The sequence below is a fragment of the Mycolicibacter longobardus genome (assembly GCF_002102265.1).
Lineage (GTDB): Bacteria > Actinomycetota > Actinomycetes > Mycobacteriales > Mycobacteriaceae > Mycobacterium > Mycobacterium longobardum.
Genome location: NZ_LQPG01000019.1, coordinates 112,446 through 200,112 on the forward strand (window position 1 = coordinate 112,446; position 87,667 = coordinate 200,112).

Annotated in this window: 79 protein-coding genes (1 of these 79 running past the window's edge); 53 read left to right on the forward strand and 26 right to left on the reverse strand. The window is 68.8% G+C overall.

The window, feature by feature from the left end; genetic code table 11:
• From AWC16_RS11355 to lpdA, 4 genes are all read left to right on the forward strand, one after another.
• Positions 1-235 carry the 3' portion of a DUF779 domain-containing protein gene (locus tag AWC16_RS11355; protein ID WP_085264846.1) on the forward strand. 167 nt of this gene lie to the left of the window's left edge, so only the last 235 of its 402 coding nucleotides appear in the window; its start codon lies beyond the left edge, outside the window; it ends in the stop codon at positions 233-235.
• 29 nt (positions 236-264) lie between these two features.
• The gene (locus AWC16_RS11360; protein ID WP_085264847.1) at positions 265-543 is read left to right on the forward strand and encodes a putative holin; all 279 of its coding nucleotides are present in this window, start codon (positions 265-267) and stop codon (positions 541-543) included.
• Positions 536-1,090 (forward strand): hypothetical protein, encoded by a 555-nt coding sequence (locus tag AWC16_RS11365; protein WP_085264848.1) that lies wholly within the window; start codon positions 536-538, stop codon positions 1,088-1,090. Before AWC16_RS11360 ends, AWC16_RS11365 begins: the two co-directional genes overlap by 8 nt.
• 318 nt (positions 1,091-1,408) lie before the next feature.
• Positions 1,409-2,803 (forward strand): dihydrolipoyl dehydrogenase, encoded by a 1,395-nt coding sequence (gene lpdA, locus AWC16_RS11370; RefSeq protein ID WP_085264849.1) that lies wholly within the window; start codon positions 1,409-1,411, stop codon positions 2,801-2,803.
• Positions 2,804-2,818: 15 nt separating this feature from the next.
• On the opposite strand, the gene AWC16_RS11375 is transcribed toward lpdA, so the two are convergent.
• Positions 2,819-5,728, reverse strand: coding sequence for an MMPL/RND family transporter (locus AWC16_RS11375; protein ID WP_085264850.1), 2,910 nt, complete (start codon positions 5,726-5,728; stop codon positions 2,819-2,821).
• Complete coding sequence (locus AWC16_RS11380) at positions 5,725-6,150, reverse strand: MmpS family transport accessory protein (protein WP_085264851.1); 426 nt, start codon at positions 6,148-6,150, stop codon at positions 5,725-5,727. The genes AWC16_RS11375 and AWC16_RS11380 overlap by 4 nt, the downstream gene beginning before the upstream one ends.
• Before the next feature lie 126 nt (positions 6,151-6,276).
• Between AWC16_RS11380 and AWC16_RS11385 the strand changes: the two genes are divergently transcribed.
• Positions 6,277-6,996, forward strand: coding sequence for a TetR/AcrR family transcriptional regulator (locus AWC16_RS11385; RefSeq protein ID WP_085264928.1), 720 nt, complete (start codon positions 6,277-6,279; stop codon positions 6,994-6,996).
• An 18-nt stretch (positions 6,997-7,014) separates the two neighbouring features.
• On the opposite strand, the gene AWC16_RS11390 is transcribed toward AWC16_RS11385, so the two are convergent.
• Genes AWC16_RS11390 through ramB form a run of 3 tightly spaced genes read right to left on the reverse strand, consistent with a single transcriptional unit; the run spans position 7,015 to position 10,451 of the window.
• Positions 7,015-8,472 carry a DUF92 domain-containing protein gene (locus AWC16_RS11390; protein WP_085264852.1) on the reverse strand — a complete coding sequence of 486 codons (1,458 nt, stop codon included), beginning with the start codon at positions 8,470-8,472 and terminating at the stop codon, positions 7,015-7,017.
• A gap of 6 nt (positions 8,473-8,478) precedes the next feature.
• Complete coding sequence (locus AWC16_RS11395) at positions 8,479-9,027, reverse strand: carboxymuconolactone decarboxylase family protein (RefSeq protein WP_085264853.1); 549 nt, start codon at positions 9,025-9,027, stop codon at positions 8,479-8,481.
• Positions 9,024-10,451, reverse strand: coding sequence for an acetate metabolism transcriptional regulator RamB (ramB, locus tag AWC16_RS11400; protein WP_085264854.1), 1,428 nt, complete (start codon positions 10,449-10,451; stop codon positions 9,024-9,026). Before ramB ends, AWC16_RS11395 begins: the two co-directional genes overlap by 4 nt.
• Positions 10,452-10,535: 84 nt before the next feature.
• On the opposite strand from ramB, the gene AWC16_RS11405 reads away from it, so the two are divergent.
• The 3 genes from AWC16_RS11405 (at position 10,536) to AWC16_RS11415 (ending at position 14,043) form a co-directional block, all read left to right on the forward strand.
• Complete coding sequence (locus AWC16_RS11405) at positions 10,536-11,354, forward strand: acyl-[acyl-carrier-protein] thioesterase (protein WP_085264855.1); 819 nt, start codon at positions 10,536-10,538, stop codon at positions 11,352-11,354.
• 301 nt (positions 11,355-11,655) lie between these two features.
• On the forward strand, positions 11,656-12,942 hold the full coding sequence (gene aceA / locus AWC16_RS11410; RefSeq protein ID WP_085264856.1) for an isocitrate lyase: 1,287 nt from the start codon (positions 11,656-11,658) through the stop codon (positions 12,940-12,942).
• 246 nt (positions 12,943-13,188) lie between these two features.
• Positions 13,189-14,043 (forward strand): 3-hydroxybutyryl-CoA dehydrogenase, encoded by an 855-nt coding sequence (locus tag AWC16_RS11415; RefSeq protein ID WP_207572306.1) that lies wholly within the window; start codon positions 13,189-13,191, stop codon positions 14,041-14,043.
• Positions 14,044-14,055: 12 nt separating this feature from the next.
• Here AWC16_RS11415 and AWC16_RS11420 read toward each other — a convergent pair whose 3' ends face one another.
• Together AWC16_RS11420 and AWC16_RS11425 are read right to left on the reverse strand one after the other, a co-directional pair.
• Positions 14,056-14,478, reverse strand: a complete 423-nt coding sequence (locus AWC16_RS11420) for a hypothetical protein (RefSeq protein WP_085264858.1) — start codon at positions 14,476-14,478, stop codon at positions 14,056-14,058.
• Between the two features lie 105 nt (positions 14,479-14,583).
• A complete protein-coding gene (locus tag AWC16_RS11425; protein WP_085264859.1) occupies positions 14,584-15,297 on the reverse strand; it encodes a TetR/AcrR family transcriptional regulator in 714 nt (237 codons plus the stop codon).
• A 107-nt stretch (positions 15,298-15,404) separates the two neighbouring features.
• Here AWC16_RS11425 and AWC16_RS11430 point away from each other — a divergent pair, with 107 nt between their 5' ends.
• The 7 genes from AWC16_RS11430 to AWC16_RS11460 all read left to right on the forward strand — a co-directional run bounded on the left by AWC16_RS11430 (position 15,405) and on the right by AWC16_RS11460 (position 20,452).
• Positions 15,405-16,739 (forward strand): DUF445 domain-containing protein, encoded by a 1,335-nt coding sequence (locus tag AWC16_RS11430; protein WP_409370679.1) that lies wholly within the window; start codon positions 15,405-15,407, stop codon positions 16,737-16,739.
• 87 nt (positions 16,740-16,826) lie between these two features.
• Positions 16,827-17,219 (forward strand): helix-turn-helix domain-containing protein, encoded by a 393-nt coding sequence (locus AWC16_RS11435; protein WP_085264860.1) that lies wholly within the window; start codon positions 16,827-16,829, stop codon positions 17,217-17,219.
• 71 nt (positions 17,220-17,290) lie between these two features.
• Complete coding sequence (locus tag AWC16_RS11440; protein WP_085264861.1) at positions 17,291-17,896, forward strand: heparin-binding hemagglutinin; 606 nt, start codon at positions 17,291-17,293, stop codon at positions 17,894-17,896.
• 43 nt (positions 17,897-17,939) lie between these two features.
• Positions 17,940-18,221 carry a DUF2516 family protein gene (locus tag AWC16_RS11445; RefSeq protein WP_085264862.1) on the forward strand — a complete coding sequence of 94 codons (282 nt, stop codon included), beginning with the start codon at positions 17,940-17,942 and terminating at the stop codon, positions 18,219-18,221.
• 5 nt (positions 18,222-18,226) lie between these two features.
• Positions 18,227-18,637: a DUF2599 domain-containing protein gene (locus tag AWC16_RS11450; protein ID WP_085264863.1), complete on the forward strand. Its 411-nt coding sequence runs from the start codon at positions 18,227-18,229 to the stop codon at positions 18,635-18,637.
• Positions 18,637-19,332: a deoxyribose-phosphate aldolase gene (deoC, locus tag AWC16_RS11455; protein WP_085264864.1), complete on the forward strand. Its 696-nt coding sequence runs from the start codon at positions 18,637-18,639 to the stop codon at positions 19,330-19,332. Before AWC16_RS11450 ends, deoC begins: the two co-directional genes overlap by 1 nt.
• Positions 19,333-19,345: 13 nt before the next feature.
• Positions 19,346-20,452: an agmatine deiminase family protein gene (locus AWC16_RS11460; protein ID WP_085264865.1), complete on the forward strand. Its 1,107-nt coding sequence runs from the start codon at positions 19,346-19,348 to the stop codon at positions 20,450-20,452.
• A gap of 22 nt (positions 20,453-20,474) precedes the next feature.
• Here the strand turns inward: AWC16_RS11460 and AWC16_RS11465 are convergent, their stop codons facing one another.
• The 4 genes from AWC16_RS11465 to AWC16_RS11480 form a co-directional block, all read right to left on the reverse strand.
• Positions 20,475-21,248, reverse strand: coding sequence for an LmeA family phospholipid-binding protein (locus AWC16_RS11465; protein ID WP_085264866.1), 774 nt, complete (start codon positions 21,246-21,248; stop codon positions 20,475-20,477).
• A gap of 9 nt (positions 21,249-21,257) precedes the next feature.
• Positions 21,258-22,145: an LmeA family phospholipid-binding protein gene (locus tag AWC16_RS11470; RefSeq protein WP_085264867.1), complete on the reverse strand. Its 888-nt coding sequence runs from the start codon at positions 22,143-22,145 to the stop codon at positions 21,258-21,260.
• A 143-nt stretch (positions 22,146-22,288) separates the two neighbouring features.
• The gene (locus AWC16_RS11475; protein ID WP_085264868.1) at positions 22,289-23,107 is read right to left on the reverse strand and encodes a carbon-nitrogen hydrolase family protein; all 819 of its coding nucleotides are present in this window, start codon (positions 23,105-23,107) and stop codon (positions 22,289-22,291) included.
• Positions 23,108-23,116: 9 nt separating this feature from the next.
• On the reverse strand, positions 23,117-23,638 hold the full coding sequence (locus AWC16_RS11480; protein ID WP_085264869.1) for a DUF2505 domain-containing protein: 522 nt from the start codon (positions 23,636-23,638) through the stop codon (positions 23,117-23,119).
• Between the two features lie 26 nt (positions 23,639-23,664).
• Here AWC16_RS11480 and AWC16_RS11485 point away from each other — a divergent pair, with 26 nt between their 5' ends.
• Positions 23,665-24,726: a UDP-N-acetylmuramate dehydrogenase gene (locus AWC16_RS11485; protein WP_085264870.1), complete on the forward strand. Its 1,062-nt coding sequence runs from the start codon at positions 23,665-23,667 to the stop codon at positions 24,724-24,726.
• 70 nt (positions 24,727-24,796) lie between these two features.
• On the forward strand, positions 24,797-26,086 hold the full coding sequence (locus tag AWC16_RS11490; RefSeq protein WP_276062515.1) for a L,D-transpeptidase: 1,290 nt from the start codon (positions 24,797-24,799) through the stop codon (positions 26,084-26,086).
• 95 nt (positions 26,087-26,181) lie between these two features.
• Here AWC16_RS11490 and AWC16_RS11495 read toward each other — a convergent pair whose 3' ends face one another.
• The gene (locus AWC16_RS11495) at positions 26,182-26,943 is read right to left on the reverse strand and encodes an SDR family NAD(P)-dependent oxidoreductase (protein WP_085264872.1); all 762 of its coding nucleotides are present in this window, start codon (positions 26,941-26,943) and stop codon (positions 26,182-26,184) included.
• Positions 26,944-27,152: 209 nt separating this feature from the next.
• Here AWC16_RS11495 and AWC16_RS11500 point away from each other — a divergent pair, with 209 nt between their 5' ends.
• The 11 genes from AWC16_RS11500 (at position 27,153) to AWC16_RS11550 (ending at position 47,474) form a co-directional block, all read left to right on the forward strand.
• Positions 27,153-28,436: an ROK family transcriptional regulator gene (locus tag AWC16_RS11500; protein WP_085264873.1), complete on the forward strand. Its 1,284-nt coding sequence runs from the start codon at positions 27,153-27,155 to the stop codon at positions 28,434-28,436.
• Positions 28,437-28,458: 22 nt separating this feature from the next.
• The gene (gene mshA / locus AWC16_RS11505) at positions 28,459-29,796 is read left to right on the forward strand and encodes a D-inositol-3-phosphate glycosyltransferase (RefSeq protein ID WP_207572307.1); all 1,338 of its coding nucleotides are present in this window, start codon (positions 28,459-28,461) and stop codon (positions 29,794-29,796) included.
• Positions 29,793-30,314, forward strand: a complete 522-nt coding sequence (locus tag AWC16_RS11510) for a type III secretion system chaperone family protein (protein ID WP_085264931.1) — start codon at positions 29,793-29,795, stop codon at positions 30,312-30,314. Before mshA ends, AWC16_RS11510 begins: the two co-directional genes overlap by 4 nt.
• A gap of 99 nt (positions 30,315-30,413) precedes the next feature.
• The gene (locus tag AWC16_RS11515) at positions 30,414-30,581 is read left to right on the forward strand and encodes an antitoxin MazE-like protein (protein ID WP_085264874.1); all 168 of its coding nucleotides are present in this window, start codon (positions 30,414-30,416) and stop codon (positions 30,579-30,581) included.
• Complete coding sequence (locus tag AWC16_RS11520) at positions 30,578-30,958, forward strand: type II toxin-antitoxin system PemK/MazF family toxin (RefSeq protein WP_085264875.1); 381 nt, start codon at positions 30,578-30,580, stop codon at positions 30,956-30,958. Before AWC16_RS11515 ends, AWC16_RS11520 begins: the two co-directional genes overlap by 4 nt.
• A gap of 47 nt (positions 30,959-31,005) precedes the next feature.
• Positions 31,006-31,764, forward strand: a complete 759-nt coding sequence (locus AWC16_RS11525; protein WP_085264876.1) for a phosphoglyceromutase — start codon at positions 31,006-31,008, stop codon at positions 31,762-31,764.
• Between the two features lie 129 nt (positions 31,765-31,893).
• Positions 31,894-33,078: a sensor histidine kinase gene (locus AWC16_RS11530; RefSeq protein WP_085264877.1), complete on the forward strand. Its 1,185-nt coding sequence runs from the start codon at positions 31,894-31,896 to the stop codon at positions 33,076-33,078.
• A 55-nt stretch (positions 33,079-33,133) separates the two neighbouring features.
• Positions 33,134-33,817 carry a response regulator transcription factor gene (locus tag AWC16_RS11535; RefSeq protein ID WP_085264878.1) on the forward strand — a complete coding sequence of 228 codons (684 nt, stop codon included), beginning with the start codon at positions 33,134-33,136 and terminating at the stop codon, positions 33,815-33,817.
• A 171-nt stretch (positions 33,818-33,988) separates the two neighbouring features.
• On the forward strand, positions 33,989-41,107 hold the full coding sequence (locus AWC16_RS11540; protein ID WP_085264879.1) for a type I polyketide synthase: 7,119 nt from the start codon (positions 33,989-33,991) through the stop codon (positions 41,105-41,107).
• Positions 41,104-46,479: a non-ribosomal peptide synthetase gene (locus AWC16_RS11545; protein WP_085264880.1), complete on the forward strand. Its 5,376-nt coding sequence runs from the start codon at positions 41,104-41,106 to the stop codon at positions 46,477-46,479. Before AWC16_RS11540 ends, AWC16_RS11545 begins: the two co-directional genes overlap by 4 nt.
• 5 nt (positions 46,480-46,484) lie before the next feature.
• A complete protein-coding gene (locus tag AWC16_RS11550; RefSeq protein WP_085264881.1) occupies positions 46,485-47,474 on the forward strand; it encodes an NAD-dependent epimerase/dehydratase family protein in 990 nt (329 codons plus the stop codon).
• Positions 47,475-47,510: 36 nt separating this feature from the next.
• Here the strand turns inward: AWC16_RS11550 and AWC16_RS11555 are convergent, their stop codons facing one another.
• From AWC16_RS11555 to AWC16_RS11580, 6 genes are all read right to left on the reverse strand, one after another.
• Entirely contained in the window at positions 47,511-48,923 is a 1,413-nt protein-coding gene (locus tag AWC16_RS11555) for an HNH endonuclease signature motif containing protein (RefSeq protein WP_085264882.1), read from the reverse strand.
• Between the two features lie 134 nt (positions 48,924-49,057).
• Positions 49,058-50,515 (reverse strand): amidase family protein, encoded by a 1,458-nt coding sequence (locus AWC16_RS11560; RefSeq protein ID WP_165759210.1) that lies wholly within the window; start codon positions 50,513-50,515, stop codon positions 49,058-49,060.
• A gap of 90 nt (positions 50,516-50,605) precedes the next feature.
• Positions 50,606-51,973: an FAD-binding oxidoreductase gene (locus AWC16_RS11565; protein ID WP_085264884.1), complete on the reverse strand. Its 1,368-nt coding sequence runs from the start codon at positions 51,971-51,973 to the stop codon at positions 50,606-50,608.
• 42 nt (positions 51,974-52,015) lie between these two features.
• Positions 52,016-54,547 (reverse strand): FtsX-like permease family protein, encoded by a 2,532-nt coding sequence (locus tag AWC16_RS11570; protein WP_234812225.1) that lies wholly within the window; start codon positions 54,545-54,547, stop codon positions 52,016-52,018.
• A complete protein-coding gene (locus AWC16_RS11575) occupies positions 54,529-55,326 on the reverse strand; it encodes an ABC transporter ATP-binding protein (protein WP_234812226.1) in 798 nt (265 codons plus the stop codon). Before AWC16_RS11575 ends, AWC16_RS11570 begins: the two co-directional genes overlap by 19 nt.
• A gap of 339 nt (positions 55,327-55,665) precedes the next feature.
• On the reverse strand, positions 55,666-56,460 hold the full coding sequence (locus tag AWC16_RS11580) for a DUF3109 family protein (RefSeq protein ID WP_085264886.1): 795 nt from the start codon (positions 56,458-56,460) through the stop codon (positions 55,666-55,668).
• Positions 56,461-56,521: 61 nt separating this feature from the next.
• On the opposite strand from AWC16_RS11580, the gene AWC16_RS11585 reads away from it, so the two are divergent.
• The 9 genes from AWC16_RS11585 to AWC16_RS11625 all read left to right on the forward strand — a co-directional run bounded on the left by AWC16_RS11585 (position 56,522) and on the right by AWC16_RS11625 (position 64,237).
• Positions 56,522-57,511, forward strand: a complete 990-nt coding sequence (locus AWC16_RS11585) for a Ppx/GppA family phosphatase (protein ID WP_085264887.1) — start codon at positions 56,522-56,524, stop codon at positions 57,509-57,511.
• Positions 57,508-58,596 carry a hypothetical protein gene (locus tag AWC16_RS11590; protein ID WP_085264888.1) on the forward strand — a complete coding sequence of 363 codons (1,089 nt, stop codon included), beginning with the start codon at positions 57,508-57,510 and terminating at the stop codon, positions 58,594-58,596. The genes AWC16_RS11585 and AWC16_RS11590 overlap by 4 nt, the downstream gene beginning before the upstream one ends.
• Before the next feature lie 17 nt (positions 58,597-58,613).
• On the forward strand, positions 58,614-59,456 hold the full coding sequence (locus tag AWC16_RS11595; RefSeq protein ID WP_085264889.1) for a sugar phosphate isomerase/epimerase family protein: 843 nt from the start codon (positions 58,614-58,616) through the stop codon (positions 59,454-59,456).
• A 64-nt stretch (positions 59,457-59,520) separates the two neighbouring features.
• Positions 59,521-60,369, forward strand: a complete 849-nt coding sequence (locus AWC16_RS11600; protein WP_085264890.1) for a thioesterase family protein — start codon at positions 59,521-59,523, stop codon at positions 60,367-60,369.
• Between the two features lie 116 nt (positions 60,370-60,485).
• Positions 60,486-61,346, forward strand: coding sequence for a pyrroline-5-carboxylate reductase (proC, locus tag AWC16_RS11605; RefSeq protein ID WP_085264891.1), 861 nt, complete (start codon positions 60,486-60,488; stop codon positions 61,344-61,346).
• A gap of 139 nt (positions 61,347-61,485) precedes the next feature.
• Positions 61,486-61,704 (forward strand): helix-turn-helix domain-containing protein, encoded by a 219-nt coding sequence (locus AWC16_RS11610; protein ID WP_085264892.1) that lies wholly within the window; start codon positions 61,486-61,488, stop codon positions 61,702-61,704.
• A 192-nt stretch (positions 61,705-61,896) separates the two neighbouring features.
• Positions 61,897-61,998, forward strand: a complete 102-nt coding sequence (locus tag AWC16_RS11615; RefSeq protein ID WP_003402602.1) for a 30S ribosomal protein bS22 — start codon at positions 61,897-61,899, stop codon at positions 61,996-61,998.
• Between the two features lie 90 nt (positions 61,999-62,088).
• Positions 62,089-63,204, forward strand: a complete 1,116-nt coding sequence (locus AWC16_RS11620; protein WP_085264893.1) for an SDR family oxidoreductase — start codon at positions 62,089-62,091, stop codon at positions 63,202-63,204.
• Between the two features lie 4 nt (positions 63,205-63,208).
• A complete protein-coding gene (locus AWC16_RS11625; protein WP_085264894.1) occupies positions 63,209-64,237 on the forward strand; it encodes a lysophospholipid acyltransferase family protein in 1,029 nt (342 codons plus the stop codon).
• A gap of 19 nt (positions 64,238-64,256) precedes the next feature.
• Here the strand turns inward: AWC16_RS11625 and AWC16_RS11630 are convergent, their stop codons facing one another.
• The 3 genes from AWC16_RS11630 to AWC16_RS11640 all read right to left on the reverse strand — a co-directional run bounded on the left by AWC16_RS11630 (position 64,257) and on the right by AWC16_RS11640 (position 66,319).
• Positions 64,257-64,778 carry an FAS1-like dehydratase domain-containing protein gene (locus tag AWC16_RS11630; protein ID WP_085264895.1) on the reverse strand — a complete coding sequence of 174 codons (522 nt, stop codon included), beginning with the start codon at positions 64,776-64,778 and terminating at the stop codon, positions 64,257-64,259.
• Between the two features lie 127 nt (positions 64,779-64,905).
• Positions 64,906-65,796: an HAD family hydrolase gene (locus AWC16_RS11635; protein ID WP_085264896.1), complete on the reverse strand. Its 891-nt coding sequence runs from the start codon at positions 65,794-65,796 to the stop codon at positions 64,906-64,908.
• A 64-nt stretch (positions 65,797-65,860) separates the two neighbouring features.
• The gene (locus AWC16_RS11640) at positions 65,861-66,319 is read right to left on the reverse strand and encodes a nuclear transport factor 2 family protein (protein ID WP_085264897.1); all 459 of its coding nucleotides are present in this window, start codon (positions 66,317-66,319) and stop codon (positions 65,861-65,863) included.
• A gap of 36 nt (positions 66,320-66,355) precedes the next feature.
• Between AWC16_RS11640 and AWC16_RS11645 the strand changes: the two genes are divergently transcribed.
• From AWC16_RS11645 to AWC16_RS11670, 6 genes are all read left to right on the forward strand, one after another.
• Complete coding sequence (locus AWC16_RS11645; protein ID WP_085264898.1) at positions 66,356-66,616, forward strand: glutaredoxin family protein; 261 nt, start codon at positions 66,356-66,358, stop codon at positions 66,614-66,616.
• A gap of 190 nt (positions 66,617-66,806) precedes the next feature.
• Positions 66,807-68,186: a glutamyl-tRNA reductase gene (locus tag AWC16_RS11650; RefSeq protein ID WP_085264899.1), complete on the forward strand. Its 1,380-nt coding sequence runs from the start codon at positions 66,807-66,809 to the stop codon at positions 68,184-68,186.
• 5 nt (positions 68,187-68,191) lie between these two features.
• Positions 68,192-69,127 (forward strand): hydroxymethylbilane synthase, encoded by a 936-nt coding sequence (gene hemC, locus AWC16_RS11655; RefSeq protein ID WP_085264900.1) that lies wholly within the window; start codon positions 68,192-68,194, stop codon positions 69,125-69,127.
• A gap of 42 nt (positions 69,128-69,169) precedes the next feature.
• Positions 69,170-70,870 carry a bifunctional uroporphyrinogen-III C-methyltransferase/uroporphyrinogen-III synthase gene (locus AWC16_RS11660; RefSeq protein ID WP_085264901.1) on the forward strand — a complete coding sequence of 567 codons (1,701 nt, stop codon included), beginning with the start codon at positions 69,170-69,172 and terminating at the stop codon, positions 70,868-70,870.
• A gap of 76 nt (positions 70,871-70,946) precedes the next feature.
• Entirely contained in the window at positions 70,947-71,918 is a 972-nt protein-coding gene (gene hemB / locus AWC16_RS11665; protein WP_085264902.1) for a porphobilinogen synthase, read from the forward strand.
• A complete protein-coding gene (locus AWC16_RS11670) occupies positions 71,915-72,358 on the forward strand; it encodes a hypothetical protein (protein WP_085264903.1) in 444 nt (147 codons plus the stop codon). The genes hemB and AWC16_RS11670 overlap by 4 nt, the downstream gene beginning before the upstream one ends.
• A 5-nt stretch (positions 72,359-72,363) precedes the next feature.
• Here AWC16_RS11670 and AWC16_RS11675 read toward each other — a convergent pair whose 3' ends face one another.
• On the reverse strand, positions 72,364-74,562 hold the full coding sequence (locus AWC16_RS11675) for a cellulase family glycosylhydrolase (protein WP_264017132.1): 2,199 nt from the start codon (positions 74,560-74,562) through the stop codon (positions 72,364-72,366).
• 159 nt (positions 74,563-74,721) lie between these two features.
• Here AWC16_RS11675 and AWC16_RS11680 point away from each other — a divergent pair, with 159 nt between their 5' ends.
• From AWC16_RS11680 to AWC16_RS24320, 4 genes are read left to right on the forward strand one after another with little or no spacing between them, the layout of a single operon-like run.
• Positions 74,722-75,264 carry a hypothetical protein gene (locus AWC16_RS11680; RefSeq protein WP_085264904.1) on the forward strand — a complete coding sequence of 181 codons (543 nt, stop codon included), beginning with the start codon at positions 74,722-74,724 and terminating at the stop codon, positions 75,262-75,264.
• On the forward strand, positions 75,261-75,545 hold the full coding sequence (locus tag AWC16_RS11685; protein WP_409370680.1) for a hypothetical protein: 285 nt from the start codon (positions 75,261-75,263) through the stop codon (positions 75,543-75,545). The genes AWC16_RS11680 and AWC16_RS11685 overlap by 4 nt, the downstream gene beginning before the upstream one ends.
• A 38-nt stretch (positions 75,546-75,583) precedes the next feature.
• Positions 75,584-77,674 (forward strand): heavy metal translocating P-type ATPase, encoded by a 2,091-nt coding sequence (locus AWC16_RS11690; RefSeq protein WP_085264934.1) that lies wholly within the window; start codon positions 75,584-75,586, stop codon positions 77,672-77,674.
• A gap of 17 nt (positions 77,675-77,691) precedes the next feature.
• A complete protein-coding gene (locus AWC16_RS24320) occupies positions 77,692-77,955 on the forward strand; it encodes a hypothetical protein (RefSeq protein ID WP_109561366.1) in 264 nt (87 codons plus the stop codon).
• 16 nt (positions 77,956-77,971) lie between these two features.
• Here the strand turns inward: AWC16_RS24320 and AWC16_RS11700 are convergent, their stop codons facing one another.
• The 3 genes from AWC16_RS11700 to AWC16_RS11710 are packed head-to-tail and all read right to left on the reverse strand — an operon-like array spanning position 77,972 to position 80,886.
• Positions 77,972-78,802: an alpha/beta hydrolase gene (locus AWC16_RS11700; RefSeq protein WP_085264936.1), complete on the reverse strand. Its 831-nt coding sequence runs from the start codon at positions 78,800-78,802 to the stop codon at positions 77,972-77,974.
• 47 nt (positions 78,803-78,849) lie between these two features.
• A complete protein-coding gene (locus tag AWC16_RS11705; protein WP_085264905.1) occupies positions 78,850-79,839 on the reverse strand; it encodes an ABC transporter ATP-binding protein in 990 nt (329 codons plus the stop codon).
• Positions 79,840-79,842: 3 nt separating this feature from the next.
• Complete coding sequence (locus AWC16_RS11710) at positions 79,843-80,886, reverse strand: ABC transporter permease (protein WP_085264938.1); 1,044 nt, start codon at positions 80,884-80,886, stop codon at positions 79,843-79,845.
• 170 nt (positions 80,887-81,056) lie between these two features.
• Between AWC16_RS11710 and AWC16_RS11715 the strand changes: the two genes are divergently transcribed.
• Both AWC16_RS11715 and AWC16_RS11720 read left to right on the forward strand, forming a co-directional pair.
• Positions 81,057-82,430, forward strand: a complete 1,374-nt coding sequence (locus AWC16_RS11715) for a PPE family protein, SVP subgroup (protein ID WP_085264906.1) — start codon at positions 81,057-81,059, stop codon at positions 82,428-82,430.
• A gap of 31 nt (positions 82,431-82,461) precedes the next feature.
• On the forward strand, positions 82,462-83,886 hold the full coding sequence (locus tag AWC16_RS11720) for a flavin monoamine oxidase family protein (RefSeq protein ID WP_085264907.1): 1,425 nt from the start codon (positions 82,462-82,464) through the stop codon (positions 83,884-83,886).
• On the opposite strand, the gene AWC16_RS11725 is transcribed toward AWC16_RS11720, so the two are convergent.
• Positions 83,870-84,253 carry a nitroreductase family deazaflavin-dependent oxidoreductase gene (locus AWC16_RS11725; RefSeq protein WP_085264939.1) on the reverse strand — a complete coding sequence of 128 codons (384 nt, stop codon included), beginning with the start codon at positions 84,251-84,253 and terminating at the stop codon, positions 83,870-83,872. The two genes, AWC16_RS11720 and AWC16_RS11725, sit on opposite strands and share 17 nt — an antisense overlap.
• Before the next feature lie 92 nt (positions 84,254-84,345).
• Between AWC16_RS11725 and hemL the strand changes: the two genes are divergently transcribed.
• From hemL to AWC16_RS11745, 4 genes are read left to right on the forward strand one after another with little or no spacing between them, the layout of a single operon-like run.
• Positions 84,346-85,665 (forward strand): glutamate-1-semialdehyde 2,1-aminomutase, encoded by a 1,320-nt coding sequence (gene hemL, locus AWC16_RS11730; RefSeq protein ID WP_085264908.1) that lies wholly within the window; start codon positions 84,346-84,348, stop codon positions 85,663-85,665.
• Entirely contained in the window at positions 85,665-86,273 is a 609-nt protein-coding gene (locus tag AWC16_RS11735; RefSeq protein ID WP_085264909.1) for a histidine phosphatase family protein, read from the forward strand. The genes hemL and AWC16_RS11735 overlap by 1 nt, the downstream gene beginning before the upstream one ends.
• Before the next feature lie 2 nt (positions 86,274-86,275).
• Entirely contained in the window at positions 86,276-86,866 is a 591-nt protein-coding gene (locus tag AWC16_RS11740; RefSeq protein WP_085264910.1) for a TlpA disulfide reductase family protein, read from the forward strand.
• Positions 86,863-87,642 carry a cytochrome c biogenesis CcdA family protein gene (locus AWC16_RS11745; protein WP_085264911.1) on the forward strand — a complete coding sequence of 260 codons (780 nt, stop codon included), beginning with the start codon at positions 86,863-86,865 and terminating at the stop codon, positions 87,640-87,642. Before AWC16_RS11740 ends, AWC16_RS11745 begins: the two co-directional genes overlap by 4 nt.
• Positions 87,643-87,667 lie beyond the last annotated feature (25 nt).

Sequence of the window (87,667 nt, forward strand, 5' to 3'; positions counted from 1 at the left end):
GCTGCTCGGTGTGCTGGAGGTCTGCGGCGGGGTGCCGGTGTGGATCTCCGGGCCGCAGTTCGCCGCATGGAAACACACCCAGCTGATCATCGATGTGGTGCCCGGCCGCGGGGCCGGGTTCAGCCTGGAGGCGCCGGAAGGCATGCGGTTCCTGACCCGCGGGCGGGCCTTCACCGACGCCGAGAACGCTCTGCTGGAAACAGTCCCGGTGACCACCGGGTCGCTACCGCGCTGACCGGCGCGGTCGCCGTAAAATCTACTGGTGTGATTCCGCTGCCGCGCCCCTGGCTGTTGAGCAGCGCCATGCTGGTCGGAGTGGCGGTAGGCGTGCTGGCCGGGATCGGCCTGAGCCTGTTGATCACCGCGCCGCTGCGCCCGGACGCCGCGATCACGCTGGCACTCGGAGTGCCCAGCATCGCGGGGCTGGTGCTGGTGTTCGTCTCCTCACGCCGGGGGGTAACCGCCCTGGGTGCGTTCCTGCTCGCGATGGGGCTGGGCTGGTTCGGGGCGCTCGCCGCGATTCAGGTGGTGTCGGGTGTCTGAGACCACCGACACCGGAGCGCTGCCGATGACCGAGCCGCACTGGCCGCCGAGCTTCGACACCGGCCCGCACCCGACACCGCTGCCCGGCTCCGAGGCGATCGACGAGCCGTGCACCGCCGACGAGCCGGTTCTGGCGCCCGAGCCGGACAGCGACGACTCGAAGTCTCGATCATCGACGGCCAAGCACGCCAAGCCGCCCAAACCGATTGTCGTGTCGGGTCAATACCGGTTCCTGAAGTGGTGGCATCTGGCGCTGGTGCTGGCCGGGGTGTGGATCCCGGCGGTCGGGATCGGGCTGGGGTTGTTCACCTGGTGGTATTCGTCGGCAGACAAGACCCCGGCCGTCTTCGCCGTGTTGGTCTACGCGACCGTGTGTGTCGTCGCCGGGTTGATCGTGGCGATGGTGGGGGAGAAGCCGGTGCTGTCAGCGGTGGCGATCGCGCTGATGTCGGCGGTGTTCGCCTCCGCGGTCGCCGCGGCGCCGTTGTACGGTCACTACTTCTGCCAGCACGTGGACCGCTGTATCGGCGGAATCATCCCGTACTGAACTTGGTCGGGTGAGTTCACGACATGGGTGGAGGATCGGTCGCGGCACGGGTAGGTTCCCGCCCCCGGACGACAGGGTGTTTGCCCGGCTTCCAGCGACAATCCGCGTCATGCCTGTCTGCAATGGCAATCAATGGTTGCCCAGTGGGAATTTGGCGACGTGATACCGGCGTCAAAATCCCACTCACGGCCAGCGCACCTGTGATCAGTATCCGGCCGTTGTCGCTGTGAGCCGGGCACAACACCACATGGTTCTGAGTCTGATCGACGTTCCCACCGCCACTGCCCGTGGCCCGCGCGGCCCGGATAGGGTAGGCGGGTGACCCACTTTGACGTCGTCGTCCTCGGAGCCGGCCCCGGCGGGTATGTCGCGGCCATTCGCGCCGCCCAGCTGGGCTTGAACACCGCCATCATCGAGCCGAAATACTGGGGCGGGGTCTGTCTCAACGTCGGCTGTATTCCCTCGAAAGCGCTGCTGCGCAACGCCGAGCTGGCGCACATCTTCAACCGCGAGGCCGACATGTTCGGGATCAGCGGCACGGCCACCTTCGACTACGGCGCGGCGTTCGACCGCAGCCGCAAGGTCGCCGAGGGCCGGGTTGCCGGCGTGCACTTCCTGATGAAGAAGAACAAGATCACCGAGATCCACGGCTACGGGCGGTTCACCGACGCCCACACGCTGGCCGTCGAACTCAACGAGGGTGGAACCGAGACCGTCACCTTCACCAACGCGATCATCGCCACCGGGTCCAGCACCCGGCTGGTGCCGGGCACGTCGCTCTCGGACAACGTCGTCACCTACGAACAACTGATCCTGAGCCGGGAACTGCCGAAATCGATCATCATCGCCGGCGCCGGGGCCATCGGCATGGAGTTCTCCTACGTGCTGGCCAACTACGGCGTGGACGTCACTGTGGTGGAGTTCCTGCCCCGAGCGCTGCCCAACGAGGACGCCGACGTGTCCAAGGAGATCGAGAAGCAGTTCAAGAAGCTGGGCGTCAAAGTCCGCACCGGCACCAAGGTGGAAAGCATCACCGATGACGGCTCGACGGTGTCGGTCGTGGTCAGCAAGGACGGCCAGACCGAGACGCTGCAGGCCGACAAAGTGTTGCAGGCCATCGGTTTTGCCCCCAACGTCGACGGCTACGGCCTGGAGGCTGCCGGTGTGGCGCTCACTGAGCGCCGCGCCATCGGCGTCGAGGAGTACATGCGGACCTCGGTGCCGCACATCTATGCCATCGGTGATGTCACCGGCCTGCTGCAGCTGGCGCACGTTGCTGAGGCGCAGGCCGTGGTGGCCGCCGAGACCATCGCCGGGGCCGAGACCATGTCGCTGGGCGACTACCGGATGATGCCGCGGGCCACGTTCTGCCAGCCGCAGGTGGCCAGCTTCGGGCTCACCGAGGAGCAGGCCAAGGCCGAGGGCTACGACGTGAAGGTGGTCAAGTTCCCGTTCACCGCCAACGGCAAGGCGCACGGGGTGGGCGACCCGAGCGGTTTCGTGAAGCTGATCGCCGACGCCAAATACGGCGAGCTGATCGGCGGGCACCTGGTAGGCCACGATGTGTCCGAGCTGCTGCCGGAACTCACCCTGGCGCAGAAGTGGGACCTGACCGCCAACGAACTGGCCCGCAACGTGCACACCCACCCGACCATGTCCGAGGCGCTGCAGGAGTGCTTCCACGGCCTGACCGGCCACATGATCAACTTCTGAGCCGGGTCCGACGCGTCAGGCGTGCACCTGCTCACGGTCCCGCTGGACGGGCCGCGGCCAGGGCCGCGGCCAGGGCTGCGGAACCGGCCGCGGACGCACCACCTGCGGCCACCAGAACCAGCGCCCGAGCAGGGTGGCGACCGACGGCGTCATCAGCGACCGGACGATCAGGGTGTCGAAGAGCAGGCCCAACCCGATGGTCGTGCCGACCTGGCCGATCACGATCAACGCACTGACCGCCATGGAGGCCATGGTGAAGGCGAACACCAGGCCCGCGGCCGTGACCACGGCACCGGTGCCGACCATGGCGCGAATCAGCCCGGTGTGCAGGCCCGCGTGGATCTCCTCCTTGATGCGCGAGACCAGCAACAGGTTGTAGTCCGCACCGACGGCGAGCAGCACGATGACCGACATCGGCAGCACCATCCAGTGCAGCGGGATACCCACGAGGTGTTGCCAGAGCAGGACTGAGAGGCCGAACGCCGAACCGAGACTGAGCACCACCGTGCCGACGATCACCGTCGCGGCGACCACGGCGCGGGTGAGCACCATCATGATGATGAAGATCAGAATCAGTGCGGCCGTCGCAACGATCAACAAGTCGTAGTTGGCGCCCTGCTGCATGTCGTAGAACATCGCCGCACTGCCGCCCAGGTAGATCCTGGCTCCCTCGAACGGTGTTCCCTTGATCGCATCGGCCGCCGCGACCTTGAGCGATTCGATGCGCGATATTCCCTCGGGCGTCAACGGGTCACCCTGGTGAATGATGGTGAACCGCACCGCATGACCGTCCGGCGACATGAACAGCTTGATGCCGCGCTTGAAGTCGGCGGTGTCGAAGGCTTCCGGCGGGAGGTAGAACGAATCGTCGTTCTTGGCGGCGTCGAACGCCTCGCCCATGGCCGTCGAGTTCTCCTGCATCGCCATGTTCTGGTCCTGCTGAGCCTTCTGCACCTGGTACTGGTTGAGCAACGTCTGCTTCTGGTTCTTCATCGACTGGATCTGCGCCGGCATCACCGCGACCATCCGCGGCATCAGCTCGGCCATGCGCTGCATGTCGGGCACGATCTCATCGAAGTCGGCAGACATGGTGTCGACACCGTCCAGGGCATCGAAGATCGACCGCAAAGACCAGCAGATGGGGATGTCGAAGCAGTGCGGCTCCCAGTAGAAGTAGTTGCGGAACACCCGGAAGAAATCGTCGAAATCGGCCATATGGTTGCGCATTTCGCCGATGTCGACTGCCGTGTTCGACATCTTGTCGGCCATCCGCTGCGACACTTCGGCCAGGTCCTGCTGGATGCTCATCATCTCGGTCATCGAGTCGATGCTGGCCTGCAGATCGTCGGCCTGCTTGAGCAGGTTCTCCAGGTTGGTCTGCATGTAGTCGTTGTTCATCAACTGGGCGGTGCCGCTCTGGCCGAGTGTGTACGGGATCGTCGAATGCTTGACCGGATCCCCGTCGGGGCGGGTGATGGTCTGCACCTGGGCGATGCCGTGCACGTGCTTGAGAGCTTTGGCGATCTTGTCGATCACCAGGAAGTCCGCCGGGTTGCGCAGATCCCGGTCGGTTTCGACCATCATCAGGTCCGGGTTCATCTTCGCCTGGGAGAAGTGCCGGAACGCCGCCGAGTAACCCACGTTCGCCGCAACGTCATCGGGCAGGTAGATGCGGTCGTTGTAGCTGGTGTGGTAGCCGGGCAGCGCGAGCAGGCCGATCAGCGCCGCCGCGACGGCGGCCACCAGGATCGCCCCGGGCCAGCGAACGGTGGCGGTACCGACCCGGTGCCACCCGGTCGACCGGGTGACGCGCTTGGGCTCCAGCACGCGACCGAAGCGACTGCACACCGAGATGACTGCCGGCCCCAGGGTCAAGGCCGCGGCGACCACGATCACCATGCCGATCGACAGCGGGAAGCCCATCGTCTGGAAGTACGGCAGCCGGGTGAAGTGCAGACAGAACGTGGCCCCGGCAATGGTCAGTCCGGAGGCCAACACCACGTGCGCGGTTCCGTGGAACATGCTGTAGTACGCGGTTTCTCGGTCCTCACCGGCTTTGCGCGCCTCCTGATATCGGCCGATCAGGAAGATCGCGTAGTCGGTGGAGGCGGCGATGGCCAACGTCACCAGCATGTTGGTCGCGAAGGTCGTCAGGCCGAACAGATTATGAAATCCCAGGAATGCCACCAGTCCTCGGGCAGCCGACAGCTCGAGCACGACCATCAGCAGCACGATCAGGGTGGAGATGACGGATCGGTACACCCCCAACAACATCACCGTGATGACGGCGAAGGTGAGCATTTCGATGGTTTCCATGCTCTTGTCGCCGACGTGGTTCTGGTCGGAACTTGTTGCCGCCGGCCCGGTGACATAGGCCTTCACGCCGGCGGGAGCGGGGAGATCGGATGCGATCTGGCGTACCGCGTCCACTGACTCGTTGGCCAGCGTCTCCCCCTGGTCGCCGGCGATGTAGACCTGAACGTAGGCAGCCTTGCCGTCGGCGCTCTGGGCGCCCTTGGCAGTCAGCGTGTCGCCCCAGAAATCTTGGACGTGCTGCACGTGGGCGGTGTCGGCGCGCAGATCGCGCACCATGCGGTCATAGAACTCGTGCGCCTGCGCGCCCAGCGGCTCCTCGCCTTCGAGCACGATCATCACCGAGCTGGAAGTGTCGTACTCCTGGAACACCTTTCCGACGCGCTTGGTGGCGATCATCGACGGTGCGTCGTTGGGGCTCATCGACACCGCGCGTAGCTTGCCGACTTCCTCAAGCTGCGGGACGACGATATTCAGCACGGCGATAAGGGCGATCCACGCCAGGATGATCGGCACCGCAAACTTGCGGATGAATCGGGGTATTCCCGGGCGCTCGGCGCGGCGTGCCGCCGGAATCGTCTCGGTCGGCGCGTCGTCCGTCGGCGCGGTCATGCTGCCTTCACAAAGCAGTAGGTCTCGGCATTCACTCCGGTAGCCGTCCGTTCTTGTTTGATCTCGTCATCGACGGTCACCCGGCAGCTGATGCTGTCGCCGTCGCCCTGGGCCAAGATGTTGGGCATCACCGAGGGCAAGGTGGTCTGCAGCGTCAACGTCCACGGCAGAACCGCGTCGGTGACGCGCTGAGGCTTTCCTTCGAGGTCCATGTAGTTGATGACGGCTGTGGCGCCGGAGCCGAAGACCTCATAGGTCACGAACTTGGGGTTGAAGTCCTCCGCGTTGTCCGAGGACAAGTCGGTCACCACGACGGGATGCGCGCCGAACACCGTCCGCAGGTTCGCAACCGTCGCGGCGCCCGCGGCGACGGCGACGACGATCAACGCCGGCAGCCACACCCGCCTAATCAGCCTGGTCATCGCCACCTTCCCGGCGTTGGCCCGGGTCGGCCACCGCTGCTGTTCCAGGTAGCTAAACTAACTAGATTAAGTGGATTAAGTCAATCCGTTTTGGTTGTTCTTCGCATTACACTTGGCCGGGTGAGTGTGAGTGAGGACACTGCCCGCCCGTTGCGGAAGGACGCCGAGCGCAATCGGAAGCGCGTCCTGGAAGCGGCCCGTGAGCTGTTTGCGAGCAAGGGCTTGGAACCCAATCTCAACGACGTCGCCCATCATGCGGGTGTGGGAGTCGGAACCGTCTACCGGCGGTTCGCCACCAAGGAGGAGTTATTCGAGGCGATCTTCGAGGACGGTCTCAATCAGCTCGCAGATCTCGCGGAAACTGCTCTGCAGCAACCGGACTCATGGCAAGCGATCGTGTGGTACGTCGAGCACATGTGTGAGATCACCGCGACTGACCGAGGGCTGCGGGAGATCGCGTTCAGCAAGGCCTACGGGGGCGATCGCGTCAAGACCGCCCAAGAGCGACTTGTTCCGCTGACGAAGAGACTCGTCGAGCGAGCGCAACGCGACGGCTATCTGCGGCCCGGACTGTCGTCCACGGACATGCCGATCTTCGCGCTGCTGGCGGGCACGGTGAGCGAGTTCGCGGGCAACATCGACCCGGAGCTATGGCGCCGCTATGTGGCCATCATCCTCGACGGCATCCGCCATCGCAGTGGCCAGACGCCGCTGCCGGTCGCCGCACTCGACGACGACGGGGTTGAGTGCGCGATGCGGTCCTGGGAACCGGCAGGCCCCTGTTCTGACCGCCTCAGCCAGGCGGCCGGCGACGAGCACGAATCGGGTGATCGCCGGCGAGTGTGACCACCGGGCGCTGTCCGATCAAGCCCCGATCAGCCAGAAAACCACGGATCCCACCACCATTCCCGTCGCATTGGCGCAGGCGTTGACGGCGTCGTTGCCCATCCACCGCCACCCGGTGGACGCCCGTGTCGGCGCACCGCAGTGCAGGTCGTCCTCCACCGTGGCCCCGCACGTCGCGCAGACGAACCGGGCCTGCACGGTGGCACCGATCAGGGTGTCGACCAGGGAACCGACCACGCCGGCCGCCAGGCCCACCGGCACCATCGCGACGCCGCCGAACAGGGCGCCGAAGGTGCCCACCGCCAGCGCCCCCAGCACCGTCGCGCCGGAACCCAGTGGAGATACCGCGCCCGAGGTGCCCTTGGGCACCCGGCCCCGGGTCCGCAGCGACCACGGCTCCCGCGACGAGAAGCGGCCGATCTCCGATGCCCAGGAGTCGGCGATGCCGGCCGCGATCCCGCCGATGGACACGGCGTACCAGACCGGGTCGCGGGTGAACGCGTAGCCGATCACCGGGAGCAGCACCGGAAGGCCCGCGTTCACGGCGACCTGGCTCATGGTGCGCATACCCGTGGCCCGGATGGGCCGTTTGTACGCGGTGAGCACGCTGGTCAGCGAGAAGAACACCGCGGCCGGGATGATCCACCCCCACCCGCCGAGGCCGACGGCGACACCGGCGATCAAACCGCCGCAGAGCGCGCCCGGAAGATCCAGCCAACGCATCCGGAGCATGAACGGCACGATGGCGCAGCCGAATACGACCGCCGCCAGCCAGCGCAACGCGTCGTCGGTGGACAGATCACGGGCGACGTGCAGCAGCAGCGCAACCCACGGTGTGATCAGCAGGTTGTCCGCCGCGGGCGCCACCAGAAGCTCCACGCCCGCCGTCGTCAGCGCCACGAACAGCGAAACCGACACCGCCATAAACGTATTCAGTTCCAGTCCGACCCGGCAGAACACCATTGACACCACGAAGGCGATGGCGACGAAGGCCACCGATCCTTCGATGGAGCGCACCCCGCCGCCGGCTTCGACCCGGTGCCGGCCGTAGCGGTCCCCGACCAGTGCCGCGCCGGCGTCGGCCAGGCCCAGCACCACCACGCCCGCAGCGATCGCGACTCGATCCGGCCAGAACGCCAGCACCGCGACCAATGCCCCACCGGCGAAGCCCACCAGTCCGTAGTCGCGGGACCGGGTGCCGTCGAAGACCCCCGGCACCGGAACCAGGCCCCGCTCCACAATGAACGCCAACGCCACCGTCGCGGCGGCCAGCACGCCCGCCACCACCGCGCCGTTGGACAGCTGGAATGCGGCCAGCGCCGCGAACAGCCCGCACAGCGCATGGGGAATCTTGCGGGTGACCAGCGGCCCGGCACCGCGGCGCACCAGTGCTCGCCCGACGACGATCAGCACGGCGGCGATCAGCAGGATCCCGCCGCCGGCGACGGCCAGGTCGTGGCTGACGGTGGCTGTCACGCAGCGCTACTCATCGAAGTCCAGCGGCACCCGCAGTGCGCTCAGGGTGGCAGCCAGGGCGTCGTATTGGCTTGTCAACATGACGAATTCGATCAGCCGGGGACGATCCAGGTGTTCGGCCAGTGCCGCCCAGGTGGCATCCGAGAGCGTCCGGGTCTCGACCAGTTCGTCGACCGCGGTCAGCAGAACGCGCTGGCGGTCGCTGAGCTTCTCAAAATTCGGGCCGCCGGGACCTTCGAAGATGAGGGCCTGGGTGGCGTCGTCGAGGCCGGCAGCCCGGGCCATCCGGCGATGGTGCTGCAGTTCGTATTGGCTGTCACGCAGGTGCCCCACCCGCAGGATCACCAGTTCGGTGTCGCGCGTGGAGAACTTGCCGCCCCGCATCAGCACCCCGCCGAACGGCAACCAGGACCACATCAGCCGCTTGTGCTGGCCGAGCGTGGTGAACAGGTGCGCCCGGGGCACGTGCTGGCGCCGGGCGGCGAGCTTGCAGAACAGCCAGTTGGCGACACCGAGGTCGCGCAGGCCGGGCGAATGGGGGATGCGTACAGTCACCGCTGTTGCTTTACCAGATACGGCGACACCGTGCTGCGATGTTCGTTGAGATCCAGGTCACGGCCCAGTGCCGGGAACGCCCGCTGCGGACAGTTGTCGTGGTCGCAGACCCGGCAGCCCACCCCGATCGGGGTGGCCGGGACGTCGTGGCCGGCCGCCAGATCCAGGCCTTCGGAGTAGACCAGCCGGTGGGCGTGGCGCAGTTCGCACCCGAGCCCGATCGCGAATGTCTTGTCGGGCTGACCCCATCGGGACGCGCGGCGCTCGACGGTGCGCGCCACCCACAGGTACTTGCGGCCGTCGGGCATCTCGGCGATCTGCACCAGGATCTTTCCCGGATTGCCGAATGTCTCGTAGACGTTCCACAACGGGCAGGTCCCGCCGCTGGAGGAGAAGTGAAACCCGGTGGCCGACTGACGTTTTGACATGTTTCCTGCCCGATCGACCCGGACGAACGAGAACGGCACGCCCCGCATCGAAGGCCGCTGCAGGGTGGACAGCCGGTGCGCGATGGTCTCGTAGCTGACCCGGTAGAAGGCCGACAGCCGCTCGATGTCGTAGCGGAACGTCTCGGCGCTGTCGTGGAACTGCCCGTAGGGCAAGACGATCGCCGCCGCGAAATAGTTGGCCAGTCCCAGTCGGGCTAGTGTGCGCGAGTCCTTCGAGGTGAACTTTCCGTCTTCGACCATGGCCGAGATCTGGTCGTCGAATTCCAGGTAGGCCAGCTCGGCGGCCATCTTGAACACCCGCTGTCCCCACGACAGGTGATTGGAGATGTCCAGCGTCCGGGTCGTCGCGTCGTAGCGGTGCAGCACCGTCTCGCCCAGGTCGATCCGGCGGTTGATGTGCACGCCGTGCACCTCGGTCAGCCGGTTGGCCAGCTCGACGGCCAATTCGCCCTGGTGCCTGCGCATCCGGGTGGTCAGTTCCTCTGCGGCGGTGTCGAGTTCGTGCAGGTAGTTCTGCCGTTGGTAGAAGTAGTCGCGGACCTCCTCGTGCGGCATGGTGATCGCGCCGGTGCCGCTGCCGTCGGAGAAGCGCTCCTCGGTGGCCGCGGCCAGCTGGGCGGTGGTGATCCGGTAGCGGCGGTGCAGGTTGACCATTGCCCGGGCCAGTTTGGGGTGGGCGCTGACCAGTTCGGCCACCTCGGCCAGATCGACGTCGATGTCGAGGTCGCGGTCCATGGCGACCTCTCGCAACTCGGCGACCAGCCGGGTGTCGTCCTGGGAGGAGAAGAAGCTGGCGTCCACCCCGAAGACCTCGGCGATACGCAGCAGCACCGCCACCGTCAGCGGCCGGACGTCGTGCTCGATCTGGTTGAGGTAACTCGGCGAGATCTCCAGCATCTGTGCCAGTGCGGCCTGGCTGAACCCGCGCTCGCTGCGCAGTTGGCGCACCCGGGCGCCGACGTAGGTCTTGGCCACCCACCCGAGGCTACCTGCTGCGAAGGCGGCATTCGCATAGTTGGCATGGCATGATCCGCTGAGGGAAAACTGCGGGGAGCGTCGATGGAGCAGACACAGGAGCGGACCGGCCTGGCCAAGGTTTTGATGCCGGTGCCGGACCCACACCCCGACGTGTTCGACCGGCAGTGGCCGCTGCGGGTCGCCGACATCGACCGCGTGGGGCGGCTCCGGATGGATGCGGCCGCCCGCCACATCCAGGACATCGGCCAGGATCAGTTGCGGGAGATGGGATATGAGGCCACCCACCCGCTGTGGATCGTCCGGCGCACCATGATGGACCTGATCGCACCCATCGAGTTCCAGGACATACTGCGGGTGCGACGCTGGTGTTCGGGCACCTCCAACCGCTGGTGTGAGATGCGGGTCCGCATCGACGGCAAGCGCAGCGGCGGCCTCATCGAGTCGGAGGCGTTCTGGATCAACATAAACCGGGAGACGCAGGGGCCGGCTCGGATCTCCGAGGACTTCCTGGCCGGGCTGAAGCGCACCACCGATGTCGACCGGTTGCGCTGGAAGGCCTACCTGAAGTCCGGTGGCCGCGAGGACGCGGCCGAGATCCACGAGTTCCCGATCCGGTTCACCGACATCGACCTGTTCGACCATATGAACAACTCGGTGTACTGGAGCGTGGTCGAGGACTATCTGTCGAGTTATCCGGAGCTGCTCGCGGCGCCGCTGCGGGTCACCCTGGAACACGACGCGGCGGTCGCGCTGGGGGACAAACTAGAGATCGTCTCGCACGTCCACCCGGCCGGATCGACGGACATATTCGGGCCCGGACTGGCCGATCGCACTGTTAGAACGCTCACATACATGGTGGGCGAAGAGGTCAAGGCCCTCGCCGCCATCTTCTCGCTGTAACACGTTCTAGTCAGTACGGGCGTACTGCTAAAACCGGCGCTGACCTGTGCGGATATGTTACCGGCTGGTAGCTTGCCCGCGGATTTCACGACGGAGTGTGCCCGCGGTTCTTTGCAGACTTAGCAATTTGTTCCCGATGCGTGGCTGAAATTGGCAACAGAAACGGCTGGACCTGGGCAGATGGGCTGTGTCAAAGTCGCCTTAACACACCAGTGAATCGATCGGGGTGTTAGCAAGTCCGGGAAGCGACCTTCTGGTCACCGGCGGCCCCGACCGGTCGAGAACGCAAAGGAGCGCACCCATGTCGACCGTTGGCACGCCGAAGAGCCCCGAGCAGATCCAGCACGACTGGGACCACAACCCGCGCTGGAAGGGCGTCACCCGCACCTACACCGCGGAGGACGTCGTCGCACTGCAGGGTCACGTCGTCGAGGAGCACACCCTGGCCCGCCGCGGCGCCGAGGTGCTCTGGGAGCAGCTGCACGACCTGGACTACATCAACGCCCTCGGCGCGCTGACCGGCAACATGGCCGTCCAGCAGGTCCGGGCCGGGCTGAAGGCCATCTACCTGTCCGGGTGGCAGGTCGCCGGTGACGCGAACCTGTCCGGGCACACCTACCCCGACCAGAGCCTGTACCCGGCCAACTCGGTGCCGCAGGTGGTGCGCCGGATCAACAACGCGCTGCTGCGTGCCGACGAGATCGCCAAGGTCGAGGGCGACACCTCGGTGGCCAACTGGCTGGCTCCGATCGTGGCCGACGGCGAGGCCGGTTTCGGTGGCGCGCTCAACGTCTACGAGCTGCAGAAGGCCATGATCGCGGCCGGCGTCGCCGGCTCGCACTGGGAGGACCAGCTGGCCTCGGAGAAGAAGTGTGGACACCTGGGCGGCAAGGTGCTGATCCCCACCCAGCAGCACATCCGCACCCTGACCTCGGCCCGTCTGGCCGCTGACGTCGCCGACGTGCCGACCGTGGTGATCGCCCGGACCGACGCCGAGGCCGCCACCCTGATCACCTCCGACGTCGACGAGCGCGACCAGCCGTTCATCACCGGTGACCGGACCGCGGAGGGCTTCTACCGGGTGCGCAACGGCCTGGAGCCGTGCATCGCCCGGGCCAAGGCCTACGCCCCGTACGCCGACCTGATCTGGATGGAGACCGGCACCCCGGACCTGGAGCTGGCCCGCAAGTTCGCCGAGGGCGTCAAGGCCGAGTTCCCGGACCAGATGCTGGCCTACAACTGCTCGCCGTCGTTCAACTGGAAGCAGCACCTCGACGACGCCACGATCGCCAAGTTCCAGAACGAGCTGGGCGCGATGGGCTTCAAGTTCCAGTTCATCACGCTGGCCGGCTTCCACGCCCTGAACTACTCGATGTTCGACCTGGCCCACGGCTACGCCCGCAAGCAGATGAGCGCCTACGTCGAGCTGCAGGAGCGCGAGTTCGCCGCCGAGGAGCGCGGCTACACCGCCACCAAGCACCAGCGTGAGGTCGGTGCCGGCTACTTCGACCGGATCGCCACCACCGTCGACCCGACGTCGTCGACGACGGCGCTGGCCGGCTCCACCGAAGAGGGCCAGTTCCACTGAGTCGAGTGGCGCCAGCCACGAGGCGAGGTGGAACCGAAGGCGTGAGCCACTAGGCCATTAACTTGCCGCGAGCGTGCGCAGTTGTACGCCCGGACACGGCGTGTTGTGTGCAGACACGCACGCTCGCGCAAGGAAGACCTTTCCCGCGGTGGAAGTCGGATTGCGGCGCGGGGGAGTTGACAGCGCAGGCCCCGCCCAGCCAGCCTGGGCGGGGCCTGTTGCTGGGCGTTGACTGAAAGGGAGACAGTGTCGATCCAACGAGTAGGTGTCATCGGAGCCGGGCAGATGGGTGCCGGAATCGCCGAGGTCTCTGCGCGTGCCGGCGTCGAGGTGAAGGTCTTCGAGACCACCGACGCACTGGTCACCGCCGGACGCAACCGGATCGTCAAGTCGCTGGAGCGCGGGGTGAGTGCGGGCAAGATCACCGAACGCGAGCGCGACGACGCCGTCGGCAACCTGACCTTCACCACCGACCTGGGCGACCTGGCCGACCGGCAGCTGGTCATCGAGGCCGTCATCGAAGACGACACCGTGAAGTCGAAGATCTTCGCCGAGCTCGACCGGGTGATCACCGACCCGGACGCCGTGCTGGCCTCGAACACCTCCAGCATCCCGATCATGAAGATCGCCGCTGCGACCGAGAACCCGCAGCGGGTGCTGGGCCTGCACTTCTTCAACCCGGTTCCGGTGCTGCCGTTGGTCGAGCTGGTCAGCACCCTGGTCACCGACCCGGCTGCCGCCGACCGCACCGAGGAGTTCGCCAGCGCGGTGCTGGGCAAGCAGGTGGTGCGCTGCTCGGATCGGTCCGGGTTCGTGGTGAACGCCCTGCTGGTGCCCTACCTGCTGTCGGCGGTTCGCATGCTCGAGTCCGGGTTCGCCACCGTCGAGGACATCGACAAGGCGATCGTCGCCGGGCTGTCGCACCCGATGGGCCCGCTGCGGCTGTCCGACCTCGTCGGCCTGGACACGCTGAAGCTGATCGCGGACAAGATGTACGAGGAGTTCAAGGAGCCGCTCTACGCCGCGCCGCCGCTGTTGCTGCGCATGGTCGAAGCCGGCCAGCTCGGCAAGAAGTCGGGCCGGGGCTTCTACAGCTACTGATCCGATTCCCTGCTAGTGAGTCGGGGATACCCCGTAGGCCGCCCAGCAGGGCTTGCCGTCCATGGGTGAGCTTGATGGTGACGGCCCCCTTTGGGTCAACCCCTCCGGCGGTACCAGGGTGGGAACCCCGTTCCAGATGACGCAGCGAGCGTCGGTGAGGAGGTCGTTCGGTGGGCGGTCTTCCTGGCCGGCGCGGGCGGCCTGGTCGGCGGCCTTCTTGGCCTCGCCGATGGCTCGGTTGGCGATTCCGGCGCCGCAGGCCTGCGGGTCCTGCCGTTGGCCCTGGTCGCCGCCGGCGCAGGCCTCCTGCCCCTGCTCGGCCGGCTGGTCCGGGTCATCGGCGCCCGCCACCGGGGGACAGGGCAGGACTGCTGCTGTGACGATCACTGTCGACAAGACCGCCTTGGCGGCCAGTCTGTAGCTCTTCGTGACCATTGCGAGTCACCTGCCTTCGGTCGGAGATCAGGCCCTAGTGGTTCCGAGCAGGCCTTTCCGAGCAGCGTATGAGAGTGGACAGATCTCCACAACGGTTCGGCAGGCTCAGTTGCCGGACTCCGCCCGTCGCCAGGGCAGTATCGGCGACGGGTGCGGGCCGGAGTTGAACTTCTCCAGCGACCCGCCCACCTCGACGATCCCGCAGAGCGCGTTCCAGCTCAGCATGGTCAGGTAGTCGATCAGGTCATCGGAGCTCATCCGCGGGTCCAGCAGCCACGAGTGAGTGGCCAACTGCACCCCGCCGACGATCATGTACGCCCACGGCTCGACCCCGCGGGTGTCCATGCCGACCACGCTCATTCGGCGGCGCAGCATCACCGCGAGCATCCGGGCGATGATGCGCTCGGAGTCTGCGATCACCTTGCTCTTGCTGGCCGAGCTGTTGGCCATGACGAACCGGTACGGCTCGGGCTCGTTGGCCACGGTCTGCACGTATACCCGGATGATCTCGCGGACCAGGTCGAAGCCGTCCAGGTTCGCAGACAGTGCGGCGGCCATGTTGGGAATCAGGGTGGTCTGCGCGAAGCGCATCATCACCGCGGTGGTCAGGTCGTTCTTGTCGACGAAGTAGCGGTACAGGACCGTCTTGGACACGCCGATCTCGCCGGCGATCTCATCCATGCTCACGTACCGGCCGCGCCGCCGGATCGCCTCGATCGTCCCGTCGATCAGATCATTGCGACGATCGACCTTGTGCTGGTGCCAGCGCCGCTTTCGACCGTCGGTCTTGGCGGTGCCGGTCCGGAGCTGCTCTGCCACTATCACGGATTCCCATTCACTAGACGCTTCAGATAATACGGGCTGGTCCAGCAAACTTTGTGGTCCGGTAACAGTTACCGCGGGTCGAGATAGCGCATGATGGGGTGGTGGTGCATCGAGAGAACCGGCCGTCGTGGCCGGGTGCTGCGCGGACCGTGCAGTCGTTGGCGGAATCGTTCGCAGACGCCGATCCGGTCGCAGATGCCGTGCGGTTGCGTGATCTGCGACGGATGAAAGTGCTCGCGCTGAGCTTCCTGCTCGGCGCGACCGTCGTCTTCCTGCTGTGCCGGTGGGCACAGGCTGATGGCTCCGCCGCGGTCTGGGTGGGCTACGTGGGCGCCGCCGCGGAGGCCGGCATGGTCGGCGCCCTGGCGGATTGGTTCGCGGTCACCGCGCTGTTCAAGCACCCCCTGGGTATTCCGATCCCGCATACCGCGATCATCAAACGCAAGAAGGACCAGCTCGGGGAGGGCCTGGGCACCTTCGTGCGGGAGAACTTCCTGTCGCCGCCGGTGATCGAGACCAAGCTGCGCGACGCGCAGATCGCCGGGCGGCTGGGCAAGTGGATGTCGGAGCAGACGCACGCCGAGCGGGTGGCCGCCGAGGCGGCGACCGTGCTGCGGGTGCTCGTCGAACTGTTGCGAGACGAAGAGATCTCCTACGTCATCGACCGGATGATCGTGCGTCGCATCGCTGAACCCCAATGGGGGCCGCCGGTCGGCCGAATGCTGGGCACCCTGCTCGCCGAGCATCGGCAGGAGGCGTTGATCCAGTTGCTTGCCGACCGGGCCTTCCAGTGGTCGCTCAATGCCGGCGAAGTCATCCAGCGGGTGGTGGAGCGCGACTCGCCGACCTGGTCGCCGCGGTTCATCGACCATCTGGTCGGGGACCGGATACACCGCGAGCTGATGGACTTCACCGACAAGGTGCGCCGCAATCCCGACCATGAACTGCGCCGCAACGCGACTCGCTTCCTGTTCGAGTTCGCCAACGACCTGCAGTACGACGCGGCGACCATCGCGAAAGCAGAGTCGGTCAAGGACCAGGTGATGGCGCGCGAAGAGGTCGCCAAAGCGGCGGCGACGGCGTGGGCGACGCTCAAGCGGTTCGTGCTCGAAGGCGTCGATGATCCGACGGGAGCCCTGCGCACCCGCATCGCCGGTGCGGTGGTGCAGATCGGTGAGTCGCTGCGCGACGACGTCGAACTTCGCGACAAGGTGGACAACTGGATCGTGCGGGCTGCGCAGCACCTGGTGGCCCAGTACGGGGTGGAGATCACGGCGATCATCACCGAGACCATCGAGCGTTGGGACGCTGCGGAGGCGAGCCGGCGAATCGAATTGCATGTCGGGCGAGACCTGCAATTCATCCGGATCAACGGCACCGTCGTCGGCTCACTTGCCGGTCTGGCGATCTACACCATAGCTCAACTTATGTTCTGACCTGCGCTAGCAAGTGCTTGCAAAAGTTAGCACCGGGGATTATCGTGGTACGTGTCAGCACGTAGCCGTCCACGGAAGGGGTCACCGGTGTCGCAGGATGACAAGCTCGCCGCGGTGGTGTCCACGGCTGCGGCGGATATCGGAAGCTTCATTCGGTCCCAGCGCGAAGCCGCGCAGGTGTCCATGCGGCAGCTGGCCGACAAGGCCGGCGTCAGCAACCCGTATCTGAGCCAGATCGAACGCGGGCTGCGCAAGCCGTCCGCCGATGTCCTCAACCAGATCGCCAAGGCCCTGCGGGTCTCCGCCGAGGTGCTCTACGTCCGCGCGGGGATTCTGGAGCCGAGCGAGAAGAGCGAGGTCCGCGACGCCGTCATCGCTGATGCGGCGATCACGGAACGCCAAAAGCAGGTTCTGCTCGACATCTATACCTCCTTCGTCCAGCAGAACGAAGCCGACGGTGAGGAGACGCCAACTGCCTGATCTTCATACGTCTGCCTGATCCAAGTAATCACGAGTAACCACGCACGATCCCAACCCGAAAGGAAACCGACATGGCTGAGAACCCCACCATCGAAGAGCTGAAGGCTCCGCTGCTGGCCGCGCTCGGCGCCGCCGACCTGGCCCTGGCGACCGTGACCGACCTGGTAGCCAACCTGCGCGAGCGCGCCGGTGAGGCCCGCGAGGACGCCACCACCCGCGTCGAGGAGAGCCGTGCCCGGCTGACCAAGCTGCAGGAAGAGCTGCCCGAGCAGTTCGCCGAGTTGCGGGAGCGCTTCACCGCCGACGAGCTGCGCAAGGCCGCCGAGGGCTACGCGGAGGCCGCCAACGAGCGGTACAACGACCTGGTGGCGCGCGGCGAGGCCGCCTTGGTGCGGCTGCGCAGCCAGTCCGGTCTGGATGACGCCTCCGCACAGGTCGAGGGCTACGTGGACCAGGCCGTCGAGCTGACCCAGGAGGTGCTGGGCAACGTCGCGTCGCAGACCCGTGAGGTCGGCGAGCGCGCCGCCAAGCTGGTCGGCATCGAGCTGCCCAAGAAGGACGAGGCCCCGGCGGCCCCGGCCAAGAAGGCCGCCGCCAAGAAGGCTCCGGCCAAGAAGGCCGCCGCCAAGAAGGCTCCGGCCAAGAAGGCCCCGGCCAAGAAGGTCACCCAGAAGTAAACGCAGTTCGACGCCCGGGACGGTACCCGCCTAGGCTTGCAGCGTGATCGCTGCGAACCTGGTGGGTACCGTCCTTGGCGTTTTGCAGATCGCCGTCTTCGCGACGGCGGTGTATGCCTTCGTCCATGCCGCGATGCAACGCGCCGACGCCTACACCGCCGCCGACAAGCTGACCAAGCCGGTATGGCTGGTGATCCTCGGGGTGTGCGCGCTGCTGGCCCTGGTGCTGCAGGTCATGGGCATGGCGATCGCGGCCTGCGCAGCCGGTGTCTACCTGGTGGACGTGCGGCCCCGACTGCTTGAGGTTCAAGGCAAGTCCCGCTAGCGCCCATGCTGCGTCCGATCGCCATTTCGGCCCTGATGGCCGCAGCGGCCGCGGTGTTGTTCGCGGCGCCGGCCTCGGCCGACACCGAGTTGCCCGGTTACGTCGATCACACCGAGTGGGTCAGCTACGACGGTAAGACCAGCTTGCGGGTCTACCCGACCCCGTTCGCGCGGGCGGTGGTCATCCGGCTCGATGCCGGCGTGCAGGGGGAACAGGCCTGGCTAGAGGTGCTCGCCAGCGCGCCGGACGCCGACACCCCCGGCATGCGTGATCAATTCCTCTGCCACTGGAGCTACGCCGAGTTCGCCCGGCCGGGCAAGACCAGTTGGAACCTGGAGCCGTGGCGGCCCGTCGTCGACGCCGTGACCATGCTCGAATCCGGCTGCAATCCCGGCGCCGCCGAAGAGGCCTTCTGATGTCGCCGACCTCGGAGCGCCGGTGGGACCGTGCCCAGGTGGCACGACTGGTCGATCACACCCTGCTCAAACCGGAGGCCACCGCAGACCAGGTGGGCGCTGTTGTCGCCGAAGCCGCCGAACTCGGGGCGGCCGCGGTGTGCGTGTCGCCGTCGATGGTGGCTGTCGCCGCCGCGGTCGATAGTGCCCGGGTTCCGGTCGCCGCGGTCGTCGGCTTCCCGTCCGGCAAGCATCTGCCGGCGGTCAAGGCCCAGGAGGCGGCACTTGCCGTCGCGGACGGGGCGACCGAGATCGACATGGTGATCGACGTCGGCGCGGCGCTCGCGGGCGACTTCACCGGGGTGGGCGCCGACATCGCCGCCGTGCGCGCTGCGGTGCCCGACGCGGTGCTCAAGGTGATCCTGGAATCGGCTGCACTGCTCGAGCTCGCCGGCGACGCCGTCCTGATCGCCGCGTGCCGGGCCGCCGAAGATGCCGGTGCTGACTTCGTCAAGACCTCCACCGGATTTCATCCCTCCGGCGGAGCGTCCGTGCACGCCGTGACTCTGATGGCCGCAACGGTCGGCGGCCGGTTGGGGGTCAAGGCCAGCGGCGGTATCCGTACTGCCGAGGATGCGCTGGCCATGCTCGAGGCCGGGGCGACCCGGCTGGGGCTGTCCGGCACCCGAGCGGTGCTCGAGGGATTGTCGGCATGAAACAGGGGTTGTGATGCGGCGTCGGCGGTTCATGCAGGCCGGGATGGCCGCGATTGGAGGGTTGGCGACTGCGGGATGCGACGGACCGACCCCGACGCAGGCAGGCGCTGATGGTGCGACGTGGGTGATGCCGGAAGAAGGGGACCCGCACGCGCGGACGTGGATGGCGTTCGGCGCCAGCGAGCGTCTCTGGGGTGCGCAGGTGCTGCCACGGGTGCGGCGGGATCTGGCGTTGATTGCGACCACGATCGCGCGGTTTGAGCCGGTGTCGATGCTGGTGCGCCCGGAGGAGATGGACCTGGCCCGCGGTCTGATCGGTGCGTCGAACATAGAGCTCGTCGCCGCACCGGTAGACGATCTGTGGGTGCGCGACACCGGGCCGGTATTCGTCAGGGGGGACAGTGGTTGGGGCGGTGTCGATTTCAACTTCAACGGCTGGGGCGGCAAGCAGGAACACAGTCGCGACGCCGATATCGCCGAATTCGTGGTCGGCCGGGCCGGGGTGCGGACGGTGCACACCGACCTAGTGATCGAGGGCGGAGCGATCGAGGTTGACGGCCAGGGCAGCGCCATCATCACCGAAAGCTGCGTGCTCAACCGCAACCGCAACCCTGGTTGGGCCAAGCACGACGTAGAGGCCGAACTTGACCGCGTACTCGGGATCAAAAAGGTGATCTGGCTGCCCGGTATCGCCGGGCGTGACATCACCGACGGACATACCGATTTCTACGCCCGCTTCGCGGGAGCGGGCGTTGTCGTCGCCGGCCTCGACACCGACCCGGATTCTTACGACTATGACGTCACGCGCCGCCACCTCGACATCCTGTACTCGGCGACCGACGCCCAGGGCCGACCGTTGCGGGTCGAGGTGATCGAGGGCCCGTCGACGGTCCGGGACGAGTTCGACAGCGACGACTTCGCAGCCGGTTACATCAACTACTACGTCTGCAACGGCGCGATCATCGCCCCCGAATTCGGCGACACCGGCGCTGACAGTGCCGCCAAAGCCACACTCGAACGCCTCTTCGCCGGCCGGCAGGTCCTGCAGATCAACATCGATGCGATCGCCGCTGGCGGCGGTGGTATCCACTGCACCACGCAGCAGGAACCCGGCCGCTGACCGGCCGACGGGAACCGATCACTCACAGCGACGCGAAGCACTGCCTCGACGACGACGCCGGGATGGTGGCGTCCCGGGCGGAAAACTTCACCACCACACCGGAATCGGTGACTTGCACGCTGTCGAGGCCGATGCCCAGCGGAAGGTCGTCGGTCACCTTCGAAGTGAGATCGTCCAGGTTGCGCTGCACGGTGTCGGAGTCCAGGTCCTGGCCGAGTGCCTCCAGGGTGATGACCTCCAGCCGTAGCCCGTTGTCCACCAGCTGCGGCTTGACGGTTGCCTTGTTGAGCAGGCCCTTGAGCTCGACGGTGCCGGCAGCCGGATCGGTGGTGACCTTGCCGGTGACGATGCTGCCGATCACCGGGACCACGTCTTCGATCGACTGCTTGATGCCGTCCGCCGGCCAGGTGATGGTGCCGTCGAGAGCCCCGATGGTGCCCTTGGAGGCGGCGCCGTCCGCGTCCGCTGTGCCCTTGGTCAACCGGATGTCGCGAATGTCCAGCGCCAGGCGCATGCCCTTGGCCTGCCGGATCTGGTTGCCGGCGGTCTCCACCGAGATGTGGGGGTACTCGCGGTTGAAGTACTGCGCCAGCACCGGGGGAGTGGTCCCGAAGGACACGGAGGCACTGTCTTGCGCTTCGCACTTGACCGCGTCGGCGACCAGGCTGTTCGCCCGGTGCCGCGCGTAGAGCTCACCGCCGAACATCCCGGCCAGGGCCAACACGAGGACCGCGGTCAGCGCCAACAGGACCGCAGGCAGGCCGGCAAAACGATGCTCGGGCCCCGAAGTGCTCATTACTGCAGGCTACAGATTTGCGAAACAGGGGTCATCGCTGCGCGGGATGGAGGCGTTGCGGGTGGAGAATCGCGCCACCACACCGGTGTCGGTGACCTCGATGCTGTCGGCGCGCAGGCCGAGCGGGTAGCGCTTCGTCAACTCCGCGGCGAACCGGTCCAGCTCGGGCTGCAGCGACTCGCGCGGCAGGGTCAGAGCCCCCAGGCCGGTCAGCTTCTGGACCTGCAGCGACAGCCCACCGTTGACCACCTCCGGCTTGACCACCACGGTGGCCAAACCGAAGGCCCCCTTGAGCTCGACGGTGCCGTCACGTGAATTGGTCTTCAGGTCGGAGACCAGGTTGCCCAGGATCGGCACCATGGACTGGACGGTCTCCTTGATGCCGGCCGCCGGCCAGGTCAGCGTGGCGTCCAGGGCGCCGATGGTGCCCTTGGAGTCGCCGTTGCCGTGCAGATCGACGTCGGAGATGTTCAGGTCGGCCGTCATCTGCTTGGCGTCCTTGACCTGATTGCCCGCGGTGTGGATGGAGATGTTGGTGTAGTTGCCGGTGATGTGCTGCCACAGGAACGGCGGTGTCACCCCGAATGACGCGCTGGCCTTGTCGTGCACCACGCATTCGGTCGCCTTGGCCACCTTGTTGTCGGCGATGCGGCGGGCGATCAGCTCGGCGCCGATCAGACCGGCCAGGGCAAGCGCGATCACCGTCACGAAGATCAGGACCAGGGCCAGCGGGTCCCGCAGCACAGAGGTCGACCGCGCCTGGGTGCCCGGCGCTTCGATCGCGGTGGTGGGCGCGTCAGTGCCCGGTACTTCGGGCGGGGGGCCCGCGGGCGGCGGCGCGGCGGGAATCCGGGTGGTGGCCGCCTCAGTTCCCGTCACGGGCGGCGGAACCGGCATCTGCCGGGTGGGTGACGCCGACGGCCCGGGTGGATTCGGGGTCGGATGGGGAGGCGGACTCGGGGGTGTGCCGGTGTGGGGTTCGGGCTGGCCGGGCGGGCGAGCCCAGGGCGACTCGCCGTGGGGAGGTCCGGGCGGATTGCTCACCCGCGCGATTCTGCCTTACCGACCTGAAGGAAGTCCGCGCGATTGCTCAACACGGCCAGCGTCCGGCGGGCGGTGGTGACCGCGTCGAGGTCGATGTCACAGACCAGCAGCTGTGGCGATGCGCCCGCCGAGGCGACCACCTCGCCCCACGGCGAGGCGACCAGGCTGTGGCCCACACCGGTCGGTGCGCCTGAGGAATCCGGCGGGGCGCCGGGGTCGGCTTGCCCGACGGCGGCGATGTAGCTGGTCGAGTCCAGGGCCCGGGCCCGGGCCAGCAGTTCCCACTGGGCCAGCTTCCCCGGTCCGGCGCCCCAGGAGGCGCAGACCGCGATCAGCTGCGCGCCGCGGTCGGCCAGCTCGGTGTACAGCGCCGGGAACCGGATGTCATAGCAGGTCGACAACCCGACGCCGACGCCGTCGACATCGATCACCACCGGCTCGAATCCCGGTGCGACGGTGCGTGATTCGGTGAATCCGAACGCGTCGTAGAGGTGGACCTTGTGATAGTGCGTGTCGGTGCCGGGTCCGGCTGCCAGCAAGGTGTTGGTGACCCGCCCGTCGTCGGCCGGGGTGAACATCCCCGCGACGACGGTGATCCCGGTACGGGTGGCGACCGCGCGAACCTGGGTGGCCCACGGCCCGTCGAGTGGTTCGGCGATCGGGTCCAGCGGCACCCCGAACCGGCACATCGTCGCCTCCGGGAACACCACCAGCGTGGCGCCTTGCGCAGCGGCGCGTTCGGTGTAGTCGGCCACCAGTTCCAGGTTCGCGCCCGGGTCGGTGCCGCTGAGGATCTGCGCACACGCAATCCGCATGGGTACAGCCTATGCGGTCGGCGCCGGACCGCCCCGCCTGAGCCACGTCGAGGTGAACCGCTGCTCGGTGGTCATCAGCTCGGCCAGCTGGCCGCCGATGAAACCTTCGATCTTGCCGCCCACCAGCGGGATGTCGACCTGCACCGTCGCGATCAGCCGCAGCTCGCAGCCGCCAGCGGCGGGTTCCAGGACCGCATCCCCGGACAGCCTCGCCGGTGCTCCGACGATCTTGCCGGTGACCTCCGCGCGGGCTCTCCCGCCGCGGACCGGATGCCATTTCTCGTGGCGGGCCACATCCAGGTCACCGGGATGGAACTGCGCGGCCAGCGCCGGCAGTTTCTCCCGGTGGATGCCCTGCGTGGTGGCGATGACGACACCGCCGTCAGCCTCGATGATCATCGAGTCCAGCGCCACGGTGTCGGCTCCGGAATCGGCCAACCGGGCCAGCCAGTACTGCTCGTCGGCGAAAGCGGCATACACCTGCTCGACGCTTGCCAGGTAGTGCTCGGACAGCGTGAATGTACGCGGCATAGCTGGTCAGGCTACCGTTACCGGCCGTGGCGAGTTCCGAGTTCGCGGGCGCGCGCGTCGCCGAGGCGGTGCCGCTGGCGCCGTTGACCACCCTGCGGGTCGGACCGGTTGCCCGGCGGGTCATCACCTGCGTCGACACCGAGCAGATCGTCGTGACATTGGTCGAGCTCGACCGGGCCGGTGCCCGGCCGCTGCTGCTGGCCGGCGGCTCCAACGTGGTGATCGCCGACGACCTGTCCGAGCTGACCGTCGTGCACCTCACCGGCGACCGCATCACCATCGACGGCAACCTGCTGCGGGCCCAGGCCGGCGCGGTCTGGGATGACGTGGTCGCGGCAGCCGTCGGCGCGAATCTGGGCGGGCTGGAGTGCCTGTCCGGCATCCCCGGCTCGGCCGGCGCCACCCCGGTGCAGAACGTCGGGGCCTACGGTGCGGAAGTCGCCGACACCCTGACCCGGGTGCTGCTGCTCGACCGACGCACCAGGACGGTGCGCTGGACACCGGCCGGTGAGCTGGGACTCGGCTACCGGAGCAGCGTGCTGAAACACTCGGACGCCGCGGTGGTGCTGGAGGTGGAGTTCGAACTGGATGCGGCCGGGCGCAGCGCGCCGCTGCGCTACGGCGAGCTGACCGCCGCGCTGCACGGCTCCGAGGGCGAGCGCGCCGACCCGGCGACGGTCCGTGCGGCCGTGCTCAAGCTGCGGTCGGCGAAGGGCATGGTGCTCGACGCGGGCGACCACGACACCTGGAGTGTGGGGTCTTTCTTCACTAATCCGGTTGTGCCGCTGGATGTTTACCGGGAGCTGGCCGACCGGGCAAGCGGCCCGGTCCCGCACTGGGACGCCCCGAACGGGGTGAAGCTGGCGGCCGGCTGGCTGGTGGAGCGGTCCGGTTTCGGCAAGGGTTATCCGGACGATCCGGGCGCGGTCTGCCGGTTGTCCACCAAGCATGCGCTGGCCTTGACCAACCGGGGTGGCGCCACCACCGCCGACATCTTGAAGCTGGCCCGCATCGTGCGCGACGGGGTGCACGATGCGTTCGGCATCACCTTGCACCCGGAGCCGGTGCTGGTGGGTTGCGCGCTGTGAGCCCTGTCCGCCGGTAGCCAACATCGCAGGTGGTCAGGCCCGTCGGCCGGTATCTTGGGATGCCGTGGACCTGAACCGGCGACGGGCCTTGGCGGCGTTGGCGGCCGGGGTACTGGCGCCGAACGCGTTGGCGGCCTGTCTCGGCAGACCCGGGAAGAACGCCGCCAGCGCACCGCCGCCGGAGCCGGTCCTGACGTTCCAGCCGGCCCTGGACGACGGGGCGGTGACCGAGGTGCTGCCCACCGCCGCCGTCGGGGTCACGGTCGGTGACGGGTGGTTCCAGCGGGTAGCGCTGACCAACCCGGCCGGCAAAGTCCTCAGCGGAACCTTCAACCGGGACCGCACCCGCTACACCGTCACCGAACCACTGGGCTACGACGCCGTCTACACGTGGAGCGGCTCGGTGGTGGGCCGCGACGGCAACGCCGTGCCGGTCCGCGGAACCGTCACCACGGTGACTCCCACGGCCATCATCGACGGGGGCTTTCAGCTCGCCGACGGGCAGACGGTCGGCGTCGCGGCGCCGGTGATCCTGCAGTTCAACGGGCCCATCGCCGACAAGGCGGCCGTTGAGCGGGCGCTGAGCATCGTCACCGAGCCGCCGGTGGAGGGCGGCTGGGCCTGGCTGCCCGATGAGGTGCAGGGGGCCCGGGTGCATTGGCGCAGCCGTGAGTACTTCCCGGCCGGAACCACGGTCAGCGTCGACGCCAAGCTGTACGGCCTGGCGTTCGGCGACGGCGCCTACGGGGCCCAGGACATGTCGCTGGAGTTCTCGATCGGGCGGCGCCAGGTGGTGAAGGCCGAAGTCTCCTCGCACCGCATCCAGGTGATCCGCGACGAGGGCGTGATCATGGACTTTCCGTGCAGCTACGGCCAGGCCGACCAGGCGCGCAACATCACCCGCAACGGCATCCACGTCGTCAGCGAGAAATACGCCGACTTCTACATGTCCAACCCGGCCGCCGGCTACAACAACATCCACGAGCGCTGGGCCGTCCGCATCTCCAACAACGGCGAGTTCATCCACGCCAACCCGGCCAGTGCGGGCGCCCAGGGCAACACCAACGTCACCAACGGGTGCATCAACCTGTCCACCGAAGACGCCGAGCAGTACTTCCACAGCGCGATCTACGGCGACCCGGTCGAGGTGACCGGCAGCTCCATCGAGCTGTCCTACGCCGACGGGAATATCTGGGACTGGACCGTGGACTGGGACACCTGGGTCTCGATGTCCGCGTTGTCGGCGGGTGCTTCGACTTCGCTGCCCAGCGCCGCGCCGGCCACCCCGACCGACGCCCCGACACTGTCGGGCACCCCCACCACGCCGCCGCCGACTGCCCCTACTCGACCCGGCGGTTAGCCAGGCTCGACGAAGGAGAGGCGAAGCTGGACCGCCGCATCAGACCCGGCGGTTAGCGAGGCTCGACGAAGGAGAGGCGAAGCTGGACCGCCGCATCAAACCCGGCGGTTAGCCCGCGTCGCGCTGGCCTGGTCGCGCGGACGGATCACGATCTGGTCGAGGTCGACGTGCGGCGGCCGCGACGCCACGAACCCGATCACCTCGGCGATGTCCTCCGCCGTGAGCGGAGTCAGGCCGGCATAGACGGCGTCGGCGCGATCGCGGTCCCCGCCGAAACGCACCAGGGAGAATTCGGTATCCACCATGCCGGGGGCGATCTCGGTGAGCCGCACCGGCTTTCCCAGCAGCTCGCCGCGCAGCGTGCGGTGCAGTGCGCTCTGGGCATGTTTGGCCGCGGTGTATCCGGCGCCGCCGTCGTAGATCTCGAACGCCGCGATCGAGGTCACGGTGACCACCAGGCCGTCGCCGGAGGCGATCAGCTGCGGCAGCAGCGCGCGGGTCACCTGCAGCGTGCCCAGCACGTTGGTCTCCCACATCCACCGCCAGTGCTCGAGGTCGGCCTGGTCCACAGGTGCCAGGCCCTTGGCCCCACCGGCGTTGTTGACCAGTACGTTGATCGAACCGTCAACCTGATCGCAAACTTCGGCCAGCGCGGCGACCGCGGCCGGGTCGGTGACGTCGGTCACTACCGCGGTGCCGCCGATCTCATCGGCCAGCGCGGCGATCCGGTCCGCGCGGCGGGCCGCGACGATAACGTGAAAGCCTTGCCCCGCAAGAGTTCTCGCGGTCGCCTCGCCTATTCCGGAACTGGCGCCGGTGACCACGGCGGTGCGCTGGTGTTGGGCAGGTGTCGTCATCGACCCAACCTTAGTGACCGTGATACATTCCTCAGTTATGTACCGCAGTGCCCGCTTTCTGACAGCGGTCTGTCTTGTCGCCGACGGCGCGTGTTGTCACGCGTGTCGCTGCGCCTGACCTGCTGCGAAGTAACTCCTTGAGAGAGTCCGCCGGGTCGCAGGCGTAGCCAAGCCCCCATTCGGACTCTTGTAGACAAGGACACCGCAGCGTGCGTACCACCTCCCTCACCGCTCACCTGGCCAGCCACCGCAACGGCCGGCCACGCTCACATCCGCGCGTCGTCGCGCCGGCCCTGCACTTGGCCGACACCGCCGGCGCCGAGGTCTTCGCCGCCGTGCGCCAGCACGGCCCGATTGCCCGCGAAGCCATTGCCGGCGCCACCTCGCTGAGCGTCGCCACCGTCAACCGCCAGGTCAGTGCCCTGCTGCAGGCCGGACTGCTGCTCGAGCGCGCCGACTTGGCGACCTCCGGCGCGATCGGGCGGCCGCGTCGGCCGGTGGTGGTCAACCACGAGCCGTTCCTGACTTTGGGACTGCACATCGGGGCGAAGACCACCAGCATCGTGGCCACCGATCTGCTCGGCCGCACACTCGACGTCGTCGAGACGCCGACCCCGAACAACGGCGCGGGCCCGGCGCTGGCATCCTTGGCCGCCAGCGCCAGCCGGTACCTGACCCGCTGGCAGAAGCGCCGGCCGCTGTGGGTCGGAGTCGCGACCGGTGGGGCGGTGGAAGGTGCCACCGGCCACGTCGACCACCCGCGGCTGGGCTGGACGGCCGCCCCCGTCGGCCCGGTGCTGGCCGAGGAGCTGGGTCTGCCGGTGTCGGTGGCCTCCCACGTGGACGCGATGGCCGGCGCCGAACTGCTGTTCGGGGTGCGGCGGCCGACGGCCAACAGCGCCACCAGCCTCTACGTCTACGCCCGGGAAACGGTCGGCTACGCCCTGGTGATCGGTGGGCGGGTGCACAGCCCGACCAGCGGCCCCGGCACCATCGCCGGGCTGCCGGCGTTCTCGGAGCTGCTGGGCGGCTCCGGGCACCTGGAATCCACCGTCAGCGACGAGGCGGTGCTCGCCGCGGCCCGTCGGCTGCGGATCCTGCCCGACGGCAACGGCGCCGCCTCCTCGGCGGTGACCGGTCTGGTGCGCGAGGCGCGGGCCGGCGACGAGCGGGCCCGCGCGCTGCTGACCGAACGGGCACGTGTGCTGGGCGAAGCCGTGGCACTGCTGCGCGATGTACTCAACCCCGACGACCTGGTGGTCGGCGGCCAGGGTTTCACCGAATACCCGGAGGGCATGGCCGAGGTGGAGCGGGCGTTCACCCAGCGGTCGGTGCTGTCGGGGCGCAACATCCGGGTCACGGCATTCGGCAACCGGGTTCAGGAGGCCGGTGCCGGGACGGTGTCGCTGGGTGGGCTCTATGCCGATCCGGTCGCCGCCATGCGCCGCTCCCGCGGCCCGGTCGCCCGCGCGGTCCCGGAAGTGTCGGCCTGACCCAACCTGTAAAGATGGCGGGGTGGGCTACGGCGTTGGAGGCGTTGGATCCGAAGTGCACCGGGTAGCGCTGCTGTCGGTCCACACCTCGCCACTGGCCCAACCCGGCACCGGCGATGCCGGCGGAATGAACGTCTACGTCCTGCAGAGCGCGCTGCACCTGGCGCGCCGCGGGGTGGCCGTGGAGATCTTCACCCGGGCCACGTCGTCGGCCGATCCGCCGGTGCAGCACGTGGCACCCGGCGTACTGGTGCGGAATGTGGTGGCCGGGCCGTTCGAAGGCCTGGACAAGAACGACCTGCCCACTCAGCTGTGTGCGTTCGCCGCCGGGGTGCTGCGCGCCGAAGCCGCCCACGAGCCGGGCCACTACGACGTCGTGCACTCCCACTACTGGCTCTCCGGCCAGGTCGGCTGGCTGGCCGCGGACCGGTGGGCGGTGCCGCTGGTGCACACCGCGCACACCCTGGCCGGGGTGAAGAACGCAGCGCTGGCCGCCGGAGACACCCCAGAACCGCCGCTGCGCGCGGTCGGCGAGCAGCAGGTCGTCGACGCCGCGGACCGGCTGATCGTCAACACCGACGATGAAGCGCGGCAACTGGTCGCACTGCACGAAGCCGACCCCCGCCGGATCGACATCGCACATCCCGGGGTGGACCTGGAGGTCTTCCGGCCGGGAGACAAGCTGCAGGCCCGGGCGGCGCTGGGGCTGTCGGCGACCGAGCAGATCGTGGCGTTCGTCGGCCGCATCCAGCCACTGAAGGCGCCCGATGTCCTGCTGCGTGCGGCCGCGAAGCTGCCCGGGGTACGCGTGGTGGTGGCCGGCGGACCGTCGGGCAGCAGTGGGATGGCAGCACCGGGCGGGCTGGTTCGGCTGGCCGCCGAACTGGGTATCAGTGACCGGATGACGTTCCTGCCGCCGCAGTCTCGCGAGGACCTGGCCACCCTGTTCCAGGCGGCCGATCTGGTGGCGGTGCCGAGCTACTCGGAATCGTTCGGCCTGGTCGCGCTGGAGGCGCAGGCCTGCGGGACGCCGGTGGTGGCCGCGGCCGTCGGCGGGCTACCGGTGGCGGTGCGCGACGGCGTCACCGGACGCCTGGTCGCCGGGCACGGCATCGAGCAGTGGGCAACCGCCATCGACGAACTGCTGCGGCTGGGTTCCGGGCCGCGCGGGTGGGCGATGCGCCGCGCCGCGGTCAACCATGCGACGACGTTCTCCTGGGAACGCACCGTGGATGCTCAGCTGGCCAGCTACACGAGCGCGATCGAAGACTTCGCCGCGGCCCGGGGCGAGCGGATGCGGGTGCTCGGATCGGCTCCCCCGCCCCGTTGGTGGCCGGCGCGGCGCGGGGCGCGTGCGTGAACCCCGACGACGTCCGGCAGCTCATCGAGGACACCCTGGACGCGGCCGAGCTGACCTACTCGCCGGTCCCGGGCTCCCACGGGGGTCTGCCGGGGCTGGTGGTGGAACTGCCCGGCGAACGCAAGCTCAAGACCAACACCATCCTCAGCATCGGGGAGCACTCGGTGCGCGTCGAGGCGTTCGTCTGCCGCAAGCCCGACGAGAACCATGTCGGGGTCTATCGGTACCTGCTCAAGCGCAACCGTCGGCTTTACGGGGTGGCCTACACGCTGGACAACGTCGGCGACATCTATCTGGTGGGCCGGATGGCGCTGGCGTCGGTGACCGCCGAGGAGATCGACCGGGTGCTCGGGCAGGTGCTCGAAGCCGTCGACTTCGACTTCAACACGTTGCTGGAGTTGGGATTTGCGTCCTCGATCCAGAAGGAGTGGGAGTGGCGGGTGTCCACCGGGCAGTCGCTGAAGAACCTGCGGGCCTTCGAGCATTTGATCGACAAGGATGACGACGCCACACCGTAGAGCGGTGAATTGCACGAAACTGCGTTTCATGCAACGGTTGAGTATGTCCACGTCGACGCAGCGCGCCAGCGAATATCGTCGCAGGATGCGTGAACAAGGATGCGTGAACAGGGGTACCGCCCAGTGCAGATCTGGGTTCCTGACGTGCGCTCCGCCGAATTCGCCGCAACGGCGCGTCGAGAGGCACTCGCGTTAGCCGCTGCGGACCGCAGCAGTGACGACATGGAATTCGTCGAAGCGATCGCAGATTCGGCCGCCGACGAGTGAATCGCGGCGAGCTCTGGACCGTATCGGGCGGAGTGTATGCCGGCAAACCGCGTCCGGCGCTCATTGTGCAGGATGACTTGTTCTCGGAAACGGAGTCGGTTGTTGTCATCCCGCTGACCACGACGGCGGTGGCCGACTCGGTGATAGCGCGAGTTGCGGTGCCGACCGCAACCGGAATCGCGCAGCCGAGCTTCGCCATGATCGACAAGATCACCGCGGTACGTCGGTCGAACCTCGGTACGAAGATCGGCCGTGTCCATGCGGCGGTCCCACCTTCGGCTCTCCTTCGTCGAGCCTCGCTGAACCGCCGGGTTCCCGCCAGCCTCATGGTGGAGATCGAACGTTCGCTGATGGTGTTTCTCGGTGTCGTCTCCTGACACCGCCCCAGCCGCTGGGGCCCTTCCCGCGTGAGACACTGACCGGCATGTCTGACACTGCCACCCTGGTGCTGCTGCGCCACGGCGAGAGCGAATGGAACGCCAGCAACCAGTTCACCGGCTGGATGGACGTCAACCTGACCGACAAGGGCCGCACCGAGGCGGTGCGTGCCGGCGAACTGCTGGTCGAGCACGACCTGCTGCCGGACGTGGTCTACACCTCGCTGCTGCGCCGGGCGATCACCACCGCGAACCTGGCCCTGGACGCCGCCGACCGGCACTGGATTCCGGTGCACCGCACCTGGCGGCTCAACGAGCGCCACTACGGCGCCCTGCAGGGCCTGGACAAGGCCGCCACCAAGGCCCGCTACGGCGACGACCAGTTCATGACGTGGCGACGCAGCTACGACACCCCGCCGCCGCCGATCGAGCCCGGCAGCCGTTACAGCCAGGACACCGACCCCCGCTACGCCGACATCGGCGGCGGTCCGCTGACCGAGTGCCTGGCCGATGTGGTGGCGCGTTTCCTGCCGTACTTCACCGACGTCGTCATCCCGGACCTGCGTTGCGGCAAGACGGTGCTGATCGCGGCGCACGGCAACTCGTTGCGGGCGCTGGTGAAGTACCTCGACGGAATGTCGGATGAGGACGTGGTCGGGCTGAACATCCCCACGGGCATCCCGCTGCGTTACGACTTGGAGGACCTGGGCCTCACGCTGCGCCCGAAGGTTGCCGGCGGGGTCTATCTGGACCCGGAGGCGGCCGCCGCCGGGGCCGCCGCGGTGGCGAGCCAGGGTGCCAAGTAGCCGTCCCTGGCCGCTTAGTGTGAATAACGGGTGGAGATCCGGTGAAATCTTCGCTCAGAATTCACGTTCGGCGCACGTCAAAGTCGAGCGCTGGTCAGACGGCGCGGCCGGACTGCGTACGATTTTGCCGTGGCTGCGACCTCGGCCCTGACGCTCGCTGCGGTGTCGGCGATCCCGGCGCTCGCCGCGGGCGTGGCGGCCGGTATCTGGCTGTCGCCGTGGCTGGCGGAGCGGCGCCACCGGGTGGCCACCGAACGAGCCGGGATCACCGTCTCGGAGATGCTGCAGCAGATCGTCGCGCACGCCTCGCTGGGAATCGTGGTCGTCGACTCCCACCGCGACGTCGTCTACCTCAATGAACGCGCCACCCAGTTGGGAGTGGTGCGCGGCCGGTTGCTCGACGACGGTGCCTGGGAGGCCGCGCAACGAGCGCTGGACGGTGAGGAGGAGGTCGGCTTCGACCTCTCGGTGGCCAAACGGGCTCCCGGGGCCACCCGGTCGGACCTGTCGGCGGTGCGCGGGTACGCCCGGCTGCTCTCCGAAGAGGATCGCCGATTCGCGGTGGTGATCGTCGACGACCAGTCCGAGCAGGCCCGGATGGAAGCCAGCCGGCGTGACTTCGTGGCCAACGTCAGCCATGAGCTCAAAACCCCGGTCGGGGCGATGGGACTGCTTGCCGAGGCACTGCTGGCCTCCGCCGACGACCCCGAGGCGGTGCGGCCGTTCGCGGAGAAGGTGCTGGTGGAGGCGAACCGCTTGGCCAGCATGATCGGTGAGTTGATCGAGCTGTCCCGGCTGCAGGGGGCCGATCCGCTGCCGGATCTGAGCGTCGTCGACGTCGACGGCGTGGTGAACGAAGCGATCTCCCGGCACAAGGTGGCGGCCGACAACGCGGAGATCACGATCACCACGGACGCTCCGAGCGGCTTCCGGGTGCTCGGCGATGAGCCGCTGCTGGTCACCGCGCTGGCCAACCTGGTCTCCAATGCGATCGCCTACTCGCCGCACGGTTCACCGGTGTCGATCAGCCGGCGCCGCCGGGACGGCTTCATCGAGATCGCGGTCACCGACCGCGGCATCGGTATCGCGCCCAAGGACCAGCAGCGTGTCTTCGAGCGGTTCTTCCGCAGCGACAAGGCCCGGTCACGGGCCACCGGTGGCAGCGGGCTGGGGTTGGCGATCGTCAAGCACGTGGCGGCCAACCACAACGGCACCATCACGCTGTGGAGCCAGCCGGGCACCGGTTCGACATTTACCTTGGCGATTCCCGCCTACCAAGGCAGTGTGGACCAGGAGAAGGAGGAGCAGCGCTGATGACACCCGCTGTCGACGATGCAGAGCGTAAGACCGATGTGGAGGAGCAGCGGCGATGACACACGTCTTGATCGTTGAGGACGAGGAATCACTGGCAGACCCGTTGGCGTTTCTGCTGCGCAAGGAGGGCTTCGAGGCCACCGTGGTCGCCGACGGAGCCGCGGCCCTGGCCGAGTTCGACCGGGCGGGCGCCGACATCGTGCTGCTGGACCTGATGCTTCCGGGCATGTCGGGCACCGATGTCTGCAAACAACTGCGCGCTCGGTCCAGCGTGCCGGTGATTATGGTCACTGCCCGCGACAGCGAGATCGACAAGGTCGTCGGCCTGGAATTGGGTGCCGACGACTACGTGACCAAGCCGTATTCCGCACGCGAGCTGATCGCCCGGATCCGGGCGGTGCTGCGCCGCGGCGGCGACGACGAGGGCGGCGTCGGCGAGGGTGTACTGGAATCCGGTCCGGTGCGCATGGACGTCGAACGGCACGTGGTCATGGTCAACGGCGAGCAGATCACTTTGCCGCTCAAGGAATTCGACCTGCTCGAATACCTGTTGCGCAACACCGGCCGGGTGCTCACCCGTGGCCAGTTGATCGACCGGGTCTGGGGCGCGGATTACGTCGGGGATACCAAGACGTTGGATGTCCACGTCAAACGACTTCGGTCCAAGATCGAGGCCGACCCTGCCAACCCGGTGCACCTGGTTACCGTGCGCGGCCTCGGCTACAAGCTGGAGGGCTGAACCAGCGCCACTTGTAAATGGGGTCACCTAACTTGCTCGTCGGATCGTAGTCGCCGAAAATCAGCGGATTGGACGTCCGGCTTCTTAAGGTAGCCTTAATCAAGGTTGCCTACGGGAATCCTTGGGCCCAATCCAAAGCAATCTTCGTCAGCTATACGGGAGACGCGATCGATGAGCGGGCCGGATGGAACGGTGGAAGACCTGCGCACGCTGGTTGACCTGCTGAGGCAGCGCGCAGCGCAGCGCGGTGACAAGCTGGCGTTCACGTTCTCCCGCGACGGTGACGAGCACGAGATCAGCCAGGTGAGCTACCGGGAGCTGGATCTGCGCGCCCGCCGGATCGCGACCGACCTGCAGGGTCAGGGGGCCGCCGGGGAACGGGTCCTGGTGCTGTGCCCCCCGGGCCTGGACTTCATCGCCAGCTTCTTCGGCTGTCTCTACGCGGGTGCCATCGCGATCCCGGTGCACCCGCCCATGCGCGAGCACCTGCTGCCGCGTGTCGAGTCGATCATCGCCGACGTCCAGCCCGGCTTCGCGCTGACCACCAGCGAGATCGAACCCAAGATCAAGCCCGCGATCGACACCCTGCCCGGTGGGCGGGCGCTGCGCTGGACGATCACCGACGTCAACGTCGCGGGGAGCGAGGCGGCCTGGGTGGCGCCGCAGATCGACGGCGAGAGCATCGCCATGCTGCAGTACACCTCCGGGTCGACCAGCGCGCCCAAGGGCGTCGTGCTGACCCACGGGAACCTGGTGCACAACCTCAAGACCATCGCCGAGGCCTGGGGTGCGCACACCGATATGCAGGCCACGGGTGTGTTCTGGTTGCCGCCTTACCATGACATGGGTCTGATCGGGGGCTTGCTCGAAACCCTTTACGTCGCAGGCAATTCCATCCTGATGCCGCCGACGGCGTTCATCAAACGGCCGATGCGGTGGCTGGAGGCGATCTCGCGGCACCGTGCCATGATCACCGCCGCGCCGAACTTCGCCTTTGACCTGTGCGTCGAGCTGAGCACCCCGCAGGAGCGCGCCGCGTTGGACCTGTCCAACTGGACGGTGGCGCTGTGCGGCGCCGAACCGGTGCGCACCGCCACCCTGGACAGCTTCGCCGAGTTGTTCGCTCCGGCCGGCTTCCGGCCGGAGTCGTTCTACCCGGTGTACGGGCTGGCGGAGGGCACCCTGCTGGTCTCCGGCGGATCAGACCTGCCGGTGCCGATGGTGCAGCACATCGACCGGGTCGCCCTCGGCGACAACCGGGTGATCGACGTCGCCGCCGACCACCCCAACGTGGCGACCATGGTCGGCTGCGGCAAGCCGCGCGGCGGCCAGCGAGTGATCATCGTCGATCCCGAGGCCCGCCTGGAATGCGCCACCGACCGGGTCGGCGAGATCTGGGTGGCCGGGGGCAGCGTCGCGCACGGCTACTGGGGAGCCCCGGAGCTGTCCGCGGAGACGTTCGCCGCGACGCTGGCCGACAGCGGAGACGGCCCGTTCCTGCGCACCGGCGACCTGGGATTCCTGCATTCCGGGGAGCTGTTCGTCACCGGCCGTCGCAAAGACCTGATCATCATCCGCGGCACCAACCACTACCCCAACGACATCGAGCTGACCGTTCAGAACACCAACCCCGCGTTGCTGCGTGGCCGCGGCGCGGTGTTCTCGATCGCCCCGGAACCGGGCGCGGCCGAGCAACTGGTCGTGGTGCAGGAAGTGGATCCGAGCCGGGTCAGCGGGGAGCAGGCCGAGGAGGCCATGCAGGTCATCCGCACCGCGGTCACCGAGAACCACTCGGTGCGCACACACGCCGTGGTGCTGGTCCAGCCGTTGCAGCTGCCCACCACCTCCAGCGGCAAGATCCAGCGCAGCGCGTGCAAACAGCAGTACCTCGACGGTGAGCTGCCGGTGGTGGCCCAGTGGCCCTCAGCCGCCGCGACCGCGCAGCCGCAGCCCGAGCCCGAACCGGCCCCGGTGGCCGCGCCGGCCGGGTCCGGCACCCGCAGTGCCGCCGAGATCAGCTCGTGGCTGATCGACCGACTGTCCCAGGATCTTGAACTGCCCGTCGCCGAGATCGACCCGGCCAAGCCGTTCGCCTTCTACGGGCTGGACTCCATCCACGCGGTCCGGCTCTCCAGCGCCCTGGAGAAGTGGCTGGGCGCTGAGCTGGCCCCCACCATCGCCTACGAATACCCGTCGATCGACATCCTGTCGGCACATCTGGCCCGGGTCGCCGCCAAAGCACCCGGGGCGACTTCCGAACAGGAAGCCGAACGCGTCGAGCGGCCGGCCGCCGACGAGCCGATCGCCATCGTCGGCATCGGCTGCCGGTTCCCGGGCGCCGACGGCCCCGAGGCCTTCTGGCGGCTGCTGTCCGGCGAGGTGGACGCCACCAGCGACGTCCCGGCCGACCGGTGGGATGTCGATGCCTTCTACAACCCCGACCCGGCCGTTCCGGGCACCGCGGTCACCCGCCGGGGCGGCTTCCTGGGCCAGGTCGACCAGTTCGACTTTCAATTCTTCGGGATCTCGCCGCGTGAGTCGGCGCAGATGGACCCGCAGCAGCGGCTGCTGCTCGAGGTGGCTTGGGAAGCGCTGGAGGATGCCGGTCAGGTGCCGGATGACCTCGCGGGCACTCGCACCGGTGTGTTCGTCGGCATCTCCACCAATGACTACGGTTTCCTGCGGCTGGGGCAGCCGCAGCTCGTGGACGCCTACACCGGCACCGGCAACGCGCTGAGCATCGCCGCCAACCGGCTGTCGTACACCTTCGACTTCCACGGGCCGAGCCTGTCGGTCGACACCGCCTGCTCGTCGTCGCTGGTCGCCGTCGACCTGGCGTGCCGCAGTCTGCGCGACGGCGAGTGCAACATGGCGCTGGCCGCCGGGGTCAACGTGATTCTGTCGCCGGCGCTGGCGATCAACTTCAGCAAGGCCCGGGTGATGGCTCCCGACGGCCGATGCAAGACGTTCGACGCCGACGCCGACGGCTATGTCCGCGGCGAGGGCGCCGGGGTGGTCGTGCTCAAACCGTTGAGCCGGGCGCTGGAGGACAACGACCCGATCTACGCCGTGATCCGCGGCAGTGCCACCAACTCCGACGGCCGGACCAACGGCTTGATCGCCCCCAGCGGGCGGGCCCAGGAAGGCGTGGTCACCGAGGCGTTCCGCCGGGCGGGTCTGCCGGCCGGCGCGGTCCAGTACGTCGAGGCGCACGGCACCGGAACAGCCATCGGCGACGCCATCGAGGCCAACGCCCTGGGCACCGTGCTGGCCGAAGGCCGGCCGGAGGGCAGCCGCTGCCTGGTGGGCTCGGTCAAGACCAACATCGGCCACCTGGAGGCCGCAGCCGGGATCGCCGGCCTGATCAAGGTGGCGCTGTCGCTGCAGCACCGGGCCATTCCGGCCAGCCTGAACTACACCGAACCCAACCCGCACATCCTGTTCGACAACCTGCCGCTGGAGGTGGTCCGGACCCTGACCCCGTGGCCGGCGGCCAGCCGCGCGGTCGCCGGGGTCAGCTCGTTCGGATTCGGCGGCACCAACGCCCACGTGGTGCTCACCGAGGCCCCGCAGGTCCGCACCCGTTACCCGGACGACACCGCGGAGCCGCGCGCTGAGCTGCTGGCCCTGTCCGCGCGGTCACCGGAGGCGCTGACCGCGCTGGTCGGGGAGTACGAGATGGCGCTGTTTTCCGGCGGGCTCCTGGACGGTGGATCGCTGACCGACCTCTGCTTCACCGCCGGTGCCCGCCGAGGACACCACGACTACCGGCTCTCGGTGGTCGGCGACTCCCCGGCAGCGCTGTTCGAGTCGCTGTCGGCCTACCGGCTGGGCGAGTCGCGACCGGGATTGTCGGTCGGGCACTGCACGCCGAGCCGGCCCGGGCCGGGTGTGACGTTCGTGTTCTCCGGTCAGGGTTCGCAGTGGCACGGAATGGCGCTGCGGTTGCAGGCCGAGGAGCCGGTGTTCGCCGAAGCCCTGGCTGCCTGCGACAACGCTCTGCATCCGCACCTGGGGCACTCGATCCTCAAGGAACTGGCCGCCCAGGAGGGTCCCGAGGACCGCTCCAAGCTCTCCGACATCGGCATCCTGCAGCCGACGATCTTCGCGATCCAGGTGGCGCTGGCAGCGCTGTGGCGGTCCTGGGGTGTCGAACCCGCCGCGGTGGTCGGGCACAGCCTCGGCGAGGCCGCGGCCGCGCATGTCGCGGGAGCGCTGAGCCTGGAAGACGCCGCTCGGGTGATCTGCGCCCGGGCCCGGATGCTGCGGGGCGTCCGCGGGCGCGGGGCGATGATGGTCACCGAGACCACCATGGCCGAAGCGCAGGAACTCATCGCCGGCCACGAGCAGCAGGTGGCCATCGCCGCGAGCAACAGCTACCGGTCGACCGTGCTCGCCGGTGAGCGCGTAGTGCTGGAACAGCTGATGGCCAGACTCCAGCAGCGGGACCGGTTCTGCCGCTGGATCGATGTGGACGTCGCCTCGCACAGCCCGCAGATGGAGGCCCTCGGTGCCGGCCTGCGCGGCAGCCTGGTGAAGCTGAAGCCGACCGCGCCGACGGTGCCGATGTACTCGACGGTCACCGGGGAGCTGGTGGGGGACAAGCTGCTGGACGCCGACTACTGGGTGGCGAACCTGTGCTCGCCGGTGCGGTTCTCGCCGGCGCTGCGTCGGCTGCTGGAGACCGGGCACAACACGTTCATCGAGCTCAGCCCGCACCCGATCCTGCTGACCGGAGCCCGCGAGGACGCCGAGCATCTGCATCGCAGCGCCACCCTGCTGCCCTCGATGCGACGCGACGACGGGGTTTCCAGTGGCCGCTCGACCATGCTCGGCTCGCTGGGCACCCTCTACACCCTGGGACACCGGGTGGCGTGGGAGCAGATCTATCCCGAAGGCAGTCGGTGCGTGCCCGCCCCCACCTATCCCTGGCAGCGGGTGCACTCCTGGCTCAACGCCGGCTCTATCGCGGCGCCGCGGCACAGCAGCGCCGGCGCACCCGGCGGCGGCTGGCGCGGACCCATCCGGTCGGCCGCTGCGCCGGAAACGGTGCTGGCCGAAATCGATGTGGCGACGCTGTCGGCCGAGCAGTTGCGTGAACTGGCGCTGACGGCGGCCGAGGTGGCGTTCGGCCCCGGCAGCCGTTCGGTCGGTGAGCTGAGCCTGCGCGGGGACCTGGATCGGGCCCGCACCGTGCAGTTCGCCCTGGCCGGAGACACATTCGAGTGCTACGGCGGCGCCGGCGAGGACTGGTCGCTGTTGGCCACCGGCACCATCGCGGCCGGTGACGCCCCGCCCGTCGCCCCGCCTGCGGCGGATCCGCGGGATGGCGCCTACGAGATGCGCTGGCAGCCGGCGTCTCTGCCCGTTGACGGCGAGAGCCGACCTGACGGCCGGCCCGCCGAGCCCGGCAGCTGGCTGATCCTGTCCGACGGTCCGGTGGCCGACACCCTGCGCGACCACCTCGAGGCGCAGTCGCAGTCGTGCGTGCTGGTGGAACCGGTCGTCGGGCTCGCCGAGATCGAACGGGTCAGCGCGGACAGCTACCGCATCGACCCGGCCCGCGCGGAGCACTTCGCTGAGCTGCTGCGCGCCGCGTTCGGCGGTGACCGGCCGCCGTGCCGGGGCGTGGTGCACCTGTGGAACCTGCTGGCCGCCCCAGCGGCCGACACGACCGAGGACTCGCTGGCGACGGCCACCGACGTCGGCACGCTGAGCGTGGTCCACCTGATTCAGGCGCTGACGCTGGCCGGATGGTCGGAATCACCGCGGCTGTGGCTGGTGACCCGCGGGGCGCAGCCGGCCGGCCGGGAAGAGGGCGCGGTGTCCGGCGCCCTGTCGGTGAGTCAAGCACCGGTCTGGGGTCTGGGCCGCAGCATCGACCACGAACACCCGGAGCTGCACGCCACCGGCGTCGACCTGTCCGCCGACGGGGGTTCCGAAGAACTGCGGGGCCTGTTCAGCGAGGTCTGGTCGGACAACCGTGAGACCGACGTGGCCCTGCGTGGCCACCGCCGCTACGTGGCGCGGCTGGAGCCCTACTCGGCGCCGTCGGAGCAGGCGGGCGAGTTGGCGTTGCGCGATGACGCCACCTACCTGGTCACCGGCGGGCTCGGCGCGGTCGGCGGCAAGGTGGCCGGCTGGCTGGTGGAGCGCGGTGCCCGCCATCTGGTCCTGATGGGGCGCGGTGCGCCGTCGGCGACGGCGGAGGCGTCGCTGGACGCGTTGCGGGCTGCCGGCGCCGAGGTCACCGTCGCCCGAGGCGACGTCACCAAGTCCGACGACGTCGCGGCGGTGCTCGCCACCATCGGCGCGTCGATGCCGCCGCTGCGGGGTGTGGTGCACGCCGCCGGCACCGTCGACGATGCGATCCTGGCGCGCCTGGACGCGCCGAAGCTGCGTGGGGTGATGGCGCCCAAGGTTCAGGGTGCCTGGAACCTGCACACCCTGACCGCCGACGCCCAGCTGGACCTCTTCGTGATGTTCTCCTCGGCCGCCTCGGTGCTGGGTTCGCCCGGAGCCGCCAACTACGGTGCCGCGAACGCCTTCCTGGACGCGCTGGCCTGGCACCGCCGGGCGGCGGGCCTGCCGGCGCTGAGCGTCAACTTCGGCCCGTGGGCCGGACTGGGCATGTTCACCAACTCCGAACTGCACCGGCACTTCTCCCACTACGGCGTCGAAGGCATGTCGGCGGAGAGGTACTTCGCGGCGCTGAGCGCGCTGTTGGCGGATGGGGCGACCGAGGCGGTCGTACTGGACATCGACTGGGCGCGGTGGCGTCCGAGCGCGCAGTCGCCGCTGCTGAGCGACCTGCAGGCCACGGTGACCGGCGACGGGTCGCCCGGTAGCGGTCTGTTCGAGGCGGTGCAGGCCGCCGACCCGCAGGAGCGTCAGCAGCTGCTGGAGACCTACCTGCGGGATCTGGTCGCCGGCAAGCTGGGCCTGCCTCCCGCCGGACTGGACGTGGCCGCGCCCCTGAACAGTCTCGGGGTGGATTCGCTGATCACCCTGGAACTTCGCATTCAGGTCGAGCGGGAACTCGGTATCGTGGTCCCGGTTGCCCGGCTGCTGGATGGGCCGAGCGTGGTCAGTCTGTCCAGCTGGCTCAGTGAGCAGCTGGCCGCCGCCGGCCCCGGACCGGCGGACGACTCCAGCGTCCCCGAGGCAGTGGCACCGCAGGAGATCGACGTGTTGACCCAGGTCTCCGAGCTCTCCGACGATGCGGTGGACGCGCTGCTGGCGCAAATGATGGCCCAAGACGAGCAGGTCAAGGATGGGGGTAGCGCATGACGGATCTCCCCGACGTGCCCGCCGACCTCGCCAGCCTGTCGCCGGAGAAGAAGCGCGAACTGCTGGCGCAGTTGCTGATGGCCAAGGCGCAGAACGCCGCGAGCGAACACGAACTTTCCTACGGGCAGCGCTCGATGTGGTTCATGCACCGGCTCGCACCCGACAGTCCGGCATACACCGTCGCCTACGCCGGACGCATCCGCGGCGGCCTCGACCTGCCGGCCCTGGAGCGGGCCGCGCAGGCCCTGGTGGACCGGCACCCGATGCTGCGGACCACCTACACCGAACGGGACGGCCAGCCGGTCGCCCTGGTCCACGGGCACTGGCCGATGCGCATCACCACCCACCGCATCGGATCGGACCCCGGCGAGGTCGACCAGTGGGTTCAGGCCGAGACCGCCCGGCCCTTCGATCTGCGAACGGGGCCGGTGTTGCGGCTGACCCTGCTGGAGCGGCCCGACGATCATGTGCTGCTGCTGACCGTGCACCACATCGCCGTCGACTTCTGGTCCATCGACGTGATCCTCGATGAGCTGCGCGCGCTGTACGCCGCCGAACACGGCGCGCCCGCGCCGGAGCAGACCGCGGACCGCTACGTCGACTACGCCGCGGCGCAGACCCGGATGCTGGGCGGGCCCGAGGGCGAACGGCTCTGGGAGTACTGGCACGAGGCGCTGCGCGGCGAGCTGCCGACGCTGGCGCTGCCCACCGATCGGCCGCGGCCGGCGGTGCAGACCTACGACGGCGCGCTGTACCGGTTCGGCATCGACGCGCCGGTGACGGCCGGGTTGAAGCAGGTGGCGCGGAACGTCGGCGCGACGCCGTACATGACGTTGCTGGCGGCCTACGCGGTGTTGCTGCACCGGTACAGCGGCCAGGACGACCTGGTCATCGGTTCGCCTTTCGCCTGCCGCGACCGGGCCGGGCTGATGGGCATGGTCGGCTATGTCACCAACCCGCTGCCCTTGCGCGTCGACATCCATGACGACCCGAGCTTCGCTGCGCTGCTGGGGCAGGTCAAGGACACCGTGCTGGGGGCGATCGGCCACCAGGAGTACCCGCTGCCGCTGCTCGTCGAGCGGCTGCGGCCGGTGCGCGACGCCGGGCGCACCCCGCTGTTCCAGGTGTCGTTCGCCTGGCAGCAGGTCCGACTCTTCGAAGACAACGCATCGGACGGCAGCCTGCCCCTGGAAACCCTCTACATCGGCCAGGGCGGTTCACCGTTCGACATCACCATGCAGGTGGGTGAGCAGGATGACGAGCTGCAGGTCGCGCTGCAGTACAACACCGACCTGTTCGACGCCGCGACCATCGAGGCGATGGCGCAACACTTCACGTTGCTGCTGACCGGGCTGGCCGCGCCCGGGGCCGCCGACGTCCCGGTGTCGCAGTTGACGCTGCTCACCGACGCCGAGCGCGCCACGCTGCAGGCCTGGAACGACACCGCGGTCGACTACCCGGCCCCGGCCTGTCTGCACGAGATGGTCGCCGCCGCTGCTGCGCGCACTCCCGAGGCCGTCGCGGTCAGCTACGAAGGCGCCGAACTCAGCTACCGCGAACTGGACCGGCGGGCCAACGGGCTGGCGCACCGGTTGCGTCAGCTCGGCGTAGGTACCGTCACTCCTGCTGTGGTTCCGGTGCTGCTGGAACGTTCCGAAGACCTGGTGATCGCGCTGCTCGGCGTGCTCAAGGCCGGTGGCGTCTTCCTGCCGCTGGATCCCGCCCAGCCCACCGGACGGCTGGAGGCGATGCTGGCCGACGTCCCCGATGCCCCGGCCTGCGTCACGCACCGTGAGCATTTATCGCACGTGCCAACGGATTTCACCGGGGCCCGGTTGTGTCTGGACCAGCCGTCGACGGCACCCGGCGAGGAGGAGTCGGCGCCCGAGACCGGGACCGGCTCGGCCGACCTGGCCTACCTGATGTACACCTCCGGTTCCACCGGTGCCCCCAAGGGCGCGCTGAACAGCCATGCCGGCATCCGCAACCGGCTGCTGTGGATGCAGGACGCCTACCAGCTGACCGCCGATGACCGGGTGCTCCACAAGACGCCCATCAACTTCGACCCGTTCGTCTGGGAGATCTTCTGGCCGTTGACGGTGGGTGCCCGGGTGGTGATCGCCAAACCCGAGGGCCACAAGGATGCCGGCTACCTGGCGCGCACCATTGTCGAACAGCGCGTCACGACAATGCATTTCGTTCCGTCGATGCTGCGTCGCTTCTTGGCTGAGCCGGACTCCGCTTCCTGCACCGGGCTGCGTCAGGTGTTCTGCAGCGGCGAGGCGCTCACCGCCGACCTGCGTGATGCGTTCTTCGCCGCGCTGCCCGCCGAGCTGTACAACCTGTACGGCCCGACCGAAGCCGCCATCGATGTCACCCACTTCCATTGCGAGCGTGGAAATTCCGATCCGATCATCCCGATCGGCCGGCCGATCGCAAACATCGCGATCCACCTGCTGGATGCCGCCGGCAACCCGGTTCCGGTCGGAGTGCCCGGCGAACTGCACATCGGCGGCGTCGGCGTCGGCCGTGGCTACCTGAACCGGCCGGAGGCCACCGCGGCCGCATTCCTCGACGACCCGTTTAGCGACCAGCCCGGTGCGTTGCTGTACCGCACCGGGGATTTGGCCCGGTACCGGCCAGACGGCAACATCGAGTACCTGGGCCGCCGCGACGACCAGGTGAAGATCAACGGATTCCGGATCGAGCTCGGCGAGGTCGAGGCCGCGCTGGCAAAGCACCCCGGTATCGCCGAGTGCGCCGTGGTGGCGCGCAAAGACGCGAGCGGCAACACCCAGCTGATCGCGCACATCGTGCCGGTCGCCGCCGCACCGGGGACCGCCGATCTGCGCCGCTTCCTGCTGGAGCTGCTGCCGGCGGCGATGGTTCCCGCGGTGTTCCGCGCAGGCGATCTGCTTCCGCTGTCCGCCAGCGGCAAGGTCGATCGCCGGGCGTTGCTCGCGCTCGACCAGGACCTCGACGCCGCGCCGAAGGAATTCGTGGCCCCGCGCGACGCCACCGAGGAGGCGCTGGCCCAGATCTGGCGCGAGGTGCTCGACCTGGACCGGGTCGGGGTCACCGACGACTTCTTCGCGCTCGGCGGCGCCTCCACCCAGGCCCTGGAGGTTGCGGTGCGGGTGGGGGAGCTCGGGATGGAGCTGCGGCCGGAGTCGTTGTTCGTTTACGGCACCATCGCCGAGCTGGCCTCCGAGTTCGGTCCGATCGGCAGGGATGCCGCAGCCGGACAGCCGGCCGAGCGGCCTGTGGAGCAGCCCGCCCAACAGCCCGCACCCGCGGTCGCCGCGCCGGCGATGCCGAAACCCGTTGCCGCGCCGGTGATCAAGTCGGCGCAGACCGGGCCGGCGCGCAACGTGGTGATCGAAAGCCTCGGTGTGTACCTGCCGCCGCGTGCGGTCTCCACCGAGCAGGTGCTGGCCGACTGCGTCAACGAGGTCAAGATCCCCCTGGAGCGCCTCACCGGCATCAAGAACCGGCGGATGGCCGGCGTCGACGAGTTCTCGATCGACCTGGGCCGCAAGGCGATCGCCGACTGCCTGTCCCGGTCGAGCTACGCCCCCGAAGAGATCGACCTGGTGATCGCCTGCAACATCTCCCGGTGCGACGGTCCCGAGCACATGTTCACCTTCGAGCCCAGCACCGCCTCGCAGCTGCGTGACCAGCTGGGGCTGAGCAACGCCGTCTGCTTCGACATCAACAACGCCTGTGCGGGCATGTTCACCGGTGTCAGCGTGGCCCAGGACTTCCTCAAGACCGGCCTGGTGCGCAACGCGCTGGTGGTCAGCGGCGAATACATCAGCCACATCACCGGAACCGCCCAGCAGGAGATCGACGGGCCGATGGACCCGCGGTTGGCCTGTCTGACCGTCGGTGACGCCGGCGCGGCGGCGGTGCTTGAGCTCGGTCCCAACGACCGGGTCGGCTTCCACGACCTCGACCTGGCCACCTACAGCGAATTCGCCAAGCTGTGCATCGCCAAGGCCACCGAGGGCCCGCACGGCGGCGCCATCATGGTCACCGACTCGGTCACCCAGACCGCGATCGCGGTGAAGCACTCGGTGCCCTACGTGGCGGCGGTGATGCAGCGGCACGGCTGGCGACCCGAGACGGCCGACCAGCTGCTGATGCACCAGACCTCCGAGGCCTCGATCAACGACGCCATCCTGACCATCAACCGGGTCTTCGGTGCGGGCGCAGCCAGTCGTGCCAACACCATCTGCAACCTGGCCGAGCGCGGGAACACGGCCACCACAACGCATTTCGTTGCCCTCTATGACTACATCAACGCGGGGCGGATCAACTCCGGCGACAACGTGGTGCTGTCCATCACCGGTTCCGGGCAGACCATCGGCACCGGGCTCTACACCTTCGACGACCTGCCGGACCGGATGCGACGCGCCGCGAGTGGCCAGCCCGCGCGCGCCGGCCGCTCCGGTAACCACCGCCGGGAACTTCCGGCGACGCCGCGGGTGCGCATCGAGGGCATCGGGATCGCCCCGATGGGACAGGCGCCGCCCAGCTCGATCCAGTTCGCCGTGGACGCAACCACGGCCTGCCTGGAGGACAGTGGTGTGGACCGCTCCCAGGTCGGCCTGGTGATCCACGCCGGCATCTACCGCGACGACTTCCTCAGCGAGCCTGCGGTCGCCACGCTGGTCGCCGGCGAGGTCGGGATCAACGCCGAACCGGAGTCCGCGGACGCCCCGAAGACCTTCGCGTTCGACATCCTCAACGGCGCGGTCGGTTTCCTCAACGGCTGCCATGTCGCGGCCGGCATGATCGGCGCCGGCCGGACCGGACACGCCATGGTGCTGGCCTCCGAGGTGGAGAACAACACCCCGGAGAGCGGTTATCCGCGCAACGGCATCAAGGAGACCGGCTCGGCGATCATGCTGAGCCCAAGCCACGGCCCGGAGGGCTTCGGACGATTCGTCTTCGGCCACCACCCGGAGTACCGGGGTGCGCTGGCCACCTACACCCAGGAGCGCGACGGGCGGACCTGGCTGCGGGTGGACCGGGATCCGAACCTGGCCGCGATCTACGTGAGCTGCCTGCCTTCGGCGGTCAAGGAGTTGCTGACGCTGGAGACACTGGAGCCCGAGGACATCGCGCTGGTGTTCCCGCCGTACCTGCCGGGTGCCGCCCTCGATGATCTGGCCGCGCACATCGGCGTGGACCGATCACGGTTCGTCGACCTCGAGGCGCAGGGCTGGACCAGTGACCCGTTCACCTCAACCCTGCCCTACCAGATCGCCGACGCCCGGCAGCGCGGGCTGGTCAAGCCGGGCGATGTGGCGCTGATCCTGGCGGTCGGTTCGGGTGTCGAGGTCGGCTGCACCACCTACCGGTTCTGACCTCGATGCGCGCATTCGTCACCGGTGGAACCGGATTCGTCGGCTCCAACCTGGTAGCCGCCTTGCTGCAGCGGGGTATGCAGGTGCGGGTGTTGCGACGCGCGACGTCGCCGATGGCCGCGCTGGAGGATTTGGACTGTGAGACCCGGGTGGGCGACGTGCTCGACGGGGTGGACGCACTGGCTGAGGCGATGGCCGACTGCGACTGGGTTTTTCACACCGCGGCGATCTCGGACTACTGGCGCTACCGGACACAGAACCGGCTGTACCGCACCAACGTCGAGGGCACCCGCGACATGGCCGCCGCCGCTGCGCGAGCCGGGGTCAAGCGTTTCGTCTACACCAGTTCGCTTGCAGCCCTCGGTGTTCCACGGCGCGGCCACCACCTGGTGGAGACCGACGAGTTCAACATCCGCCCGCGGCGGTTCCCGTATGGGCACAGCAAGCATCTCGCCGAAGGCGTATTGCAGGATGCCGTGGCGGCGGGCCTGCCTGTGGTGATCGTCAACCCGTCGGTGGTCATCGGGCCCCGCGACGTCAACCGCATTGCCAGCGCGATGCTCGTCGAGGCCGAGCACGGTCGGCTGCGGGTCGCCGCGCCGGGCGGCACCAACTTCGTCTCGGTCGACGACGTGGTGGACGGCCATATCGCCGCCGCCGAGCGGGGCCGAGTCGGTGAACGCTACATCCTGGGCGGCGAAAACCTGTTGTTCCGTGACGCGTTCACCATCGCCAACGAACTCACCGGACAGCGCGGTCCCTCTTTCGTGCTGCCGCGCTGGACGATACCGGTGGCGGCGGCCGGGATCAGTGTCGCGCGTGCGGTCGTCGGGCCCCGGCTGCCCATCGGTGCCCACCAGATGCGGCTGTCGTCGGCGGAGATCTTCGCCGACGCCACCAAATCCCATGAGGAGCTGGGGGTGCCGTTCACCCCGTTCCGCACTGCGCTGCGCGGCGCCTACGAGTGGTACCGCGACAACGGCTATTTGGATTAGCCGAGTCGCCACGTCGACCCTGACAACCTGATCTGGCTACGGATCTTCGTCGTCTTCGTCGTCTTCGTCGTCTTCGTCGTCTTCGTCGTCTTCGTCGCCGGAGTCGTTGTCGCCCAGTAGTTTTTCGGGGTGGTGGTAGTGGTTGATGCGGGGTTGGCCGTGGTCGAGGTGTGGTGGGGGCAGGGTTTGGGTGGTGCCGTCGTGGCGCTTGCGGGTTTTGAAGCCGCCTGAGGTGAGCAGTTCGTGGTGGGGGCCGCAGCGCAGGCTCAGGTCGTGGATGTCGGTGCGTCGGGTGGTGGCGTAGTCGTGGTCATGGTGGGCTTCGCTGTGGTAGCCGGAGACGGGGCAGTTGGGGTGGCTACAGCCACGCTCTTTGGCATACAGCACGATGCGCTGCCCGGGCGAAGCCAGACGTTTGGTGTGGAACAGGGCCAGTTCTTTGGCGCCGTCATAGATCCGCAGGTAGTGATGCGCGTGGCTGGCCATCGCGATCACGTCGCGCATCGGCAGCCAGGTGCCGCCGCCGGTGTGGGCTTTGCCGGTGCCGGTCTCCAGGTCGGCCAGGGTGGTCGAGACGATGATGGCGGCCGGCAGGCCGTTGTGTTGGCCGAGGTCTCCGGAGGCCAGCAGGGCGCGGCCCATGGCGGTCAGCGCGTCGTGGTTGCGTTGCCCAGCATTGCGGGTGTCGGCCTCGATCGCGGCTTGCGACGGTGTGCCATCCACACACGGGCTGGGATCATCCGGGTTGCACATGCCCGGAGCAGCCCAGCGGGCCAGCACGGCATCCCAGGTGGCCCGGGCCTGGGGATCCAGGTAGCCCTTGATGGGGGTCATGCCGTCCCGGTCCTGGGGACCCAACACGATGCCGCGTCGTTTGGCGCGTTCCTCATCGCTGTAGTTGCCGTCGGGGTGTAAATGATCAGCCAACCGCTGCGCCAGTTTGGTGAGCTCATCGGGCCGGCACTGGCCGGCCAGCTCGGTGAGATGCTGTTCGGCTTGGGTCAGGGTGCCCGCATCAATACCGTCGGGTAGGTAACCGAAGAAGGAGCGGATCACCGCGATGTGGGCGGCCCCGATCCGCCCCTCCCGCTGGGCGCCAGCCACCGCCGGCAAGACCGGTTCCAGTGGTTCACCGGTGATGGCCCGACGGAGCCCCAATTCGGCGGCGTCGCTGATACGGCGTCCGGCCTCACCACGGCTCAGGTGCAGTGCGTCAGCCAACACCCAGCGGGGTTTGCCGCCGATCTCGGCGGGGTCGGCGGCGGCGATCTGGTTGACCAGCGGATGCTCAAGAGCCGGTAGCCGCCGCCGCAGCTTCTCGCAGCGCTGCAACAGTGCCAGGCATTCGCGGGGAGTCAATGCCTCGAAGTCCAGCTCCAGCGCCCGATCCAGATCAGCGGCCAGCGCGTCGAAGACTCCGACGATCGCCTCCCGATCATTCGAACGCATGTGCTAATCGTAGCGATGCACACCGACAAGAATCCCGACAAGAAGCCGGTACCAAAACTACAGTGACACAAGTGAATACAGTGACTTTCGGGGCGGCTGTGCGCTCATGTCAGGGCGGTGCGGAAGGGGCTGGATCAACCGACCCGCGACAGCAGCGCTTCGGTCGGGGGACGGCGCTGCGCCCACGGCTGCACCGACTCGAGTTGCGCGGCCAGCGAGATCAGGGTGGCCTCGTCGTTGGCCCGCGCCACCAGATGCACCGCCTCGGGCACGCCGTCGGCGGCGATCCCGGTCGGGACCGAGATGGCAGGCTGACCGCTGTAGCACTGCGGGAACGTGAACGGGATGAACTTGATCATCCGCAGCATCGCCCGGGTGGGGCCGAGTCCCTCGAAGTAGCCCACCCGCACCGGCGGGATCGCCAGCACCGGGGTCATCAGAATGTCGAAGTCGGCGATCCGGCGTTGCGAACGGGCGGTGATCCGGGGCTCTGATGCAACGGCGCGGCGGGCGAGCCAATCCGGAACCAGGCGGCTGGTTCGGGCCTCGGCTTGCATACGTCGTTCCAGCAGTTCGGTTTTCGGGAGCCGCTCGATCTCGTGGGCGAATCCGTTCATGAACATGGCGAGCACCGCGGCGATACCCACCACCGGGTAGACCGGGTCGCGCTCGACCACCTCGTGGCCCATCGAACGCAGCAACTCCGCGGTTTCCAGGACCGGGCGACGCACCTCGTCGCTGACGTGTACCGGTACCACCGGCTTGAATGACATCGCGATCCGCAGCCGACGCGGTGCCGCCGTCAGTGCCTCCATCAATGCCGGCGCCGGCGGCGGTGACGGAATCTCGTCATCGGGCTCGGGACCGGTCATCGCGTCGTGCAGCAACGCCACGTCCACCACGCTGCGCGCCAACGGCCCGATGTGGTTGAGGCCGTGGAATCGGTATGCCCGTTCGGGCGATTCCTTGGTGCTGATCCGTCCGCGCTGCCCCTTCAGCCCGACCAGGCCGCAGCAGGCGGCCGGAATGCGGACCGAGCCGCCGCTGTCGCTGCCGGTGGCGCCCGGCACCATCCCCGAGGCGACGGCCGCGGCCGAGCCGCCACTGGAGCCACCCGGGGTCCGGTAAAGATCCCACGGATTGCGGGTGACCCCCCAGGTCGCCGATTCGCAGACCGGGTAGGCGCCGAACTCGGAGAGATGGGTCTTGCCGATGATCACCGCGCCGGCGGCGCGCAACCGTCGCACCGCGGCACTGTCCGCGCTCGCCGGGCCGACGTCAATTCCGGTGCCGCACATGGACGAAACGCCCGCCACGTCGGTGTCGTCCTTAACCGCGATCGGTACGCCGGCCAGCGGCAGCACCTCGCCTGCGGCCAGCCGCCGCTCGACGCGCGCCGCCTCGGCCATCGCCTGGTCGCCGAGGACGGTGCGAAACGCGTTCAACACCGGATCGAGGCGGGCGATCCGATCCAGATACAGGGCCACCAGCTCTCGCGGGGACACCTCCCGCTGCCGCACCAGCTGTGCCAGACGCGCGACGCCGGCAAACGCCAACTCATGATCGTGCTCATGATCGTGCGCGGCAGACATCTTGCGTCCTTTCCCCCGGGACAACAATACCCACCGCCGCGCTGCGGAAAAGTGTGGTCGCATTGGCGACACACTGAGAACGTCAGAGCGTCAGCCCGCGGCTGCCGGCTCGATGTTGTGGTTGAGGGTGAACCGGTTGTCCGGGTCCAGCCGTGCCTTGAGCTCGGCGAGGCGTTGGTAGCCGGCGTCACCGAAGGTCGCGCGGATGCGGTCCTGCCCCTCGTCGCCGACGAAGTTCAGATACGCACCAGCCGGGCCGAGCGGCCGCAGGATCTCGAAAGCCTGTCTGGCCCATGCCGTGCAGCGTGCGGTGTCGCCCGCGTCGGTCCAGGTTGTCATCAAATGGATGATGTACGGGTGCTCCCGGGTGACGATGGCTGTCGCCTCCGGCGGCACCCGGCCGGCGTACCCGCCGAGCCGGATCACGTGCAGCCGGGTCTGCGCCGAGGGCCGCGAGCGCCCCAGCAGGGCGATGCGCCGAATCGCCTCGTCGGTGAGCTCGGTGACGAACAGCGATTTCCAGTAGTTCAACCAGCCGTACGGTGCCGTGTAGTCGAGGGCCTGCTGCCAGGTCGAGTAGTCCAGCTTGTGCTGCACGGCCACCACCGGCTTGGCCGCCACGCCCCGAACGTTGAGCAGGGCGCTGACGTCGTCGCTGCCGGTCTGGTCGGTCCGGGTCGAGCAGGCCAGAACATTGACCAGCGACTGGCCCGTCGTCAGGTCGGAGGAGAAGTCGAGGATGGACGCCAGGTGGTCGGGTGCGTTGTCCATCTGGGCTCGGAAGTGCTTGAGGGCCGCCTCGGCGTCGGTGTCCGGGTAGGACTGCACGCCGGCCACCACACCGTCCACCGGGTGCAGTCGCAGCATGAACTGGGACACGACACCGAAGTTGCCGCCCCCGCCGCGCAGGCCCCACAGCACGTCGGCGTTCTCGGTCTCGCTGACCGAGAGCACCTCGCCGGAAGCCAGCACCAGCTCCGCGCCGATCAGGTTGTCGCAGGTCATGCCGTAGGCGCGGGAGAGCCAGCCGATCCCGCCGCCGAGCGAGAATCCACCCACGCCCGTCGTCGACACCACCCCGCCGGGGCAGGCCAGGCCGTACTTGCTGGTCACCGGGTCCACGTCGCCCCAGGTGGCGCCCGCGTCGACGTAGGCGATCCGGGCCTCCGGGTCCACCCGTACCCCACGCATCTGCGTCAGGTCGATGACGATGCCGCCATCGGTGGTCGAGTGGCCGGCGACGCTGTGGCCCCCGCTTCGCACCGCGATCTCGGCGCCGGAGTCCACCGCGTAGCGCACCGCGGCGATGATGTCGTCGCGGGAGCGGCACTGCAGGATCACCCGCGGGTGCTTGTCGATCATGCCGTTGAACACCTGACGGACCTCGTCATAACGAGCATCGCCGGGGGAGACGGCATCGCCGGTGAAGTTCGGGACGGCAGGGGCGTTCGCGGTCATTGCATCCTCAGGGTCGGCGCGGCAGGGCGGCGCGGGTGTTGCTCACTCGTCGCGAAGTTCGGTCGCCGGAGTGGACCGAGTGCTCTTCCAGGCGGGAATGATGGCCGCGAAGACCGCGGCGACGGTGGCCAGCAGGGCGTAGAGCAACGCGTCGGTCCAGGGGAACACCAGCGGGGTGATCAGGCCGACGTTGACCACGGCCGCCCGCCGAACCGCCTCGGAGATGGCGATCGACAGCACCGCACCGAACAGCCCACCCGCGGCGCCGGCGACGACAGCCTCGATGGTGGTGATGCTGAACACCCGCGCCCGGGTGGCTCCCAGCGCCTGGATCAGTGCCACCTCGCGCCTGCGCCGGATACCGACCAGCAACAGCGTGGACAGCACCGACACGAAGGCGATGGCGAGCAGACCGTACTTGAGCGTGTTCAGCGGTGTGAGGTACCGGCCGATGGAGGCGGCGATGTCCGAGGCGTAGCCGTCGGTGTCCACCGCGGTCACCGGCTGGTCGAACTTGGCGGCTTCGATGTTCTCGATGACCTGACCGGCGGTGAATCCCGACGCCGGTGTGGCGAAGATCAGGCCGGCGGGTTGCGGACCGTAGATCTGCTCGGCAACCGAGTAGGGCATGTAGATCCGGCGACCACCATATTCGGGCGTTGCCACGATGGTGCCGATACTCATCGCCTGCGCATCGAGTCCACTTCCGAAAACGAGAGTGTCGCCGATGTGGAGATTTTTCTCACGCGCCAGGACGCTGCCGATGACGATCTGATTGGCTTTCTGGCTGGCCTCCGGAGATTGCCCGGCGAGTACCCCGAACGGAAATGTCGGTCGGTCCTGAGCCTGAATGTGCGCCAGCGACCCGTCTTTCAGGCTGATCTCGATTTCAGCCATCCGTTCGGTCTTTTCGACTCCGGCCAACGAGTTGAGTTTGTTGACCGTCTGCGGGGCGAATCGGGCATCAATGGGCCCGTAATCGGCGAACTGCGTCGTGGTGATGGCAATGCGTCCGTCGGCCTGCGATTCGGCGACTTTGGTGGCGCCGATGTGGATCGCCACCAGGAAGCCGGACAGCAGGATGGCGACCACGACGGGCACCGCGATGGCACCGGAGATCGCCGCGGTGCGCGACCGGTCCGAACGCAGCGCGTTCAGGGCGATGGTCAGCGTCGCCCCCCGGGACTTGTTCGGCTTCGGGCGCACGCTGGTGATGGCCTGTGCGCTCAGGTAGGCGGTGGCCAGCAGCAGTCCGACCAGCGCGACCACCGCGCCGACGTCGGCGATGATGGCCTGCCAGGCCACCAGGGCGCCGGACAGCGTCGCCAGCCGCGCCGCGATCACGCCCGTCAGCCCGATCGCCAGCAGCAGCAGCGCCTTGAACCAGATCTTGCGCTGCGTGGTCTGTTCTTGGGCCGCCCGCCCGGACAGCTCGGCCGCGATCGGGGTGTTGGACGCCGACAGCGCGGGGCCGACCGCGGCGCCGACCGCCAGCAGCAGGCCGGCCAGAATGCCGACCACCAGGATCGCCGGCTTGAGAATCACCGGGACGGTGACGCCGACGAATCGTTCGGTCAGCTCGCTGGCGCTGGCCACGATGGGTTCGGAGATCACGATCCCGGTCAGGACGCCCATCGCCGATCCCACCGCTCCCAACAGGGCGGCCTCGCTGAGGAATCCGGTCAGGATCGACGCCGGCGACGCCCCCAGCGCGGAGGCGATCGCGATCTCGCGGCGGCGTTCCTCGACCGAGAGTCGGGTGATCTGGGTGATCAGGATGACCCCGACACCGATCGAGATCAGGGCGAAGATGCCCAGCAGCGGCAGCAGTACGTCGTTGACGTTGTAGCCCTTCGCCGGCTCGCTGCGGGGCTGCACGGTGTAGGTGGGGCCCAGCGTGGTCTTGAGCCGCTGCTGGACTTCGCCTGCGTCGGCGTCCTTGTCCAGGGTCACATAGACCATGTCCACCCGGTCACCCCGGGCGAACTGCACTTTCGCCATGCTCAGCGGCAGCACCGCGACCAGACCGTTGTTGACGTCGTCCAGGTCGGCCACCCGCTGGAACTTCTCCAACGACAGCTGCCCGACGTCGGTGACCAGGCTCGCCGATTTGTCCAGGGAGTCGCCCAGTGACTTCGAGATGGCCGGTGGGGGCTCCTGCTGCCCGGTCGAGCAGACCTTCGGGTCGACGATCCACTGGGCCGAGCAGTCCACGCCCAGGCCCAGGCCGAAGCTCTCCTTGCCCTCGTTGCGAATCATCGTCACGCCGCGGATGACCGGCACCACGGCCGCCACCCCGGGAACCGACCGGGTGTCTTCGACGACGGCGGGGCTGATGCCGCCACGTGTGGCTGCGCCGACCACGCGCAGCGGTGCGGGTCCGGCGATCTGGTAGCCGACGTCCTCGACGGCCTTGGAGACGCTGGTGACCTCGATCATGACGGCCACCACGACCGCCACGCCGCCGCCCAGTGAGAAAGCGGCCAGCGCGGCCCGGAACGCGTGTTTACGAACAGCCCGGAAATTGATTATCCGCAGCAGGCCGAAAGTCGCGGCTAATGTTCCGCGAGCCATGTCACATTGTTGGGCGCGTGAGCCATTCCACTGTCGGTCTCGATTTCGCCGTCGAGCAGTGAAATCAGGCGAGGAGCGTCGTCGGCTATTTTCCGGTCGTGCGTCACCAGGACAATTGTCTGGCCGGCCGCATTCAGGTTGTACAAGGCGTCGATAACCCGGTGACCATTAAGGGTGTCGAGGTTGCCGGTCGGTTCATCGGCGAGAATGACGTCGGGCTTCATGAAAAGCGCCCGGGCGACGGCGACGCGCTGTTGTTCACCGCCGGACAATTCCGACGGGACGCGCTTGGATTTGGCGGCCAGCCCGACCTGGTCCAGCAGGTTCATCGCGTGGGCGTGCTGGGCGCGACCGGATTTGCCGGCCAGCAGGCCCGGGAGCATCACGTTCTCCACCACCGAAAGGCCCGCCAGAAGATTGAATGCCTGGAAGACGTAGCCCAGTGTCTGACATCGCACGGCGGCCAGCTGCTTGCGGGACAGCTGCGAGACGCTCTGGCCGTTGATGAGGACTTCGCCGCTGGTCGGCGTGTCCAGCAGGCCGAGGATGCTCAGCAGGGTGGACTTGCCCGAACCGGAGGGACCGACCATGGCGACGAATTCGCCGCGGGTTATCTGGATATCGATGTCGCGCAATATCGGGGTGGCGTTATCGCCTTCGCCGAACTGTTTGTTGAGTTTGCGCGCTTCGAGGACCACGGGAGGCCTTAGAACGACCGGCGGCGTGTGGCCGTTACGGTCGAGCTCCATATCCACGGTGTGCATCTCGGTCCTGATCATGAATCTCCAGCGGGCGTTGTAATAGGATCATGCCCGCGTGGGGCGCGTTTCTCAATTCATCGTGCTCATTGCGCACCCCGCGACGGTGCTGCACTACGCGGCGGCCAGAGTCGATCATACCGACCTCGGCGGCGTGGGCGAAAATCGTTCGGCCGTGACTCCGCCCACCCCGACAGGCCCGGTAGGCGGCCGATCCGGTTGCCGCAGGGCGTTCCCGTGGGCTCCGGTCGGGCGCGAAACCGCCTTCTGACCTGCGCTGTTCAAGATATGGACTGGCGCCCATCGAAGTGCACCGGGCTCCGGTTCGGGTTCCGGTCGGAAAAGGGCCCTACGGCCCTGTCAATGTGCCCGAGCGGCCCGGGTGGCGGGGTGGACGGCCACCAGACCGAGCTCGTTGCGCCGCTCGCAGATCACCGCGAGCTCGGCATAGGCCTTGGCGCCCAGCAACTCGGTCAGCTCCGGCCCAAGGCTCTGCCAGACCTGCTTGGTGCCGACGTGTGCCGCAGGGGCGCCGGTGCAGTACCAGTGCAGGTCTGCGCCGCCCGAACCCCAGCCGCGCCGGTCGAACTCGGTGATGGTCGTCTTGAGGATCTCGCTGTCGTCGGGGCGGGTGATCCACTCCTGGCTGCGCCGGATCGGCAGTTGCCAACACACCTCGGGCTTCATCGTCAGCGGTTCGACGCCCAGGCGGACCGCTTTGATGTGCAACGCGCAGCCCGCACCGCCGGCGAAGCCGGGCCGATTCAGGAAGATGCAGGCGCCCTTGACGGTGCGGGTGCGAAGTTGCTTTTCGCCGTCGTTCTCGTCGTATTCCAGGTAGCCCTTCTTACCCAAACCCTTGTCCCGCAGCTGCCAGTCGGCGTCGGTCAACTGTGCGACCGCGTCGTCGAGGTTGGCCCGGTCGTCGTCATCGCAGAGGAACGCCCCGTGCGAACAACATCCGTCGTCGGGACGGCCCGCCACGATGCCCCGGCAGGCCGCGGTACCGAACACGCAGGTCCAGCGCGACAACAACCAGGTCAGATCGGCGGCGATCAGGTGTTCGGGGTTGTCGGGGTCATAGAACTCCACCCATTCGCGGGGGAAGTCCAGGTCGACCTCCCCGGGATGGGGGCCGGGCTTCGCGGTGGTCACGAAACTCCACGCTAGACCAGAAATTCGCGTTGTCGGCCCCTTGCCACACTAAGTTGAGTGCGTGAGATTAGGTGTGCTCGACGTCGGCAGCAACACCGTCCATCTGTTGGTGGTCGATGCCCACCGGGGCGGTCACCCGACTCCGATGAGCTCGACCAAGGCCACGCTGCGGCTGGCCGAGGCGACCGACAGCTCGGGCAAGATCACCCGCCGCGGCGCCGACAAGCTGGTGTCCACGATCGGCGAATTCGCCACGATCGCAGCGAGTTCGGGCTGCGCGGAGCTGGTGGCGTTCGCCACGTCGGCGGTGCGTGACGCATCCAATTCCGAGGATGTGCTGGCCCGGGTGCGTTCGGAGGCCGGGGTCGAGCTGCAGGTGCTGGCGGGGGAGGACGAATCCCGGCTGACCTTCCTGGCGGTGCGGCGCTGGTTCGGCTGGAGCGCCGGGCGGATCAACAACCTCGACATCGGTGGCGGTTCACTGGAATTGTCCAGCGGGGTCGACGAAGAGCCGGACGTGGCGCTGTCGCTGCCGCTGGGTGCCGGCCGCCTCACCCGGGAGTGGCTGACCGAAGACCCGCCCGGACGTCGGCGGGTGGCGATGCTGCGGGACTGGCTGGACACCGAGTTGGCGGGTGCGGCCGCGACTGTGCTGGACGCGGGCCCGCCCGATCTGGCGGTAGCCAGTTCCAAGACGTTTCGTTCGCTGGCACGGCTCACCGGGGCAGCCCCGTCGGCGGCGGGCCCGCGGGTTCGGCGCACATTGACCGCCACCGGCCTTAGGCAGCTCATATCATTCATCTCTAGGATGACCACGGCTGATCGGGCCGAATTGGAAGGGGTGAGCGCCGAGCGGGCGCCACAGATCGTGGCCGGTGCTCTGGTGGCGGAAGCAAGCATGCGAGCGCTGTCGATCGAAACGGTGGAGATTTGCCCGTGGGCGTTGCGGGAAGGCTTGATCCTGCGCCGGCTCGACAGTGAGGCGGACGGCGTCACCCTGCTCGGATCCTCATCGGTGGGCATGGTCCGGCATGGAGGAGACCAACGATGACTGGACCCAAGCCCGATCCCCGCGATGTCGAGACCCGGCCCATCTCGGTTGCCGAACTGCTCGCCAAGAACGGCACGATCGGCTCGCCCCCGGTCACCGGGCGCCGCCGGCGCCGGCGCGGCAATGCCGATGCCGTCACGGTCGCCGAGCTGACCGGCGAGATCCCGATCATCCGCGACGACGAGGATCCTCCCGAGCAGGACAACCCGGCCCCGGAGCCGCATAGACCCGGCGGTTCAGCGAGCCTCGACGAAGGAGAGGTGAAGCTGGGACCGCCGCATAAAGCCGGTGGCTCCGACAGCGAGCCGAGCGGCGGCCTGCTTATCGGCCCGGCGCCCGGCTTCGTCGAAGACGACCGGCCTGCAACCGGGCCGCGTCCCGTCGAACGGGTGACGCCACCCCAGCGGCCGGCACCCGAGCCGCGCTGGCCGAAGTCCCCGCCGCAGGCTCCGCGCGGCAACGGCCCGGAGCAAAGCGCCTACCCGCGGCCGATGCGCCGTTCCGATTCGCCCGCCGCGGAGAACGGCCGCCCGGCCGCCGCCCGGCCGACGGGCTCCGGTGCCGAACGGATGCGTCCGGACCCCGTCGACACCTACACCGATATCGAAGTCGACGCGATGGGCCCCGACGTCCGTGACGCGGACCTGCCGGCCGGCGACTCCGCCTTCGTGCGTTCCTACCTCAGCAAGGCCGGCGCCACCGAGCGGCCGGTCCGGCCGATCCTGGGCGGGGGCTCCGCCGCCGACGCTGACGACGCCGCCCTGATCGACACCGACGACGCCGACTCGGCCGGTGAATCCGAGGAGGCCGGCGAGTACACCGGCCGGCCGGGCGTGGTCGGTGGCCTGCTGGTGGTGCTGCAGTCGATCCTGGCGGTGGCGTTCGGCGGCGGCCTGTTCATCGCGTTTGACCAGCTGTGGCGCTGGAACAGCATCGTGGCGTTGGTGCTCACGGTCCTGGTCACATTGGGGCTGGTGGCGGCGGTGCAGGCCGTCCGCAAGACCGTCGACATCGTCAGCACGTTGATCGCCGTTGCGGTCGGTCTGCTGGTCACGTTGGGGCCGCTGGCGTTGCACGCCAATTAGCCGTTCACTATTAGTCCGTGCGCCCAGCCATCAAGGTCGGATTGTCGACGGCTTCGGTTTACCCCCTGCGGGCCGAAGCCGCCTTCGAATACGCGGCCAGGCTCGGCTACGACGGCGTTGAGCTGATGGTGTGGGGGGAGTCGGTCAGCCAGGACATGGGCGCCGTGCGGCGGCTGTCGCGCAAGTACCGGGTACCGGTGTTGTCGGTGCACGCACCGTGCCTGCTGATCTCGCAACGAGTGTGGGGCTCCAACCCGATCGCCAAGCTGGAACGCAGCGTGCGGGCTGCCGAACAGCTCGACGCCCAGACCGTTGTGGTGCATCCGCCGTTCCGCTGGCAGCGGCGCTACGCCGAGGGTTTCAGCGACCAGGTGGCCGAATTGGAGGCCACCAGCGATGTGGCCGTAGCGGTGGAGAACATGTTTCCGTTCCGGGCCGATCGGTTCTTCGGCGCCGATCAGTCCCGCGAGCGGATGCGTCGCCGCGGCGGCGGTCCGGGAGTGGGGATTTCGGCGTTCGCGCCGTCCCACGACCCGCTTGACGGCAACCATGCCCACTACACCCTGGACCTGTCGCACACCGCGACCGCCGGTGCCGACGGGTTGGAGATGGCCCGCCGGATGGGTTCGGGCCTGACCCACCTGCACCTGTGTGACGGCACCGGGCTGCCGGCCGACGAGCACCTGGTGCCCGGCCGCGGCGACCAGCCCACCGCCGAGGTGTGCCAGCTGCTGGCCACCAGCGACTTCACCGGCCACGTGGTGCTGGAGGTGACCACCTCGCAGGCGCGCTCGCCGCACGAGCGCGAGGCGCTGCTGACCGAGTCGCTGCAGTTCGCCCGGACGCACCTGCTGCGCTGACGAGCGTCGGGACGTTAACACCCGGCGCTGCCGTGCGGCCGCTACTGACACCGAAGGGATATCGATGGGGCAGTCTTTGTTCGCCGACGCCATGCGGCTCACCCGGATCGAGGAGGACCGGGGATCCCAGGGCCTCGCAGACACCGTGAGCTTTGCCGCCGAGCTCAACCGGCACTGGACGATCGGCCCCAAGGTGCACGGCGGCGCGATGCTCGCGCTGTGCGCCAACGCCGCCCGAACCGCCTGCGACGGTGGGCAGTCGAGCGGGCTGCAGCCGGTCGCGGTGTCCGGCAACTTCTTGTGGGCGCCCGAGCCCGGCCCGATGCAGCTCACCACCATGGCCCGCAAACGGGGCCGCCGGATCTCCGTGGTCGATGTGGAACTCACCCAGGGTGATCGGACCGCCGTGCACGCCGTCATCACCCTCGGAGAGCCCGAGCACCACGCCCCGCCGCTGCTGTCGGCCAACCCGGTGCCCGCCCTGATGCCGCCCGAGCCGCCCGAGGACCTCGCCCCGATCGGTCCCGGCCACCCGATGGCCGGACTGGTGAACCTGGCTGAGGGCTGCGACATTCGGCCGCTGGTGTCCACGCTGCAGCCCAGCACCGACGGCAGGCCCCCGTTGATCCAGTTGTGGGTGCGGCCCCGCGACACCGCTCCGGACGTGCTGTTCGCGCTGCTGTGCGGGGATGTGTCGGCACCGGTGAGCTTCGCGGTGGAACGCACAGGCTGGGCACCGACCGTGCAACTCACCGCCTATCTGCGGGGTCTGCCCGCAGACGGCTGGCTGCGGGTGCTGTGCAGCTGCGTGCAGATCGGCCAGGACTGGTTCGACGAGGACCACACCGTCGTCGACAGCGAAGGCCGGATCGTGGTGCAGTCACGCCAGCTGGCGATGGTTCCGGGGCGGTAGCGGGCGACCCGCTGCGCCCGGCTCCGCCGCGCTTGCGATCGCCCGGGGAGGTAGCGGGCGACCCGCCGCGCGCCGGGTATTGGGGGCTTGCGGCAGAGGTCTGACATGCTGTCGCCATGGCCAGAATCGCGATCATCGGCGGCGGAAACATGGGCGAAGCCTTGCTGGCGGGCCTGCTGGCCGCCGGGCGCCCCGTCAAGGACCTGGTGGTCGCCGAGCGGTATGGCGACCGGGCCCGGCAGCTGTCGGAGAAGTACTCCGTGCTGGTGACATCGGTCGCCGACGCGGTCGAGAACGCCGCCATCGTGATCGTGGCGGTGAAGCCGCAGGATGTGGACCCCGTGATCGAGGAGTTCGCCAAGAACATCACCGCCTCCTCCGGGGACAATGCCGAACAGGTGCTGGTGTCGATCGTGGCCGGGCTCACCACCGGGTACGTGGAATCGAAGCTGCCGGCCGGCGCCGCGGTGGTGCGGGTCATGCCCAACACCCCCGTCAAGGTCGGCGCCGGGGCCAGCGCGCTGGCCAAGGGGCGGTTCCCCAGCAACGAGCAGGTCAACGCGGTCGCCGAGCTGTTCGAGTGCGTCGGCGCCGTGGTGATCGTTCCGGAAGAACAGCTGGACGCGGTGACCGCGGTGTCGGGTTCGGGTCCCGCCTATTTCTTCTTGATGATCGAGGCGCTGGTGGACGCCGGGGTCGCGGCCGGGCTGAGTCGGCAGGTGGCCACCGACCTGGCCGTGCAGACCATGGCCGGATCAGCGCAGATGCTGTTGGACGGACGCGGTGGGGCCGAGGGGACCGCGAATGCGGTCATCGACACCTCCCCGGCCTACCTGAGAGCGATGGTGACCTCCCCCGGAGGGACCACCGCGGCCGCTCTGCGCGAATTGGAGGCCGGGGGCCTGCGGACCTCGGTCGATCGGGCCGTGCAGGCCGCAAAAACCCGCTCTGAGCAGCTAAGAATTACATCAGAGTAATTCACTTATTTTTCACATATTGGCTCTCACCAGTCGCAGGAACCCCATTCGTCCCGCTATTCTCCTCTATGTCTGTGCGTGTGGGCGCAGCGGAGGGGAAGCCGCTGGGACTGCACGTGCCTGATTGAAATGGGTAACGATGACGTCTGCGAACGGGCCTTCCGGTCCTGCCGAGTCGGGCCGCACACAATTTCTCACCGTGGCCGAGGTGGCCGCGCTGATGCGGGTCAGCAAGATGACGGTGTACCGCCTGGTGCACAACGGCGAGCTGCCCGCGGTGCGGGTGGGACGGTCTTTCCGCGTGCACGCCAAGGCGGTGCACGACCTCTTGGAGACCTCCTTCTTCGACGCGGGCTGAGCGCCGGTCGACAGGTAAGCGCCCCCCGGGCGTCGCCGCACGGCGACGCCCGGGGTCGGCTGTGTCGGCGGCTCGGCGGCCTGGGCCAGGTGCGGTTTTCCGCTCCGCGCCCGCCTCCGGGTAAAGTAACCGGGTCGATCAAGTTCAGCAGCGCCCTTCGGGCGGCGCGGGCAGAAGCAGATAGCGGAGTTCATGGGTTCAGTCATCAAGAAGCGGCGCAAGCGCATGTCGAAGAAGAAGCACCGCAAGCTGCTTCGCCGTACCCGGGTGCAGCGCAGAAAACTCGGTAAGTAACTCCGCCCAGCCGCCGAAGCGCGCCGAGCGTAACGTTAACTTCACGTTCGGTGCTCAGCCCATCGCCGGTATTGCCGTTAGGCTGACGGGGTGACCGAGGCCGGACCCCCGAGCGACGGCACGCGCAGTGAAACCCGGCATTACCCCAAGGTTGTGTTGGTCACCGGCGCGTGCCGGTTTCTTGGTGGTTACCTGACCGCCAGGCTCACGCAGAATCCCTTGATCAATCGGGTGATCGCCGTCGACGCGGTGGTGCCGAGCAAGGACATGCTGCGCCGGATGGGACGCGCCGAATTCGTCCGCGCCGACATCCGCAACCCGTTTATCGCCAAGGTGATTCGAAACAGCGAGGTCGACACCGTGGTGCACGCCGCCGCGGCGTCCTACGTCCCGCGGTCCGGTGGCGGGGCGGCGCTCAAAGAGCTCAACGTGATGGGCGCCATGCAGTTGTTCGCCGCCTGCCAGAAGGCGCCCTCGGTGCGGCGTGTGGTGCTCAAGTCGACGTCGGAGGTCTACGGGTCCTGCTCGCGTGACCCGGTCTTGTTCACCGAGAACAATGCCAGTCACCGGCCGCCCACCCAGGGGTTCCCCCGCGACAGCCTCGACATCGAGGGTTACGCCCGCGGGCTGGGCCGGCGCCGGCCGGACATCGCGGTCACCATCCTGCGGATGGCCAACATGATCGGCCCGGCCATGGACACCGCGTTGTCGCGCTATCTCGGCGGCCCGTTGGTTCCGATGGTTCTGGGCCGAGACGCGCGCCTGCAGCTGCTGCACGAGCAGGACGCGCTGGGCGCCCTGGAACGGGCCACCATGGCCGGCAAGGCCGGCACCTTCAATATCGGCGCCGACGGCATCATCATGATGTCGCAGGCGGTCCGCCGGTCGGGTCGCGTCCCGGTGCCGCTGCCCGGCGTCGGACTCTGGGTAATGGATTCGCTGCGCCGGGCCAACAACTACACCGAGATCAACCGGGAACAGCTGGATTATCTGAGCTTTGGCCGGGTGATGGACACGACTAGAATGCGAACCGAACTCGGGTACAGCACCAAGTGGACCACCGCCGAGGCGTTCGATGACTACGTGCGGGGTCGGGGGCTGAACCCGATCGTCGACCCCAAGTGGGTTCGTTCGGTAGAGCGGCGAGCCGTGAGCGCAGCGCAGCGCCTGGGGGACATGAGCTTTAACAGGGTGCGGGGAGGTTAACGCCATGGTTGGCGATTCAAGGGCGAAAGTCATTCCGCTGCATAAGCATTCGGGTGCAGTGCGTCGGCACCCGTCGACGCTGGCCGGCCCGGGCCAGCAAGCCTCGGCCGATCAGGTCTCCGCCGTCGTCCGCGAGATCGACGGGCGGCGCGGGGCCGCGGGGGCATCCGGTGCGGCCGAACCGAGTCCGGGTGAGTTCACCCGCCGGGTGGCCGGGGTCATGGCGTTCCTGCGGGAGCGCATCACCGGCGACTACCAGGTCGACGAGTTCGGGTTCGACCCGCACTTCAACGAGGCCGTCGCGATGCCGTTGCTGCGGTTGTTCTTCAACGACTGGTTCCGGGTCGAGGTCAGCGGCATCGAGAACCTGCCCGCCGACGGGCCGGCGCTGGTGGTGGCCAACCATGCCGGCGTGCTGCCGATGGACGCGCTGATGCTGTCGGTGGCGGTGCACGACCACCACCCCGACAATCGGAACCTGCGGATGCTCGCCGCCGACCTGGTATTCGACCTGCCGCTGATCGGTCCGGCCGCTCGCAAGGCGGGCCACACCATGGCCTGCACCGCCGACGCCAACCGGCTGCTGGAGGCCGGCGAGCTGACGGCGGTGTTCCCGGAGGGCTACAAGGGTCTGGGCAAGCGATTCAAGGACCGCTACAAGCTGCAGCGGTTCGGTCGCGGCGGTTTCGTCTCGGCGGCGCTGCGCACCAAGGCGCCGATCGTGCCGTGCTCGATCGTCGGCTCCGAGGAGATCTACCCGATGCTCGCCGACGTCAAGCTGCTGGCCCGGTTGCTCGGTGTGCCGTATTTCCCGATCACCCCGCTGTTCCCGCTGGCCGGCCCCGCCGGCCTGGTGCCGCTGCCGTCGAAGTGGCACATCGCTTTCGGTGAGCCGATCGAGACCACGCACTATGAGGCCGGTGCCGCCGACGACCCGATGGTCACCTTCGACCTGACCGACCAGGTGCGCGAGACCATTCAGCAGACCCTCTACCGGCTGCTGGCGGGCCGCCGCAACATGTTCTTCGGCTGAGGTTCCCCCAGCTCGCGCGCTACTTCTTGCCCAGCGCCCGGTCCCGCATCGCTTCGATGGCGGCGATCGTCGCCGCGTCGTCGTCCCGGTTGACCGACTCGCCGAGCATAGTGACCACGCTGGTGACCACCGGCTTGCCGTCGACGTCGCTGACCTCGCTGCGCACCTCGGTGACCACCGTGCTGTGCGACTCGATCACCGAGTCCAGATAGATGTCGAAGAACAGCTTGTCGCCGGCCACGATCGGCCGGTGGAAGGTGAACTTCTGGTCGCGGTGCAGCACCCTGGCGATGTTGATCGGGATGTCGAACTTCTCGAAGATCTCCAGCTGGACCTGACGGCCGGCGACCGCCAGAAACGTCAGCGACGCCACCAGGCCCGAGTGCCCGGCCTCGGCGGCAGCGGCCTCCTCGAAATGTGCCGGGTGGTCGTCTTTGACCGAGCGGGCGAACTCTCGGATCTTCTCCCGGCCGACCTCGAAGTAGTCCGGGAACCGGTAGTGGGTACCGATGACCCCCTGTGACTCAGTGTGTACTGACATGCCGGTCCGCCCCTCTGCTCGCCGTCTTGCTCGGCGGCGGAAGCCTATCAGCGAGCAGCTCAGCCGCGCTCGTTCCGGTGCGCCAGGGTGCCTGATGCGGTCGACCGATCCTCGCGCGCTCCGCAAGCTATGCGCGCTCGTTCCGGTGCGCCACGGCTGCGGCCAGGGCCCCGCCGACCGCCCCCAGCGCCAGCGCCGAGGGCACACCGATACGCGCCGCCCGGCGCGCGGTACGGAAGTCGCGGATCTCCCAGCCCCGCTTGCGTGCCATCTCGCGTAACGCGGCGTCGGGGTTGATCGCCACCGCAGTGCCGACCAGAGAGAGCATCGGCACGTCGTTGAAGCTGTCGGAGTAGGCGGTGCAGCGCCGCAGGTTCAGCCCCTCCCGGATGGCCAGCGACCGCACCGCGTGGGCCTTGCCCGGCCCGTGCAGAATCTCGCCGACCAACCGGCCGGTGAACACGCCGTCGACCGATTCGGCGACCGTGCCCAGCGCGCCGGTGAGCCCGAGCCGGCGGGCGATGGTCTCGGCCAGCTCATAGGGGGTGGCGGTGACCAGCCAGACCTGCTGGCCGGCGTCGAGGTGCATCTGGGCGAGTTCGCGGGTGCCGGGCCAGATCTTGTCGGCGATGATCTCGTCGTAGATCTCCTCGCCCAGATCGACCAGCTCCGACACCGGCCGGCCCTCGATGAACGCCAGCGCCTTGCGCCGCCCGGCGGCGACGTCGTCGCTGTTCTCCTTGCCGGTGAGCTGGAACTTGGCCTGGGCATAGACGATGCCGATGACATCGCGGTAGGTGAAGTAGTTGCGGGCGGCCAGCCCGCGGCCGAAATGCACCATCGAGGAACCCTGGACCAGGGTGTTGTCGACATCGAAGAACGCAGCCGCGGTCAGGTCGACCGGGGCGGGCGTGTCGGCGTCGTGCACGTCCTCCAGCGCACGTTCGGCGCTGGCGTCGTTGATCAGCGACGTCAACTCGGCTGCGGAACCCCCGTCGGCAGGGCCTGGTAGCGCCATCACCGACTCCTTCCGCTGCTGGGCTGTTGTGGTCTCAGGGCCGGTTCTCCGGCCGCCATCAACCCTATCCGGCCCCACCGCCCAAGACCCCCAGGTGATCGCGTAGATCACCTTTCAGGTCGAACATCGAATAGTCCCGGAAACTGAACCGCCAGACGCCGTCGACCCGCTCGAAGGCGTCGTGGTAGCGGCCGGGGGCGACCACCTGCAGCGCCACGTCGTCGGTCTGCTGCAACACCGTGTAGTAGGACCGGCACGTCGCCGTCCCGGCCGCCTCGTCGATGTCGAGAATCGGGTTGGTGATCACGTGCTTGGTGCGCGGTGTGCCGTCGGCGTGGATTCTGACCAGCCCGCGCCACAGCTGCAGGATCCCGGCGTGATCGAGGATGACGGCGCCCTCGGGGTCGGCCTTGATCCGGGCGTGGGCGAACAACGCCGCGGCGGAATCCAGGTCGCCGGCATCCATCAACTCCGCGTAGCGGTACAGCAGATTCGTGATCGCCACCGCACTTCCGCTGGGCATAGCGAAAACATAACCGCTGTGCGCCACACTGGATCCATGACCCGCCACCAGGTGCAGTTGCTCACCCGCGACGGCTGCCCGGTCTGCCTGCAGGTGCACGCCCAGCTGACCGCGCTGGCGGCCGAACTGGGGTTCGACCTGCACGCCGTCGACGTCGACGCCGCCGCGGCGGCCGGGGATACCGCCCCTCGCGCGGAATTCGGCGACCGGTTGCCGGTGGTCCTGCTCGACGGACGGGAGCACAGTTACTGGGAGGTCGACGAGGCCCGGCTGCGTGCCGATTTGGCGGGTTCATGAGACGGTGCCAGCTTCGCCTCTCCTCCGTCGAGCCTCGCTGAACCGCTCGCTCATACGGCGGTCCCAGCTTCGCCTCTCCTCCGTCGAGCCTCGCTGAACCGCCGAATTTGGTGGGCCAGCGCTTTAGCCTCTACCGTGGAGTGAAGTTTGTTCACGGGTGACAGCAAGGAGCGGACCAGGTGATATTGCCGTGAGCGTCCTGCTCTTCGGGGTCTCGCACCGCAGCGCCCCGGTCTCAGTGCTCGAGCAGCTCAGCACCGCTGAATCCGATCAGGTCAAGATCGTCGAGCAGGTGCTGCAATCGCCGCTTGTCACCGAGGCGATGATCCTCTCGACCTGCAACCGGGTCGAGATATACGCCGTGGTCGACGCGTTCCACGCGGGGCTCTCGGCGATCGGGCAGGTGCTCTCCGAACACTCCGGCATGTCGATGGCCGATCTGACCAAGTACGCCTACGTCCGCTACAGCGAAGCCGCCGTCGAGCACCTGTTCTCGGTGGCCAGCGGCCTGGACTCGGCGGTTGTCGGCGAGCAGCAGGTGCTCGGCCAGGTGCGTCGCGCCTACGCCTCCGCCGAGGCCAACAACACTGTCGGCCGGGTGTTGCACGAACTGGCGCAGCGGGCACTGTCGGTGGGCAAGCGGGTGCACACCGAAACCGGGATCGACGCCGCCGGCGCCTCGGTGGTCTCGGTCGCCCTGGGCATCGCCAGCACCCAGTTGGGCGACGCGGCGTTGCAGGGACGCACCGCGGTGGTGATCGGCGCGGGGTCGATGGGCGCCCTGTCCGCGGCGCACCTGGTGCGCTCCGGGGTCGAGCACATCCATGTCGTCAACCGCTCGCTGCCGCGCGCTCAGCGGCTGGCCCGCAAGATCCGCGACAGCGGTGTGACGGCCGACGCCATCGCCCTGGACCAGATGGCGGCGGCCCTGACCGGCGCCGATGTCGCGGTGTGCTGTACCGGGGCGGTGAGCCCGGTCGTGTCGCTGGCCGACGTGCACCACGCCCTGGCCGGCGGCAACCGCGACGAGGCGACCCAGCCCCTGGTGATCTGCGATCTGGGCATGCCGCGCGACGTCGACGCCGCGGTCGCCGGGCTGCCCGGCGTGCGAGTCATCGACATGGACCGGATCCAGCGCGAGCCGTCGGCGCAGGTCGCCACCTCCGACACCGACGCCGCGCACGGCATTGTCGCCCGCGAGGTCGCCACCTACCTGGCCGGGCAACGGATGGCCGAGGTCACCCCGACCGTGACCGCGCTGCGCCAGCGAGCCGCCGACGTGGTCACCGCCGAGCTGCTGCGGCTGGACCACCGGCTGCCGGACCTGGACACCGCCCAGCGCGAGGAGGTGGCGCGCACGGTGCGCCGCGTGGTCGACAAGCTGCTGCACGCCCCCACGGTGCGGGTCAAGCAGCTGGCCAGCTCACCCGGCGGCGACAGTTACGCCGAGGCGTTGCGTGAGCTGTTCGAGCTCGACCCGACCGCGGTGGACGCGGTCGCGACCGCCGGTGAATTGCCAATAGTGCCAGGCGGATTCGATGTCGGCGCCGAAACCGGGTCGGCCGGGTAGACGTTTTGGGTGAAGTAATCCGCATCGGTACCCGGGGCAGCTTGTTGGCCACCACCCAGGCCGGGACCATTCGCGATGCACTGGTGGCAGCCGGGCACCCCGCCGAACTGGTGATGATCAGCACCGCCGGGGACCGTTCTTCCGGGCCGATCGCCGACATCGGGGTGGGGGTGTTCACCGCCGCGCTGCGGGAGGCCATCCTCGACGGCCAGGTCGACGCCGCGGTGCACTCGCACAAGGACCTGCCCACCGCTGATGACCCCCGGTTCCGGATCGCCGCGGTTCCGCCGCGTGAGGACGCTCGGGACGCGCTGGTGGCGCGCGACGGGTTGGTGCTGGGTGAGTTGCCGGCGGGGGCCGTGGTGGGCACTTCGTCGCCGCGCCGGGCCGCGCAGCTTAGAGCATTGGGTCTCGGTTTGGAAATTCGCCCCCTACGAGGCAACCTAGATACCAGGTTGAACAGGGTAAGCAGCGGAGAACTCGACGCCATCGTGGTAGCCCGGGCGGGTCTGGCCCGGCTGGGACGCCTCGACGCGGTCACCGAGACGTTGGAACCGGTACAGATGTTGCCGGCTCCGGCTCAAGGTGCGCTGGCGGTGGAGTGTCGCGCCGGTGATACCGCACTGGCGGCTTTGCTGGCGGAGTTGGACGACACCGACACCCGCCTGGCGGTCACCGCCGAGCGGACCCTGCTCGCCGAACTGGAGGCGGGTTGTTCCGCACCGGTGGGCGCGATCGCCGAAGTGGTCGAGTCTATCGATGAGGACGGCCGGGTCTTCGAGGAGCTGTCGCTGCGCGGTTGCGTGGCGGCGCTGGACGGATCCGACGTGATCCGCGCGTCCGGCATCGGCAGTCCGGACCGAGCCCGGGAATTGGGTGTGTCGGTCGCGGGGGAGCTGTTCGAGCTGGGTGCGCGCGAGCTGATGTCGGACGCACGGTGAAACGTGCGTCGGAAATGAGTGAGAAGTGACGGGGAGTAAGGAATGGCTCGCCAAGTGAGCGTGCGAGGGCAGAAGCCCAAGCCGGGCCGCATCGTGTTCGTCGGCTCGGGTCCCGGTGACCCGGGTCTGCTGACGACGCGGGCACGCACGGCGCTGACGAACGCCGCGCTGGTGTTCATCGACCCCGATGTGCCGGAGGCGGTGCTGGCGCTGGCCGGTACGGACCTGCCTCCGATCGTCGGCCCCGTGCCGCCGGTCCCCAAGGCCGACAAGGCCGATGACGGGTCCGACGGCACCGATGCCAACGACGCCGAGTCCGCGAGCGTTCCGGGCGGGCCCGACATCCGCCCGGCCCTGGGCGAGCCGGCCGAGGTGGCCAAGATCCTGGTCGCCGAGGCGCGCGCCGGTTCCGACGTGGTGCGGCTGGTGGCCGGCGACCCGCTGTCGATCGACGCCGTCATCACCGAGGTGAACGCGGTGGCCCGCACCAACGTGGCGTTCGAGATCGTGCCAGGCCTGCCCGCCACCAGCGCGGTGCCCACCTACGCCGGCCTGCCGCTGGGTTCATCGCACACGGTGGCCGATGTCCGCGACCCCCAGGTGGATTGGGCCGCTCTGGCCGCCGCGCCGGGGCCGCTGATCCTGCAGGCCACCACCTCGCACCTGCCGGAGGCGGCCCGCACCCTGATCGAGTACGGCCTGTCCGAGGCCACCCCGTGCGTGGTCACCACGTCGGGTACCACCTGCGGGCAGCGTTCGGTCGAGTCGAGCCTGTCCGGGCTGACCGAACCCGCGACGCTGGCGGGTATCGACCCGGTCATCTTGCCCAACGGCCAGGAGACCACCGCCGGTCCGCTGGTGGTGACCATCGGCAGGACGGTGAACAACCGGGCCAAGCTGAACTGGTGGGAGAGTCGCGCCCTGTACGGCTGGACGGTTCTGGTGCCGCGCACCAAGGATCAGGCCGGCGAGATGAGCGATCGGCTGGTCGGGCACGGCGCCCTGCCGGTGGAGGTTCCCACCATCGCCGTGGAGCCGCCGCGAAGCCCGGCTCAGATGGAAAGGGCCGTCAAGGGTTTGGTGGACGGTCGCTACCAGTGGGTGGTGTTCACCTCGACCAACGCGGTGCGCGCGGTGTGGGAGAAGTTCGGTGAGTTCGGCTTGGACGCCCGCGCGTTCTCCGGAGTGAAGATCGCCTGTGTGGGCGAGGCCACCGCAGAGCGGGTCCGGGCGTTCGGGATCAGCCCCGAGCTGGTGCCTTCCGGGGAGCAGTCCTCGTTGGGCCTGCTCGACGAATTCCCGCCCTATGACGACGTTTTCGACCCGGTGAACCGGGTGCTGTTGCCGCGGGCCGACATCGCCACCGAGACGCTGGCCGAGGGACTGCGCGAGCGGGGCTGGGAGATCGAGGATGTCACCGCCTACCGCACCGTGCGGGCAGCGCCGCCGCCGGCGACCATCCGGGAGATGATCAAGACCGGTGGGTTCGACGCGGTGTGCTTCACCTCGAGTTCGACGGTGCGCAACCTGGTCGGCATTGCCGGCAAGCCGCACGCCCGGACCATCGTGGCCTGTATCGGTCCCAAGACCGCCGAGACTGCAGCCGAATTCGGGCTGCGGGTCGACGTGCAGCCGGAGACCGCTGCGGTGGGTCCGCTGGTCGACGCGCTGGCCGAGCACGCCGCACGGCTGCGGGCCGAGGGTGCCCTGCCGCCGCCACGTAAGAAGAGCCGCAGGCGATGACTCCTCTCGCGTTGACTCTGCGCTCACGGCGTAGAAGTGCGAGTAACCTCCGCCCTCAACGCAGAGTCAACGTGAGATGAAGCAGCGTCCGCGTCGGCTGCGAAGCACACCGGCGCTGCGTCGGCTGGTGGCTGAAACTTCGCTGGAACCACGGCATCTGGTGTTGCCGATGTTCGTCGCCGACGGCATCGCCGAACCGAGGCCCATTGCGTCCATGCCCGGTGTGCAGCAGCACACCCGTGACTCGCTGCGCGCCGCGGCCGCTGATGCGGTGGCTGCCGGCGTGGGCGGGCTGATGCTGTTCGGGGTTCCGGCGCCGGCCGACAAGGATGCCACCGGCGCTGCCGGCACCGACCCCGACGGGGTGCTCAACACCGCGCTGCGCGACCTGGCCGCCGATCTCGGTGACGCCACGGTGCTGATGGCCGACACCTGCCTGGACGAGTTCACCGATCACGGCCACTGCGGGGTGCTCGACGACCGGGGTCGGGTGGACAACGATGCCACCCTGGAACGCTACGTGGAACTGGCTGTTGCACAAGCAGACTCAGGCGCCCACGTGGTGAGCCCCAGCGGGATGATGGACGGCCAGGTCGCCGCCATCCGTGACGGTCTGGATGCCGCCGGGCACACCGACGTGGTGATCCTGGCCTATGCGGCCAAGTTCGCGTCGGCGTTCTACGGCCCGTTCCGCGACGCGGTCGCCTCCACTCTGGCCGGGGACCGCCGCACCTACCAGCAGGAGCCCGGCAACGCCCGCGAGGCGATGCGCGAGGTCTCCCTCGACCTCGCGGAGGGCGCCGACATCGTGATGGTCAAACCCGCCATGGCGTATCTGGACGTGATTGCCGCCGCGGCCGCGGTGTCACCGGTTCCGGTGGCCGCCTACCAGGTCTCCGGCGAGTACGCGATGATCGCCGCCGCAGCCGCCAACGGCTGGGTGGACGGGCGGGCCGCGGCGCTGGAATCGCTGATCGGCATCCGGCGTGCCGGCGCCGACATCGTGCTGAGCTACTGGGCGGCCGAGGCGGCCGGCTGGCTGGGATGACGGGCTCACCGGACGGGCCGGAGCCGACGGCGGCCACGCAGCAGACCCGGCCCGCCGACGTCGACACCGGATTCTGGCTGTGGCTGGCCGCCCTGCCGTTGATGACATGCGGATATGTGGTGAGCCTGCTGACCTCGCCGGAGGTCGCCGATGTGGCCGCGGTGACCTACCCGATCGCCGGACTGTCGGCGCTGGTGGTGGTCGTGGTGGTGGCGACGTTTCTGATGCTGATGCGCTCGGGGTATCGCTGGGCGCGCACCGTGTTGACCGGCGGGGGGATCGCCTCGGTGGTGTACGCCCTGAGCGGGCTGGCTCACTCCGACGCGCGGCCGGCCGTCGCGGTGGTCGTCGCGGTCACCGGCATCGTGGGATCGGTGCTGATCGCGGCGGGAACGTTCCTGCTGCATCGTGCCGACGCCCAGGCGTACTTCACCCGGTAGCCGGTTTACCCGGCGCCACCGGCGGGGGTCACGGTGACGTGGACGGTGCCCGGGCCGTCGGCGGCGATTACCAGGACGGGGGCGCCGGCCGCGGAGACGACGTGCCCGCCGGTGACGCTGACCTGGTAGCCGTTCGGGTACTGGATGGGCGGCACCGAGATCTCGGTGTGCGTGCCGGCCCCGAAGTGCCCTGAGCCGTCGGCCATCTCGGTGGAGTAACTCAGTTGGAAGGTGCCGTTGGAGAACGACCAGGACTCCGGCGTGCCGGCGATCGCCTGCGGATACGGCTCGGAGAGTACCGCCAGCTTGGCCCAATCGACGTTGTCGCCGACCGGCGGCTGGCTGGGATCAAACACCAGGGCCTGGCCCTCCGGCGAGAAGCTGGCGATGTCCTTGCCGGTGTAGGCCCACTCGGTCCAGCCGAACTGGTAGCGGTTGACCGGGCCCATCATCTGGGCGATCACGTTTACGTTGTCGGTGGCGCCGAACTCGGTCATGACCGCCGGAATGCCTTGCGACCGGGCATAGGCCGCGGCGTGGTCCAGGATCATCTCGGCGTTCAGGGTGCAGCCGAAGTCCAGGTTGAACATTGCCAGCGGCAAGCAGTAGTTGTGGAACGCGAAGACGGCGTTGTCATCGTTCACCGTGCCAAGATTGATGGGAATCATGGCGTTGGACAAGAAGTTCGGTTCGAAATACACCGGGGTGTCCGGGTCGACGGACCGGATCGCCATCGTCATCTGGTTGTAGAACGGGGTCAGCTGCTGGGCGTCGAAGTGGGGGCTGCCCAGCGCGGTCGACAACCACTGCGAGCCGATCCACGGTTCGTTCATGATGGTGTAGCCGGCCACGTTGGCATCACCTGCGAAGTAATTGGCGGTGTACTGCCACATCTGCGCGTAGTGGTTCTCCAGCCCGATCCCGTCGGCGGCTTTGGAGTTGCCCCAGAACGCATCCCAGACGTGGTTCAGTGCGGGATTGAGCAAGTAGTTGAACGCCTGATCGATCTCGAGGTTGGGCCATCCGCCGGTCTGCACCGCCCAGTCCGGTGCGCCCTCACCGCCGAATGCCTCGTTGTAGAAGTCCTGGTGCATGTCGAGGATGCTGACGATTCCGTGGTCGCCGAGTATCTTCACGGTCGCCGCGACCGCGGCCAGGTAGTCTGCGTCGTAGACACCGGGCTCGGGTTCCACTGCGGCCCAGATGATGCCCAGCCGCACCGCGTTGAATCCGTTGGCGGCCAGGAATGCCGCGTCGTCCTCGTCGAACCCACCGGCCGACGGCTCGTAGGGCGCGATCTTGTACACCTGGTTGAGCCCGTGCAGGATGACGACCCGGCCGTCGCTGTCGGTGATCCAGTTGCCGGTGGTGGTGAGGCCGCCCGCTGCCACGGCGGGGGCGCCGTCGAGGGTGCCGTAGTGGCCGACGGTGCCGTGGATGCCGAGCATGCCGGGGTTGCCTCCGGCGCCACCGAGGGCGGGCAGATCGCCTGGGCCGCTGTAGACGCCGTCGCCGGCATCGCCGCCGGCGCCGCCTATGCCCATCAGCCAGCCGCCGGAGCCACCGTCACCGCCGTTGCCGCCCAGGCCGCCGTCACCCCCGTCACCGCCGGCGCCGCCGTTGCCGAACATGCCGGCGTGGCCGCCCGCGCCGCCGATCCCGCCGGGGTTGGTGTTGTCCCAGCCGGCGCCGCCGTCACCGAACAGCCAGCCGGCGGCACCGCCGTCGGGGTTCTCAACGGTGCCGGCGGCACCGTGGGCGATCATCGGGCCCAGGCCGAAGGCCTTGCTGAGCTCGTTGAGGCCGTCGAGGACCGGGGTCGGGCCGGTGCTGTTGATCCAGCCGTCGATTCCGGTGTGGATCGGGGTGTAGATGTACTGCTGGATCCAGGCGGTCGGGTCTTGCGGATCGAAGCTGGCCGATCCGGCGGGCCCGCTCAGTGCGGCGAAGACGCCGTCCCAGTGGGCGGGGCCGAAGAACGTGTCCCAGGCGGTGGGCGAGACGACGGCGTCCCAGTTCAGGTCGCCGGTCATCGCGTCCAGAAACGGGCCCAAGGCCTGTTCGATCACGTCGTCGAAGTCGGCCTGGGCCGGCGGTGCCGCGGTCAGCGGGGCCGCCCCCAACACCAGGAATGCGCCCGTGGCGGCCAAACCGACAACCCGGCCGGCGCGACGATTCGCGGCGGCCATGCTGGAGTACGTCATCTGGACTCTCATCCCTACGGGCGCAGTGAACCTGTGCGAGGCATGTGTGTAGGCGGAACATAACCCAACTAATGGGCTCCCAATATGAGAATTGCCGAAGAACGTTGGGTGTTGTGGCCAGGTGCTGTGGGCCGCGGGGCCGGGTTAGGCTGACCCGATATGTCTGAGCCCGAGTCGCCGCAGCCCGCACCGCTGTTCTTCGAATGCGGTGCCAGCTGGTACTGGGTGCTGCTGGGCCCCGTCGTCGGGGGATTGCTCATGGCGATCCAGAACTCCGGCGGTTACGGCTTTCAGCCGTTGATCCCGACCGTGATGATGGTGCTGGTCTCGGGGATGCTCGCTATTCAGGTGAAGGCGGCGCGCATTCATACCTCCGTCGAGCTCACGAAAAGCTCGCTGCGGCAGGGCACTGAAACCATCAGGGTCGCCGACATCCTGGCGCTCTACCCCGAGGCCGACCGGCCCACCGGCTGGGGCAAGCCGCAACCGCAGAAGTGGCAGGAATCCCGGGCGTTGGGTGAGCTGAGCGGGGTGCCCCGGCGCCGGGTGGGTGTCGGGTTGCGGCTGACCGGCCGGCGCACGGTGCAGGCCTGGGCGCGTGATCACCGTCGGCTGCGCGCGGCACTGAGCGAGCTGGTTCCGGACACCGTGCCGCTCGGCGGTCCCACCGAAACCGACATCGACGACGGATCGTCCTGGTGAGGGCCGTGCGGGCCCCGCTGGTCCGGGCGCTCGGCGAGCTGACCCTGGCCGGCGCCGCGGCGGTGGGCGGCGCGGTGAGCTGGTTGCAGGTGCGCTATCTGGTGCTGGTGGCGCCGGTGCTCGACGGTGAGCCGACCACCACCTCGGTGAACTACCACCCGCGGATGCTGCTGTTGACGTGGGTGTTGACGACGGCCGCCGGTGTGCTGCTGGTGGTGGGCGCGGCCCGGTTGCGCAGGGCATTCCGCGAACCGGAGCAGATATACCCCATAGGGGTATAGTGACCAGGGTGATCACCACCGAACTCGAACTACGGGGAATGACCTGTGCGTCCTGCGCGGCACAGGTGGAACGCCGGTTGAACGCGCTCGACGGGGTGCATGCCACGGTGAACTTCGCGGTCGAACGTGCCCACGTCGAACACGAGCCGAACGTCTCGCCCGAGGATCTGGTGCTCGCCGTGGAGGCATGCGGCTACCAGGCCGCGGTGATCGGCGCAGCGCACGAGCACCCCGCCGGGCACGCCTCCGAACATGCAGACGTGCCGGCCGGGCAACTGCGCCCCCGGCTGATCGGCTCGGCGCTGCTGGCCGGGCCGGTGGTGGCGCTGTCGATGGTGATGGCCTGGCAGTTCAGCGGCTGGCAGTGGGTGGCCTTCGCGCTGACCACCCCGATCGTGGTGTGGGGCGGCTATCCGTTCCACCGGGCCGCGCTGCGCACCGCCGCCCACCGCGCCGCCACCATGGACACCCTGGTGTCGCTGGGCACGCTGGCGGCCTACCTGTGGTCGGCGGTCGCGGTCATCACCGGGTCGGGCCACGTGTACTTCGAGGTGGCGGCGGTGGTCACGGTCTTCCTGCTGGCCGGCCGCTACGCGGAATCGCATGCCAAGCGCTCGGCGGGCGCGGCGCTGCGTGAGCTGCTGGAACTCGGGGCGAAGGACGCCGCGGTCATGCGGAGCGGCCCGGACGGGCCGACGGAGATCCGGGTGCCGATCGCCGACCTGCGGGTGGGCGACGTCGTCGTGGTTCGGCCGGGGGAGCGGGTCGCCACCGACGGTGTCGTCATCGAGGGCACCACCGCGCTGGACACCTCGGCCATGACCGGGGAATCCCTGCCCATCGACGTGGGCGTCGGCGCCGAGGTGCTGGGCGGCTCTCTCAACACCACCGGGCTGGTGCTGGTGCGCGCCACGAAGGTGGGCGCCGACACCCAGCTGGCCCGGATGGGCAAGCTGGTCGCCGACGCCCAGGCCGGCAAGGCCTCGATCCAGCGGCTGGCCGATCGGGTGTCGGCGGTGTTTGTGCCCGTGGTGCTGGTGATCGCCGCGCTCACCCTGGCCGGATGGCTGCTGGCCGGCCAATCAGCGGCGGCCGCATTCACCGCTGCGGTGGCGGTGTTGATCATCGCCTGCCCGTGCGCGCTCGGGTTGGCCACGCCGACCGCGATTCTGGTCGGGACCGGCCGCGGGGCGCAGCTGGGCATCCTGATCAAGAACCCGCAGGTTCTGGAGGCCGTCAAGGACATCGACACCGTCGTGCTGGACAAGACCGGCACGGTCACCACCGGCGTGATGTCCGTCGGCGGCCTCGCGGTCGACAGCGGCGAGGACCCGAACACCGTGCTGGCGCGCGCCGCCGCCGTCGAATCGGCATCCGAGCACCCGATCGCCGCGGCCATCGTCGCTGCCGCCAGGGCCGCGGACCTTCCGGTCGCGCGGGTGACCGAGTTCTCCAGCCGGCCCGGCCACGGCGTGACCGGGGTGGTCGACGGGGTGCGGGTCGACATCACTCGATCGGCCGCCGCGCACGAGACCGGGACGGCCGTCGAGGTGGCCTGGGACGGCCGGGCGCGCGGGACCATCACCCTGACCGACACCGTGCGACCCACCAGCGCCGCCGCGATCGACGAACTCAGGGCCATGGGCATCACGCCGGTGCTGCTCACCGGTGACGGGGCGGCGGTGGCCCGCATGGTGGCCGGTGAGATCGGGATCGACCCGGCCAACGTCATCGCCGACGTGCTGCCCACGGACAAGGCCGACGCCGTCAAGGACCTGCAGGCCAAGGGCCGCCGGGTGGCCATGGTCGGTGACGGCGTCAACGACTCGGTGGCACTGGCCACCGCCGATATCGGGATGGCGATGGGCACCGGCACCGACGCCGCCATCGAAGCCGGGGACGTGACGCTGGTCCGCGGAGACCTCGGCACGGTTCCGACCGCGCTGCGGCTGTCCGCGCGTACGCTGCGAATCATCCGGCAGAACCTGGTCTGGGCGTTCGGCTACAACGTCGCCGCGATCCCGCTCGCGGCGGCCGGGCTGCTCAACCCGATGATCGCGGGCGCGGCGATGGCCGCCTCGTCGGTTCTGGTGGTGACGAACAGCCTGCGACTGCGGGCGTTCCGGTAGACCGAAGGAGAGTTCGGGTGAGGATTATCCTGTCGGCGTCGGTTGCCGCCTTCGCATTGGTGGCGGCCGGAGCGGCCGCCGCGGACCCGGCCAACCCCGACCCGTTCAATCCCGCGGACTGCATGGCCAACGCCAGCGCGGTCTGCAACGCCGGACCGTACGGCCCCAACAGCCTGACCAACCCGGCGAATATCAACAGCCCGCTGAACCCGAACAACCCGGCCAACATAAACAACCCGGCGAATCCGGCCAGTCCGATGAACCCGATGAATCAGCCCTGAGGCGCCACACCAGGATTCAGGAGTCCAGCCAGGCCAACTGGGCCGGCAGCTGCTCCCGCCAGTAGGACACGTCGTGGCCGCCGGGGGAGAACCCGCCCGCCGGTGGCGGCTTCAGCGGGCTGACGAAGCTCCTGGTCGCATAGTAGAAGCTGTCCGAGGTGCCGCAGTCCACCCGCAGCGGAATCGGTGCCAGCTGCGGCGCCAGACCGAAGACCGAATTCGTCCGCCAGTCATCGACGCTGTCGAAGGCCCCGGCCGGCGCGCCGAAATAGGTCATGTAGATCGCTGGGCTGATAGCGCAGATCCCGGCGGTGCGCGCCGGGCCGAGCCGGGTGCCCAGCAGCATTGCGCCGTATCCGCCCATCGACCAGCCCATGAACCCGACCCGTGCGGTGTCGAGGCCCTTGTCGGCCAGCATCGGGATCAGCTCGTTCAGCACCATCGCCCCGGAGTCCTCGCCGGAGCTGTGCGGCCGCCAGTAGGTGTTGCCGCCGTCGACCGCCACTACCGCGAACGGCGGCCGGCCCGCGGCGGTCAGCTGCGCCAGCTCCTCCTCGACGCCGAGGTCCATAACCCAGGCCGCGTCGCCGTCCTTGCAGTGCAGGGCGATCACCGGCCGCAGCGGCCCGGTCTGCCCCGGCGGCCGGGCGATGATCCAGTTGGTCTCCACCCCGCCCCGGGCCGCGGACACGAACGACCCGGACTCCCGGGTCGGATAGGTGTTGCCGGTCGCCCGCGACGCCGCCGGGCCCCGCACCATACCGGCTCCGAACAGGCCTGCAGCCCCCGCGGCACCGACCCCGAGGCGCAGAGCAGCCCGGCGGGTCAAATCTGCCATGACATGCATCATCGCGTGGCGCGGCGCCGGGTTGGCCGGGCATGCCGCGATATTGATCAGGTTGATGCCGGTTCGTTAGGGACGTCGGGAGTCGGCGGACGACCGAATTGCCGCCGGAACGCGTCCACGGTGTAGCTGACGACGGTCGCCTCCCGGGGCGCGCGAACCGTGGCCGAGCGGGGGATCCGGACCATCGGCCCGAGCTGCCCGGAGTAGTTGTCCGGTTTGCCGATCTTGAGCAGCCCGCCGCCGGCGTCCGCCGAATCGGGGGCGATCTCCACCTCGCCCTCGGTGACGACGTAGATCAGATCCTCGACGGTGCCCTGTTCCAGCAGCACCGAGCCCGGCCCCAGCCGGACCGGTGCCTGTTCGGGGCGCGTCGGAGCGGCGGTCGGCGACAGCTGGATGACGATGTCGGCGAGCGGCACGATCCGGGTGTCGTGGGTGGCCACCACGACGACGCGGTCGCCGGCCGCCAGCACCCGCAGCAGCTGCACCACCTCGCCGGCCCGGACGAAGTCCAGTTGCGCGGTGGGCTCGTCGGCCAGGATCAGCGGTGGATCCAGGGCCAGTGCCCGCGCCACCGCCACCCGCTGCTGCTGGCCGCCGCTGAGCTGCCCGGGTCGGTGATGGGTCCGGTCAGCCAGACCGATCCGGGACAGCAGATCCCGGGCGCGTTCGGCGGCGGCCCACTGCGTCCATCCGGCCGCCCACATCGGCACCATCACGTTCTCCAGTGCGGTCAGGCTCGGCACCAGGTTGAACGCCTGGAAGACGATGCCGACGGTGCGGCGGCGGTAGGAGGTGAGGTCGCGCCGGCCGAGCCCGGTGACATCGGTGGCGCCGAACTGGATCTGGCCGCTGGTCGGGCTCAGGATGCCGCCCAGACACGACAGCAGCGTGGTCTTGCCGCAACCGCTGGGACCGAGCACCACCACCAGCGAACCTGCCGGAATCTCCAGGCTCAGGCCGTGGATGGGACGGATCGGTTCCCCGCTGCCAGTGGCGTATTCGATGACCAGATCACGGATCCGCAAGTCTCCCATGAGTCACGGCCCCCCGAACGCCAGGACGGGGTCGACGGCCACGGCGTGCCGCAGGCCCGCCAGGCTGGCCAACAGGCCGATCGCCACCGCGGTCAGCACCAGCAGGGCGAACGACGACGCGGTCACCGCCACCAGCATCGGAAACAGCGGTCCGATCGCCACCGCCAGCACCCCGCCGAGCACCGCAGCGACCACCGCGACGGCCACCGCCTGCAGCGCCAGCCCGGCCAGCACCATCCAGGTCGTGACGCCCAGCGCCTTGAACACCGCGAAGTCGCGGGTGCGCTCCAGCGCCGACAGATAGATCAGTGAGCCCACGATGAGTCCGGCGACCCCCCACAGCAGCACCGACATGTACGACAGAGCCATCTCCGCGCCGGCCAGCGGGCGCACCATGTCGTCGATGGCAGCGGCCCGGTCCACCATCCGGTAGCCCTCCGGCACCCGCTCGGGGGTGCCCCGCAAACCGATCGCCGAGGCCACCGGCTGCCCGGAGTACATCAGGCGCTGCGCGCCGGCCACGGTCAGAAAGGCATTGGGCTGGCCCGCCAGCGTCGTCGACTTCTCCACCAGCCCGACGATCCGCAGCTTGCCCGCACCCAGTTCGACCTCATCGCCGACGGCGCGCTTGAGCGTGGTCGACATCGCGATCTCGTTGGGCTCGGTGGGTGCCCGTCCGGAGGTGATCGGCGGCATCGCGGCCTTGGGCACGCCGTAGATGTTCACGTTCTGCGGCGATTCGCCGTCCTGCAGGATGGTGTTGCCGTACACCACCGGCAGCGCCGCCTCCACGCCGGGAATCTTGGCGACATCCCCGGCTTCGGACTGCGGGAACCGCGACGAGCCCATGAACGGACCTACCGCGGCCGTCTGGATCAGGTAGCTGTCGATGCCCAGCGAATCGACGACGTGCTCGGCCTCCACCCGGAACCCGTGGGTCAGCCCGGCCAGCACCAGCGTCAGTGAAAACACCATCGCGGTGCCCACGGCGGCGACGATGAACCGGCGCAGTCGCCACTGCAGGTCACGAAACGCGGTGATAAACATCCGCACGCGCGCATGTTATCGCAGCATAGGGCTGGCGCGACCGCCTCGGCGGGAACGCCGGACATGCCTGGAGCAAATCCGGAATACCAGGTCAGTTGCGAACTTTTCGGCTACAAATACACTCACGCCGGTTTCGGTGCACTGGTGCACGCCCAGGGAGGGGATCAGTGATGAATTACGCTGCCCTGCCGCCGGAGGTCAACTCCCTGCGCATCTACACCGGCCCGGGCTCCACGCCGCTGCGGGCGGCTGCCGCGGCCTGGGGCGCCTTGTCCGCCGAACTGCACTCGGCGGTCACCTCCTACGAATCGGTGGTCACCGAGCTGACCAGCACGGCCTGGCGGGGGCCGGCCTCGGTGGCGTTGACGCAGTCCGCGGCGCGGTATGCGGGCTGGATGGCCGCCACCGCGGCGCAGGTCGACCAGACCATGGCGCAGGCGAACGCGGCGGCCGCGGCCTACGACGCGGCGCACAGCGCGACGGTGCCGCCGACGGTGGTGGCGGCCAACCGCGCCCGGCTGCTGCTGTTGGTCGCGACCAATGTCCTGGGGACCAACACCGCGGCGATCGCCGCCACCGAGGCCGAATACGCCGAGATGTGGGCGCAGGATGCCGCCGCGATGTACGCCTACGCCGCGGCGTCGGCGGCCGCCACCGGGCTCGCGCCGTTCCAGGAGCCGCCGCAGACCAGTAATCCCGCCGGTTCGGCCAACCAGGCCGCCGCGGTCGGGGCCGCCGAGACCGCCTCGTCGTCGTCGGACATCCAATCGCTGCTGGGGCAGCTGGCCTCGGGGCTGTCTGGGGCGCCCGAAAACTCCGTGATGCAAGCGGCGGCGACCATCCCCGGGCCGGCTGCGGGACCCGAGGATCTGTTGACGTGGCCGAGTATCACCGACATCATCGGGCTGGACGCGGTGTCGGCGGTCGCGCTGGTGCTGGCCGCCGGAGCCTGGTCGTCGGCGGACGCCAGCACCCGGGAGATCCTCAAACAGCAGGACCAGTTGCTGTACGTGGAGGACGAGGTCCTGAACGCTATCGAGCTGTTCTCGCCGTTGACCCCGTCGCGGCCGAGCGGTTTCGTCCCGCCCACGGCCTTTCCGTCGGCTTCGATCGGCGACGCGGTCTCGGCGGGGCGACTCTCGGTGCCGATCAGCTGGGCTGCCAACGCCCCGGAGATCCGCAGCCTGTCCTACACGACCCCGCTGGCCGGTCCGGGCGTCGGCGCCGCCCCAGCGGCCTCGCTCAGCGGCGCCGGAAGTGCGTTCAGCCAGATGGCGCTGGCGGGCATGGGCGGCAGTGCCCTGGCGGGTTCGGTCAGCCGTGGCCGCGGTGGCGCCGATGCTGTTGTTCCAGCCAAGGTTCAGTTGCCCCAGCGCGCGTCGGCCGACTCGTCCGCCGATGCCCAGACCGGTGACGCTGACGGCGCCAGCCCGACCTTGATGGGCATCGCCGCGGAGATCCGCGAATTCGCCGAGTTGCGTGATCGGGGATTGATCACCAACGACGAGTACAACGAACAGAAGATGCGACTGCTGGGACGCTGACCGAGTTCCGTGCCGGCGGAGGGATACGGCGATGGACCAGCGCGACGACGTCATTGTGATCGGTGCGGGACTGTCTGGGTTGGCCGCGGCGACTGCGCTGCTGGAGGCGGGCGTCAGGTCGCTGACGGTGCTGGAGGCCGGGCCGCAGGTCGGCGGCCGGACACGGACCAGCACGGTGGGCGGCACGACGGTCGACGAGGGCGCGACTCTGGTCTACCCCCAGCACCGGCACGTGTTGCGGCTCGCTCAGCGCTTCGGTGTCGAGCTGTTCGAGAGCGGGGCACAGGGGCGGTTCCTGTATTACGTCGGTGGCACGGCCCATGCGTTCACCCTCGGGCGGATGGGGAATGCGCGGCTGCTGGCCAGGCCGTGGATGCGTCCGGTGCTTCGGGGGGCGTGGGCGTTGCTCTCGCGATGGGTGCCGTTGCCGATGTCGGCAGCCGCCGTCACGGATCTGCTCGGCGCCGTCCGGCAACTGGACGTGTTGGCCGCATCGGTCCCCGTTGAGCGTCCATGGTCCGCGCCGCGGGCGCGGGAGCTGGACCGGCGCACCATCGGATCCTGGCTCGATGACGTGGTGCCCACCGGTTCTGCGCGGTTGTTCCTCGAGTCGCTTCTCGGGTACTTCCCGCCCACTGCCTCGCTGCTGTTCGTGCTGCATTTCCTCAACACCTGGGGCGGTATCGGTCCGCTGCTGGCACAACCGACCGGCGTACTGCGGTTCACCCATGGCGCGCAGGAACTTTCACTGGCCCTCGCGGATGCCCTCGGTGATCGGGTGGTGCTCAACTCACCCGTTGACTCCATCGACCAGTCAGCGGGGCGCGTCAGGGTGTACGCGAACGGCACCGAATACCAGGCCGAGCACGTCATCATCGCCGTCGGCCCGGCCGGATATCGCGGTATCGAATTCCGTCCGGCCCTTCCGCCGGCTCGGAGGCGGCTGCAGGATGGCTGGCAACCGGTCCATGGCCGCAAGATCAACGCCGTCTACGACAAACCGTTCTGGCGTGCCGCCGGCCTGTCGGGTTCAGCCTTGACCGACCGCGACGCTGCACCCGGTGTCCTCGACGCGTCCCCGCCGGACGGCGCGGTCGGCGTGCTTGCCTGCTACACCACCGACGAGGATTGGCCCGCCGACGCTGTGGCGGACGCGCCACGCCGCCGGGAGGAGGTGCTGGAGACTTTCGCTGACCTGTTCGGCGCCGAAGCGCTGCATCCGCTCCACTTCGCGGAGAAGCGATGGGCGGACGAACCGTTCCACTTCGGTTGCGAGGGCGGCCTTTCCGTCGGCGCCCTGACCTCGGCGCGAGAGCTGCTCAAGACGCCCGTCGGCCGACTGCATTGGGCCGGCGTGGAAACCGCCGACGAGTGGATGGGATTCATGAACGGAGCGGTCCAGGCCGGACAGCGCGCCGCTCAAGAAGTGCTCGCGAGTATCAGCCCTGCCGGGTGAGTAGCACGGCCTGCTCGAACGGCAGCCGGGCGAAGATCGCCCGCGACCGCGGGCGCACGTGCTCCGCCGCCTCGGCCTTGCTCACCACCCGCGGCTCGGTGACACCGAAGGTCTTGCCGTGCCGGCGCACCTTGCCACCACCGGCGGCGGTGATGTTCTTCAGCCAGTCTCGATCCGGGCCGTAGGTGAGCAGGATGGCCACCCCGTCGTCGGTGCTGAACACCGTCAGCGGGGTTCGGTAGGGCTTGCCGGAGCGTCTGCCCACGTGCTCGAGGATGCCGAACGTCGGCGCCCAGCCGGCCCACATCCGCTGGATCGGGTTGGTGACATGCCGGTTGAACCGGGCCAGTCGTTGCGGTAGTTGCATGACTGCCATCCAACTCCGGGCGCCGGAGCACTTCAACCCTCAACTACACCCTGTAGTCGGGTGGCCTCCCGCGAGCTGGGACACTGGTCGTCGTGGGTAATGCGGATCGTGCCACGGCGGTATCGGAGCGGCTGTTCGCCGAGGCCTGCGCGGTGATCCCCGGCGGAGTCAACTCGCCGGCCCGGGCGTTCGCCTCGGTGGGGGGCACCCCCCGGTTCATCGAGCACGCCGAGGGCTGCTGGCTGACCGACGCTGACGGCAACCGCTATGTTGACCTGGTCTGCTCCTGGGGGCCGATGATCCTCGGCCACGCCCACCCGTCGGTGGTCGACGCTGTCCGCGCCGCCGCCGGCGCCGGGCTGTCGTTCGGGGCGCCCACCCGCACCGAGACCGAGCTGGCGACCGAGATCATTGCCCGGGTGCCCGCGGTGAGCAAGGTCCGGCTGGTCAACTCCGGCACCGAAGCCACCATGAGCGCGTTGCGGCTGGCCCGCGGTTTCACCGGCCGGTCGAAGGTCATCAAGTTCTCCGGCTGCTATCACGGTCACGTCGACGCGCTGCTCGCCGACGCCGGCTCCGGGGTGGCCACCCTGGCGCTGCCGTCGTCGCCGGGGGTCACCGGTGCCACCGCCGCCGACACGATCGTGTTGCCCTACAACGACGTTGACAGTGTGGCTGCCGTCTTCGGTCAGTTCGGCGACCAGATCGCAGCCGTCATCACCGAGGCGAGCCCCGGCAACATGGGCGTGGTGCCGCCGGCGCCCGGCTTCAACGCCGCACTGCGGGCGATCGCGAGCGAACACGGGGCGCTGCTGATCATCGACGAGGTGATGACCGGCTTCCGGGTGAGCGCAAGCGGTTGGTACGGCCTGGATCCTGTTGAGGCCGACCTGTTCACCTTCGGCAAGGTGATCAGCGGAGGACTGCCGGCCGCGGCGTTCGGCGGCCGGGCCGAGGTGATGGACCGGCTGGCACCGCTGGGGCCGGTCTACCAAGCCGGCACGCTGTCGGGGAACCCGGTCGCCACCGCCGCTGGGCTGGCCACCCTGCGTGCCGCCGACGCCGATGTCTACGCCGTACTCGACAAGAACGCCGACCGACTGACCGCGCTGTTGTCTGAGGCGCTGACTGACGCCGGTGTGCCACACCAGATTCCGCGGGCCGGCAATATGTTCAGCGTGTTCTTCGCCGAGGAACCCGTCACCGACTTCGCCGCCGCCCGGGCCAGCGCCACCTGGCGCTTCCCGGCGTTCTTCCACGCCCTGCTGGACGCCGGCGTCTACCCGCCCTGCAGTGCCTTCGAGGCCTGGTTCGTCTCGGCCGCCCTCACCGACGAAGCCTTCGAACGGATCACCGCTGTGCTACCCGCCGCGGCGCGCGCCGCCGCCACCACCCCGGAGCCGAAACCCTGATGGCAGAAGAAACTCGCGTACACCTGATCCGCCACGGCGAGGTCCACAACCCGGACGGCATTCTCTACGGCCGGCTGCCGGGTTTCCGGCTCTCCGACACCGGCCGTGCCCAGGCCGTCGCCGCCGCCGACCTGCTGGCCGGGCGCGACATCGTCGCGGTGATCGCCTCGCCGCTGCAGCGCGCCCAGGAGACCGCCACCCCGATCGCCGCCCGCCACAACCTGGACATCGACACCGACCACGACCTGATCGAGTCGACCAATATTTTTGAGGGCAGGCGGGTTTCGCCCGGCGACGGCGCCTGGCGCAACCCGCGGTTCTGGTGGCACCTGCGCAACCCGTTCACCCCGTCGTGGGGCGAGCCCTACGACCAGATCGCCGCCCGGATGGCCACCGCGGTGGACAAGGCCCGGTCCCGTGCGGCCGGACGCGAGGTGGTGTGTGTCAGCCATCAGCTGCCGGTGTGGACGGCGCGACAGTATCTGAGCGGCAACCGGCTCTGGCACGATCCGCGCCGGCGCGAATGCGGCGTGGGATCGGTCACCACGCTGATCTATGAGGGCGATCGGCTCGTCGGCGTCGACTACCAGGTTCCGGCCGGCGGCTGACGATGCGGGCGGTGCTGGTCGCCGGGGCGGTGCTGGCCGCCCTGATCTCGGGCTGCTCGGTCGGCGACGACGCCGTCACGCACGGCGGCACCTTCGAGTTCGTCTCGCCCGGCGGCAGAACCGACATCTTCTACGACCCGCCCGACGTCCGCGGCCGGCCCGGTCCCATCTCCGGCCCCAGCCTGATGGACCCGGCACGAACCGTCGGCGTCGAGGACTTCCCCGGACAGGTCGTCGTGATCAACGTGTGGGGCCAGTGGTGCGGACCGTGCCGCACCGAAATCACGCAACTGCAAAAGGTTTACGACGATACCCGCGCCGACGGCGTGGCGTTTCTGGGCATCGACGTGCGTGACCCCTCGCCGCAGGCGCCCCGCGACTTCATCTCCGACCGCCGGGTGACCTATCCGTCGATCTACGACCCGGCGATGCGCACCATGATCGCGTTCGGCGGCCGCTATCCGTCCTCGGTGATCCCGGCCACCATGGTGCTCGACCGGCAGCACCGGGTGGCCGCGGTGTTCCTGCGCGAGGTGCTCGCCGAAGACCTGCAGCCGGTCGTGCAGCGGCTGGCTGCCGAGGCGGCGTCGTGAGCGGACTCACCGCCACCGCCGCCACCGGTCCGCTGCTGTTGGCCGTCGCGGTGTCGGCACTGGCCGGGCTGGTGTCGTTCGCCTCGCCGTGCGTGGTGCCCCTGGTGCCGGGCTACCTGTCGTATCTGGCGGCCGTGGTGGGTGTCGACGAAGAGCCCGACGCGGGCACGTTGAAAGCCCCGCCGGCCGGAAGGTGGCGCGTCGCGGGGTCGGCGGCGCTGTTCGTCGCCGGGTTCACCGCGGTGTTCCTGCTCGGCTCCATCGCCGTGTTGGGTATGACCACCACGTTGATCACCAACCAGGTGTTGCTGCAGCGGATCGGCGGCGCGGTGACGATCCTGATGGGGCTGGTGTTCATCGGGTTCGTCCCGGCATTGCAGCGCTCACTGCGATTCACCCCGCAGCAGCTGTCCACCGTGCTGGGGGCGCCGCTGCTGGGCGCGGTGTTCGCGCTCGGTTGGACGCCGTGCCTGGGGCCGACCCTGACCGGGGTCATCGCCGTCGCCTCGAGCACCGACGGTGCCGGGGTGGCCCGGGGCGTGGTGCTGGTGATCGCCTACTGCCTGGGCCTGGGCGTCCCGTTCGTGGCGCTGGCGTTCGGGTCGGCCAGCGCGGTGGCGGGGCTGGGCTGGCTGCGCCGCCACACCCGGGCGATGCAGATCCTGGGCGGCGTGCTGCTGATCGCGGTCGGGCTCGCCCTGGTCACCGGCGTGTGGGACCACTTCGTGGCGGTGGTGCGCGACGGCCTGGTCTCCGACGTCAGGCTCCCGATCTGATGCCCGCCACCCCCTCATCCCCCGC

What these genes read in the sequence shown, in the direction of transcription:
- AWC16_RS11375 (WP_085264850.1), bottom strand. Translation starts at nt 5,728, where the DNA reads ATGACCGCGCCGACGGACGACGCGCCGACCGAGACGATTCCGGCGGCA.
- AWC16_RS11380 (WP_085264851.1), bottom strand. Translation starts at nt 6,150, where the DNA reads ATGACCAGGCTGATTAGGCGGGTGTGGCTGCCGGCGTTGATCGTCGTC.
- AWC16_RS11405 (WP_085264855.1), top strand. Translation starts at nt 10,536, where the DNA reads ATGGAGCAGACACAGGAGCGGACCGGCCTGGCCAAGGTTTTGATGCCG.
- aceA (WP_085264856.1), top strand. Translation starts at nt 11,656, where the DNA reads ATGTCGACCGTTGGCACGCCGAAGAGCCCCGAGCAGATCCAGCACGAC.
- AWC16_RS11420 (WP_085264858.1), bottom strand. Translation starts at nt 14,478, where the DNA reads ATGGTCACGAAGAGCTACAGACTGGCCGCCAAGGCGGTCTTGTCGACA.
- AWC16_RS11440 (WP_085264861.1), top strand. Translation starts at nt 17,291, where the DNA reads ATGGCTGAGAACCCCACCATCGAAGAGCTGAAGGCTCCGCTGCTGGCC.
- AWC16_RS11450 (WP_085264863.1), top strand. Translation starts at nt 18,227, where the DNA reads ATGCTGCGTCCGATCGCCATTTCGGCCCTGATGGCCGCAGCGGCCGCG.
- deoC (WP_085264864.1), top strand. Translation starts at nt 18,637, where the DNA reads ATGTCGCCGACCTCGGAGCGCCGGTGGGACCGTGCCCAGGTGGCACGA.
- AWC16_RS11460 (WP_085264865.1), top strand. Translation starts at nt 19,346, where the DNA reads ATGCGGCGTCGGCGGTTCATGCAGGCCGGGATGGCCGCGATTGGAGGG.
- AWC16_RS11465 (WP_085264866.1), bottom strand. Translation starts at nt 21,248, where the DNA reads ATGAGCACTTCGGGGCCCGAGCATCGTTTTGCCGGCCTGCCTGCGGTC.
- AWC16_RS11470 (WP_085264867.1), bottom strand. Translation starts at nt 22,145, where the DNA reads ATGCCGGTTCCGCCGCCCGTGACGGGAACTGAGGCGGCCACCACCCGG.
- AWC16_RS11475 (WP_085264868.1), bottom strand. Translation starts at nt 23,107, where the DNA reads ATGCGGATTGCGTGTGCGCAGATCCTCAGCGGCACCGACCCGGGCGCG.
- AWC16_RS11480 (WP_085264869.1), bottom strand. Translation starts at nt 23,638, where the DNA reads ATGCCGCGTACATTCACGCTGTCCGAGCACTACCTGGCAAGCGTCGAG.
- AWC16_RS11495 (WP_085264872.1), bottom strand. Translation starts at nt 26,943, where the DNA reads ATGACGACACCTGCCCAACACCAGCGCACCGCCGTGGTCACCGGCGCC.
- AWC16_RS11515 (WP_085264874.1), top strand. Translation starts at nt 30,414, where the DNA reads ATGCGTGAACAGGGGTACCGCCCAGTGCAGATCTGGGTTCCTGACGTG.
- AWC16_RS11525 (WP_085264876.1), top strand. Translation starts at nt 31,006, where the DNA reads ATGTCTGACACTGCCACCCTGGTGCTGCTGCGCCACGGCGAGAGCGAA.
- AWC16_RS11535 (WP_085264878.1), top strand. Translation starts at nt 33,134, where the DNA reads ATGACACACGTCTTGATCGTTGAGGACGAGGAATCACTGGCAGACCCG.
- AWC16_RS11540 (WP_085264879.1), top strand. Translation starts at nt 33,989, where the DNA reads ATGAGCGGGCCGGATGGAACGGTGGAAGACCTGCGCACGCTGGTTGAC.
- AWC16_RS11545 (WP_085264880.1), top strand. Translation starts at nt 41,104, where the DNA reads ATGACGGATCTCCCCGACGTGCCCGCCGACCTCGCCAGCCTGTCGCCG.
- AWC16_RS11550 (WP_085264881.1), top strand. Translation starts at nt 46,485, where the DNA reads ATGCGCGCATTCGTCACCGGTGGAACCGGATTCGTCGGCTCCAACCTG.
- AWC16_RS11555 (WP_085264882.1), bottom strand. Translation starts at nt 48,923, where the DNA reads ATGCGTTCGAATGATCGGGAGGCGATCGTCGGAGTCTTCGACGCGCTG.
- AWC16_RS11560 (WP_165759210.1), bottom strand. Translation starts at nt 50,515, where the DNA reads ATGTCTGCCGCGCACGATCATGAGCACGATCATGAGTTGGCGTTTGCC.
- AWC16_RS11565 (WP_085264884.1), bottom strand. Translation starts at nt 51,973, where the DNA reads ATGACCGCGAACGCCCCTGCCGTCCCGAACTTCACCGGCGATGCCGTC.
- AWC16_RS11570 (WP_234812225.1), bottom strand. Translation starts at nt 54,547, where the DNA reads ATGGCTCGCGGAACATTAGCCGCGACTTTCGGCCTGCTGCGGATAATC.
- AWC16_RS11575 (WP_234812226.1), bottom strand. Translation starts at nt 55,326, where the DNA reads ATGATCAGGACCGAGATGCACACCGTGGATATGGAGCTCGACCGTAAC.
- AWC16_RS11590 (WP_085264888.1), top strand. Translation starts at nt 57,508, where the DNA reads ATGACTGGACCCAAGCCCGATCCCCGCGATGTCGAGACCCGGCCCATC.
- AWC16_RS11600 (WP_085264890.1), top strand. Translation starts at nt 59,521, where the DNA reads ATGGGGCAGTCTTTGTTCGCCGACGCCATGCGGCTCACCCGGATCGAG.
- proC (WP_085264891.1), top strand. Translation starts at nt 60,486, where the DNA reads ATGGCCAGAATCGCGATCATCGGCGGCGGAAACATGGGCGAAGCCTTG.
- AWC16_RS11610 (WP_085264892.1), top strand. Translation starts at nt 61,486, where the DNA reads ATGACGTCTGCGAACGGGCCTTCCGGTCCTGCCGAGTCGGGCCGCACA.
- AWC16_RS11615 (WP_003402602.1), top strand. Translation starts at nt 61,897, where the DNA reads ATGGGTTCAGTCATCAAGAAGCGGCGCAAGCGCATGTCGAAGAAGAAG.
- AWC16_RS11625 (WP_085264894.1), top strand. Translation starts at nt 63,209, where the DNA reads ATGGTTGGCGATTCAAGGGCGAAAGTCATTCCGCTGCATAAGCATTCG.
- AWC16_RS11630 (WP_085264895.1), bottom strand. Translation starts at nt 64,778, where the DNA reads ATGTCAGTACACACTGAGTCACAGGGGGTCATCGGTACCCACTACCGG.
- AWC16_RS11635 (WP_085264896.1), bottom strand. Translation starts at nt 65,796, where the DNA reads ATGGCGCTACCAGGCCCTGCCGACGGGGGTTCCGCAGCCGAGTTGACG.
- AWC16_RS11640 (WP_085264897.1), bottom strand. Translation starts at nt 66,319, where the DNA reads ATGCCCAGCGGAAGTGCGGTGGCGATCACGAATCTGCTGTACCGCTAC.
- AWC16_RS11645 (WP_085264898.1), top strand. Translation starts at nt 66,356, where the DNA reads ATGACCCGCCACCAGGTGCAGTTGCTCACCCGCGACGGCTGCCCGGTC.
- AWC16_RS11660 (WP_085264901.1), top strand. Translation starts at nt 69,170, where the DNA reads ATGGCTCGCCAAGTGAGCGTGCGAGGGCAGAAGCCCAAGCCGGGCCGC.
- hemB (WP_085264902.1), top strand. Translation starts at nt 70,947, where the DNA reads ATGAAGCAGCGTCCGCGTCGGCTGCGAAGCACACCGGCGCTGCGTCGG.
- AWC16_RS11670 (WP_085264903.1), top strand. Translation starts at nt 71,915, where the DNA reads ATGACGGGCTCACCGGACGGGCCGGAGCCGACGGCGGCCACGCAGCAG.
- AWC16_RS11675 (WP_264017132.1), bottom strand. Translation starts at nt 74,562, where the DNA reads ATGACGTACTCCAGCATGGCCGCCGCGAATCGTCGCGCCGGCCGGGTT.
- AWC16_RS11680 (WP_085264904.1), top strand. Translation starts at nt 74,722, where the DNA reads ATGTCTGAGCCCGAGTCGCCGCAGCCCGCACCGCTGTTCTTCGAATGC.
- AWC16_RS11690 (WP_085264934.1), top strand. Translation starts at nt 75,584, where the DNA reads ATGACCTGTGCGTCCTGCGCGGCACAGGTGGAACGCCGGTTGAACGCG.
- AWC16_RS11700 (WP_085264936.1), bottom strand. Translation starts at nt 78,802, where the DNA reads ATGCATGTCATGGCAGATTTGACCCGCCGGGCTGCTCTGCGCCTCGGG.
- AWC16_RS11705 (WP_085264905.1), bottom strand. Translation starts at nt 79,839, where the DNA reads ATGGGAGACTTGCGGATCCGTGATCTGGTCATCGAATACGCCACTGGC.
- AWC16_RS11710 (WP_085264938.1), bottom strand. Translation starts at nt 80,886, where the DNA reads ATGTTTATCACCGCGTTTCGTGACCTGCAGTGGCGACTGCGCCGGTTC.
- AWC16_RS11715 (WP_085264906.1), top strand. Translation starts at nt 81,057, where the DNA reads ATGAATTACGCTGCCCTGCCGCCGGAGGTCAACTCCCTGCGCATCTAC.
- AWC16_RS11720 (WP_085264907.1), top strand. Translation starts at nt 82,462, where the DNA reads ATGGACCAGCGCGACGACGTCATTGTGATCGGTGCGGGACTGTCTGGG.
- AWC16_RS11725 (WP_085264939.1), bottom strand. Translation starts at nt 84,253, where the DNA reads ATGCAACTACCGCAACGACTGGCCCGGTTCAACCGGCATGTCACCAAC.
- AWC16_RS11735 (WP_085264909.1), top strand. Translation starts at nt 85,665, where the DNA reads ATGGCAGAAGAAACTCGCGTACACCTGATCCGCCACGGCGAGGTCCAC.
- AWC16_RS11740 (WP_085264910.1), top strand. Translation starts at nt 86,276, where the DNA reads ATGCGGGCGGTGCTGGTCGCCGGGGCGGTGCTGGCCGCCCTGATCTCG.